The sequence below is a fragment of the Micromonospora sp. MW-13 genome, assembly GCF_003434305.1.
GTDB lineage: Bacteria > Actinomycetota > Actinomycetes > Mycobacteriales > Micromonosporaceae > Micromonospora.
Genome location: NZ_QKKX01000005.1, coordinates 1 through 114,021, shown reverse-complemented (window position 1 = coordinate 114,021; position 114,021 = coordinate 1). Strand labels below are relative to the sequence as shown.

102 protein-coding genes, 1 tRNA gene and 3 pseudogenes (1 of these 106 only partly in view) are annotated in these 114,021 nt (G+C 74.0%); 50 read left to right on the top strand and 56 right to left on the bottom strand.

Annotated features, from left to right (window positions below):
- Positions 1-29: the start of a MacS family sensor histidine kinase gene (gene macS, locus C5N14_RS03225; protein WP_371685791.1), read on the bottom strand. It extends 1,108 nt beyond the left edge of the window; 29 of the gene's 1,137 nt are visible here — the first part of the coding sequence; it begins with the start codon at positions 27-29; its stop codon lies off the left edge, out of view.
- A 111-nt stretch (positions 30-140) separates the two neighbouring features.
- On the opposite strand from macS, the gene C5N14_RS03220 reads away from it, so the two are divergent.
- The gene (locus C5N14_RS03220) at positions 141-596 is read left to right on the top strand and encodes an ATP-binding protein (RefSeq protein ID WP_117665313.1); all 456 of its coding nucleotides are present in this window, start codon (positions 141-143) and stop codon (positions 594-596) included.
- A 45-nt stretch (positions 597-641) separates the two neighbouring features.
- Here C5N14_RS03220 and C5N14_RS03215 read toward each other — a convergent pair whose 3' ends face one another.
- Positions 642-1,580, bottom strand: a complete 939-nt coding sequence (locus C5N14_RS03215) for a ribose-phosphate pyrophosphokinase (protein ID WP_117665311.1) — start codon at positions 1,578-1,580, stop codon at positions 642-644.
- Between the two features lie 63 nt (positions 1,581-1,643).
- On the opposite strand from C5N14_RS03215, the gene glpK reads away from it, so the two are divergent.
- Entirely contained in the window at positions 1,644-3,128 is a 1,485-nt protein-coding gene (gene glpK, locus C5N14_RS03210; RefSeq protein WP_117665309.1) for a glycerol kinase GlpK, read from the top strand.
- Between the two features lie 100 nt (positions 3,129-3,228).
- Here glpK and C5N14_RS03205 read toward each other — a convergent pair whose 3' ends face one another.
- From C5N14_RS03205 to C5N14_RS03195, 4 genes are all read right to left on the bottom strand, one after another.
- Positions 3,229-3,390, bottom strand: coding sequence for a DUF397 domain-containing protein (locus C5N14_RS03205; RefSeq protein ID WP_243639101.1), 162 nt, complete (start codon positions 3,388-3,390; stop codon positions 3,229-3,231).
- Between the two features lie 26 nt (positions 3,391-3,416).
- The gene (locus tag C5N14_RS03200) at positions 3,417-3,947 is read right to left on the bottom strand and encodes a DUF5753 domain-containing protein (RefSeq protein WP_243639099.1); all 531 of its coding nucleotides are present in this window, start codon (positions 3,945-3,947) and stop codon (positions 3,417-3,419) included.
- 135 nt (positions 3,948-4,082) lie between these two features.
- Entirely contained in the window at positions 4,083-4,199 is a 117-nt protein-coding gene (locus C5N14_RS32850; protein WP_243639098.1) for a helix-turn-helix transcriptional regulator, read from the bottom strand.
- A gap of 106 nt (positions 4,200-4,305) precedes the next feature.
- Positions 4,306-5,139, bottom strand: coding sequence for a phosphoribosylaminoimidazolesuccinocarboxamide synthase (locus C5N14_RS03195; protein ID WP_117665305.1), 834 nt, complete (start codon positions 5,137-5,139; stop codon positions 4,306-4,308).
- Between the two features lie 274 nt (positions 5,140-5,413).
- Here C5N14_RS03195 and C5N14_RS03190 point away from each other — a divergent pair, with 274 nt between their 5' ends.
- Positions 5,414-6,745, top strand: a complete 1,332-nt coding sequence (locus C5N14_RS03190) for an ABC transporter substrate-binding protein (RefSeq protein ID WP_117665303.1) — start codon at positions 5,414-5,416, stop codon at positions 6,743-6,745.
- Between the two features lie 15 nt (positions 6,746-6,760).
- On the opposite strand, the gene C5N14_RS03185 is transcribed toward C5N14_RS03190, so the two are convergent.
- From C5N14_RS03185 to C5N14_RS03170, 4 genes are all read right to left on the bottom strand, one after another.
- Positions 6,761-7,012, bottom strand: a complete 252-nt coding sequence (locus tag C5N14_RS03185) for a hypothetical protein (RefSeq protein WP_117665301.1) — start codon at positions 7,010-7,012, stop codon at positions 6,761-6,763.
- Between the two features lie 143 nt (positions 7,013-7,155).
- Positions 7,156-7,229 (bottom strand) — tRNA-Met (locus C5N14_RS03180).
- Between the two features lie 72 nt (positions 7,230-7,301).
- Entirely contained in the window at positions 7,302-10,280 is a 2,979-nt protein-coding gene (locus tag C5N14_RS03175; protein ID WP_207892597.1) for a UPF0182 family protein, read from the bottom strand.
- 103 nt (positions 10,281-10,383) lie between these two features.
- On the bottom strand, positions 10,384-11,397 hold the full coding sequence (locus C5N14_RS03170; protein ID WP_117665297.1) for a PDZ domain-containing protein: 1,014 nt from the start codon (positions 11,395-11,397) through the stop codon (positions 10,384-10,386).
- A 183-nt stretch (positions 11,398-11,580) separates the two neighbouring features.
- Here C5N14_RS03170 and C5N14_RS03165 point away from each other — a divergent pair, with 183 nt between their 5' ends.
- On the top strand, positions 11,581-12,813 hold the full coding sequence (locus C5N14_RS03165) for a zinc-dependent metalloprotease (protein ID WP_165878025.1): 1,233 nt from the start codon (positions 11,581-11,583) through the stop codon (positions 12,811-12,813).
- Between the two features lie 283 nt (positions 12,814-13,096).
- On the opposite strand, the gene C5N14_RS03160 is transcribed toward C5N14_RS03165, so the two are convergent.
- Positions 13,097-13,696 (bottom strand): hypothetical protein, encoded by a 600-nt coding sequence (locus C5N14_RS03160; protein ID WP_117665295.1) that lies wholly within the window; start codon positions 13,694-13,696, stop codon positions 13,097-13,099.
- A 166-nt stretch (positions 13,697-13,862) separates the two neighbouring features.
- A complete protein-coding gene (locus C5N14_RS03155) occupies positions 13,863-14,393 on the bottom strand; it encodes a M48 family metallopeptidase (protein WP_117665294.1) in 531 nt (176 codons plus the stop codon).
- A 515-nt stretch (positions 14,394-14,908) separates the two neighbouring features.
- On the opposite strand from C5N14_RS03155, the gene C5N14_RS31960 reads away from it, so the two are divergent.
- The 3 genes from C5N14_RS31960 to C5N14_RS03145 all read left to right on the top strand — a co-directional run bounded on the left by C5N14_RS31960 (position 14,909) and on the right by C5N14_RS03145 (position 17,865).
- Positions 14,909-15,076, top strand: a complete 168-nt coding sequence (locus tag C5N14_RS31960) for a DUF5679 domain-containing protein (protein ID WP_007464795.1) — start codon at positions 14,909-14,911, stop codon at positions 15,074-15,076.
- Between the two features lie 206 nt (positions 15,077-15,282).
- Positions 15,283-16,335: a hypothetical protein gene (locus tag C5N14_RS03150; protein WP_117665293.1), complete on the top strand. Its 1,053-nt coding sequence runs from the start codon at positions 15,283-15,285 to the stop codon at positions 16,333-16,335.
- Between the two features lie 198 nt (positions 16,336-16,533).
- Positions 16,534-17,865, top strand: a complete 1,332-nt coding sequence (locus C5N14_RS03145) for an AarF/ABC1/UbiB kinase family protein (protein ID WP_117665292.1) — start codon at positions 16,534-16,536, stop codon at positions 17,863-17,865.
- Between the two features lie 360 nt (positions 17,866-18,225).
- Here C5N14_RS03145 and C5N14_RS03135 read toward each other — a convergent pair whose 3' ends face one another.
- The 3 genes from C5N14_RS03135 to C5N14_RS03125 all read right to left on the bottom strand — a co-directional run bounded on the left by C5N14_RS03135 (position 18,226) and on the right by C5N14_RS03125 (position 21,272).
- On the bottom strand, positions 18,226-18,591 hold the full coding sequence (locus tag C5N14_RS03135; RefSeq protein ID WP_117665290.1) for a WhiB family transcriptional regulator: 366 nt from the start codon (positions 18,589-18,591) through the stop codon (positions 18,226-18,228).
- 132 nt (positions 18,592-18,723) lie between these two features.
- Positions 18,724-18,981 (bottom strand): hypothetical protein, encoded by a 258-nt coding sequence (locus C5N14_RS03130; protein ID WP_117665289.1) that lies wholly within the window; start codon positions 18,979-18,981, stop codon positions 18,724-18,726.
- A gap of 125 nt (positions 18,982-19,106) precedes the next feature.
- Entirely contained in the window at positions 19,107-21,272 is a 2,166-nt protein-coding gene (locus tag C5N14_RS03125) for an ATP-dependent DNA helicase UvrD2 (RefSeq protein WP_117665288.1), read from the bottom strand.
- Positions 21,273-21,361: 89 nt separating this feature from the next.
- Between C5N14_RS03125 and C5N14_RS03120 the strand changes: the two genes are divergently transcribed.
- Positions 21,362-21,604, top strand: coding sequence for a mycoredoxin (locus C5N14_RS03120; RefSeq protein ID WP_117665287.1), 243 nt, complete (start codon positions 21,362-21,364; stop codon positions 21,602-21,604).
- Positions 21,605-21,701: 97 nt separating this feature from the next.
- Here C5N14_RS03120 and C5N14_RS03115 read toward each other — a convergent pair whose 3' ends face one another.
- Entirely contained in the window at positions 21,702-22,955 is a 1,254-nt protein-coding gene (locus C5N14_RS03115; protein ID WP_117665286.1) for an MFS transporter, read from the bottom strand.
- Positions 22,956-23,157: 202 nt separating this feature from the next.
- On the opposite strand from C5N14_RS03115, the gene C5N14_RS03110 reads away from it, so the two are divergent.
- The 3 genes from C5N14_RS03110 to C5N14_RS03100 all read left to right on the top strand — a co-directional run bounded on the left by C5N14_RS03110 (position 23,158) and on the right by C5N14_RS03100 (position 24,937).
- Positions 23,158-24,135, top strand: coding sequence for a helix-turn-helix transcriptional regulator (locus C5N14_RS03110; protein ID WP_117665285.1), 978 nt, complete (start codon positions 23,158-23,160; stop codon positions 24,133-24,135).
- Positions 24,136-24,211: 76 nt separating this feature from the next.
- Positions 24,212-24,451, top strand: coding sequence for a DUF397 domain-containing protein (locus tag C5N14_RS03105; protein WP_117665284.1), 240 nt, complete (start codon positions 24,212-24,214; stop codon positions 24,449-24,451).
- Between the two features lie 216 nt (positions 24,452-24,667).
- Entirely contained in the window at positions 24,668-24,937 is a 270-nt protein-coding gene (locus tag C5N14_RS03100; protein WP_117665283.1) for a hypothetical protein, read from the top strand.
- A gap of 183 nt (positions 24,938-25,120) precedes the next feature.
- Here C5N14_RS03100 and nudC read toward each other — a convergent pair whose 3' ends face one another.
- The 4 genes from nudC to C5N14_RS03080 all read right to left on the bottom strand — a co-directional run bounded on the left by nudC (position 25,121) and on the right by C5N14_RS03080 (position 30,021).
- Positions 25,121-26,104, bottom strand: coding sequence for an NAD(+) diphosphatase (nudC, locus tag C5N14_RS03095; RefSeq protein ID WP_243639096.1), 984 nt, complete (start codon positions 26,102-26,104; stop codon positions 25,121-25,123).
- Positions 26,101-27,444 carry a pitrilysin family protein gene (locus tag C5N14_RS03090; protein ID WP_117665282.1) on the bottom strand — a complete coding sequence of 448 codons (1,344 nt, stop codon included), beginning with the start codon at positions 27,442-27,444 and terminating at the stop codon, positions 26,101-26,103. The genes nudC and C5N14_RS03090 overlap by 4 nt, the downstream gene beginning before the upstream one ends.
- A gap of 115 nt (positions 27,445-27,559) precedes the next feature.
- Positions 27,560-28,870: a pitrilysin family protein gene (locus tag C5N14_RS03085; protein WP_117665281.1), complete on the bottom strand. Its 1,311-nt coding sequence runs from the start codon at positions 28,868-28,870 to the stop codon at positions 27,560-27,562.
- A 56-nt stretch (positions 28,871-28,926) separates the two neighbouring features.
- A complete protein-coding gene (locus tag C5N14_RS03080; RefSeq protein WP_117665280.1) occupies positions 28,927-30,021 on the bottom strand; it encodes an LLM class flavin-dependent oxidoreductase in 1,095 nt (364 codons plus the stop codon).
- Between the two features lie 185 nt (positions 30,022-30,206).
- On the opposite strand from C5N14_RS03080, the gene C5N14_RS03075 reads away from it, so the two are divergent.
- Genes C5N14_RS03075 through C5N14_RS03060 form a run of 4 tightly spaced genes read left to right on the top strand, consistent with a single transcriptional unit; the run spans position 30,207 to position 33,453 of the window.
- Positions 30,207-31,271: an ABC transporter substrate-binding protein gene (locus C5N14_RS03075; protein WP_117665279.1), complete on the top strand. Its 1,065-nt coding sequence runs from the start codon at positions 30,207-30,209 to the stop codon at positions 31,269-31,271.
- Entirely contained in the window at positions 31,268-32,047 is a 780-nt protein-coding gene (locus C5N14_RS03070; RefSeq protein WP_117665278.1) for an ABC transporter ATP-binding protein, read from the top strand. Before C5N14_RS03075 ends, C5N14_RS03070 begins: the two co-directional genes overlap by 4 nt.
- A complete protein-coding gene (locus C5N14_RS03065) occupies positions 32,037-32,921 on the top strand; it encodes an ABC transporter permease (protein WP_117665277.1) in 885 nt (294 codons plus the stop codon). Before C5N14_RS03070 ends, C5N14_RS03065 begins: the two co-directional genes overlap by 11 nt.
- A gap of 1 nt (position 32,922) precedes the next feature.
- Entirely contained in the window at positions 32,923-33,453 is a 531-nt protein-coding gene (locus tag C5N14_RS03060; RefSeq protein ID WP_117665276.1) for an Rrf2 family transcriptional regulator, read from the top strand.
- Positions 33,454-33,494: 41 nt separating this feature from the next.
- On the opposite strand, the gene C5N14_RS03055 is transcribed toward C5N14_RS03060, so the two are convergent.
- The 7 genes from C5N14_RS03055 to C5N14_RS03025 all read right to left on the bottom strand — a co-directional run bounded on the left by C5N14_RS03055 (position 33,495) and on the right by C5N14_RS03025 (position 44,672).
- On the bottom strand, positions 33,495-33,716 hold the full coding sequence (locus C5N14_RS03055) for a hypothetical protein (protein WP_117665275.1): 222 nt from the start codon (positions 33,714-33,716) through the stop codon (positions 33,495-33,497).
- A gap of 180 nt (positions 33,717-33,896) precedes the next feature.
- Positions 33,897-35,315: a DEAD/DEAH box helicase gene (locus C5N14_RS03050; protein ID WP_117665274.1), complete on the bottom strand. Its 1,419-nt coding sequence runs from the start codon at positions 35,313-35,315 to the stop codon at positions 33,897-33,899.
- A 229-nt stretch (positions 35,316-35,544) separates the two neighbouring features.
- A complete protein-coding gene (locus C5N14_RS03045; RefSeq protein ID WP_007464836.1) occupies positions 35,545-35,748 on the bottom strand; it encodes a cold-shock protein in 204 nt (67 codons plus the stop codon).
- Between the two features lie 249 nt (positions 35,749-35,997).
- Positions 35,998-39,378, bottom strand: coding sequence for an ATP-dependent DNA helicase (locus C5N14_RS03040; protein ID WP_117665273.1), 3,381 nt, complete (start codon positions 39,376-39,378; stop codon positions 35,998-36,000).
- A complete protein-coding gene (locus tag C5N14_RS03035; protein WP_243639092.1) occupies positions 39,375-43,190 on the bottom strand; it encodes an ATP-dependent DNA helicase in 3,816 nt (1,271 codons plus the stop codon). Before C5N14_RS03035 ends, C5N14_RS03040 begins: the two co-directional genes overlap by 4 nt.
- An 80-nt stretch (positions 43,191-43,270) precedes the next feature.
- Positions 43,271-43,816: a TIGR00730 family Rossman fold protein gene (locus C5N14_RS03030; protein WP_117665272.1), complete on the bottom strand. Its 546-nt coding sequence runs from the start codon at positions 43,814-43,816 to the stop codon at positions 43,271-43,273.
- A 4-nt stretch (positions 43,817-43,820) separates the two neighbouring features.
- The gene (locus C5N14_RS03025; protein WP_117665271.1) at positions 43,821-44,672 is read right to left on the bottom strand and encodes a TIGR00730 family Rossman fold protein; all 852 of its coding nucleotides are present in this window, start codon (positions 44,670-44,672) and stop codon (positions 43,821-43,823) included.
- A gap of 176 nt (positions 44,673-44,848) precedes the next feature.
- On the opposite strand from C5N14_RS03025, the gene C5N14_RS31955 reads away from it, so the two are divergent.
- The gene (locus C5N14_RS31955) at positions 44,849-45,016 is read left to right on the top strand and encodes a hypothetical protein (protein ID WP_165878019.1); all 168 of its coding nucleotides are present in this window, start codon (positions 44,849-44,851) and stop codon (positions 45,014-45,016) included.
- A gap of 191 nt (positions 45,017-45,207) precedes the next feature.
- Here the strand turns inward: C5N14_RS31955 and dapE are convergent, their stop codons facing one another.
- On the bottom strand, positions 45,208-46,281 hold the full coding sequence (dapE, locus tag C5N14_RS03020) for a succinyl-diaminopimelate desuccinylase (RefSeq protein WP_117665270.1): 1,074 nt from the start codon (positions 46,279-46,281) through the stop codon (positions 45,208-45,210).
- Positions 46,282-46,305: 24 nt separating this feature from the next.
- On the opposite strand from dapE, the gene dapD reads away from it, so the two are divergent.
- Positions 46,306-47,265, top strand: a complete 960-nt coding sequence (dapD, locus tag C5N14_RS03015; protein WP_117665269.1) for a 2,3,4,5-tetrahydropyridine-2,6-dicarboxylate N-succinyltransferase — start codon at positions 46,306-46,308, stop codon at positions 47,263-47,265.
- A 122-nt stretch (positions 47,266-47,387) separates the two neighbouring features.
- Here dapD and C5N14_RS03010 read toward each other — a convergent pair whose 3' ends face one another.
- On the bottom strand, positions 47,388-50,756 hold the full coding sequence (locus C5N14_RS03010) for a S8 family serine peptidase (protein ID WP_243639090.1): 3,369 nt from the start codon (positions 50,754-50,756) through the stop codon (positions 47,388-47,390).
- A 142-nt stretch (positions 50,757-50,898) separates the two neighbouring features.
- Between C5N14_RS03010 and C5N14_RS03005 the strand changes: the two genes are divergently transcribed.
- Complete coding sequence (locus tag C5N14_RS03005; RefSeq protein WP_117665267.1) at positions 50,899-51,456, top strand: sugar O-acetyltransferase; 558 nt, start codon at positions 50,899-50,901, stop codon at positions 51,454-51,456.
- A gap of 116 nt (positions 51,457-51,572) precedes the next feature.
- Positions 51,573-54,197 carry a hypothetical protein gene (locus tag C5N14_RS03000; protein ID WP_117665266.1) on the top strand — a complete coding sequence of 875 codons (2,625 nt, stop codon included), beginning with the start codon at positions 51,573-51,575 and terminating at the stop codon, positions 54,195-54,197.
- A gap of 115 nt (positions 54,198-54,312) precedes the next feature.
- Here C5N14_RS03000 and C5N14_RS02995 read toward each other — a convergent pair whose 3' ends face one another.
- From C5N14_RS02995 to fdxA, 5 genes are all read right to left on the bottom strand, one after another.
- A complete protein-coding gene (locus C5N14_RS02995; protein WP_117665265.1) occupies positions 54,313-54,960 on the bottom strand; it encodes a nucleoside/nucleotide kinase family protein in 648 nt (215 codons plus the stop codon).
- Entirely contained in the window at positions 54,960-55,604 is a 645-nt protein-coding gene (locus tag C5N14_RS02990; protein WP_117665264.1) for an SIMPL domain-containing protein, read from the bottom strand. Before C5N14_RS02990 ends, C5N14_RS02995 begins: the two co-directional genes overlap by 1 nt.
- 109 nt (positions 55,605-55,713) lie before the next feature.
- The gene (locus C5N14_RS02985) at positions 55,714-56,733 is read right to left on the bottom strand and encodes a prephenate dehydrogenase/arogenate dehydrogenase family protein (protein WP_117665263.1); all 1,020 of its coding nucleotides are present in this window, start codon (positions 56,731-56,733) and stop codon (positions 55,714-55,716) included.
- A gap of 203 nt (positions 56,734-56,936) precedes the next feature.
- Positions 56,937-58,046, bottom strand: a complete 1,110-nt coding sequence (dapC, locus tag C5N14_RS02980; protein WP_305792060.1) for a succinyldiaminopimelate transaminase — start codon at positions 58,044-58,046, stop codon at positions 56,937-56,939.
- Positions 58,043-58,369 (bottom strand): ferredoxin, encoded by a 327-nt coding sequence (gene fdxA, locus C5N14_RS02975; RefSeq protein WP_007072862.1) that lies wholly within the window; start codon positions 58,367-58,369, stop codon positions 58,043-58,045. The genes dapC and fdxA overlap by 4 nt, the downstream gene beginning before the upstream one ends.
- A 79-nt stretch (positions 58,370-58,448) precedes the next feature.
- On the opposite strand from fdxA, the gene C5N14_RS02970 reads away from it, so the two are divergent.
- A complete protein-coding gene (locus C5N14_RS02970) occupies positions 58,449-59,396 on the top strand; it encodes a GNAT family N-acetyltransferase (RefSeq protein WP_117665261.1) in 948 nt (315 codons plus the stop codon).
- 27 nt (positions 59,397-59,423) lie between these two features.
- Here the strand turns inward: C5N14_RS02970 and C5N14_RS02965 are convergent, their stop codons facing one another.
- The 3 genes from C5N14_RS02965 to mshB form a co-directional block, all read right to left on the bottom strand.
- The gene (locus C5N14_RS02965) at positions 59,424-59,888 is read right to left on the bottom strand and encodes a hypothetical protein (protein WP_117665260.1); all 465 of its coding nucleotides are present in this window, start codon (positions 59,886-59,888) and stop codon (positions 59,424-59,426) included.
- An 81-nt stretch (positions 59,889-59,969) separates the two neighbouring features.
- Positions 59,970-60,410, bottom strand: a complete 441-nt coding sequence (locus C5N14_RS02960) for a hypothetical protein (RefSeq protein WP_117665511.1) — start codon at positions 60,408-60,410, stop codon at positions 59,970-59,972.
- A gap of 17 nt (positions 60,411-60,427) precedes the next feature.
- Entirely contained in the window at positions 60,428-61,357 is a 930-nt protein-coding gene (gene mshB / locus C5N14_RS02955) for an N-acetyl-1-D-myo-inositol-2-amino-2-deoxy-alpha-D-glucopyranoside deacetylase (protein ID WP_117665259.1), read from the bottom strand.
- Positions 61,358-61,443: 86 nt separating this feature from the next.
- On the opposite strand from mshB, the gene C5N14_RS02950 reads away from it, so the two are divergent.
- Positions 61,444-63,588 carry a prolyl oligopeptidase family serine peptidase gene (locus C5N14_RS02950; RefSeq protein ID WP_117665258.1) on the top strand — a complete coding sequence of 715 codons (2,145 nt, stop codon included), beginning with the start codon at positions 61,444-61,446 and terminating at the stop codon, positions 63,586-63,588.
- 291 nt (positions 63,589-63,879) lie between these two features.
- On the opposite strand, the gene C5N14_RS02945 is transcribed toward C5N14_RS02950, so the two are convergent.
- The 5 genes from C5N14_RS02945 to C5N14_RS02925 all read right to left on the bottom strand — a co-directional run bounded on the left by C5N14_RS02945 (position 63,880) and on the right by C5N14_RS02925 (position 70,010).
- Positions 63,880-65,622 carry an ABC transporter substrate-binding protein gene (locus tag C5N14_RS02945; RefSeq protein ID WP_117665257.1) on the bottom strand — a complete coding sequence of 581 codons (1,743 nt, stop codon included), beginning with the start codon at positions 65,620-65,622 and terminating at the stop codon, positions 63,880-63,882.
- Positions 65,623-65,775: 153 nt separating this feature from the next.
- Positions 65,776-66,762 carry an ABC transporter permease gene (locus C5N14_RS02940; protein WP_117665256.1) on the bottom strand — a complete coding sequence of 329 codons (987 nt, stop codon included), beginning with the start codon at positions 66,760-66,762 and terminating at the stop codon, positions 65,776-65,778.
- Positions 66,763-66,772: 10 nt separating this feature from the next.
- The gene (locus C5N14_RS02935) at positions 66,773-67,780 is read right to left on the bottom strand and encodes an ABC transporter permease (RefSeq protein WP_117665255.1); all 1,008 of its coding nucleotides are present in this window, start codon (positions 67,778-67,780) and stop codon (positions 66,773-66,775) included.
- The gene (locus C5N14_RS02930) at positions 67,777-68,784 is read right to left on the bottom strand and encodes an ABC transporter ATP-binding protein (protein ID WP_117665254.1); all 1,008 of its coding nucleotides are present in this window, start codon (positions 68,782-68,784) and stop codon (positions 67,777-67,779) included. The genes C5N14_RS02935 and C5N14_RS02930 overlap by 4 nt, the downstream gene beginning before the upstream one ends.
- Before the next feature lie 173 nt (positions 68,785-68,957).
- Positions 68,958-70,010: an ABC transporter ATP-binding protein gene (locus tag C5N14_RS02925; RefSeq protein ID WP_371685793.1), complete on the bottom strand. Its 1,053-nt coding sequence runs from the start codon at positions 70,008-70,010 to the stop codon at positions 68,958-68,960.
- A gap of 275 nt (positions 70,011-70,285) precedes the next feature.
- Here C5N14_RS02925 and C5N14_RS02920 point away from each other — a divergent pair, with 275 nt between their 5' ends.
- The 6 genes from C5N14_RS02920 to C5N14_RS02895 all read left to right on the top strand — a co-directional run bounded on the left by C5N14_RS02920 (position 70,286) and on the right by C5N14_RS02895 (position 77,913).
- The gene (locus C5N14_RS02920; RefSeq protein ID WP_117665252.1) at positions 70,286-70,834 is read left to right on the top strand and encodes a Uma2 family endonuclease; all 549 of its coding nucleotides are present in this window, start codon (positions 70,286-70,288) and stop codon (positions 70,832-70,834) included.
- Between the two features lie 32 nt (positions 70,835-70,866).
- Entirely contained in the window at positions 70,867-72,303 is a 1,437-nt protein-coding gene (locus tag C5N14_RS02915) for a TldD/PmbA family protein (protein WP_117665251.1), read from the top strand.
- Positions 72,304-72,370: 67 nt separating this feature from the next.
- Positions 72,371-73,816, top strand: coding sequence for a TldD/PmbA family protein (locus C5N14_RS02910; protein WP_117665250.1), 1,446 nt, complete (start codon positions 72,371-72,373; stop codon positions 73,814-73,816).
- Between the two features lie 284 nt (positions 73,817-74,100).
- Complete coding sequence (locus C5N14_RS02905; RefSeq protein ID WP_117665249.1) at positions 74,101-74,907, top strand: hypothetical protein; 807 nt, start codon at positions 74,101-74,103, stop codon at positions 74,905-74,907.
- A 10-nt stretch (positions 74,908-74,917) separates the two neighbouring features.
- A complete protein-coding gene (locus C5N14_RS02900; protein ID WP_117665248.1) occupies positions 74,918-76,849 on the top strand; it encodes a fumarate reductase/succinate dehydrogenase flavoprotein subunit in 1,932 nt (643 codons plus the stop codon).
- Entirely contained in the window at positions 76,849-77,913 is a 1,065-nt protein-coding gene (locus tag C5N14_RS02895; protein WP_117665247.1) for a succinate dehydrogenase/fumarate reductase iron-sulfur subunit, read from the top strand. Before C5N14_RS02900 ends, C5N14_RS02895 begins: the two co-directional genes overlap by 1 nt.
- Before the next feature lie 106 nt (positions 77,914-78,019).
- Here C5N14_RS02895 and C5N14_RS02890 read toward each other — a convergent pair whose 3' ends face one another.
- The gene (locus C5N14_RS02890) at positions 78,020-78,460 is read right to left on the bottom strand and encodes a (deoxy)nucleoside triphosphate pyrophosphohydrolase (RefSeq protein WP_117665246.1); all 441 of its coding nucleotides are present in this window, start codon (positions 78,458-78,460) and stop codon (positions 78,020-78,022) included.
- Positions 78,461-78,643: 183 nt separating this feature from the next.
- Between C5N14_RS02890 and C5N14_RS02885 the strand changes: the two genes are divergently transcribed.
- Positions 78,644-78,952, top strand: coding sequence for a 4a-hydroxytetrahydrobiopterin dehydratase (locus C5N14_RS02885; RefSeq protein ID WP_117665245.1), 309 nt, complete (start codon positions 78,644-78,646; stop codon positions 78,950-78,952).
- A gap of 175 nt (positions 78,953-79,127) precedes the next feature.
- Positions 79,128-79,490 carry a PH domain-containing protein gene (locus C5N14_RS02880; RefSeq protein WP_117665244.1) on the top strand — a complete coding sequence of 121 codons (363 nt, stop codon included), beginning with the start codon at positions 79,128-79,130 and terminating at the stop codon, positions 79,488-79,490.
- Positions 79,491-79,563: 73 nt separating this feature from the next.
- On the opposite strand, the gene C5N14_RS02875 is transcribed toward C5N14_RS02880, so the two are convergent.
- Positions 79,564-80,007 carry a hypothetical protein gene (locus C5N14_RS02875; protein ID WP_117665243.1) on the bottom strand — a complete coding sequence of 148 codons (444 nt, stop codon included), beginning with the start codon at positions 80,005-80,007 and terminating at the stop codon, positions 79,564-79,566.
- A gap of 132 nt (positions 80,008-80,139) precedes the next feature.
- On the opposite strand from C5N14_RS02875, the gene C5N14_RS02870 reads away from it, so the two are divergent.
- The gene (locus C5N14_RS02870) at positions 80,140-80,349 is read left to right on the top strand and encodes a hypothetical protein (RefSeq protein WP_128763505.1); all 210 of its coding nucleotides are present in this window, start codon (positions 80,140-80,142) and stop codon (positions 80,347-80,349) included.
- Positions 80,350-80,443: 94 nt separating this feature from the next.
- Here the strand turns inward: C5N14_RS02870 and C5N14_RS02865 are convergent, their stop codons facing one another.
- Positions 80,444-80,701: a hypothetical protein gene (locus tag C5N14_RS02865; protein WP_117665241.1), complete on the bottom strand. Its 258-nt coding sequence runs from the start codon at positions 80,699-80,701 to the stop codon at positions 80,444-80,446.
- A complete protein-coding gene (locus C5N14_RS02860) occupies positions 80,701-80,931 on the bottom strand; it encodes a DivIVA domain-containing protein (protein WP_243639088.1) in 231 nt (76 codons plus the stop codon). The genes C5N14_RS02865 and C5N14_RS02860 overlap by 1 nt, the downstream gene beginning before the upstream one ends.
- Before the next feature lie 240 nt (positions 80,932-81,171).
- On the opposite strand from C5N14_RS02860, the gene C5N14_RS02855 reads away from it, so the two are divergent.
- On the top strand, positions 81,172-81,585 hold the full coding sequence (locus tag C5N14_RS02855) for a GntR family transcriptional regulator (RefSeq protein ID WP_117665239.1): 414 nt from the start codon (positions 81,172-81,174) through the stop codon (positions 81,583-81,585).
- Between the two features lie 150 nt (positions 81,586-81,735).
- A complete protein-coding gene (locus tag C5N14_RS02850; RefSeq protein ID WP_117665238.1) occupies positions 81,736-82,452 on the top strand; it encodes a vancomycin high temperature exclusion protein in 717 nt (238 codons plus the stop codon).
- 41 nt (positions 82,453-82,493) lie between these two features.
- Here the strand turns inward: C5N14_RS02850 and C5N14_RS02845 are convergent, their stop codons facing one another.
- The 5 genes from C5N14_RS02845 to C5N14_RS02825 all read right to left on the bottom strand — a co-directional run bounded on the left by C5N14_RS02845 (position 82,494) and on the right by C5N14_RS02825 (position 86,466).
- The gene (locus C5N14_RS02845) at positions 82,494-83,351 is read right to left on the bottom strand and encodes an alpha/beta hydrolase (protein WP_243639086.1); all 858 of its coding nucleotides are present in this window, start codon (positions 83,349-83,351) and stop codon (positions 82,494-82,496) included.
- A 35-nt stretch (positions 83,352-83,386) separates the two neighbouring features.
- A complete protein-coding gene (locus C5N14_RS02840) occupies positions 83,387-84,013 on the bottom strand; it encodes a histidine phosphatase family protein (RefSeq protein WP_117665237.1) in 627 nt (208 codons plus the stop codon).
- 61 nt (positions 84,014-84,074) lie between these two features.
- Positions 84,075-85,160, bottom strand: a complete 1,086-nt coding sequence (gene ychF / locus C5N14_RS02835) for a redox-regulated ATPase YchF (RefSeq protein ID WP_117665236.1) — start codon at positions 85,158-85,160, stop codon at positions 84,075-84,077.
- Positions 85,161-85,199: 39 nt separating this feature from the next.
- Positions 85,200-85,934 (bottom strand): peptidase E, encoded by a 735-nt coding sequence (locus C5N14_RS02830; RefSeq protein WP_117665235.1) that lies wholly within the window; start codon positions 85,932-85,934, stop codon positions 85,200-85,202.
- 31 nt (positions 85,935-85,965) lie between these two features.
- A complete protein-coding gene (locus C5N14_RS02825) occupies positions 85,966-86,466 on the bottom strand; it encodes a MarR family winged helix-turn-helix transcriptional regulator (RefSeq protein WP_243639084.1) in 501 nt (166 codons plus the stop codon).
- A gap of 93 nt (positions 86,467-86,559) precedes the next feature.
- Between C5N14_RS02825 and C5N14_RS32845 the strand changes: the two genes are divergently transcribed.
- Positions 86,560-87,708 (top strand): EamA family transporter, encoded by a 1,149-nt coding sequence (locus C5N14_RS32845; protein ID WP_305792059.1) that lies wholly within the window; start codon positions 86,560-86,562, stop codon positions 87,706-87,708.
- Here the strand turns inward: C5N14_RS32845 and C5N14_RS32840 are convergent.
- A pseudogene (locus tag C5N14_RS32840) lies at positions 87,663-88,058 on the bottom strand (hypothetical protein); the annotation flags it as partial. The gene C5N14_RS32845 and the pseudogene C5N14_RS32840 sit on opposite strands and share 46 nt — an antisense overlap.
- A gap of 307 nt (positions 88,059-88,365) precedes the next feature.
- Between C5N14_RS32840 and C5N14_RS02815 the strand changes: the two are divergent.
- The 8 genes and pseudogenes from C5N14_RS02815 to valS all read left to right on the top strand — a co-directional run.
- Positions 88,366-89,389 (top strand): annotated as a pseudogene (locus C5N14_RS02815) (bifunctional transcriptional activator/DNA repair enzyme AdaA); the annotation flags it as partial.
- 104 nt (positions 89,390-89,493) lie between these two features.
- Positions 89,494-89,868 (top strand): annotated as a pseudogene (locus C5N14_RS34070) (DNA-3-methyladenine glycosylase); the annotation flags it as partial.
- The gene (locus tag C5N14_RS02810) at positions 89,865-90,440 is read left to right on the top strand and encodes a methylated-DNA--[protein]-cysteine S-methyltransferase (protein WP_117665233.1); all 576 of its coding nucleotides are present in this window, start codon (positions 89,865-89,867) and stop codon (positions 90,438-90,440) included. The pseudogene C5N14_RS34070 and the gene C5N14_RS02810, both read left to right, overlap by 4 nt.
- Positions 90,441-90,484: 44 nt before the next feature.
- Entirely contained in the window at positions 90,485-92,410 is a 1,926-nt protein-coding gene (locus tag C5N14_RS02805) for an ABC transporter ATP-binding protein (protein ID WP_117665232.1), read from the top strand.
- The gene (locus C5N14_RS02800) at positions 92,407-94,359 is read left to right on the top strand and encodes an ABC transporter ATP-binding protein (protein ID WP_371685790.1); all 1,953 of its coding nucleotides are present in this window, start codon (positions 92,407-92,409) and stop codon (positions 94,357-94,359) included. Before C5N14_RS02805 ends, C5N14_RS02800 begins: the two co-directional genes overlap by 4 nt.
- Positions 94,360-94,461: 102 nt before the next feature.
- The gene (locus tag C5N14_RS02795) at positions 94,462-96,042 is read left to right on the top strand and encodes a trypsin-like serine protease (RefSeq protein WP_128763504.1); all 1,581 of its coding nucleotides are present in this window, start codon (positions 94,462-94,464) and stop codon (positions 96,040-96,042) included.
- 168 nt (positions 96,043-96,210) lie between these two features.
- On the top strand, positions 96,211-96,585 hold the full coding sequence (locus tag C5N14_RS02790) for a hypothetical protein (protein ID WP_117665230.1): 375 nt from the start codon (positions 96,211-96,213) through the stop codon (positions 96,583-96,585).
- Between the two features lie 31 nt (positions 96,586-96,616).
- Complete coding sequence (valS, locus tag C5N14_RS02785) at positions 96,617-99,235, top strand: valine--tRNA ligase (RefSeq protein ID WP_117665229.1); 2,619 nt, start codon at positions 96,617-96,619, stop codon at positions 99,233-99,235.
- Between the two features lie 132 nt (positions 99,236-99,367).
- Here valS and C5N14_RS02780 read toward each other — a convergent pair whose 3' ends face one another.
- Complete coding sequence (locus tag C5N14_RS02780) at positions 99,368-100,015, bottom strand: hypothetical protein (protein ID WP_117665228.1); 648 nt, start codon at positions 100,013-100,015, stop codon at positions 99,368-99,370.
- Between the two features lie 285 nt (positions 100,016-100,300).
- Here C5N14_RS02780 and cysC point away from each other — a divergent pair, with 285 nt between their 5' ends.
- From cysC to galT, 3 genes are all read left to right on the top strand, one after another.
- The gene (cysC, locus tag C5N14_RS02775; protein ID WP_117665227.1) at positions 100,301-101,830 is read left to right on the top strand and encodes an adenylyl-sulfate kinase; all 1,530 of its coding nucleotides are present in this window, start codon (positions 100,301-100,303) and stop codon (positions 101,828-101,830) included.
- 178 nt (positions 101,831-102,008) lie between these two features.
- Entirely contained in the window at positions 102,009-102,749 is a 741-nt protein-coding gene (locus C5N14_RS02770) for a DeoR/GlpR family DNA-binding transcription regulator (RefSeq protein WP_117665226.1), read from the top strand.
- 98 nt (positions 102,750-102,847) lie between these two features.
- Positions 102,848-103,924, top strand: a complete 1,077-nt coding sequence (galT, locus tag C5N14_RS02765; protein ID WP_117665505.1) for a galactose-1-phosphate uridylyltransferase — start codon at positions 102,848-102,850, stop codon at positions 103,922-103,924.
- Between the two features lie 327 nt (positions 103,925-104,251).
- Here galT and C5N14_RS02760 read toward each other — a convergent pair whose 3' ends face one another.
- Positions 104,252-105,469 carry an NADP-dependent isocitrate dehydrogenase gene (locus C5N14_RS02760; RefSeq protein ID WP_117665225.1) on the bottom strand — a complete coding sequence of 406 codons (1,218 nt, stop codon included), beginning with the start codon at positions 105,467-105,469 and terminating at the stop codon, positions 104,252-104,254.
- Between the two features lie 136 nt (positions 105,470-105,605).
- Here C5N14_RS02760 and C5N14_RS02755 point away from each other — a divergent pair, with 136 nt between their 5' ends.
- A complete protein-coding gene (locus C5N14_RS02755) occupies positions 105,606-106,427 on the top strand; it encodes an MBL fold metallo-hydrolase (protein WP_117665224.1) in 822 nt (273 codons plus the stop codon).
- A gap of 24 nt (positions 106,428-106,451) precedes the next feature.
- On the opposite strand, the gene C5N14_RS02750 is transcribed toward C5N14_RS02755, so the two are convergent.
- Positions 106,452-107,402 (bottom strand): malate dehydrogenase, encoded by a 951-nt coding sequence (locus C5N14_RS02750; protein WP_117665223.1) that lies wholly within the window; start codon positions 107,400-107,402, stop codon positions 106,452-106,454.
- A 131-nt stretch (positions 107,403-107,533) separates the two neighbouring features.
- Positions 107,534-108,394: a bifunctional methylenetetrahydrofolate dehydrogenase/methenyltetrahydrofolate cyclohydrolase gene (locus C5N14_RS02745; protein WP_117665222.1), complete on the bottom strand. Its 861-nt coding sequence runs from the start codon at positions 108,392-108,394 to the stop codon at positions 107,534-107,536.
- 462 nt (positions 108,395-108,856) lie between these two features.
- Between C5N14_RS02745 and C5N14_RS02740 the strand changes: the two genes are divergently transcribed.
- The 5 genes from C5N14_RS02740 to C5N14_RS02720 form a co-directional block, all read left to right on the top strand.
- Positions 108,857-110,461 carry an ABC transporter substrate-binding protein gene (locus C5N14_RS02740; RefSeq protein WP_117665221.1) on the top strand — a complete coding sequence of 535 codons (1,605 nt, stop codon included), beginning with the start codon at positions 108,857-108,859 and terminating at the stop codon, positions 110,459-110,461.
- 83 nt (positions 110,462-110,544) lie between these two features.
- A complete protein-coding gene (locus C5N14_RS02735; protein WP_117665220.1) occupies positions 110,545-111,483 on the top strand; it encodes an ABC transporter permease in 939 nt (312 codons plus the stop codon).
- 72 nt (positions 111,484-111,555) lie between these two features.
- Positions 111,556-112,512, top strand: coding sequence for an ABC transporter permease (locus tag C5N14_RS02730; protein ID WP_117665219.1), 957 nt, complete (start codon positions 111,556-111,558; stop codon positions 112,510-112,512).
- A 7-nt stretch (positions 112,513-112,519) separates the two neighbouring features.
- Positions 112,520-113,557 carry an ABC transporter ATP-binding protein gene (locus C5N14_RS02725; RefSeq protein ID WP_117665218.1) on the top strand — a complete coding sequence of 346 codons (1,038 nt, stop codon included), beginning with the start codon at positions 112,520-112,522 and terminating at the stop codon, positions 113,555-113,557.
- On the top strand, positions 113,541-114,021 hold a 481-nt coding region (locus C5N14_RS02720), incomplete at its 3' end, for an ATP-binding cassette domain-containing protein (protein ID WP_117665504.1). The genes C5N14_RS02725 and C5N14_RS02720, both read left to right, overlap by 17 nt.

Sequence of the window (114,021 nt, the reverse complement as noted above, 5' to 3'; positions counted from 1 at the left end):
CCACCGGGCGGCGACGGCACGTCCGTCACGATGCCACAGCCCGGTACGGGGCCGGCAGGGGTGCCGGATGCGCGACCCCCAATCCTGGCGTACGGTGGAAAAGCCGCAAATCCGGTCCACGACCCACCCCGGACGGGGCCATGACGAACGCAGAACTGCCCGCACCGCGTACGGTTGTGCCCATCGACACTTCCCTCCTGATCGCCGAGGCCTTCGACCAGGCACAGGTGACCGAGTTGCGCCACTCGGTCGCCTCCTGCGCGCACGCGTCGGGCCTGGACGGGCAGCGCCTCGACGACTTCGTGCTGGCGATCAACGAGCTGATCACCAACGCGGTCCGGCACGGCGGCGGGCGGGGCTGGCTGCGGCTGTGGCAGCAACCCGGGCGGCTGGTCTGCGAGGTCGCCGACAACGGCCGGGGGATCAGTGCCCGGCGGCTCGACGACCGCGACCGCCCCGCCCCCGACACCGCCGGCGGCTGGGGCCTCTGGCTGGCCCGCGAGCTGAGCGACGCCATGGAGGTGGAGACCGGCGCGGCCGGCACCACGGTCCGGATCACCGCCGCCATCGGCGTCCGCGAGCGCGCCGTGGAATGATCGCCGTCGCGGTCCCGGCCCGGCCGGGGGCGCCGCCGGCCGGGCTCAGCCGAACAGGGCGCTGACCGACTCCCCGTTGTGGATCCGGCGCATCGCCTCGGCCAGCGCCGGCGCGACGGAGAGCACCTCCAGCTTCGGCACCCGCTTCTCCGCCGGGATCGGCACCGTGTTGGTGCAGACGATCTCCAACACCCCGTCCTGCTCGCAGAGCCGCTCCAGCGCCCCGCTGGAGAACAAGCCGTGGGTGCAGGCCAGCCGGATCGAGCGGACCTTCAGCTCGCGCAGGTGGGCCATCAGCTCGATCACCGTGCTGCCCTTGGCGATCTCGTCGTCGAGCACGATCACGTCCCGGTCGGCCACCTCACCGATCACCGTACTGATCTTGACCAGGTCATCGCTGAACCGCTGCTTCGCGCCGGCCGCGACCGGGGTGCCGAGCATCCGGGCGAAGGCGGCGGCCTCCTTGGCGTTGCCCAGGTCGGGCGAGACCACCACGGCGTTGCTCAGGTCGTACCGCCGGAAGTGGCCGGCCAGCTCCCGCAGCGCGTGCAGATGGTCCACCGGGACGCTGAAGAACCCGTGCACCTGCGGCGAGTGCAGGGTCAGCGCCAGCACCCGGTCCGCGCCGGCCGAGGTCAGCAGGTCGGCGACCAGCCGGCCGCCGATCGAGATGCGCGGCGCGTCCTTCTTGTCCGACCGGGCGTACGCGTAGTGCGGCAGCACCACCGTGATCCGGCCGGCCGACGCGCCCCGGGCCGCGTCGATCATGAGTAGCAGCTCGACCAGGTGCTCCTGGGTCGGCGGCACCAGCGGCTGGATCAGGAAGACGTCCCGCTCCCGGCAGTTCGCCTGCAACTGCACCTCCAGGCAGTCGTTGGCGAACCGGGACACCCGCACGGGGTGCAGCGGCACCCCGAGGTGGGCACAGATCTCGGCGGCGAGGTCGGGATGGGCGGTTCCACTGAAAACGGCGATGTCGCGCACGTTGACCGATCGTACGGCCGGCGGTGGCCGGCGGACGCGCGGCCGGCCGGGTACGGTGCTGCCGTGACCGGAGCGTACGTCGCCGCCATCGACCAGGGCACCACCTCGTCGCGGTGCATCGTGTTCGACCGGGCCGGGGAGATCGTCGCCGTGGCCCAGCGCGAGCACCGGCAGATCTTCCCCCGGCCCGGCTGGGTCGAGCACGACGCCGAGGAGATCTGGGACAACGTCCAGCTCGTGGTGCGGGAGGCGCTGGACGCCGCCGGCACCGGCCCGGAGGGGCTGGCCGCGGTCGGCATCACCAACCAGCGGGAGACCACCGTGGTCTGGGACCGGGCCACCGGCCGCCCGGTCGCGAACGCCGTCGTCTGGCAGGACACCCGCACCGGTCCGCAGCTACGCGCGCTGGCCGAGGCGTACGGCGAGCAGCGGCTGCGCGCCCGCACGGGGCTCACCCTGGCCACCTACTTCGCCGGGCCGAAGCTGCGCTGGCTGCTCGACCACGTCGACGGGCTGCGCGAGCGCGCCGAGCGGGGCGAGGTGCTGTTCGGCACGATGGAGAGCTGGCTGATCTGGAAGCTGACCGGCCGGCACGTCACCGACGTGACCAACGCGAGCCGGACCATGCTGATGGACCTGGAGACCCTCGACTGGGACCCGGAGTTGCTCGACGCGCTCGGTGTGCCGGCCGCGATGCTGCCGGAGATCCGCTCGTCGGCCGAGGTGTACGGCACCGCCGACGGGCTGCTCGCCGGGGTGCCGGTGGCCAGCGCCCTCGGCGACCAGCAGGCCGCCCTGTTCGGGCAGACCTGCTTCCAGCCGGGCGAGGCGAAGTGCACGTACGGCACCGGCAGCTTCCTGCTGCTGAACACCGGCGCGAGCGCGGTCACCTCGACGCACGGCCTGCTGACCACGGTCGCCTACCGCATCCACGGCCAGCCGGCCGCGTACGCCCTGGAGGGGGCGATCGCGGTCACCGGCTCGCTGGTGCAGTGGCTGCGGGACAACCTCGGCCTGATCTCCACCGCCGCGGAGGTGGAGGACCTGGCCCGCACGGTCGACGACAACGGCGGCTGCTACGTGGTACCGGCGTTCTCCGGGCTGTTCGCCCCGCACTGGCGCAGCGACGCGCGCGGGGTGGTCGCCGGGCTGACCGGTTACGTCACCAAGGGGCACCTGGCCCGGGCCGCGCTGGAGGCGTCCGCCTGGCAGACCCGCGAGGTGGTCGACGCGATGAACGCCGACTCGGACGTGGCGCTGCGCCGGCTGCGGGTGGACGGCGGGATGACGGCCAACGGCCTGCTGATGCAGTTCCTCGCCGACGTGCTGGACGTGCCAGTGGTCCGCTCCCGGATCACCGAGACCACCTGCCTCGGCGCCGCGTACGCGGCCGGGCTCGCCGTCGGCTTCTGGCCGGACCTGGCCATCCTGCGCGCCCAGTGGAGCTCCGACGCCCAGTGGACCTCCACGATGGACGCCGAGCACCGCGAGCGGGAGCTGCGCCAGTGGCGCAAGGCCGTCCAGCGCACCCTCGACTGGGAAGACTGACCGCCCTCAAGATCGTCTGTCGCTGGGCGGCGCGTCACCCGGCGTGTCGTCTCGTTGATCGACAGACGATCAAGAAAGAGCCGGTGGGGAGGACGAATGTTCAGCCCGCCTTGACCAGGTCCACGAAGGAGCGCCAGGCGGGCGGGGCGAACGTCAGGGTCGCGCCGTCGCGGTCCTTCGAGTCGCGCACCAGGACCCGGCCGGGCAGATTGTCGGCGACCTCCACGCAGGTGTCGCCGCCGTTGCCGGACCGGGTCGACACTCGCCACCGAGGGGTGGGGGCACTGTTCACAGCTCGCTCACCAGCTTCCCGATCAGCTCCAGCGAGGCGCCCTCGGAAAGGGCCTCGCCGAGCAGCGTGTCCCACATCGACCTGAGTGTATCGATCGCGCCCGGCCGGTCCATCACCTGACCGAAGACCCCGTCCACGTAGGCCACCTCGTCGCCGTCGGGCAGGGTGGCCAGCACGAAGCCGCCGGCCAGCCCGGGATGCGCGCCGGCACCGGCCGGGACGACGTAGAGCCGAACGTGCGGCAGCGCGGACCACTCGACCAGGCGCTCCAGTTGGGCGCGCTGGACATCCGGGCCGCCGACCACCCGGCGCAGGGCAGCCTCGTCCACGACGGCGGTGAACCGCCTGGGGGCGGGCCCGTCGATCAGCTCCTGGCGGGCCATCCGGCCGGCGACGAGCTGCCCCACCTCGGCCGGGGTGTGGATGCCCTGCCCGGTCAGCACCGCCCGCGCGTACTCCTCGGTCTGGAGCAGCCCCGGCACCAGCGACGGCTGGCACGTACGCAGGGCGACGGCATTGGCCTCCACGGCCCGCCACGGGGCGAACCAGACCGGCGACTGCTGCCGGTTGGCGGCGGCCAGCAGCTCGGCGAGCAGGCCGGCGGTGGCGAGCGCCTCGTCCGCCGCCGCGGCGAAGTCCGGCGTCGGCCGCCGCCGGCCGGTCTAGATCGCCGCGATGGTGGACGGGCTCCACCTGATCAGCTCGGCGAGCGCCTCCTGGGAGACGCCCGCGCTGGCCCGGGCAGCCTTGAGAGCCCGGATCCACATGTCGTCGTTCATGTGACCATCCCGAAATCGTGCGAGCACCGAGGGTGATGACTGCATCCTCGGTGCTTACCCGGCCCCGGTTCAGCAGGAGCGGCGAAAACGCGGTTACGGGTCGCGGTCAGGCCCAGGTGTTGCCGGTGAGCTTCTCGTAGACCTCGACGTAGCGGGCCCGGGTCGCCTCGATCACCTCGGCGGGCACCTCGGGGGCCGGCGGCTGCTTGTCCCAGCCGGCGGCGGTCGCCCAGTCCCGGACGTACTGCTTGTCGTAGGAGAACTGCGCCCGGCCCGGCTGGTACGACTCGGCCGGCCAGAACCGGGACGAGTCGGAGGTGAGCACCTCGTCGCCGAGGACCAGGGTGCCGTCCGCCGCCCAGCCCAGCTCGATCTTGGTGTCGGCGACCAGGATGCCCCGCTCGGCGGCGAGCTCCGCGCCACGGCGGTAGACGTCGATGGTGATCTGCCGCAGCCGCTCGGCGGTCTCCGCGCCGACCTTGTCCACCACCTGCTGGTAGGTGATCGGCTCGTCGTGCTCGCCCCTGGGCGCCTTCGTCGACGGGGTGAAGATCGGCTCCGGCAGGATCGACGCCTCGACCAGCCCGCGGGGCAGCTCGACGCCGGAGACCGCGCCGGTGCGCTCGTACTCGGCGAGGCCGCCGCCGGTGAGGTACCCCCGGGCGACGCACTCGACCGGGACCATCTCCAACCGCCGGCAGCGGATCGCCCGGCCGGCGAACTCCGCCGGCACGTCGGTGGCGGAGACGACGTGGTTCGGCACCAGATCGGCGAGCTGCTCGAACCACCACAGCGACAGCGCCGTCAGCAGCCGGCCCTTGTCGGGTACGGGGGTCGGCAGCACCACGTCGTAGATCGAGATCCGGTCCGAGGCGACCAGGATCAGGTCCTCGCCATCGGCGTAGACGTCCCGGACCTTGCCCGAGTGCAGAAGTTCCACGCGCCCTAGTACACCACGGCCCCCCGGGACGCCTGGGTGCCGGCCACCCGGGAGGGCCCACCGGCCCCCTGCAGGCCGGCCCGGGTCGGGACGACGGGAGGGTCAGGGCGACGGGAGGGTCGGGGCGACGGGAGGGGCCGGGCGACGGCCGCCGGCGAGGCCGGCCGATCTCCCGGTCGCCTCGGCCCGATCCCCGGCCGGACGGCCGTTGACACCCGCCCGCGCCGGCTGTGTAAATGGTCCGACCGCCCACCGGACGACCAGGAGAGTCCCCGTGCCCACCGCCCGTCCCCCGCTCCCCCACTCCGGTGCCGACCCGGGCCGCCGGCGACTGCTGGGGGCACTGCTCGGGGCGCCGCTCGCGGTGCCCGGCCTGGCCGGATGCGGCGGCGGCGAGGAGGAGACGCCCGTCGACGACGGGCTGATCGAGCTCTCCGTCTTCTGGTACGGCAGCACGAAGCGGGCCGAGCTGACCGAGAAGGCGCTGCGGCTCTACTCCGCGCGCAACCCCCGGGTCAGCTTCCGGGTCACCTGGCAGGGCCTGGACGGCTACTACGACCGGCTGGCCACCCAGGCGGCCGGCGGGAACGTGCCCGACCTGATCCAGGTCGACGACACCGTCCTCACCGAGTACGCCCGGCGGGGCATCCTGCTCGACCTCGGCGGGTACGCCGCCGACCACCGGCTCGACCTGCGCGGGCTCCCCCCGGGCCTGGTCCGCTACGCCGAGGTCGACGGCCGCACCATGGGCGTGGCGGCGGCCCAGACCAGCGCCGCCGTGGTCTACAACCGCGCCCTGCTACGCCGGCTGGGCGTCCCGGAGCCCCGCACCGGGATGTCCTGGCAGGAGTACGTCGACTGGGCGGCCCGGGTCACCCGGGCCGCCGACGGCCGGGTCGCCGGCACGATGGACCCGTCCGGGGACCACCGGGCGCTCTGGCTCTGGCTGCGGTCCCGGGGCGGCGAGCTGTACCAGGGCCGGCAGCTCGGCTTCGGCGCGAGCGACCTGGTCGACTGGTTCGAGCTGTGGCAGGCCGCCCGGACCCGCAAGGCCACCCCGAGCGCCGCACTGGTCGACCAGGCCGACAACGGCGAGACGAACCGGCAGTTGGTGGTCACCGGGCACACGGCCGCCTCGTTCGCGTGGGCCCACCAGTTCCCCGAGCTTCAGCGCTACACCAACGACGAGCTGGCGATGGCCGCGTTCCCCGGCCCGCCGGGCGCGCAGTGGGCGCGGGCGTCGATGTACTGGGCGGCGTTCCGCGGCACCCGGCGACCCGACGTCGTGGCCGAGGTGATCAACTTCCTCACCACGAACATGGGGGCGGGCCTGGCACTGGGCCAGGAGCGGGGGGTCAATCCGAACCTCGCCATCCGCCGGTACGTCGAGGAGAGCGTGACCGACGCCGGGCAGCAGCGCGCCGCCGCCCTCGCCGCCGCCCTCGCCGACGGGCTCGGCCCCGCGCCCAGTCCGCCCCCGAAGGGGCACGCCCGGGTGCGGGCCCTGCTCGTCGCCACGGCCGAAGGGATCCTGTCCGGCCGGTCCGGCATCCGCCCGGCGACCTCCCGGTTCATCGCCCAGGCCAACGCCGCGCTGGCCGAGTGACCCGACCCGCCGCCCTCAGCGTGGCGGACGGTTTCGCCGGTTGCGCATCAGCAGTAGCACCAGCACGACGATCCCGCCGACGACGACCAGGCAGCAGAGCAGCCCCAGGAAGCCGACGCCGCCGCCCCGGGAACGCCGCTTGGCGGCCTCGACCACCAGGTCGCCGGGACCGGTGGACGCCCAGGCCGCGACCGGGACGAAGACCGACAACACGACCGCACCGAGGACCGCGCTCAGCCGGCCCCACCACTTGTTCCACGAAGACATGCCCCCATCCTCGCCGAGCGGCGCAACAGCGGCACCCGGGACGGGCGGGATTCACCGGCGCACTCCGGGCGGGCCGCCGCCGCCGGGACGCGGGACGGGAGATGCAGAAGGGCCCGGAGTTTCCTCCGGGCCCTTCCGGCTCGTAGCGGGGACAGGATTTGAACCTGCGACCTCTGGGTTATGAGCCCAGCGAGCTACCGAGCTGCTCCACCCCGCGTCGGCTCGTTAACCGTAGCGCACCGCCCGGGCCACGCGCAAAACGACCCCACCCCGGCGGCTCCCGCGCAGGTCAGCCACCCGTCGACGCCGAGGGCGACGGGGCGGGACTGCCGCTCGGCGAGGCGCCCGGCGTCGGCGCGGCCGGCGTGGCCGCCCGCTGCGCCTGCTGGAAGGCCGTCATCGCGTCGTCCAGGGCCTTGAGCGCCCGGCCGTACCGCTCGAAGTCGCCGGACGTCTGCGCGGCCTTGACCTCGGCGATGGCCGCCTGCACCTTGCCCGCCGCCTCGGCCAGCTCGCCGGTCAGCGGCGGCGGGTTGGTCCCGCCGCCGGGCGGCGTCTCGCCGGACGGCGGTGGGGTGGTGCCCTGGGCGGCCTGCTTGCCCTGCTCGACAAGCTGCTTGATGCCGTCGGTGAGGTTGTTGGCCAGCACCACGTACGAACCGCCGTCGCCGTACGACAGCAGCACCTTCTGCAACAGCGGATACGCGTCCTGCTGGTTGCTCTTCACGTAGACCGGCTCGACGTAGAGCATCCCGTTGCCGAAGGGCAGCGACAGCAGGTTTCCGTACTGCACCTGCGCCTGGTTGGAGGAGAGCAGGTTGAGCTGCTGCCGGATGTTGGCGTTGTTGGTCATCTGCTGGTGCACCTGTACCGGGCCGGAGATCCGGGTCTGGTCCGGCAGCTCCAGCACCTCCAGCTTCGGCTTGCCGTCCACGTACGAGCCGGAGATCAGCGCCGCGAGGTTCTGCCGGCCGTTCGGGGTGACCGCCGAGGTGAGCTGGAAGCGCGGCGCCTCCTGGCCGGGGAACTGGGTCCACAGGTAGTACGGCGGCTGCTTCTGCCCGCCGTCCGGGTTGTCCGGCACGTTCGGCACCTGCCAGAAGTCCTGCGCCGAATAGAAGTCGCCCGGGGCGGTGACGTGGAACTTGGTCAGCAGGTTGCGCTGCACCTTGAACAGGTCGGCCGGGTAGCGGAAGTGCTCCCGCAGCTCGGCCGGGATCTTGTCGTTCGGCAGCACCAGGTCCCCGCCGAACGCCTTGTTCCACGCCTTCAGCACCGGGTCGCTCTGGTCGAACTCGTACAGCCGGACCGTGCCGTCGTACGCGTCGACCGTGGCCTTGACGGAGTTGCGGATGTAGTTGACGTTCTCCCGGGCGAGCTGGAACGTGCCCCGTCCGGTCAGCTCGTCGGTCGTCTCGGCCTGGAGGTTGACCCGCTCGGCGTACGGGTAGGTCGCGGCCGTCGTGTAGCCGTCGACGATCCACTGCACCCGACCACCGACCACCGCCGGGTACGGGTCGCCGTCGAGGGTGAGGAACGGCGCGACCTTCTCCACCCGGTCCCGGGGGTTGCGCACGTAGAGCAGCTTCGAGTTCTCGTTGACCGCCTCGGAGAGCAGGAAGTTCGACTCCTGCTGCTTGATCGCGTACAGCAGCCGGCGAGTGAACGAGCCGATCTCGACGCCACCCTCACCGGTGTAGGTGTAGTACTGTTCGCCGCCGGTCTGGGTCGGCCGGTCGAACTCCGCGTTCCGCTCCGGGTTCGCCTGCCCGACGATCGCGTAGTCGTCCGGGCCCATCCGCTCGCCGTAGTAGATGCGCGGCTGGCTGGCCGGGATCTGCTCGGTCTGCGAGGAGCACGCCTCCTGGGTCTTCTCGCCGAGGAAGCCCGAGACGAAGTACGGCTGCCCGCCGCAGACCACCTGGTTGGCCGGCGCGGCGACCAGGCCGTAGCCGTGGGTGTAGACGGTGTGCCGGTTGATCCAGGTGTTCTGCTGGTCGGTCAGCTCGTTGTAGTTGACCTCCCGGACCCCGACCACGTAGTCGGAGGTGTTGCCGCCCACGGCGTACCGGTCGATGTCCAGCTTGGGGCCGAAGTCGTAGAAGCCCCGGACCTGCTGGAGCTGGGTGTACGTCTCGGAGACGAGCTGCGGGTCGAGCAGCCGCACGTTCGACACCACGGAGGTGTCGGTGCCCAGGCTCGCCGGCGGGACGAGGTTGTTCGCCGCGTACGGCGAGGTCTTCGTGTCGGCCAGCCCGAACGCCGCCCGGGTGGCCCCGATGCTGCGCTCGATGTACGGGGCCTCCTTGTCCTTGGCGCTCGGCTTGACCTCGAAGGTCTGCACCGCCCAGGGGTAGATGCCGCCGATGGCGACCGCGGAGACGCCGAGCAGGGCCAGCGAGATGCCCGGCCAGACCAGGTTCCGCATCACCGCGTTGGAGAACACGATGATCGCGATGGCCACCACGACCGAGATGTAGGCGAGGATCTCCTTGGCCGGCAGCAGCGCGTTGATGTCGGCGTACCCGGCGCCGTAGAGCTTCGCCCCCTCGTTGTACTCCAGCAGCATGGAGCGCCGGTCCAGCACGTACGCGACGGCCTTGAGCAGGACGAAGACCGCGACGAGCGTGCTCAGGTGGGCCCGCGCGGCGTTGGTCATCCGGTCCCCGACGCCCTGTAGCCGCACGCCGCCGAAGATGTAGTGCACGGCCAGCGCGCCGAGCAGGGCGAGCACGACGGCGGTGAAGCCGAGGCCGAGCACGAAGCGCCAGAACGGCAGCTGGAAGACGTAGAAGCCGATGTCGACACCGAACTCCGGGTCCTCGACGCCGAAGTCACCGCCGTTGCGGAACAGCAGCCACTGGCTCCACCGGCTCTGCGCCGACAGCCCCGCGAAGAGCCCGACCACGACGGCGACCAGGCTGATCCACAGGCCGAGCCGGGGTCCGAGCACCATCCGGTACCGCTCCAGGGTGGCCTGCTCCAGCGAGTGCGGTCGCAGCCGGGGCCGCAGCCGGTGGGCCAGCCACAGGTTGCCGCCGACGATCACCGCCATGGCGAGGCCGACGATGAGGAAGAGCAGCACCCGGGTGGCGAGCACCCCGGTGAACACCTGGGTGTACCGGACCTCGTCGAACCAGAGCCAGTCGGTCCAGGCCTGCACACCCCAGCCCAGCAGGGTGAAGAGCACGAACACCCCGATCAGCACCCCGATCGTGACGCGTCCGCGCCGGCTCATCCTCGGCAGGGGGCTGCTACGCATGACCACTGTTGGCTCCGCACGCTCGATGTGATCGGCTCCGACCAGGCACCCAGAGTACGGGGTGTTCCTGAAAGCGTCGGCCCACGGTCACGCCGGGGGCCGCGCGCGATCAGCAGCGGGTCGGCTCCCGGCCCTCGCGCAGCGCCGCCAGGGCCGTCAGCGCGTCGTCCAGGGTGCCCACCCTGAGCAGCGGGAGGCCGGGTTGCGGGTTGCGGACCGCCTCGGCGCAGTTGGCCTCCGGCACCAGGAACACCTTGGCCCCGGCCTGCTTCGCGCCGACCAGCTTCTGGGCGATCCCGCCGATCGGGCCGACCCGGCCCTCGTCGTCGATCGTGCCGGTGCCGGCGATGATCTTCCCGCCGGTGAGGTCGGCCGGCTCCAGCTTGTCCACGATCCCGAGGGCGAACATCAGGCCGGCGCTCGGGCCGCCGATGTCGCCCAGGTCGATGGAGAGGGTGAACGGGTGCGGCTGCTGCTGGTCGATCTCGACCCCGATCCGCGGCCGGCCGTCCTGCTCCCGGCTGGTGACCTGCGCCGTGGCGGCGGCACCGTCGCGGGTGTACCCGATGGTCAGCGCGGTGCCCGCCGGCTTGGCCCGGATCAGCTCGGTGAGCCGGCCGGCGCTGGTGACCGGCGTGCCGTCGACGGCGGTGACGACGTCGCCAACCTTCAGCGCCCCGGCCGACGGACCGTCCGCCGCAACGGTCTTGACCTGCACCTGGACCGGGAAACCCAGCTCCCGCAGGGCCGCCGTCTCGGCACTGGTCTGGGAGTTGCGGAAGTCCTCCTCGTTGCGCTGCTCCACCTCCTGCTGGCTCTCCCCCGGCGGGTAGACCAGCTCGCGCGGCACCACCGCCTCGTCGGAGGAGAACCAGCCGGCCAGCGCCGAGCGCAGCCGGACGGTGGGCTGCACCCCGACCGTGGTCAGCCGGAGCTGGCCGGCGGAGGTGGACGTCGCGCGCCCGGACACCTGGATGACCTCCTTGCCGTCCGAGGTGCCCAGCGTGTTCACCGTCGGCCCGGGGCCGAGCACCACGTACGGGATGGGCGCGTTGAGCACACCGAAGCTCAGCAGGGTGGTGAGCAGGGCACCCAGGAGGACGGTCACGCCGCGACGTCTCATGGCGCAGAGCGTACCGACAGGTCCGGCGGGGACCCGGACGGTGACGGGCGACTTCGCCCTCAGCGCAACGCCGGTGCCGGCGACCTGGGGCGCTGCCCGCGTACCGTAGACGTCGTGCCTGATATTCCGTTCGGTTTCGCGCTCCCGGGTGGGCAACCACCAGACCCCAACGATCCCGCGCAGATGCAGCAGTTCATGTCGCAGTTGCAGCACCTGCTCTCCGCGCCGGGCAGCGGGCCGGTCAACTGGGACCTGGCCCGGCAGGTGGCCGCCAGCCAGCTCGCCGCCGCGGGCGACCCGGCGGTGTCGCCGCACGAGCGGCACGCGGTGGAGGAGGCGCTGCGCCTCGCCGACCTCTGGCTGGAGCCGGTCACCGCCTGGCCGACGGGGATCCGCAGCTCGCTGGCGTGGAACCGCAACGAGTGGATCTACAAGACCCTGGACGTCTGGCGCAAGCTCTGCGACCCGGTGGCCAGCCGGATGGTCGGCGCGATGGGCGACCTGGTGCCGCCGGAGGCGCGGGCCCAGCTCGGCCCCATGCAGTCGATGATGGCCACCCTCGGCGGCGCGCTGTTCGGCGGGCAGCTCGGGCAGGCCCTCGGCTCGCTGGCCGCGGAGGTGCTCTCCGCCGGCGACATCGGGCTCCCGCTCGGCCCGGCCGGCACCGCCGCGCTGATCCCGGCCAACATCCGGGCGTACGGGCAGGGCCTGGAGCTGCCCGAGGACGAGGTGCGCCTCTACGTCGCCCTGCGCGAGGCGGCCCACCAGCGGCTCTTCGAGCACGTGCCGTGGCTGCGCGGGCACGTGCTCAACGCCGTCGAGACGTACGCCTCGGGCATCCGGGTCAACCGGGAGGCGATCGAGGAGGCCATGGGCCGGGTCGACCCGACCGACCCGGAGTCCATGCAGGCGATCGCCCTGGAGGGCATCTTCACCCCGGAGGACACCCCGGCGCAGAAGGCGTCCCTGGCCCGGCTGGAGACCGCGCTCGCCCTGGTGGAGGGCTGGGTCTGCCACGTGGTCGACGACGCCGCCGGCGAGCGGCTGCCCAACGTCGTCCGGCTCGGCGAGGCGTTCCGTCGGCGGCGGGCGGCCGGCGGGCCGGCCGAGCAGACGTTCGCGGCGCTGGTCGGGCTGGAGCTGCGCCCGCGCCGGCTGCGCGAGGCGGCGGCCCTGTGGGCGGCGCTGACCGAGCACCGGGGCATCTCCGGCCGGGACGCCGTCTGGGGACACCCCGACCTGCTCCCCTCCGACGACGACTTCGCCGACCCGGTGGCGTTCGCCACGGCCCGGCTCGACCTCGACGACGAGCTGGCCAACTTCGACTTCAGCGCGCCGGGCGGGCCGGCGGAGCAGGCCCCGGGCTCCCCCCGTCCGCGTCCCGAGGGCACCGGGGACGACGCCGAGGAGTCCTGACCGCCGCGAGCGCACCCGGGGGCCGTTGACGCAGCCGCGTCGGTGGCCCTCGGCCTGCTGCGCGCCAGCCGGGCGGGGGCTGGTTCGCGCCAGCCGCTGCGGACGGGCCGAACCCCGGCCCGGTCGCGGGGCCGCGCGGGGCTGGTCGGCGACGGCAGCCACCCGGCGCGGGTCGGCGGCTGGCCGGTCACCCGGCGCACAAGCCTCGGCCAGCCGGAGCCGCCCCGCGCGGGTCGGCGGCTGGCGTCAGCGGGGTGCCCGGAGAGCGGGTCGGCGGCTGGCGTCAGCGGTGCCCGGAGAGCAGGGCGCGGGTCGCCTCCCAGCCCTCGACGGCGGGGTCGAGGGCGGCCAGGTCGGCGGGGCCGCGCATCCGTCGCCAGGCGGCGGTGACGGCCACGTCACCGGGTTGCGGGGCGGCCCGCCGCACGTCCGCGGGGAGCGCGACGTCCAGGTCGATCTCCGGCAGCCATCCCGGCACGGGCAGCCGGGACGCGACGCCGAGCAGGCCGGGGCCCGGTCCCTCGGCGGGGGCCACCGCCACCGGCCGGGTGGTCAGTGGGCGGAGCAGCTTGCCGACGGTCAGGCCGGGCAGGTCCGGGGCGTCGGCGGCCACGACGGCCGCCTGGTCGTACCCGGTCAGCGCGGCCAGGACGGCGGTGCCGGTGGCCTCGGGCACCTCGTGCACGGCCATCCCTGGCCAGACGACGGCCTCGGCCAACGACCGGTCCTGTGGGGTGGCCGCGATCGCGGTCTCCACCTCCTGGAGCGTGGCGAGCAGGTCCACCACGTCCTCGGCCAGCGCGGCCCGCCAGGCCACCGGGTCGATCCCCGGAGGCGCCCACGCCACCGGTCCGAGCAACGCCACCACCACACGTCGGGCCACGCACCGACCCTAGGCCGTCGGCCGCACCACCGCGCGCCCGCACCGGGTGGGGCCGGCACAACGTCACTGACATCGCACCCTCCGGGCACCCGATGGCCCCGATGTCGGTGACATCGAGTCGATCAAGGGGACCGTCCGGTTCCGAGCGCCCGGGCGACGCCGGTGCTCAGTCGGTCAACGGGCCGCCGGAGGCGGCGGCGACGCCCTCCAGGTACCCCCGGGCCCGCTCGGCCTTGGGATAGCGCCCGACCAGGGCCCAGAACCGGGCGTTGTGGCTGGGCACGATGAGGTGGGCCAGCTCGTGCAACAGGACGTAGTCGATCACCCAGTCGGGCATGTCCTGGATCCGGTGCGAGATGCGGATGGTCCGGTCGGCCGGGGTGCAGGAGCCCCAGCGACCGTTCTGGTTGGTCACCCAACGCACGCTCGACGGCACCGCCCGGTCGCCGTACTCGGCGAAGTAGAGGCTGCGCAACCGGGTGGCGCGGTTGAACAGCTCGTCGTCGGAGCGGGCGAGGCGCCCCTCCCGGGCCTCCAGCCGGGCCAGCATCCGGTCGACCCACTCGGTCTCCTCGGCCCGGGAGAACTGGTCGGGGATGAGCACCACGACGCGTTCACCGTCGCGGTAGGCGGACACCGTACGTCGCCGGCGCTGGCTGCGCCGTACCTCGACGACCGGCTTCCGCGCCCCCGCCATCAGTGGGCCGCGCAGCCTCGATTTGCTGTCACGAAGGAAAGCTAATGGGTACTGACCAGGGGTCCGCAAGAGTCAACACCACGACACGCGCCCGGAAAGTCATGGTTGGTGACCAGGGGTCCCGAAAAAAATCCTTGCGGACCGTCACGAAGACGCTCCGTGACGGGTCAAGGGCCCCGCGCCGGGCGGCCCACCGGCTCGCCCCCACCGTAGGTGATCACCGCCCCGACCGCCTCCCGGGGGCCACCTCGCGGGGCATCTGGGTGGTTTCACCCGGCGTGTCCCCGCCAAACTGACTTATCCGACCTAATTCGGCATGCACACTCTCGACGTCGACTTGCTCACAGTGTCGAAGCACGGCTGACATGGAACCGCCCAGACCTGGGTAGGGTCCGCGGACCAGCGGTCACGAGGGTGGCCGCGGAGAAAAGACCCAGCGCCGGCGCCCCGCGTGGCCCGCCGCCGGGCAACCGCCGGAACCGGATTGACCGGCGGACGAGACGAGGAGGGCACCCGTGGCCGACCAGGCCCAGACCTACAACGGTTACTGCGTCAAGTGCAAGGAGAAGCGGGACTTCGAGGGGCACGTCGAGGTCTCGAAGACCGGGATGAACATGGCCAAGGGCAAGTGTCCGGTGTGCGGCACAACAGTGAACCGCATCCTGGGCAAAGCGAAGGTCTGACCCGTACGGGTCCGGTACGGGGGAGGGCGGCCGTGGCCGCCCTCCCCCGTCGCGTTTCCGCTGCCAGCCGTGGTGTCGGCTGACCGACACGATTACCGGCCGGTTGTGGATAACCCGGCCAGTCCTGTGGACAGCCCTGGGCAGGGCGGTGCACATCTGTGGACAACGATCGACGGACAGCAGGGACTCGGTCACGATTCGTCGTCATGAGCCGTCCCACGCTGCCCCGGCCCGTCCTGCTGCCCGGCCTGACCCGCCTGTGGCGGGACCGGCACACCCTCCAGCTCGGGCTGGGATCGGACCGCGCCGTCCTCGTCGAGGTGGCCAACCCCCGCGCCGTCCGGGTACTCGACCTGATCGACGGCACCCGCAGCGAACGGCTCGTCCTCGCGCACGCCGCCGAGGTCGACGTGCCGCCGGACGAGGCGCGCGGGCTGCTCGACGCGCTGCGCGACGCCGGGCTGGTCGTACCCGCGCACACGCTGCTCCCCCGCGACCTCGCCGGCCCGGCCCGGCACCGCCTCGCCGCCGAGGCCGGGGCGCTGGCCCTGGCCGCGCCCGCCCTGCCCGGCACGCCGGCCCAGGTGCTGCGGCGGCGCCGGACGGCGCGGGTGCTGGTGACCGGTGGCGGCCGGCTGGGCGCTCCCGTCGCCGTCGCGCTCGCCCAGGCCGGGGTGGGACACGTGCATCCGGACCTGGTCGGGTCGGTACGCCCGGCCGACCTGGTCGGCACCGGGCTGGCCGCCGCCGACCTGGGGCACCCGCTGGCCCCGGCGGTACGCGCCGCGGTGGACCGGGCCGCCCCCGGCACCGCCACCCGCCCGCTGCACCGCAGCCGGCCCGACCTCGTGCTCCAGCTCGGCGTCGACCGGCCGGCCGCCCTGCTCGCGGCCGGGTTCGCCCAGCGTCGCCAGCCGCACCTGCTGCTCACCCTGCGCGAGGGGGTGCCGACGGTCGGCCCGCTCGTCCGCCCGCCCGCCGGGCCCTGCCTGCGCTGCGTCGACCTGTACCGCACCGAGCGGGACCCGGGGTGGCCGGCGCTGGCGGCCCAGCTCGCCGCCGACGCGCCGGACCAGTCCTGCGGCACGGCCACCCTGCTCACCGCGGTCGGGTACGCCGTCGCCGAGGCGCTGGCCCACCTCGACGGCGGCGCGCCGGAGACCCTGGGCTGCGCCGTGGAGGTGACCGGCCCCGGCCGGCTGCGCCGGCGTACCTGGCCGCCCCACCCGTCCTGCCGCTGCGCCGGGCGGGGTCGCTGACCGACCGCGACGGTTCCGGCGGAGCCGGCGGACAGGTCGGTACCGGCGGACAGGTCGGTGCCGGTGGACGGGTCGGTGCCGGCCGTGGCGGTCCGGCGGGGCCGGCCGGCGGGCGCGTGGCACCCCGATCCGGGAGGTGAGCGGCCCAGCCCGGCCACGGAGCAGCCGCGGGGCCGCCGAGTCGGTAACAATGGCCGAGTGACCGACATCCCGCGCCGGGCCGTGTCCCGGACCGCCAAACTCGCCGCTCTGCCGCTCGGCTTCGCCGGCCGGACCGTCCTCGGCATGGGTAAGCGCGTCACCGGGCTGGCCTCCGACGTGATCTCCGCCGAGATCCAGCAGCGCACGGCCGAGCAGCTGTTCAGCGTCCTCGGACAGCTCAAGGGCGGGGCGATGAAGTTCGGCCAGGCGCTGTCGGTGTTCGAGGCGGCCCTGCCCGAGGAGGTGGCGGCCCCCTACCGGCAGGCCCTCACCAAGCTCCAGGAGGCCGCGCCGCCGCTGCCCGCGGCCACCGTGCACAAGGTGCTCGCCGAGCAGCTCGGCCCGGCCTGGCGGGAGCACTTCGACGAGTTCGACGACACCCCGGCCGCCGCGGCCAGCATCGGGCAGGTGCACCGGGCCGTCTGGCGGGACCCGGCCGGCGGGGCGCCCCGCGACGCGGCCGTCAAGATCCAGTACCCGGGGGCCGGCGACGCGCTGCTCGCCGACCTCAAGCAGCTCTCCCGCCTCGGCGGGATGTTCCGGGCGATTCAGCCGGGGCTGGACGTGAAGCCGCTGCTTGTCGAGCTGCGCGAGCGGATCACCGAGGAACTGGACTACGAGCTGGAGGCCGAGTCGCAGCGCGCCTTCGCCTCCGCGTACGCGGACGACAGGGAGATCTTCATCCCGGCGGTGCTCGCGGCCACCCCCCGGGTCCTGGTCACCGAGTGGATCGAGGGCATCCCGCTGGCCGAGATCATCCGGGCGGGCACGGAGGAGCAGCGCGACGAGGCCGGCCGGCTGATGGCGATCCTGCACCTGTCCGCGCCGGCCCGGGCCGGTCTGCTGCACGCCGACCCGCACCCGGGCAACTTCCGGCTGCTGCCCGACGGCCGGCTCGGCGTGATCGACTTCGGCGCGGTGGCCCGGATGCCGGAGGGCACCCCCGAGCCGATCGGCCGGCTCGCCGGGCTGGTGCTACGCGGCGAGGCGGACGCCGTGGTCAAGGGCCTGCGGGAGGAGGGCTTCGTCAGCCCGACCGAGCCGATCGACGCCCAGGCCGTGCTGGACTTCATCCGGCCCATGCTGGCCCCGGTCGCGGAGGAGGAGTTCCGGTTCACCCGGGCCTGGCTGCGGGCCGAGGCGACCCGGCTGGCCAGCCCCCGCTCCCCGGCGTACCAGCTCAGCCGGCAGCTCAACCTGCCCCCGTCGTACCTGCTGATCCACCGGGTGACGCTCGGCTCGATCGGGGTGCTCTGCCAGCTTGAGGCCAAGGCGCCGTACCGGTCGATCCTGGAGCGCTGGCTGCCGGGCTTCGCCCCGGTGGCCTGACCCGGCCGCTGATCCCGGGCGGCCGGGACCGGCGGCGCGAACCGGCGGGCCGGGACCGGTCTACGACGCGGGGGCGTGTCGGCCGACCGGCCGACACGCCCCCGCGTGTTTCGTGTTCGCTTACAGAACGCCCAGGTCGCGAGCCGACTGGCTGCGGCTGCTCATCACGACGGTACGGGCGGATCGGGTTGCCTCAGTGCTCGTGGTGGTACGACCGGCCTGAGGCCGGGGCATTCGGGCCCGGGACAACGCTTCGTGGAGTAGTTGCATCTCGATGGTTCCGTTCGGCAGGTGCAGCATGTGTCTCAGCTCTCTCGTAGCCGGTGTGGCACCGGCGGGGCATGGTGCGGATCGGGTGTGTCAGGCAGCAAGCCGGACGGTGTTACGCGACGAGGACAGCCCGGTGGCCGCCAGGCGCGCCTCGGCCTCGACCTTCAGCACGGCGTCACGGGCGACGTCCTCCTTGCGCGGGCGGCCCCGGGGCCGCTTACGCGGAACGACCGCGCCACGCTCGAAGATCTCGCCACCCCAGACGCCCCAGGGCTCGGCCCGCTCCACCGCCCCGGCGAGGCACTCGACGCGCAGCGGGCAGTCCCCGCAGAGCGACTTGGCCAGCTCAAGCTCGGTGGGTGAGTCGGAGAACCACAGGTCGGGGTCGAACTTCCGGCAGGGCAGGTTCGCCTCCAGCTCGACGCTCACGTCGATGGGGGCCAACGCCAGACTCATCTCCCGGTCACCTCTCTCTCACTTCGATCTGGTGGATCAGACTTCCGACGTACTACGGGCGGGCAAAAAACTGAGGCCGCGGATCCCGGTAGCGGGTTCCGCGGCCTCGAGGAGAGCCGGTTGGTCTGGTGATCAGACCGGTCTACCTCGAGGTGGAACGCCGCGAACATCCGTGCGCTTCTTGGCGCCAGCGATGTCCATGCCCGTGAAGCCACTGGTCCCCTCGACTCCAGTCAGCGGCGCGACGGTCAGATTCAGCTCGGCCTGAACCCGGACCTGGTGCACCTGCGGAGACGACGGTCGCGCGGCGAGGGCCACCCGGACAGCCGACAGCGGAGCGACGACAGCGGGCATCGCCGCCGGGCGCTCATAGGTGAAGAAGATCTCCATTGGTGACACCTCCCTGACGTTTCCTCGAAGTCGACTGGTCTCCAGCCCCGTGAGCAGCCGGAATGGCGCTGCTCGCGAGGTGCGTCCTGAGGCTATTCCTCGCCCGGGGGCGAGGGCAAACGATTTTACGGCTCGATTTCGAAAGTTTTCTCAGGGCAGACGTCGTCCACCGCCGCGCCCCCCACCAGGGCCAGCACCGGCTCGCCGTACAGGCCGAGTTTGCGGGGGCCGATGCCGGCGATCGCGATCAACTCCTCGGGCCGGCCCGGTCGCCGCTCCGCCAGCGCGACGAGGGTGGCGTCGGTGAACACCACGTACGCCGGGACCTTCTGCGATCCGGCCATCCGGGCCCGCCAGTCGTGCAGCCGCTCGTACAGGTCCTGGTCGATGTCGGACGGGCAGGTCGGGCAGCGGCCGAGCTTGCGGTCCGGGCCGGCGAGCAGGGTCGCGCCGCAGATCCGGCAGGAGACCACCTGGGGGCGACGACGCTCCACCCGCTTGGTCGCCGCGCCCGCCCCGGCCCGCTCGGTCCCGCCGCCGGAGCGGTCGAGCTGCGGCAGGAACCGCGACGGCCGCCGGGCCCGCCCGCCGGGCGAGCGGGCCACCGCGTACGACAGCCAGAGCCACTCGCGGGCCCGGGTGATCCCGACGTAGAGCAGCCGGCGCTCCTCCTCGACCTGCTCTGCGGTGCGGGCGTACGTGGTGGGCAGGGTTCCCTCGGAGAGCCCGACCAGGAAGACGGCGTCCCACTCCAGGCCCTTGGCCGAGTGCAGGGACGCCAGGGTCACCCCCTCCACGGTCGGCACGTGCTGCTGGGCGGCCCGGCGGGCCAGTTCGTCGTTGAAGTCGGCCAGCGTCACCGGGCGCTCCACGGCGGCGGCCTCGCCGATCGGCAGCACCGGCGGGCTGGCCGCGTACTCCTCGGCGAGCTGGACCAGGGCAGCCAGCGCCTCCCACCGCTCCCGGGCCGCGCCGCCGGCCGGGGCGGCGTCCGGGGCCCAGCCGACCGCCGACAGGCCCTCCACCACGGCGGCCCGCAGCGGGGTCTCGCCGGGGATCGAGCGGGTGGCGGCCCGCAGCGCCACCATCGCCTGGCGCACCTCGGCCCGCTCGAAGAACCGCTCGGCGCCCTGCACCACGTACGGCACCTCGGCCTCGGTGAGCGCCTTCTCGTACGCCTCGGACTGGGCGTTGGTGCGGAACAGCACGGCGATCTCCCGGGCCGGGGTGCCGGCGTCGACCAGGGCCCGGCAGCGCGTCGCCACCGCGGCGGCCTCGGCCGGCTCGTCGGTGAAGATCCGCAGCTCCGGTTCGGGGCCGGTCGGGCGCTGCCCGCGCAGCTCCAGCCGCAGCCGGGCCTCGGTGCCCCGGGCCTGGGAGATGACGGCGTTGGCCAGCCCGACCACCTGCGGGGTGGAGCGGTAGTCCCGGACCAGCCGGACGACGGTGGCGCCCCGGTGCCGGCACGGGAAGTCGACCAGGTACGCCGAGGTGGCCCCGGTGAACGAGTAGATCGTCTGACTGGCGTCGCCGACCACGGTCAGGTCGTCCCGGCCGCCCAGCCACGCCTCCAGCAGCCGCTGCTGCAACGGGTTGACGTCCTGGTACTCGTCGACCACGAAATGCCGGTACTGGGTGCGGACCTGCTCGGCGACGTCCGGGTGCTCCTCGATGCCCCAGACGGCGGCGCGCAGCATGTCCTCGAAGTCGATCACCCCGTTGGCCCGCTTGAGCCTCTCGTACGCGACGAACACCTCGGCCACCTTCGCCGGCTCGTGCGGCGTGTCGCGCAGCGCCTTGGCCGCCGCGACGACGTACTCCCCCGGCTCGACCAGGGACGACTTGGCCCACTCGATCTCGCCGGCCAGGTCCCGGGCGGCGGCCCGGTCGGCCCGCAGGCCGACCCGGGCGGCGGCGAGCGTGACCACCCGGGCCTTGCTGTCCAGCAGCTCGGGCATCGCCCGGCCCGCCAGCAGCCGGGGGGCGAAGTAGCGCACCTGGCGAAGCGCGGCGGCGTGGAAGGTACGCGCCTGCACGCCCTGCGCCCCGAGGGCGGTGAGCCGGGCCCGCATCTCGGCGGCGGCGCGGGCGGTGAAGGTGACCGCGAGCACGTGCCGGGGGGACACCTCGCCGGTCAGCGCCCGGTGGGCGATGCGCGAGGTGACCGCCCGGGTCTTGCCGGTGCCGGCCCCGGCCAGGATGCAGACCGGACCGGCGGGGGCGGTCACCGCGGCGCGCTGCTCCGGGTCCAGCCCGGCGAGCACCCGTTCCGACGCTGAGTGAACCCCCACAGCGAGGAATCATCTCAGCTCCCGCTGATGTTGCAGCGGTTAGCCTGGCCTGACCGGACGGGCGGAACGGACCTTGGAGGACCCCGATCATGTTGACGATGTACTCGACCCCGTGGTGCGGCTACTGTCACCGGCTCAGGTCGCAGCTCGACCGGGAGGGCATCGCGTACCAGGTGGTCGACATCGAGCAGGACACGAAGGCGGCCGAGTTCGTGATGCAGGTCAACGGCGGCAACCAGACCGTGCCGACGCTGCGCTTCGCCGACGGCAGCGCCCTCACCAACCCGTCCATCACCCAGGTCAAACAACACCTCGCCGCCCTGTCCGGCTGACCCTCACGCCGCGCCCTCCGGGCGCGTGCACTTTCACGGAAAGAGTGGCCACTCCACCTGGAGTGGCCACTCTTTCCGTGTATTTGCGGGGTGGGGGTCAGGGGGTGGGGCGGGGGGCGGGGGTGGTCGGGGCGGGCGGGCGGCGTTGGAGTGGGATGCGGACCATCGGGGTGGGGGTGGAGAGTTGGCGGCCCCGCCACAGGAAGATGCCGGCGGCCGTGGTGGTCAGGCCGACCAGGGCGAACAGCAGCCGGTAGTCGAACACGCCGACGAGCAGCGCGCCTGCGCCGATGGAGACCGCCTGGGGTCCGCTGACCAGGGCCTCCGACGCCGCCGTAACCCGGCCGAGCAGGCCCGCCGGGGTACGCCGCTGGATGAGCGTGTTCAGCCCCACCGTGATCAGCGGGAGCGCGGCCCCGGCCAGCAGCAGCGCCGCGCAGCCCAACGCCAGGTTCGGGTACGCCAGGGCGAACGCGGCCGGGCCGAACAGGGTGACCCCGGTGGCCAACGCTCCCACCTCGCCCGCGCGGCGCACCACGGCGGCGGAGAACAGGCCACCGACCAGCCCGCCGACGCCCTGCACGGTGACCAGCACGCCGACGAAGGCGGCGTCGCGGCGCAGCCCGTCGTCGACGTACGCGAAGATCAGTGACTCGGTGAAGCCCATCACCAGCGAGCCGAGGCCGTAGCCGAGCAGCGCCCGGCGCAGCGCCGGCTCGCCGGCCAGGTGGCGCAGCCCGGCCCCCAGCTCGGCCGACCACCGCAGGGTGCCGCCGGCCGACGGCGTCTCGGGCACCCGGAGCAGGGCGACCACGGCGGCGGCCACGACGAAGCCGGTCATCGCCAGCGCGGTCAGCAGCCAGCCGCCGACGGCGGCGTAGAGCGCGGCCCCGGCGAGCGGGCCGATCAGCCGCAGCCCCTGCCGCACGGTCTGCAGCACGCCGTTGGCGTCGGCCAGCAGCTCGACCGGGACCAGTTGCCGGATCAGCCCGCTGAGCAGCGCGCTCAACGTCAGGTACGACAGCCCGTATAGGGCCGCCACCACGTAGATGACCCGGACGTCCGCGCTGTCGGAGACGGTGAACAGCGGGGTGAGCAGGATGGCGGTGGCGAGGTTCGCGGCGATGAAGAAGGGCCGCCGGGGGTACCGGTCGACCGCCCAGCCGACCAACGGCGCGAGCACCATCGGCGCGATGATCGCGAAGATCGTCGCCCCGGCCAGCCCGTCGGAGCCGGTCAGGTCCTTCACCCAGATGGCGAGGGCGAGCAGCAGGATCGACTCGGCGGCCATGCTGGCCAGCAACGCGCCGAACAGCAGGCGGAACTCGGGGCGGCGCAGGACGGTGCGCATCGGGTTTCCTCTCCGGAGGGTGGCCGGGGCCACGGGGTCGGCGACGTCGGGATCGCCCGTGTCCTGTCCGCGGTCCTCTTTTCCGCGAGACACGCCCCCGTCGGGACGCCCGACGTCGGTCGCGCCGTCCATACTGACCGTGGGGGGCGAATTTCATACAGTTACCGTCGCGTCCGCGGCGGTCGACGGAGAAGAGGACACCGTGCCTCCTGCCGGACCCAGCCCGATCATGCGTCGCCGCAGGTTGGGCAATGAGCTGCGCCGACTGCGCGAGACCGCCGGTCTCACCGGGGACCAGGTCATCGCGCGGATTGGCTGGGCCTCCGCGTCCAAACTGTCCCGGCTGGAGAACGGCCGCAGCCGTCCCGACCCCGACGACGTCCGCACCCTGCTGGACCTCTACGGCGCCGACGGCGAGTCGCGGGCGGAGCTGCTGGGCATCGCCCGGGAGGCCGGCGACATGCGGGGCTGGCTGAAGAAGTACCCGGTGATGACCCCGCAACAGCGCACCTTCGCCGAGCTGGAGGCCGGCTGCGCCGAGATCCGGGAGTACAACCCCGTGCTGGTCCCGGGGCTGTTGCAGACCCAGGGGTACGCCCGGCTGCGGATCGTCTCGGCCCAGCAGGTCGAGTCCGGCGCCGGGGACCCGGAGCCCGGCGAGGCGCCGGAGACCGAGGTGGCCGCCCGGCTGGCCCGCCAGTCACTGCTGGACCGCACCGACACGCCGCGCTACACGGCGGTGCTGGAGGAGGCCGCGCTGGGCCGGCGGGCCGGCCCGCCGGACGTGCTGCGGGAGCAGCTCCGGCAGCTCTGCGAGCTGGCCATGCTGCCGCACGTCACCCTGCACGTGCTGCCGCGGGACACCCCGATCGGCGACTGGTACCTCCCGCCGACCGCGTTCTCGATCTACCTGTTCGCCGACCCGCTCGACCCGGAGACGCTGGCCATCGAAGGCGGCTTCACCAACGTCATGTCAACCGAGGCAAACGCCCTAAATCGCTATAAAGTGGTCTTCGAGTGGTTGCGCTCGGCGGCGCTCTCCGAATCGGACACCATCACCTGGCTCTTCGAGGCTTCGGGGCGGCTGGCCGACGGGGGAGGCCCGTCCGCGGCGGGCCACGGGTCGGCAACGGCGCCGACCCAACGCCGCCGACACTCCGGACGCCTGACGGAGCGGTGATCCACCGCGGGATCCGCCCCGTCCGGGCGTGCGGCGCCACTCGTCCCGTCGGAGCAGTTCCAGTCAGGAGCAGACCATGAACGACATCCGCAACATGCCGCTCGCACTCGTCCGGCAGCTGGCCGACGCCCCGTGGCGGACCAGCACCCGCAGCCAGACGTCCAACTGCGTCGAGGTGGCCCCGCTGCGCGTGGGCCCGGCCGCGGTGGCCCTGCGCGACAGCAAGGACCGGGGCGGCCCGGTGCTGCTGTTCGACCGCGCCGGCTGGCGGGGGTTCATCGCCGGGACGAAGGACGGTCAGTTCGATCTGACCTGATCCGGTGACCGGGCGGGGCCGTCGGCGGTGTGCCGGCGGCCCCGCCGCGTTCCCGGCGCGCCACCCCGCTGACCAGGGTTCATCCGATCAGGCGACCCTGCGGACCGATCGGCGAGTTTCACTTGCTGGGACGCCGCCCGGGCGTAACATGTCGGAAGAGTGACGTGGAACTTCCACGGAGTACCGTCCGTCACGGTCGCATCCCGGAGTAAACCCATGCGGTTCCTGATCGTTCGCACCGACATCCGCTCCGCCGCCGACATCGACATCGCCGCGGCCTGGGCCGGCGGGGGTCGGGTCCGGGACGAGACGGCCAGCCCGGAGCCGCGCCGCCAGGTGGTGCACGCCGAGGACCGGGACGCCGCCCTGCTGCTGGCCCGGGCCCTGTCGACGGTGGGCGCGGTCCGCTCCGGCAAGCAACGGGTCAAGGTGCTCCCCCTCGACGACCCCGCTCCGCACCGCCGCCGCTTCGACTCCGGCGGCTGACCCACCCGGCGTCCGTCGTGGTCGGACCGGCTCCCCCGCCGTGTTCCTCGCCTCACCCGACCAGGGCGGCCCGTGTTCCCGGCCCGGGACCGTCGCGGCAACGGCGGCCACGGGCCGGGACCGTGTCCACGGCCCGGAGCGGGCCGCCGTGCAGGCGGGCGAGCGCGCCGGCGGCCGGGCGGGTCAGCAGTGGCCGTCGAGCCAGCGGTGGATCAGGAAGAGCGCGATCGACGACGGCGGGGGCAGCACCAGCCGGTCCCCGTCGCCCACCGCCACCGGCCGCCCGGCCAGCGCCGCGCCGATCTCCCGCCGGGTGAACCAGCGGGCGTGCGTGATCTCGGCCGGGTCCAGGTGCACGGGGTGCTCCGGGTCGGCCAGGGCGAGGAAGCCGAGCATCAGCGAGCCGGGGAACGGCCAGGACTGGCTGCCCGCGTACACGATCTCCTCGACCGCGACGCCGACCTCCTCGCCGACCTCGCGCAGCACGGCGGCCTCGGCCGACTCGCCCGGCTCGACGTACCCGGCGAGGCAGGAGTACCGGCGCCCGCCCGGGATCCCCGCCCAGGCGGCGTTGCTGCCGAGCAGGCAGCGCCCCTCGATCCCGTCCACCCCGTCGTGCACCAGCACGATCATCGCCGGGTCGGTGCGCGGCCAGACCCGGTCACCGTCCGGCTCGATCCGGGACCAGCCGGCCTCGTCCACCCGGGTGGGGCGGCCGGTGACCGAGGAGTAGCCGTGCCGGACGTGCCAGTTGGTCAGCGCCAGCGCGGTGGTGAAGATGCCGGCGTCCCGGTCGAGCAGCAGGTGGCCGATGTCGCGCAGGTGCGCCGCCCGGGTGCCCGGCAGCTCGGGCAGCGGGCTGTCCACGGCGAACACCGGCACGCCGTCCGGCTCGACGCCCAGGAACATCGGGACCGAGCGGGGCACCTCGGGCAGCGCACCGGAGCCGAGCAGCACCAGCTCGGGCGGGGAGGCGTCGGCCCGGACCAGGGTCCGCCCGTCGCTGCCCGAGTCGAGCACCAGCACCCGGGCCCGCTCCCATGCCTCGGCCAGCCATGCCGGGTCGGCGCGCCGATGCGCGGCCCGGTCCAGGGTGGACCGGGCCAGCGGCGGGGCGGTCTCCCCGCTCGGGCCGGCGCCCCGCACCGGCCCCCGCCCGGCGGTCACGGCCGGGCCGGCTCGGTGTGCACCGGGGCGAGCGCGGACAGGGCGGGGACGATCCGTTCGGCGTCGCCGAGCACCACGGTGACCGCCCGCGCCGGGGCCAGGTAGCGCCGGGCCGCCTCGGCCACCTCGGCGACGGTGGCCTTCGCCAGCCGGGCGGCGTGCTCGGCGAGGAAGTCCAGGCGCAGCCCGTTGCCCGCGAACGCGCTGGTCAGCGACGCCAGCCCGGCCTGGGTGGACATGCCGAGCTGGAGGGTGCCGAGGGCGTACTGGCGGGCCTGCTCCAGCTCGTCCGGCTTCGGCGGCAGCGTGGCCAGCCGGCCCAGCTCGTACGTCGTCTCCAGCAGCGCAGGCGCGGTGACCTCGGTGGCCACCTCGGCGGCGGCGATCAGCACCGACCCGGCCACCGAGTGCTCGACCAGCGAGTGCGGGCCGTACGTGTAGCCCTTGTCCTCGCGGATGTTCTCCACCCAGCGGGAGGAGAAGTACCCGCCGAAGAGCAGGTTCGCCAGTTGCAGCGCGGCGTGGTCGGGGTGGGTGCGGGGCACCGCCGGCAGGGCGATGCGCAGCGAGGACTGCACCGAGCCGGGCCGGTCGACCAGCAGCAGCGCGCCGGGCTCCAGCGGCGGGGCGGGCGGTAGCTCGTCGTCGTGCCCGGCGCCGCTCCAGCCCGACAGGGCCTTCTCGGCGGCGTCCAGCGCCCGCTCCGGCTGCACGTCGCCGACCAGCACCAGCACCGCGTCGGCCGGGTGCACCCGCTCGGCGTGCAGCCGGCGCAGCGCCGCCGGCCGGACCGCGTGCACCTGCGCCGGGTCGGGGGTCTGCACGGCGTACGGGTGCTTGCCGTAGATCCGCCGGAGCAGGGCGGTGCGGGCCAGGTGGGCGGGCTGGCTCTGGGCCACCTGGATCCGGTCGACCAGCCGGTCCCGCTCGGTGCCGACCTCCTCGCCCGGGTACGTCGCGCCGGTCAGCACGTCGGCGAGGATCTCCAGCATCCGGTCCAGCCCGGTGACCAGGCCGGCGCCGGAGAGCATCAGCCGGTCCGGATCGATGCCGGCGGAGAGCCCGCCGCCGACCGCCTGGAGTTCGGCGGCGATCTGCACGCTGGTCATCGACGCCGTGCCGGAGAGCATGGTCTGCGCGAGCATCGTGCCCCGGGCCAGGTGGGTCCGGCCGGTCGGCATCCACAGCCGCAGCTCGACCAGGGGGACAGCCGGCCGGCGCACCGCGATGACGGTGAGCCCGTTGCCGAGCCTGCGCTCGGCCTGCTTCGGCACCTTGAACCTGCGGTTCGGGCCGAGCGGCGGCAGAACCCGGGTGCCCGTCCCCACGGTTGCCGTCACCTGTCCCTCCTTCGTTCGCGACTGCGAGGCTCGCAAACCCCGCTCACTCCTCGCGCTCACCACGCCACCACCGTTCGCGACTGCGAGGCTCGCAAACCCCGCTCACTCCTCGCGCTCACCTGGCACCTCCCGCGATGACCTCGATGGACGCGCGGCGCTCCGGCCGCAGGGTGGCGGCGGCGGCGCGGACCTGCTCGTCGGTGACCTCGCCGACCAGTCTGGGCAGCTCGTTGAGCAGGCCCGGCTCGCCGCGCTGCTGCTCCAGCACCGCCATCCGCAGCGCCCGGCCGAGCACCGCGTCGGTGTCGCGCAGCAGGTGGGTGGCCATCCGGGCCTGGGTGCGGGCCAGCTCGCCGTCGGTGGGACCGTCGGTGGCCAGCCGGTCCAGTTCCTCGTCGACAGTACGCAGCACCTTGTCCACGTCGCCGCCGGGCGGCAGGTGCGCCTGGAGCAGCAGTGCCGTCGGGTCGCGTACGTCGAACGGGTCGCCCATGAAGCCGACGTACCCGCCGAGGCTGGTCACCGCGCGGTCCCGCTGGACCAACCGCTCGACCAGCCGGGAGGCGTCGCCGTCGGTGAGCACCTCGGCGAGCACCACGTACGGCAGGTAGCCGGCGAAGTCGGTGATCGGGTCGGGCACCCGCCAGGCGGCGGCCACCGCGGGCAGCGGGGCCAGCGCGTCGGTGTACGACGAGCGGCGCTCGGCGGTCAGGTCCGGCTCGGCGAAGTCGGGACGCTGTGGGGCGGGGCGGGCCGGCACGTCGCCGAAGTGCCGCTCGACCAGCGCGGTGGCCTCGGCCACGTCGACGTCACCGCTGACCGCGAGCACGGCGTTGCCGCTGGCGTAGTAGCGGCGGAAGAAGTCCGCCGCGTCGGCGACGGTGGCCGACTCCAGGTCGTCGAAGGAGCCGTAGCCGTCGTGCGCGTTCGGGAAGGTGTCGAACATGACCGGCGGCAGGGTCAGCCAGGGGAAACCGCCGTACGGGCGGTTGAGCACGTTGACCCGGATCTCCTCCTTGACCACGTCGACCTGGTTGCGCAGGTTCTCCTCGGTCAGCCGGGGGCCGCGCATCCGGTCGGCCTCCAGGAACAGCGCCCGCTCCAGGGCGTTGCTCGGCAGGGTCTCGTAGTAGTCGGTGTAGTCGTGGTGGGTGGAGCCGTTGAAGGTGCCGCCCGCGCCCTGCACGTGCCGGAAGTGGGCCAGCTTCTCCAGGTTCTCCGAGCCCTGGAACATCAGGTGCTCGAAGAGGTGGGCGAAGCCGCTGCGCCCCTCGGGCTCGGACCGGATGCCGACGTCGTAGACCACCGCCACCCCGATCACCGGGGCGCTGCGGTCGGGGGTGAGCACCACCCGCAGGCCGTTGTCGAGGGTGAACCGCTCGACCGGGTACTTCGTCGCTGGAATTCTGGATCTCCGCGCCGCCACGGGATCGACCCTAGCGCGTCGGCGCTCCCGGCAACGGCGACCTCCCGCAGGCCGGCTCAGCCCACCGGGGCCGGGGCCACGGCGAGGGGCGCGGTCACCCGGGGCAGCACCTCCGCGCCGACCCGCTCGGCCTCCTCCCGGTGCGGCCAGCCGGACAGGACGAACTCGTCGACCCCGTGCCCGGCGTACTCGTCGATCCGGGCCGCGACCTCGGCGTAGCTGCCGACCAGCGCGGTGCCGGCGCCCTCGCGGACCAGGCCGACCCCGGCCCAGAGGTTCGGGGCGACGGTGAGCCCGTCGGTGGACCCGCCGTGCAGGGCGGCCATCCGGGCCTGGCCGACCGAGTCCATCCGGCGGTAGCGCGCCTGGGCGGCGGCGATCCGCTCCGGGCTCATCCCGGCCAGGAGCCGGTCCGCCTCCGCCCATGCCCGCGCCGCGGTCGGCCGGGCGATGACGTGCAGCCGGAGCCCGGTGCGCAGGGTGCGGCCCCGCTCGGCGGCCAGGGCGCGGACGCGGGCCGCCCGGGCGGCGGTCGCGGCCGGCGGCTCGCCCCACATCAGGTAGGTGTCGGCCTGCCGGGCGGCCACCGCCTCGGCGGCCGGCGACGCGCCGCCGAAGTAGACCGGGGGCGGGGCGGCGAGCGGGGCGGCCAGCCCGCCGCCGGTGACCTGGTAGTGCTCGCCGGTGAAGTCGAACGGGCCCCCGCACCAGGCCCGGCGGAGCACCTCGACGAACTCGCCGGTCCGTGCGTAGCGGGCGTCGTGGTCCAGGAAGTCGCCGTACGCCCGCTGCTCGGCCGGGTCGCCGCCGGTGACGACGTTGAGCGCGAGCCGCCCGCCGGAGACCGACTGGAACGCCTCGGCCTGCTGCGCGATCAGGGTGGGCAGCGCGAACCCGGCCCGCACGGCGACCAGCATGCCGATCCGGTCGGTGTGCTGGGCGACGGCCGCGCAGACGATCCACGGGTCGGGGCAGCCCGAGCCGACCGGGGTGAGCAGTGCGGCGAAGCCGGCCGCCTCGGCGGCCCGGGCGACCTCGGTCAGATAGCCGACAGTGGCGGCCCGGTCGTGCCGCGCCGCGCCGGCCGCGACGGTGGCGGCGCCGACCTGGTGCCCGTCGCCGGAGGTGGGAAGGAACCAGTGGAAGGTCATGCCGGCCGCCTCTCCGCCGCCCTCCGCCGCCCGGCCGAGGGACGCCGGAGAACCTATCAAGAAGGTAGGAAAACAGGGAATATTCGAGGCCGCCGTTCCCGCGATGTGGACGACTCTTGACGACGCTCGAACACTGCCCCAGTCTTCCTACCTACTAAGTAGGAATACTTCGGATTGGACAGACGATGAGACGGCTCCCCTTCCGTCGGTTGGTCTCCCTGGCAACGCTCGCCGTGGTGGGCACGGCGACCCTGGGCGTCACCGCCGCGTGTGGCGAGGACGACGGCGCGGCCACGGGCGACTCCGGCCCGGTGACGCTGCGGCTGGGCTACTTCCCCAACATCACCCACGCGCCCGCCGTGGTCGGGGTCGAGAAGGGCATCTTCGCCGGTAAGCTCGGCGGCGACGTCAAGCTGGACACCAAGACCTTCAACGCCGGCCCGGCGGCGATCGAGGCGGTCTTCTCCGGCGCGCTCGACGCGACGTACATCGGGCCGAACCCGACGGTGAACGCCTTCTCCAAGTCCAGGGGCGAGGCGGTCCGGGTCATCTCGGGCGCCGCGTCCGGCGGCGTCGCGCTCGTGGTCAAGCCCGAGATCACCGCGGTCGAGCAGCTGCGCGGCAAGAAGATCGCCACCCCGCAGCTCGGCAACACCCAGGACGTGGCGCTGCGCTACTGGCTCAAGGAGAAGGGCCTGACCGCCACCAAGGAGGGCGGCGGCGACGTCAAGGTGGTCCCGCAGGAGAACGCCCAGACCGTGGAGACGTTCAACAGCGGGGCGATCGACGGCGCGTGGGTGCCCGAGCCGTTCGTCTCCCGGCTGGTCAACGCCGGCGGCAAGGTGCTGCTCGACGAGCGTGACCTGTGGCCGGACAAGAAGTTCGTGATCACCAACCTGATCGTCTCCACCAAGTTCCTCAAGGCCCACCCCGACGTGGTGAAGAAGCTGGTCGAGGGGCAGGTCGCGGCGAACGAGTTCGTCAACGCCAAGCCCGACGAGTCGCAACAGGCCATCTCCGACCACATCGGCAAGATCACCGGCAAGCCGCTGGACGTGAAGCTGATCAAGCAGGCGTGGCCGACGTTGGAGTTCACCAACGACCCGATCGCCTCGTCGCTGAGGACCGGCCTGGACCACGCGGTCGCCGTCGGGCTGACCCAGCCGGTCAACCTGGACGGCCTCTACGACCTGAAGTACCTCAACGAGGTGCTCAAGGCCCAGGGCAAGCCCGAGGTCACCCAACCATGACATCGACCACGACGACGCCACACAGCGCGACCGGCTCGGTCGCGCTGCACGGCGTCACCAAGGTGTACGGGCAGGGCGAGGGCGCCGTCCTCGCCCTGGACGGGGTCTCCCTCGACGTCGCGCCCGGCGAGTTCGTCTGCCTCGTCGGCGCCTCCGGCTGCGGCAAGAGCACCCTGCTCAACCTGGTCGCCGGCCTGGACCGGATCAGCGGCGGGCGGATCGAGCTCGGCGACGGGGTCGACCCGGGGCTGATGTTCCAGGAGTCCGCCCTGTTCCCGTGGCTCACCGTCGAGGGCAACGTGGAGGTGCCGCTGAAGTTGCGCGGCATGCCCCGGGCGGCGCGCCGGGAGCGGGTCGCCGAGCTGCTGCGCACGGTGCACCTGGCCGACTTCGCCCGCAAGCGCCCGCACGAGCTGTCCGGCGGCATGCGGCAGCGGGTCGCGCTGGCCCGCACCCTCGCGCTGGACACGCCGGTGCTGCTGATGGACGAGCCGTTCGGCGCGCTCGACGCGATGACCCGGGACATCCTGCACGACGAGCTGGAGCGGATCTGGACCGAGCGGAAGCTCACCGTGCTCTTCGTGACCCACAACGTCCGGGAGGCCGCGCGGCTCGCCGACCGGATCATCCTGCTCTCCAGCCGGCCCGGCCGGATCATCTACTCCACCCGGGTCGACGTGCCCCGGCCGCGACGCATCGACTCCCCGGAGATCGCGTCCATCGCCGCCGAGGTCACCGACAAGCTCCGTACGGAGGTGGGCCGCCATGGCCAGTGACACGCTCGCCGACGCCCCGCGCGCCGACGCGGAGATCTCCGGACTCGACGCGCTGGAGATCGCCGGCCGGCAGAAGACGACGACCCGGGCCGCGACGATCTGGGCGTCCACCTGGCCGAAGCTGGCGGCGCTCGCCATCGCCATCGGCGCCTGGCAGGCCGTGGTGTGGGCCGAGATCTGGCCGCCGTACTCGCTGCCCGGGCCGGCCACCGTCGGCCAGGAGCTGCTCCGCCAGGCCAGCGGGCCACAGCTCTGGGAGGGGATGGCCACCACCCTGCGCCGCGCGGCCCTCGGCTACGTCTTCTCCGTCGGCGTCGGCCTGCTGCTGGGGCTCGCCGTGGCCCGGTCCCGGGTGCTGCGGGCGGCCATCGGCTCGATGATCACCGCGTTGCAGACCATGCCGTCGATCGCCTGGTTCCCGCTGGCGATCCTGCTGTTCGAGCTGAGCGAGAAGGCCATCTTCTTCGTCGTGGTGCTCGGTGCGGCGCCGTCCATCGCCAACGGGGTGATCAGCGGCGTGGACTACGTCTCGCCGCTGCTGCTGCGGGCCGGGCGCAACCTCGGCGCCCGGGGGCTGAACCTCTACCGGTACGTGATCGCCCCGGCCGCCCTGCCCGCCATCGTCGCCGGGCTGAAGCAGGGCTGGGCCTTCTCCTGGCGCAGCCTGATGGCTGGCGAGCTGATCGTGGTGGGCATCTCGCAGACCTCGCTGGGCGCGCAGCTCACCTACTCGCGGGAGCTGTCCGACGCACCCTGGCTGCTCTCCACGATGATCGTCATCCTGGTCGTCGGCCTGGTCGTCGACGCCGCGTTCGGGGCGGCGGACCGGGCGATCCGCCGCCGCTGGGGCGTGCTGGACCAGGCCGGGCAGTGACGTGTACGTCTCCGCGCGCAGCGACTACGCGCTCCGGGCCATGCTCGCCGTCGCCGCCGCCTCGACCGGCGGCGACCGGCGGGCCGACGACCCGGGCGTCTCCCCCGAGCCGGGCGGCGAGCTGGTCAAGGCGGCGGCCCTGGCCGAGAGCCAGGCCATCCCGCTGAGCTTCCTCCAGGGCATCCTGCTCGACCTGCGCCGGGCCGGGCTGCTGTACAGCCACCGGGGCACCGAGGGCGGCTACGCCCTGGCCCGCCCGGCCACCGAGATCAGCGTGGGGAACGTGCTCCGCGCGGTCGGCGGGTCGCTCACCTCGGTACGCGGCCTGCCGGCCGGGCACGCCGGCTACCACGGGGTGGCCACCGGGCTGCGCGACGTGTGGCTGGCGGTGGACGGGGCCATCGCCCTGGTGGTGGACCGGACCACCCTGGCCGACCTGCTCGCCTGGGAGGGCCGGGACGACAGGCCGAGCCGGGACAGGCCGGACGCCGTGGGGGCGCGGCCCGTCGGTGATCCGGTCGGCGGCCCCTGACCGGCCGGACCGACCCGGTCCGGCGGCCGGGCGGTGCGGGCTCAGCCGGCGGACTCGTCGGTCACCTGGCTGACGGAGGCGGTGAGGTCGCTGCCCGTTCCCCCCGGAATGTGCAGCCCCACCACCCCCGCCGGTGTCCGGCCGCCGCGGGTGGGATGCCACGGCGAGAACGCCGCGGCCGTGGCCAGCGCCAGCCCCGCCCCCGCGACCGCCAGCACCACCGTCAGCTCCCGCAGCGCCCCCGACTCGGCGTTGCACGCCATGGTCAATCCCTCCCCCAGTGGGCCGGCCCCCGCCGACCCGTTTTCCCCCACGGCAAGCATCGACCACATCGGGACCATGGAACAGTCACCGATCGGACCCCGCCCTGCCTGATTCCCGACTCAGTCGCAGGGTGCCGCCGGCGGACTGCCGGCGGCGGCGGGTGACCGCGGAGGAGCCGTTCAGGCGGTACGGGGACGACGCGGCCGGCGCGAGCGCCCCGAGGCGCGGTGTCCGGTGCGCCGCCCCTCGGCGCCCGCCCCGTCGCCCGCCCGCCCGTCCTCGGACGGGCGGCCGGCGCGCGGCGTACCCCCGGTCGCGGCGGCCCCGGCGACGTGCGACTGGCCGGCGGCGCGGGACGAGCGCGGACCCCGGCCACCGCCCGAGGCGGACCGCTCCGGCGCCGGAGCCGCGATGGTCACCGGCACCCCGGACGGTTCCCGGGCCCCGGTGACCCGGGCCAGCGCCTCGTCGCCCAGCCGGACCTGGGTGGCCTGCGGCCGGATGCCGGCGGTGGCCATCAGCCGGGACACCTCGCGGCGCTGCTCGGGCAGGACCAGGGTGACCACGGTGCCCGACTCGCCGGCCCGCGCGGTACGCCCGCCCCGGTGCAGGTAGTCCTTCGCCTCGGTCGGCGGGTCGACGTTGACCACCATGTCGAGGCCGTCCACGTGAATGCCCCGGGCCGCCACGTCGGTGGCGACCAGCGCGGTCACCTGGCCGGTGCGGAACTGCTCCAGGATCCGGGTGCGCTGCGGCTGGGACTTGCCGCCGTGCAGCGCCGCCGCGCGCACCCCCTTGGCCAGCAGCTGGCGGGCCACCCGGTCGGCACGGTGCTTGGTGCCCATGAACAGGATGGTGCGGCCCTCCCGGGCCGCGATCTGGGTCAGGGCGGCCGGCTTGTCCTCGGCGTCGACGTGCAGCACGTGGTGCGTCATCGCGGTCACCGTCGCGGTGCCGGGGTCGACGGAGTGCGAGACCGGGTTGGTCAGGAAGCGGCGGACCAGCTTGTCCACGCCGCCGTCGAGCGTGGCGGAGAAGAGCATCCGCTGGCCGTCGCCGGCCACCTGCTCCAGCAGCTTGGTGACCTGCGGCAGGAAGCCCATGTCGGCCATCTGGTCCGCCTCGTCCAGCACGGTGATGGCGACCTGGTCGAGCCGGGCGTCCCCGCGGTTGATCAGGTCGTGCAGCCGGCCGGGGGTGGCCACGACCACCTCGGCGCCGGCGCGCAGCGCGTCCGCCTGCCGCTGCAACGACAGGCCGCCCACCACGGTGGCGGTGCGCAGCCCGACCGCCCGGGCGTACGGGGCCAGCGCGGTGGTCACCTGCTGGGCCAGCTCCCGGGTCGGCACCAGCACCAGGGCCAGCGGACGCCCCGGGCGGGCCCGGCGGCCGGCGGTGCGGTGCACCAGCGGCAGCCCGAAGGCGAGGGTCTTGCCCGAGCCGGTGCGGCCCCGGCCGAGGAGGTCCCGGCCGGCCAGCGAGTCCGGCAGCGTCGCCGCCTGGATCGGGAACGGCTCGGTGATGCCCTGCGCGGTCAGCTCGGCGAGCAGCGCCGGCGCCAGGCCGGTGGTGGAGAACGAGGGGATGACGGTGGTCATGCAGAAGCCTTCCTCGACGCGGCACGTGTCGAGGAGGCGCCGGAGTGGCGCTGCACCGGCGGCGGGGCCGCGGTGGTCACAAGCACGAACCGAAGGTGGGGTGCGGCCGGCCCGCACGGGGCGGACCGGCCGCGACACCGCGCCCGAGGCGCGATGGATGTTCCGAAGAACGGTGGTGCCTGTTCCGGAGAACAGTCGTGCCTGTTCCGAGGAACAGTGGTGCCGACGATCAGAGCGGACGGATGTTCTCCGCCTGCGGGCCCTTCTGGCCCTGGGTCACCTCGAACTCGACCCGCTGGTTCTCGTCCAGGCTCCGGTAGCCGGAGGACTGGATCGCCGAGAAGTGGGCGAAGACGTCGGCGCCGCCGCCGTCCGGGGTGATGAAGCCGAAGCCCTTGTCAGCGTTGAACCACTTGACGGTGCCAATTGCCATGTGTTCTGTCTCCTTGACGGAACGTTCGGACCCGCACGTGTTGCGAGCCGAAGAGGGAGGAGCGGACCGCGCCCGGTATGCGCGGACCACCTGTCGCTTCTGGTCGCCCCGCCCGGAGAGCCCCGGACACAACAAAGAGCGCCTGGGGCCACAATCCGCCAGGCGCACACAGAGTCTCTGGTAACCAAAACTGCAACCCGGATACCGTATCACGGATTCGGCTCGCGGGACCCCCACGGCCGAAGTTTTTCATCGTCCCGGCCGGCTGGCGACGGGCGGCGCCTCCGGCACGCCCGCGATCAACGCGGTGAGCCCGTCGGCGTCGAGCAGGTCCGCCGGGCGGACCGTCGCCCCGTCCCGCACGTAGTAGAAGGCCGCGCCGACCCGGTCGACCGGCACCCCGGCCAGCTCGGCCCAGGCCAGCCGGTAGACGGCGAGCTGCACCGCCGCCGCCTCGGCCTCCGCGCCGACGGGCTGCCGGCCGGTCTTCCAGTCGACCACGTCGTACCCGCCGCCGGGCCGGGCGAAGACGGCGTCCATCCGGCCCCGCACCACCACCCCGGCGATCACCGTGGCGAACGGCACCTCCACCTCCGCCGGCACCCGGTCGGCCCACTCCCCGGCCAGGAAGCGCGCCTGGAGTTCGGCCAGCGCCTCGTCGGGCGCGGCGTCGGCGTCGGCCGCGCCCGGCAGTTCGTCGACGTCGAGCAGCCGGTCCGCGCCGAAGCGCCGCTCCAGCCAGGTGTGGAACGCGGTGCCCCGCCGGGCGTACGGGTTCGGCTCGGCGGGCATCGGGCGGCGCAGGGCGCGGGCGAGCTCCTCCGGATCGCGGCGCAGCGCCACGAGCTGGGTGACCGAGAGCTGGCCCGGCAGGGCCACCTCCACCGCCCCCGCCCCGGCGGCCAGCTCGGCCCGCTCGGCGAGCAGCAGGTCGGCCTCCCGCCGCCAGCGCGCCACCTCCGGATCCTCGACCTCGGCCGCCCCGGGGGCGGGAGTCGGGTGTTCCTCGGCGAGGAAGCGGCGAACCAGCGCGGCGGCCTCGGCCAGCGCCGGGCGGCGCCCGCCCAGCGGGTCCGCCGGCCACTCGGCGCGCAACACCACCTCCGTGGTGGGGTTGGTGGCGTCGCCGGCCGGCTCGGGGGCCCAGCGGTCGACCAGGTGCCCGGCACCGCCGTCCAGGCACGCGTCGTGCACCTCGCGCAGGAACACCGACGGCCCGCGGGGGCGCTTCGTCCCCTCGCCCCACCAGTAGCCGGAGCAGAGCAGCAGCCGCCGGGGGCGGGTCACCGCCACGTACGCCAGCCGGCGCTCCTCCCGCTCGTCGTGCGCCCGCCAGGCGTCGGTGAAGTCGGCCAGCGCCCGGGCCACCGCCCGCTGGTCGGCCGCCCCGGCCAGACCCAGCTCCGGCAGCCCGTCGGCGTCCCCGCGCAGCGGGAACGGCAGCACCCCCAGCCCACCGAGCCAGTGGTCGGAGTTGCGCACCGGCCCCGGCCAGCCGCCCCGGCTCAGGCCGGCGACCGCGACCACGTCCCACTCCAGGCCCTTCGCGGCGTGCGCGGTGAGGATCTGCACCGCGCCGGAGACCACCTCCACCTCGCCCGGGGCCAGGCCGCGCTCCTCGTCCTCGGCCGCGGCGAGGTAGGCCAGGAACCCCGACAGGGTGGCCGCCGGAGACTCCCCACTGAACCGGGCCGCCACGTCGCCGAGTGCGTCCAGGTGGCCCCGGGCGAGGCCGGCGTCGCCGGTGCCGTCCCGGCCGGCCCGGACCGCCACCTCCACGTCCAGGCCGATGGTCCGTTCGACGTCCGCGATCAGCTCCGGCAGCGTCTGGTCCAGCCGGTAGCGGAGCAGGGCCAGTTCCTCGCCGTACGCGCGCAGCCGGGTGTAGCCCTGGTCCGAGTACGCCTGGGCGGGCCCCAGGTCCGCCAGCGCCTCCACCAGCGTGGCCTCGTCGAGCAGGTCGACGGCGATCTCCGGCCCCTCGTCGGCGGCGAGCCGGCGGCGGCCGGCGGCGATCGCCCGGGCCCGGCGGTGCAGGGCCACCAGGTCACGCGGCCCGATCCGCCAGCGCGCCCCGGTGAGCAGCCGCAGCAACGCCGCCCCGTCGGTCGGGTCGGCCAGCACCCGCAGGGTGCACACCACGTCCCGCACCTCGGGGGTGTCCAGCAGCCCGCCCAGCCCCACCACCTCCACCGGCAGCCCCCGGGCCCGCAGCGCGGTCGAGAGCGCCGGGATCTGGCTGCGCAGCCGGACCAGCACGGCGGTGGTGGGCCGGTGCGGTACCGGGATGTGCTCGGGCAGCGCTGCCGGCATCCGGGCCGCCCCGCGCCAGGCGGCCAGCACGCTGTCGGCGATCCAGTCCGCCTCGTCGGCGTACGTCGGCAGGAGCGCGCAGTGCACGGTGCCGGCGGCCAGGCCACCCGGCGTGCGGTGCGGGATCGGGTCGGCGACGCTCAGCGCGGCGCGCAGCTCCGGCACCCGGGCGCCGGCCGCCCGCAGCGGGGTGGCCAGGGCGTTCGCCACACCGAGGATCTCCGGCCGGTTGCGCCAGCTCGTGGTGAGACCGAGCACCGCCGCCGGCGTGCCGTCGGGGCGGGCGAACTCGGCGGGGAAGCGGTCCAGGGTGCCGGCGCTGGCCCCCCGCCAGCCGTAGATGGACTGGCAGGGGTCGCCGACGGCGGTCACCGGGTGTCCGCCGCCGAACAGGGCGTTGAGCAGCACCACCTGCGCGTGGCTGGTGTCCTGGTACTCGTCGAGCAGCACCACCCGGTAGCGGTCCCGCTCGATCGCGCCGACCGCCGGGTGGTCCCGGGCCACCCGGGCCGCCCGGGCGAGCTGGTCGGCGAAGTCCATCGCCTCGAAGTCCTCCTTGCGCCGGGCGTACGCGCGGACCAGCGGCAGCAGCTTCAGCCGGGTCTGCTGGAGGGCGAGGGACTTCCGCACGTCGGCGTAGACCCGGCCGGGGCGGGACTGCACGTCGGCGAAGAACCGGCCCGTCCAGGCGGCCAGGGCGTCCGGGTCGACCAGGTGCTCGTCCAGCTCGCCGGCCAGGGCCAGCACGGCGTCGGTGATGGTGCTGGGCATCCGGTCGACGCCGGTCATGTCGCCGTCGTAGTTGCGCACCAGCAGGTCGACGAGCTGCCAGCGGGACGCCTCGGTGAGCAGCCGGGTGGACGGCTCGTACCCGGCGCGCAGCCCGTGCTCGGTGACGATCCGCCCGGCGTACGAGTGGTAGGTGGACACGGTCGGCTCGCCCGCGAACGGGTCGTCGAGCGGGTCCCGGCCCCGCCGCCCGACCCGGCGCACCAACTGGTCGAGCCGGGTACGCACCCGGTGGCCCAGCTCACCGGCCGCCTTGCGGGTGAAGGTCAGCCCGAGGATCTGCTCCGGCCGGACGTAGGCGTTGGCGACCAGCCAGACCACCCGGGCGGCCATCGTCTCGGTCTTGCCGGAGCCGGCGCCCGCGACCACCAGCAGCGGCTCGACCGGCGCGGCGATGATCGCCGCCTGCTCCCGGGTGGGCGCGGGCAGCCGGAGCAGCTTCGCCAGCTCGACCGGCGTGTACCGGGGGCCGGAGTCGGCGGCCCGGGGCGCCGGGGTCGCGGCGCTGAACAGGGCGGGCTGGGTCACGGCACCTTCTCAGTTCCCGACTGCGGCTCGACGACCTGGCGCCCCTGCCCGGACACCGGGCAGCTCGTACGCACCGGGCAGACCCGGCACTTCGAGTTGGCGACCGCGGCGAAGGTGGCGGCGGCCATCGTATCGGCGGTGCGCCGCACCAGCGCCGTCGCCCAGCCGGCCTCCGGCCCCTGCCCCGCCGCCGGCTGGCTCTGTTCCCTGGCGTCCTTGGCGCCGGTGCCGAGCTGGACCAGGGCCGCGCCCCCGGACTCGTCGCCGAACTCCGGGAACGCCCCCGCCTCCACCGCCGCCTGGTACGCCCCGAGCTGCGGATGCTCGCCGATCTCGTGCTCGGTGACGGCAGTGGACTTGCCGGTCTTCAGGTCGACCACCACCAGCCGGCCGGCGTCGTCCACCTCCAGCCGGTCCACCCGGCCGGTCAGCTCGACCGGCCGGTGCGGGTCGTCGAGCCGGACCGCGAACTCGTGCTCGATGGCGAGCAGCCGGCGCGGGTTGCCGGCCAGCCAGCGCAGCAGCTTGTCCACCATGGCCTCGGCCCGCTCCCGCTCCGGGCCGACCATCCACCGGGCGGCCAACTCGATCGCGTCGAACCGGGCAGCCACGTACTCCAGCAGCGCGGAACGGTCCGCGCTGGCGTCCTCGGCGAGCATCGCGGCGGCGTGCACCAGGTTGCCCACCCCCTGTGCGGCGCTGGCCGGGCCGCTGCCGCCGTGCCGCTCCAGCAACCAGCGCAGGCTGCACCGCAGGGCGCTCTCCATCGCCGACGGGGTGACCTTCACCGGCTGCCCCTCGTCGACCAGCGGCCGGTCGTCGGAGAGGCCGCGCAGCCCCCACCAGTCGTCCGGGTGCGCGCCGGGCACTCCGGCGGCGGCCAGCCGGGCCAACTCGGCCGCCGCCGCGCGCCGCCGGTGGTGCGGCGCCGCCGGATCGGCCACGGCGGTACGCAGCTCCGCGACCAGCGCCGGCAGGGTCAGCGCCCGGGGCGGCCCGGCCACCGGCAGGGTGACGGGCCGGTGCTCTCCCCCGCCCCCCGGCCCACCGGCCTCCGAGCCACCGGGACCGCCCGCCGGGCCGTCAGTGGGGTCATCGGTCGGATCGGCGGTCGGATCGGCGGGGCCCGGGCCGCCCTCGTCCGGGCCGGGTGACTCGGTCGGGTCCAGCTCGTACAGGAACCGGCTGGGCTGCTCCTCGTGGTCGTCGCCGCCGACCGCGGCCGAGGCGACCGCGCTGACCAGCAGCCGACGGCGGGCCCGGGTCACCGCCACGTGGAAGAGCCGGCGCTCCTCGTCCAGCAGGGCGGAGGTCTGCCCGATCAGGACCGCCCGCCCGCCGTCGCCCTGGTCGCGGCCGGCGAGCACGTCGACCAGCCGCTCGGAGCCGAGCAGGCTGCCGCGCAGCCGCAGGTCCGGCCAGACGCCCTCCTGCACCCCGGCGACCGCCACCAGGTCCCACTCCAGCCCCTTGGCGGCGTGCGCGGTGAGCAGCCGGACGGCCTCGCCCCGGTCGGCCGTCGCGGCCAGGGTGTCCGCCGGCAGGTCCTGGCCGAGCACGTGGTCGAGGAAGACCTCGGTACGGGCGCCGGGCAGCCGGTCGGCGAACCGGGCCGCCGCGTCGAAGAGCACCAGCACGGCGTCCAGGTCCCGGTCGGCGGCCTCGGCCCGCCAGCGCCGCGCGGTCTCGTGCTCGCCGGTCGCCGCCTGCCCCCGGGTGATCGCCCCGGCCCAGCGCTCGGCCAGGCCGCTGGCGTCCCAGGCCGCCCAGAGCACGTCCTCGGCGGTCGCCCCGGGCCGCTCGGCCGCCTCCCGGGCGATGGCGAGCAGACCGGCCACCGCCTGCGCCGGCTCCGCCCAGCGCCGATCGATGGCGGCCAGCTCCTCCGGGTCGCGCAGCGCGTCGACGATCAGCTCGCCGGATGGGCGGCGGTCCCCGCCGGCCAGGGCGAGGGCGCGCAGCCCCTGGCGCAGCCGCCGCTCGGCCAGCGGGTCGGCACCACCCAGCGGCGAGTGCAGCAGCGCCACCGCCGCCTCCTCGTCCAGCCGCTCCGGCTCCAGCGCGCAACGCAGCAGGAGCAGCAGCGGGGCCACCGCCGGTTGCAGGTGCAGCGGCAGATCCTCGCCGTGCACCACGGTCGGCACCCCGGCGGTGTGCAGCGCCCGGCGCAGCACCGGAAGCTGCCGGGCGGTCGAGCGGACCAGCACCGCCATCGCCGACCAGGGCACGCCGCCGAGCAGGTGCGCCGCGCGCAGGGCCTGAGCCAGCCAGGCGGCCTCACTGGTGGCCGAGCGGAAGGTACGCACCTCGACCGCGCCGGCCGGGGCGGCGGGCTGCGGGTGCAGCCGGCGATGGGCCGCCGGGCCGCGCAGCCGGCCGGTGAGCCGCCGGGTGGCGGCGAGCAGCCCCGCACCGGCCCGGTACGACGTGCTCAGCACGACCTGCGCGGCCGGCGCTCCGGAGACGGTGCGGAACCGGTGTGGGAAGGCGCTCACCCCGGCCGGGTCGGTGCCTCGGAAGGCGTACGTGGCGGAGTCCGGGTCGGCGAAGGCGACGAGGGACTTGCCCCCGCCGGCGACCACGGCGAGCAGGTCGAGTTGGGCCGGATCGGTGTCGGCCAGCTCGTCGACGTACACGTGGGCGAGGCGGCGGCGCTCGGCCTCCAGCAGCTCCGGATCGTCGAGCAGCAGCCCGGTGGCGGCCCGGACCAGCTCCGCCGGGTCGTACGCGATCGAGCCACGGTTGCTGACGTCGCGCAGGGCGAGCACGGCGACGTACTCGCGGAGGAAGCGGGCGGCGGCCGGCCAGTCCGCGCGGCCCAGCCGCTCCCCCAGCCGGGCCAGCTCGACCGGGCCCACCCCGCGCTCCGCGGCCCGCATCAGCAGGTCGCGGAGCTGGGCCGCGAACGCCCGGGTACGCAGGGCGGGCCGCAGGTCCTCCGGCCAGCCGACCGGGTCGTCGTCGGGCTCCTCGCCGACCACGTCGAGCAGCTCCCGGATGATCAGATCCTGTTCAGGGCCGGTGAGCAGCCGCGGGGACGGCTCGCCCCGCTCGGCGGCGGCCCGGCGCAGCAGCCCGTACGCGTACGCCGGGAAGGTACGCACCAGCGGCTCGCGCAGCACCCGGTGCCCGTCGCCGGCCACCCGGGCCTCGATCCGGCGGCGCAGGTCGGTGGCCTGCCGGCGGCCGAAGGTGAGCACCAGGACCCGCTCGGGGTCGACGCCCTCGGCCACCCGCGCGGAGACCGCCTCGACCAGCGTGCTGGTCTTCCCGGTACCCGGCCCGCCGACGACGAGCATCGGCCCGCCGGTGTGCGCCACGACCTCGGCCTGCACCGGGTCGTCCCGCCACCGCTGGCCCTGCCCGGCCCTTTCGGCCCGCCCAGCCTCCCCGGCCCGCCCAGCCTCCCCGGCCCGCCCAGGCTCCCCGGCCTGGTCCGGCTCCTCCGCCCGCCCAGACTCCTCGGCCGGCTCCGCTACTTCGGCGGGCTCCGCCCCCTCGCCCCGCCCCGCAGGCGGCTCCTCGGCGGGTGCCCGCCCAGCGGGCGGCTCCTCGGCGGGCGGCTCCTCGGCGGGCGGCTCCTCGGCGGGCGGCTGCTCGGCGTACGTCAGAGGGCCGGCAGGCTGATCGGCGTGCGTGCCATCGCCCCCGCTGCCCTCCCCGGCCTGCGCGTCATCGCCGCCCGGCCCTCCGGCCCGGCGTTCCCGCCCGGTCGCTCCCTCGGGCCGACCGTCCCCCCGCGCCGCCCCACCGGACCGGCGGTCCCCCCGGGCCGCCTCGACAGGCCGACGCACCAGCCGGTACGCCTGCATCCCCCCATCCCACCACGCCCCTACGACACCCCACTCCCCCTCCCCACCCTCACCCCCGCCCTGCCCGGGTGGGGTGGGGCTTAGGTGAGGTGGGGGGTCAGGGCGTCCAGGGCGGCGGGGATGCTGTCGACGACCGTGAGCAGGCCCAGGCCGGCCGGCTTGAGGAAGTTGCGGTCGGCGAGATCGGCCAGCCAGTCGACCAGGGGACGGTAGAAGCCGTCCGCGTCGACCAGCACCATCGGCTTGGTGTGCAGGGCGAGGGTGGCCGTGGTCCAGACCTCGAACAGCTCGTCCAGGGTGCCCAGTCCACCGGGCAGGGTGAGGAACGCGTCCGACTTGTCGATCATGACGGTCTTGCGGTCGGCCATGCTGCCGGTGATCACCAGCTCGTCCGAGGAGAGGTCGGCCACCTCCAGGTCGACCAGGGACTGCGGGATCACCCCCAGGGTGGTCCCGCCGGCGGACCGGGCCCCGTCCGCCACCGCGCCCATCATCCCGACGCAACCGCCGCCGCTGACCAGCGTGTGGCCACGGCGGGCGATCTCCGCGCCCGCCTCGGCGGCCAGGTCCAGCCAGCGCCGGTCGAGGGTACGGGACGACGCGCAGAACACGCAGATCGCCGCCACCGGATCAGCCCTCCCGGCCCTGCTCGGCGGCGGCCTGCTGGTCCGCCGCGGTCCGAGCGACGGCCTCCTCGCGGACCGCCTCCTGCTCGGCGGAGAGCACGGCCTCGGCCTCCACGATGTGCCGGACCGCCGCGTCGACGTCGTCGGTGAGGCAGATCAGCTCCAGGTCGACCGGCCCGATCTTGCCCTCGACCGCCATCGTGTCGCGCAGCCAGTCGAGCAGACCGCGCCAGTAGGCCACCCCCATCAGCACCACCGGGAACCGGGTGACCTTGCCGGTCTGCACCAGGGTCAACGCCTCGAACAGCTCGTCCATCGTGCCGAAGCCGCCGGGCAGCACCACGAACGCCTGGGCGTACTTGACGAACATGGTCTTGCGGGCGAAGAAGTACCGGAAGTCGATGGCCAGGTCGACCCAGTCGTTGAGTCCCTGCTCGAACGGCAGCTCGATGCCGAGCCCGACGGAGAGCCCGCCGGCCTCGCTGGCGCCCCGGTTGGCCGCCTCCATCACGCCCGGTCCGCCACCGGTGATCACCGCGTACCCGGCCCGGGCCAGGGCGGCGCCCACCTCCTCGGCCAGCCGGCACTCCGGGCTGTCCGGCTTGCTCCGGGCCGAGCCGAAGACGCTGACCGCCGGCGGCAGGTCGGCCAGGGTGTCGAAGCCCTCGACGAACTCCGACAGGATGCGCAGGGCCCGCCAGGCGTCCTTGGTCTTCCAGTCGCCGCGGCCCCGGGAGTCCAGCAGCCGCTGGTCGGCGGTGCTCGTCGGGATGGCCTGGCGGCGCAGCGTGACGGCGCCCCGGTGCCGTTCCCGCCCCCGCTCGCGGCCCGGACCTCGTCCGTTGCTGTCGCTCATGGGAGCAACCGTAGTGGAGGGGCACCCGCAGGGTGCGGTGCCCGCACCAGGCGACGGACGACAACGGTGGGGCGGAGAAATTTTCCACCACCGGGGCAACTAATTCGGTCGCACGTACGTCTTACTATTCACATACCGGGTATGCCCCGGCACGCGCCTTCGGGGGAGGAGCCAGCGTGATCAGTAACAGCGAGATGATCCGGATCCGTCGGCAGATGCAGCGACGGATCCGGGACGTGGTGGCCGAACGCCGCCGCGCCCGGCAGATGGAAGCCATCGCCGCCGACCTCACCGCCGACCCGACCGACACCCGCCCCGAGTCGTCCCTGTCCCCGACCGCCTGACCGGCCGTACGGCTGCCGGCCGGGCGGCCCGCCCACCGGACCACGGTGCGGCAGGCCGCCCGGCCAGACCATGCCCCCGGCCAGACCGCGCCCCAGACCAGGCCCCGGCCAGACCAGGCCCCCAGCCAGGCCCCGGCCCAGGCTTCCAGGCCCAGACGGGGGCCGGGCCGGTCGGCGCGGGAACTGCGGGCTCAGGCGGGGGTGAGCCAGCGGTGCAGGGTGGCCGCCCCGTCGCGGATCTTGCTGATCTCGACGTGCTCGTCCGGGTGGTGGGCCAGGTTGGGATCCCCCGGGCCGAAGTTCAGCGCCGGGATGCCCATCGCGGCGAAGCGGGCCACGTCCGTCCAGCCCAGCTTACCGATCGGCGCGGCGCCGACCGCTGCCAGGAACTCCTTCGCCGGGGGCGCGTCCAGCCCGGGCGCCGCCCCGGCCGCCGCATCGGTCACCCGCAGCTCGAAGCCCGCGAAGACCTCAAGCAGGTGCGCCTCGGCCTCGGCCGGCGTCCGGTCCGGCGCGAACCGGTAGTTCACCTCGATCTCACAGTGGTCCGGCACCACGTTGCCGGCGACCCCGCCGCTGATCCGGACCGCGTTCATGCCCTCTCGGTAGTCACAGCCGTCGATGGTGACCCGCCGCGCCTCGTACCCGGACAGGCGGCGCAGCACCTCGCCGGCGGCGTGGATGGCGTTCACCCCGTGCCAGGAGCGCGCCGAGTGGGCCCGGACGCCGGTGGTGGTCACCACCGCCCGCATGGTGCCCTGGCAGCCGGCCTCCACGATCCCGTACGTCGGCTCCAGCAGCACCGCGAAGTCCGCCTGGAGCCACTCCGGGTACGCCTCGGCGACCAGGAAGAGGCCGTTGTACTTCGACTCGATCTCCTCGGCCTCGTAGAAGAAGTACGTCACGTCGTACTTCGGCTCGGGCAGGGTCACCGCCAGGTGCAGCGCGTACGCCACCCCGGACTTCATGTCCGAGGTCCCGCAGCCGTACATCAGGTCGCCGCGCATGGTCGACGGGAAGTTGTTGTTCAGCGGGACGGTGTCCAGGTGCCCCGCGAGCACCACGCGGGAGGCTCTCCCCAGGTCGGTACGCGCCATGATGGTGTTGCCGTGCCGGAACGTGGTCAGGTGCGGCACTCCGCGCAGCACCTGCTCGACGCAGTCGGCGATCGCCTTCTCGTTGAGAGAGACGGACTCTATGTCGACCAGGGCACGGGTCAACGCCACCGGATCGGCGAGGACCTCGGGGGTCAGCGGGTTCTCCATGGTTCGCACGGTACCTTCACAGGCGTGACGACTGCACAGCCTGCGTGGGGCATCGGCCTGGCCACCATCACCGCTGACGAGCAGGTGCTCGACACCTGGTACCCGACGGGCAAGCTGGGGCTCGGCGAGCTGCCGCTGGTCCCCGGCGAGGATGAGGCGGACGTGCTCGACCTGCCGCCGGGGGCGGTCGGCGAGCGGGCGCTGCCCGGCCTGCGTACCGCCCAGGTGGTCACGGTGCTCGGGTCGCTGGACGAGCCGATCAAGGATGCCGCCGACGCGTACCTGAGGTTGCACCTGCTCTCCCACCGCCTGGTGCGGCCCAACGAGCTGAACCTCGACGGCATCTTCGGCAAGCTGGCGAACGTGGCCTGGACGTCGGCCGGGCCGTGCCCGCCGGAGCGGGTCGACGAGCTGCGGGTGATCGAGCGGGCCGCCGGCCGCCACCTGAGCGTGTACGGGGTGGACAAGTTCCCCCGGATGACCGACTACGTGGTTCCCTCGGGGGTGCGGATCGCCGACGCGGACCGGGTCCGGCTCGGCGCCCACCTCGCCGCCGGCACCACCGTGATGCACGAGGGCTTCGTCAACTTCAACGCCGGCACGCTCGGCACCTCGATGGTCGAGGGGCGCATCGTGCAGGGCGTGCTGGTCGGCGACGGCTCCGACGTCGGCGGCGGCGCGTCGATCATGGGCACGCTGTCCGGCGGCGGCACCGAGAAGATCAGCATCGGCGAGCGCAGCCTGATCGGTGCGAACGCCGGAGTCGGCATCTCCCTCGGCGACGACTGTGTGGTCGAGGCCGGCTGCTACGTCACCGCCGCCTCGAAGATCGCCCTCCCGGACGGTCGGGTGGTCAAGGCCCGCGACCTGTCCGGCGTCGACGGCCTGCTGTTCTGGCGCAACTCGGTCACCGGCGCGCTGGAGGCCCGCCCCCGCACCGGCCGGGGCATCGAGCTGAACGCCGCCCTGCACGCCAACGACTGACGACCGTCGGCGGTGCCGCGCGGCCCGGCCTCCGGGTCACCGAGGCCAGGCGACGGCACCGCCGACGGAGGACAACACGGGTCCGGGCCCGGCGGGACGTGCCGCCGGGCCCGGACACCGGTTCAGCGCAGCCGGTACGCCTGGATGATCCGCGTGGTCACCGTGTTTCCGGCGGTGTCCTTCGCGGCGGCTCGCAGCGAGACGTGACCGGCGCCGGCCGGGTGTCTGAGCGTGGCCGCCCAGCCGGAGCCCTGGCGGCGCAGCTCCGCCTCGTGCCAGGTCTTCCCGCCGTCGTAGGAGGCGTCGACGGTCAGCGCGGCGACCTTGGCCGCCGGGGCTCCGGCCTGCCGCTCCACCCGCACCGGAACGGTGAAGGACCGCCCGGCGGGGGCGCTGTTGTCGTCGCGCAGCGCCGGGTCGAAGCGCACCGCCATCGCCGGCAGCGCCGCGAAGTCGTCGCCGGGGACGTGCCGGGACCGGAACGTCCAGGCGCTGGTGACCTCGGTGCTCAGGTCGGTGAAGCCGCGCTTCGCCGAGGTCTCCAGCCGGTAGTTCGCCGCGCCCGCCGGCACCCTGAACTCCCCGTACCCCGGGTATTCGCTCTCCCCGACCAGCTTGCCCTCGCGGTACAGCCTGGTCCACTGGGGGTCGTTGAGCGACCCGCCGGCGTGCCCGTGGGCGTCGCTGTGCATGGGCAGGTCGACCACGACGACGTCACCCGTGCGGGTGATCCCGTCCGACGGCCAGCGCCGCGCCGGGAAGGACGGCGCGTAGGGGGCGACGCCCCAGGTCTCGTGGTGCGTCCGGCCGGCCCGGTACGCCGTCACCGGCGAGAGCAGCACCGCCTGCGTCTCCAGCCAGCCCTCGGGGTCGCGGGTGCCGAAGTCCAACTCGCTGCTCCACCGCACATGGTTGGTGCTGTAGTGCTCGACCCGGCGGCCGGGCGTCGCGGTGCGCAGGATCAGGGCGGAGCCGCCCGTGTTGTACTCCACCTCGCCCATGACCATCCGCTCGGCCTCCAGCCCCGGGTAGGCGTCCCGGAAGGTGTGCACGACGGTGGCCAGGTCCCGGCTGCGGTAGTGCTTGACGAAGCCGGTCGGCATCCGGCCGGGGAACGCCTCCAGCAGCGCGTACAGGTAGGGGCTGCTGGCCGCCTCCCGGTCGGCCCACTGGCTGCCGATCGTGGCGACGAACTTCTCCGGCGTGCTCGGCGCGCCGATCTGCCCGCTGGTCAGCCCTTCGAAGCCGAAGCTCCACAGGCCGAACGAGTACGCGCTCGTGTCCTCTGCGAAGAAGACCGCGCTGACGTCCACCAGCCGCGGGGTCGCGCCGCGCTGCGGCACCGTGTTCAGCACCGGCTTCGCGGTGCGGGCGTCGAGGGTGAGCCGGAGCGCCCGGTCGACGACCAGCTCGGGCCGGGCGAGCAGGGTGGCCCCGGTGGGCTCGCCGTTCGCGTCGGTGGCGAACAGGAAGCTGGCCAGCCCGTACCGCCCCTTCGGGACGCGCACGGTCGCCGTGCCGTCGGCGTCGTAGACGTCCGTGGGGAAGTCGAAGGCGTCCAGGGCGACCAGGGCGGTGCCGTACTCGGTGGCGGGCCTGCCGTCCCGGCCGACGTGGCTGACGGTGACGTCGTAGCTCTCCACCTCGCGGTGCACCGCGATCGGGGTGACCGCCACCGTCGCGCCGGACCGGGCGACGACCCGGCCGGTGTAGTAGCCGTCCGGGCCGTCCACCCGGGTGTCGGCGGTGACCGGCACCCCGGCCTGACCGCCGGCCGGCACGGTGACCTGGGACGCGCCGAGCCGGAACACACCGGCCGGGGCCGGCTCGCCGTCCGGCCCGGTGGCCTCGACCGTGAGGTCGAGGGTGACCGGCGCGGACCCGGAGTTGCGCCAGGTCACCGTGCGGGCGATCGCGGTGTCGTCGCCGTGCGGCCACTCGGCCCGGCCGAAGGACACGCTTGCCGGCTCGCTGGTGACCTGCTGGCCGATCGCCCGGGCCACGTCGACCCGGCCCGCGCCCTGCTGGTAGGCGGTCTGCCCGGGATGCGGCTTGGCCGAGGCCATCAGGGTCGACTTGAGCGCGCCGGCCTGCCAGTCGGGGTGCCGCTGGGCGAGCAGTGCCGCCGAGCCGGCGACGTGCGGGGTGGCCATCGAGGTGCCGGAGAGCGTCATGTAGTTCTCGCCGACCGGCTCGCCGAGGTCGCTGCCGGCCGCCCGAGCCGCGACGATCTCCACGCCGGGGGCGGTGAGGTCCGGCTTGAGGGCGTCGTCGCCGACTCGGGGGCCCCGGCTGGAGAAGTTGGCCAGTTCGTCGGCGCGGTCGACCGCGCCGACCGCCAGGGCGGCGTCCGCGCTGGCCGGGGAGCCGACCGAGCCGTCGGAGCCGTCGTTGCCGGCGGCGATGACGAAGAGGGTGCCGGTCTGCGCGGTGAGGGTCTGCACCGCCTGCTCCAGCGGATCCACGTCGGGGGTGTCCATTCCACCGAGGCTCAGGTTGACCACGGTGGCGTGCTTCTCCGCCGCCGCCCACTGCATGCCGGCGAGAATCGCCGACTCGGTGCAGCCGAGGCTCTCGCAGACCTTGCCGGAGAGCAGCGTGGCGTCCGGGGCCACCCCCCGGTACTTCCTGCCGGAGGCGGCGCCGCTGCCCGCGATGATCGAGGCGACGTGGGTGCCGTGGCCGACCGTGTCGCCCGGCTCGGGCGCCTCGCTGAAGTTGCGCGACTCGGCGAGCCGGCCGGCGAAGTCGGGGTGGTCGGGGTCGACGCCGGTGTCCAGCACCGCGACGGTGACGCCCTTGCCGGTGAGGCCGGCCGCGTGGGCGGCGGGCGCACCGATCTGGGGCACGCTGTGGTCGAGGGTCACCTTGCGCCGGCCGTCCAGCCAGAGCCGGTCGACACCCCCCGCCGTGTCGACCCGGGCGGACGCCCGGCCGGCGGTCACCGCGCCCCACACCGCGCCGGCGCGAGCCTTCTCGGCCGTCACCGCCGCGCCGCCGATCGCCGGCAGGTCGCGGGTCACCCGGGTGCCGGCGATGCCGGCGACGGCCCGGCGGGCCTGACCCGACCGGTACGAGACCAACAGCGGCAGGCTGTCCCGGTGGGCGTCGTCGTAGCCGGCCTCGACCAGCCCGGTGACGTCGAAGAGCCGCCGGTCCACCTGGCCCGACCGGAGCAGTGGCAGCGCGTCCTGGGGCAGCACGGTGAGGTGGCCCCGGTTTCGCTGGACCAGGAAGCGCAGGTCGTCGCGGCCGGCTCCGGGCCGGACGGACACCGCGCCGGAGGCTGCGACGGTGACCCGGTCACCGGTGACCAGCGTGACCGTGGCCGGCCGGCCGGCGGCCCGGCCGGCCAGCGCGGCTCCGGTGGCGGGGGTGGCGGAGGCGGGGGACGTGGCCGGGGCGGCCCCGACCGGGGTGGTCAGCGGCACGGCGAGCACCAGGCCGAGGGCCAGGGCCAGCCCGGCCCGCTTTCTTCCTGTTCGATGCAACGGATCCTCCTCTGTGAGGCGTCATCACTGACGGGAGTCGCATTGACACAGGAGAGAATTGCATACTACGTATGCATAGAGAAGTCGAAAAAACGACGAACTTCGTACAAAGTGGAGGCCGCACCTTTGGAATGATCGGCGGATGACCTCCATGAAGGACCGCATGCTCGCCGGCGAGCTCTACCGCGCCGAAGACCCGGAGATCCTGGCCGACCTGGACCGGGCCGCCCGCCTCAACGAGGCGTTCAACCGCAGCTCGACGGCCGACCCAGAGGGCCGGCTGGCCGCGCTGCGCGCGCTGCTCGGCTCGGTCGGCGAGGACGCCTGGGTCCGCCCGCCGTTCCACTGCGACTACGGCTGGAACATCCACCTCGGGCCGCGCGGATTCATCAACTTCAACGCCGTCTTCCTCGACGTGGCCCGGATCACCATCGGCGCGGACGTCCAACTGGGACCGAACGTGCAACTGCTGACGGCCACCCACCCGGTCGACCCGGAGCCCCGGCGGGAGAAGTGGGAGGCGGCGCAGCCGATCACGATCGGGGACAACGTCTGGCTCGGCGGTGGGGTGATCGTGCTGGCCGGGGTGAGCATCGGCGACAACACGGTGGTCGGCGCGGGCGCCGTGGTGACCCGCGACCTGCCGGCGAACGTCGTCGCGGTGGGCAACCCCGCCCGGGTCGTACGCGAGATCGCCTGACCCGCCGCCAGCCGGCCACCAGGGAGCCGACCTGCGAAAACACCTCGCTCCAGGGGTGGCCGACGCAAGCCCAAAGGGTGCACTCTGGGTAGTGGAGCCATCACTAGGAGGCACCGATGGCCGGTCGGGTGCTCGAACTGCGCGTACACGGGGTGTCCAACACTCCCCCGGACCAGGTGCTCGGCCTGGCCCCCGGGCCGGGCGACGACGCCCCCCGGCCCTGGCTGGTCGCCGGCGACGAGGTGACCGGCTTCTACCGCTCGACCGCGGCCCGGCCGGACGACACGGTCACCGTGGAGGCGTACAGCTGGGGGCAGTTGACCTCCGGCGCGCGGACCGCGCGGGACGTGGAGCGGGCCCTCTGGACGCTGCTGCTGCCGTTCACCCTGGCGAACGTGGCGCTGCACGCCCGGCCCGGGATACCGCCGGACCCGGACCAGGAACGCTGGGCCAGCCGCTCCGGGCTCACCGCCTGGCTGATCCGGCTGTTCTGCCTCAGCCTCACCGGGACGCTGGTCCTCGCCGCCACCGGTATCGGCGTGGACCTGATCGCCTGGCAGTGCGTCGGCGACGACTGCCTGAGCCGCGTCCCCGGGCCGTGGGAGTTCCTCGCGCGCGGCTGGTGGCGGGAGGGCAGCCACGCGCTGGCCGTCGGCCTGGCGGTCCCGCTGGGCCTGCTGGCGCTGCTCGGCCTGCTGGCCTGGCGCACCTACCAGTACGAGGCCGAAATGCCCGCCGCCCCAGCCGCCCACGCGCCGGCCGGAGGCACCGCGCCGAAGCGGGACGCGGCGGCGGAGGAGGGTGCGGCGGCTCGGGACGCGGCGGAGGAGGACGCGGCGGCCACCAACCCGTTGCAGGACCACACCTTCTGGTGCGGCGAGGGACAGCTCCGCCGGGCCGCCGTGCTGCACCTCTGCGTCGGGTCGGTGGTCGCGGTGGCCGTCCCGCTCGGCGCGGTGCTCGCGATGGACCCGCCCCTGGGCGTACGGGCCGCCGTCGCCTGGCCGAGCGTGGCGCTGCTCGTCGCCGTCGTGGCGATCGCGGTGGTGGCGCTGGGCCGGCCCTGGCTGAGCCGGCGCGCCGGGGACACGCCGCTGGGCAGGTGGAGCGTCACGGTCATCGTGCTGACCTGCGCCGGGGTCACCGGCACCGTGCTGCTCCTGCTGCTGCCGGACGGCCCCGCCGGCACCCCGCTGGCCGAGCTGCGCCCGCCGGCCGGGTGCATCCGCGACCCGGCCGCCGCCGGCTGCCTCGTCGACCACTCGCTGCCCGGTTACGACTGGGTGATCGCCTGGTACGGCGCCGGCCAGGTGCTCCTGCTCGCTGCCATCGGCGCGGTGTCCCGCTCCGGCCGGCGCGCGCTGGCCGCCCCCGTGGCCGCCGCCGTGCTCCTCCCGCTCGGCGTCGCCTGGATCGCCGGCTGGCTGGCCGGGACGCCACCGGCCCCACGGTGGCTGGACGACTGGATGCTCACCGGGCCCGCGATCGCGCTGGCCGGCGTCGGGCTGCTGCTGCCCCGCACCGGCCCCGCCGCGCCGTCCGCGCCCCGGGAGCCGCACGCCGACCTCGGTTGGGGCGGCCGGGGGCCGGCGGTCATCGCCGGCTTCGGCTGGCTGCTCGGCATCGCGTACTGCGCCGGGGCGCTCTACTGGGTCACCGACCGGCTCACCGTCGGCGACCCCACGGGCCGGCGCACCGGTGTGGTCCCGCCGTTGCCGGTGATGTGGGCCGGGCTCGCCTTCGCCGTCGCGGTGCTGGCGCTGGCCGGCGTCGCCCTGCGCGCCGGCCTGCTCTTCCGCCGGCTCCGCCGCCAGGAGTACGCCGGGCTGGTGCCGGCCGACGACACCCGCTCCGCCCACGACCGGCGGCGCTGCCGCGACGTGAGCGCCTTCCGGGCGCTGCACCGGCTGGTCGGCGAACACGCCATCCGGCTGATCGGCTGGTACGCGGCGGTCGGCGCGCTGCTCGGCACCCTCGGCTCCGCCGCGGCCCTGTCCCACGTCCCGCCGGACGCGGCGACGGTGCCCGGGTGGCCGATGGTGGTGAAGACGGTGGCCGACATCGGCGACGCCCTGCTCGGCTGGCTGCCGGCGGCGATCGCCGCCGTGGGGTTGCTGGTCTACCGCAACGACACGGTGCGCCGGTCGGTGGGGGTGCTCTGGGACATCGGCACCTTCTGGCCCCGCGCCGCGCACCCGCTCGCCCCGCCCAGCTACGCCGAGCGGGCGGTGCCGGAGTTGCAGACCCGCACCGCCGGCCTGCTGGCGCTGGGCGAGCACGACCCACGCCGGATGGACGGGATCATCCTGTCCGGGCACAGCCAGGGCACGGTGATCTGCGCGGCGGTGATCCTCCAGCTCCCGGCCCGGTGGCGGCGGCGGATCTGGTTCTTCTCCTACGGCTGCCAGCTCACCCGGCTGTACGGGCGGATCTTCCCGGCGTACTTCGGGCCGGACCGGCTACCGACGCTGACCGGCGCGTTGCGGGGGCCGGCCGGGTGGCCCGGCTGGACCAACTTCTGGCGCGACACCGACCCCCTCGGCTGGCAGGTAGCGGCCGGGGAACGGGACCTGCCGGTCCGCGACCCGGACGCGCTGCACCCCACCGGCGGGGAGGTCACCGACCCGCCGATCCGCAGCCACAGCGGCTACCCGGACGCCGCCGAGTTCCGCCGCGAACGGGCCCGGGTGACCTGGCTGCTCCGGCGGCCGGTGCCGGCGCCCCGGCGTGGGCCCGGCTGACCGACCGGCTCGCCGGAACCGCCCGGCCGGGGCGGGCCGCCGGTCGCACCCGCCCGCCGGGCCGGGCGGGCCGCGGCCGTGGGAGCCGCCGGGCCGGGCGGGCCGGCCGGTTCCGTCAGCCGGGCGGCGGTTCGGTCAGCCGGACCACCAGGTCGGCGTGGCCGGCAGTGCCGGCCACCAGGGCCGCGTTGGTCTCGTCGCTGCCCAGCGCCCAGGCCCGCGCCTGTTCCGGCGACCGCCCGTACGCCTCGTGCCGGGCGGTCAGCCGGCGGTGCCGCAGCTCGGCGGCCAGGTCGAGGAACCACGCCTCGTGCAGCAGCGACCGCACCTCGTCCCACGGGTCCGTGGGCAGCAGCAGGTAGTTCCCCTCGGTCACCACCAGCCGCACCTCGGGCGGCACCTCGATCGCCCCGGCGACCGGCTCCTCCAGGTCCCGGCGGAACACCGGGGCCCACACCGAGGTCGGCTCCAGCCGGCGCAACCGGCGCAGCAACGCGACATACCCGACGACGTCGAAGGTGTCCACCGCGCCCTTGCGCGCGTCCCGGCCGAGCCGGCGCAGCTCCGCCTGGGCCAGGTGGAACCCGTCCATCGGCACCAGTCGGGCGGTCGCACCCACCTCGGCGACGATCCGCTCGGCCAGCGTGGACTTGCCCGCCCCCGGCGCTCCGGCGATGCCGAGGAGCTGACGGGGGCCGGCCTCCGCCAGGGCCCGGGCGCGGGCCACCAGCTCGTCGAGGGGGAGGGCCCGGGCGTCGGGCATCAGCCGAGGACCGGCTCGGAGATCGTGAACCGGGCCTCGACGGCCGCGTGCACGGTCTGCGGCTGCGGGTCCAGCTCCAGCTCCGGCGGGGCGGCCGACGGCCCGCCGGACTTGAACGCGGCGCGGGCCATCATCGGCTGCGGGGCCAGCCCGGTGTCGGCCAGCTCCAGCAGCGCGGTCACCCGGGCGCCCAGCGCCTCGGCGTACTCCCGGGCGCGGGCCAGCGCGTCGGCGATCGCGGCGTGCCGCGCCTCCCGGTACGCCGGGCTGTCCGGGCGCAGCGACCAGGCGGGGCCGGCGACCTCGACCTGGTCCTGGTCGGCCAGGCGGAGCATCAGCTCGCCCAGCGCGGTGAAGTCGGTGACGGTGACGCTGGTGGCCACGCTGCCGTGCCAGGCCACCACCCGCTCGCCGGAGCGCCGCGTCTCCGGCCAGACCCGCAGGTCACCGGTCTCCCGGCGGCTGACGGCCGGTTCGGCGGCGTCGAGCAGCACCCGCACGGCGGCGGCCCGCTCGGCGAGCCGGGCCAGGACGGCCTCCCGGTCCCGGTCCCGGGCCGTCGCGGTCACCGAGAACCGGGCCAGTTCGGGAGCGACTTCCCGGTACGCCTCGCCGCGTACCGCCACGACCGGTCCGTCCACCATGCCCTCACCCTAGAGGAAGTGTCCCCTGCCGGCCCGTCTGGTGGAGCAGGCCCACTGCCCGGCACTCCTCGGCCGAGGGCGGCGGGCGGCCTGGCCGGGGCGGACCCGGTCAGCCCGTGGTGGCCGGCAGGTGACCGGCGTAGGTGACCCGCCCGTCCGCCACCACGCACCGGGTCAGGTACCCGCCGGCCGACCCGAGCGACAGCAGGTACGCCAGCTCGTCGCCCACGTCGCCGTCGAGCGGGAAGTCGCGCGGGGCGGCGCGCAGCTCCCGGTCGAGCAGGGCCAGCCGCAGTCCACGCGCCCGCTGGTACTGCCCCACCAGGGCTGCCGCGTCGCCGGCGCGCAGCGCGGCGGCGAGCTGGTCGAGGATCGCGGTGACCCGGCCGAGCTGGGCGAGGACCTGGTCGCGGTTGTTCAGCAGCATGTCCGCCGTCCGGATGGCCGGCGTCCCGGCGACCCGGGTGCCGTCCCGGAAACTGCCGGCCGCCAGGCCCAGCACGGCGTCCCGCAGGTCGGCGGCGGCCACCGCGCCGGCCAGGCTGCCGGCCAGCAGGTGCGGGATGTGCGAGGCGAGCGCCGCCGCCGAGTCGTGCACGTCCGGCGCCAGCGGGACGATCCGCGCGTCGAAGACGTCGATGATCAGGGCGGCGAGCGTACGGAACCGTTCGATGCCCTCCGCCGCCGGGCAGAGCACCCAGGCCGCGCCGTCGAACAGTTCGGGGACGGCGGCGGTCAGCCCGGCCCGCTCGGCCCCGGCCATCGGGTGCCCCGGTACGAACCGGCCGGTCAAGCCCTGCGCCGCCGCGAACGCGGCGACCCCGCCCTTGGTGCTGCCGACGTCGGTGAGCACGCAGTCGGCCCCGGCGTGCCTGCCGACGACGCGCAGGGTCTCCGGCAGGCTGGACAGCGGCCCGCAGAGGAACACCACGTCCCGGTCTCGGACGGCGTCGGCCAGCTCGTCCGGAAAGGGGACGCCCCGGGCACGCCCCTGCGCCCGGGTGGCGGCGTCCGGGTCCCAGCCGGTGACATCGATCCCGCGCTCCCGCAGTCGGAGCAGGACCGAGCCGCCGATGAGCCCGGTGCCCACCACTGCGGCCCGTGGGTTACCACCGGGGCTGTCCACCATCACGCACCTCGGCGTTTCGGTCGGTACACGTCGAGGTCGCCCCGACTCGGTCCGGCACCGAGGATAACGCCCCACCCGGGGCCGCCCAGCGCGCGCCCGGTCTCTTGATCGTCTGTCGTTCAGCGAGACGACACGCCGGGTGACGCCGCGCGGAACGACAGACGATCTTCAAAGAGCCGAGCGCCGACCCGCCCCGGTCAGGGCTAAGCGAGCCGCCCGGCGACCGCCGCGACGTGCTCGTCGGACTCGGTCAGCGCCGCCCGGACGTGCCGCGCGCCGCCCGGGCCGTAGAAGACGCCGGCCGCGACCAGGATGCCCCGGCGGGCCAGCCAGTCCACCGTCGCCCAGCAGTCCTCGCCCCGGGTCATCCACAGGTAGAGCCCGGCCTCGGAGTGCTCGACCGTGAACCCGGCCCCGGTGAACGCGGCCAGCAGCCGCTCCCGCCGGGCCCGGTAGCGCTCCCGCTGGGCGTCGGCGTGCTCCTGGTCGCCGAGCGCCGCGATCATCGCCGCCTGCACCGGGGCGGGCACGATCATGCCGGCGTGCTTGCGCACCTTGAGCAACTCGGCGACCAGGGCGGGGTCGCCGGCGACGAGGCCCGCCCGGTAACCGGCCAGGTTGGAGCGCTTGGACAGCGAGTGCACCGCCAGCACCCCGTCGTACGACCCGCCGCAGACCTCGGGCGCGAGCACCGAGACCGGCTCGGCGGCGGCAGACCAGCCCAACGGCAGGTAGCACTCGTCGCTGGCCACCACGGCCCCCCGCTCGCGGGCCCAGTCGACCACCTTGCGCAGGTGGTTGGCGGGCAGCACCCGGCCGGTCGGGTTGCCCGGCGAGTTCACCCAGACCAGCCGGACCCGGGGGTCGGGGCCGACCGCGGTCAGCGCGTCGGTGCGCACGGTGGTGGCGCCGGCGAGCCGGGCCCCGTCCTCGTAGGTCGGGTAGCAGACCGACGGCACCACGACGACGTCACCGGGGCCGAGGCCGAGCAGGGTGGGCAGCCACGCCACCAGCTCCTTGGAGCCGACGGTGGGCAGCACGCCGAGGCCGTCGACGGCCGCACCGCAGGCCCGGGCCACCCACGCCGCGATGGCGGCCCGCAGGGCGGGCGTTCCGGCGGTCAGCGGGTAGCCGGGGGCGTCGGACGCGTCGGCCAGGGCCTGCCGGATCACCGGCGGCACCGGGTCGACCGGCGTGCCCATCGAGAGGTTGATCAGGCCGCCCGGGTGCGCCGCGGCCACTGTGGCCGCGGCGTCCAGGGCGTCCCAGGTGAAGTCGGGCAGCCGCGACGAGACCGGTGCGGACCGGTTCAGTGGCCTTCTCCGCGCGGCGGCTGGCCCGCGACGAACGTCGCGTCCTTCTCCACCTTGCCGATCTTCGAGGCGCCGCCGGGCGAGCCCAGGTCCTCGAAGAACTCGTAGTTCGCCCCGGTGTAGTCCTTCCACTGCTCCGGGACGTCGTCCTCGTAGAAGATCGCCTCGACCGGGCAGACCGGCTCACAGGCACCGCAGTCGACGCATTCGTCGGGGTGGATGTAGAGCATCCGGTTCCCCTCGTAGATGCAGTCGACCGGGCATTCCTCGATGCATGCCTTGTCGAGCACATCCACGCAGGGCTCGGCGATGATGTAGGTCACCGGTCTTCTCCTCCGCAAGACACGCCGCGATCACCCGCGACGGTTAGAGCCTAGTATCTCGCCGGGGAGGGGGTCGATCGTGCTCCGACAGCAGGATGTGGGACACCGGATCGTGGTACGCCGGATTGTGGGGATTCGCGAAGGCCGGCCGCTCTTCTCGGACGCCCTCGGGGAGCTGGTCGAGTTGACCGAGACCCATCTCACCCTGGCCACCGCGCAGGGTCAGCTCCAGGTCCCGGTGGACGAGGTGCACCGGGCCAAGCGGGTGCCGGCGGCCCGCCGGCCGACGGCCGCCGCGGTCGTGGCGCTGGAGCTGGCGGCCGACGAGGCGTGGCCGGCGCCGACCCGGGGCCGGCTCGGCGACTGGCTGCTGCGCAGTGCCGGGGGCTGGACCGGCCGGGCGAACTCGGCGCTGCCGGTCGGCGACCCGGACCGGCCGCTGCCGGCCGCGCTGGACGCCGTCGAGCGCTGGTACGCCGACCTCGGACAGCCTGCCATGGTCAACACGCCGTTGCCGCTCGCCGTGCCGGTCGGCGCCGAGCTGGACGCGCGGGGCTGGGGCGCGCGGCCGGTGACGCTGGTACAGACCGTGCCGCTGGCCGCGCTGCGCCCGGACCGCACCGACCTGCCGCCGGTCGAGCTGACCGCCGCGCCGTCGGACGACTGGCTCGCGATCGCCGCAGGGCGCAAGGGTGGCCTCCCGGACTCCGCCCGGCACGTGCTCACCGCCGTGGACCGGGTCCGCTTCGCCCAGGTGTACGCCGACGGCGAGCTGCTCGCCATCGGCCGTGGCACGGTCACCGGCGAGGGCCGCTGGCTCGGCCTGGCCCTGGTCGAGGTGCTGCCGCGGGCCCGCCGGCAGGGACTGGCCACCCGCGTGATCCGGGCCCTGGCCGACTGGGGCGCGGCGCTCGGCGCCACCCACGCCTTCCTCCAGGTGGAGCAGCGCAACACCCCCGCGGTGACCCTCTACCACGCGCTGGGCTTCACCACCCACCACACGTACCTCACCCGCGTCGCCCCCTGACCGGGCCGGCCGGGGCGGGCGAGGTGGTCAGCGGCGGACGGGGCGGTGCGGCTTCGCCGCCTTGGTCTCGGCGTACCGCTTCAGCATCCGGGAGCGGTGGTCGCGGCCCAGCGCGGTGAGGGTCAGGTAGCCGACGAGCACGCCGGCGGTGGCCACCAACAGGTAGAGCCCGGCCTGGGCCAACAGGGTGTCCGCGCCGCCGGCGACCGGGTTCTGCCCGACCAGCAGCGGCCCGACCAGGACGGTCAGCAGCAGCGCGATCCCCACGGCGACGGCCACGTCGCCGGCCCAGTGGGCCACCGGGCGGTCCTGCCCCCAGCGGAACGCCAGCACCGCGAGGATCGCCCCGATCACCAGGAACATCGCCAGCGAGACCCGGTCGGCGGCCGTGTCGGCGCCGTCGAAACCGAGCCTGATGACCACCCGGGCGACCACGTTGACCGCGAACAGCGCCGCCGCGAGCACCCCGAACGCCCGCCACCGATCCTTCATCGCACGTCTCCCGCCGCACCGGCCGCCCCGACGGCGAGCCTCCTGGCAGGAATATCTACCACTGGAGGCTGAGCGCCGTCATCACCCGTTCCGGCGGGCCGGCGGCAGGGCCAGGACCTGTCGGAAGCCCATCACCGCGAAGGTCATCGCGCCCACGACGATCATCGCGAGCCCGACCCAGTTGTCCCCGGCGAGCAGCAGGTCCCCCTCGCTGGTCCGGACGGCCGCCGCGCCCATCAGCACGAACCACGGCGTCGCCGGCAGGACCACCGCCCACCGGCGGCCGACCACCGCGTACGCGAACCAGCTCAGGGCGATGTTGGCGGCGACGGCCACCAGCACGGACACCCCGATGAGCTGCCCGCCGACCCGGACGGTCGACAGGATCAGCTCCAGCAGGCCGGTCACCACCGCGCCGAGCACGGCCAGCACGCCGCCGACGACCCGCAGGGCGACGTCGAGCAGCCGCCGCCACCGGCCCGGCGGGGTCGGGGCGGGGGGCTGGGGCGGGACGACCGACATCGGCGCGGCGGGCAGGGTCACCGGACGCCGGCCGCCGTGACCGGGGCCCGGCCGGACCCGTCGTCGTCGAGGCCGAGCCCGGCGAAGAGGTCGTCCTCCCAGCCGTACGGGCCGCTGCCCGGCCCCTTCTCACCCACCGCCAGGGTGAAGTACTCCACCCCCATGAACTCGGCGCCGAAGTTGCCGGCGATCGAGTAGAGCCAGGAGGTGGCCGGGATCTGGGTCGCGTGCGCCCGCATCGCCGCCTCCTTGGCGGCGTGCTGCTCGGTGGCGTCGATCCGGGCGGCGATCTCCGGGTCGGGGGTGCCGAAGGGCAGCTCGTCGACGCTCTCGATGCCGCCGAAGGGGTTGTCCGACGACTCGGTGAAGTGGCTCAGTCCGGCCTCCAGCACGCCGCGCGGCATGGCCGTCCAGTAGACCTTGGCCGGGGCGATCCCCTCGGCGGCGGCCAGCTCGTGCGCCCGCATCGCCACCCGGTGCGCCTGGATGTGGTCGGGGTGGCCGTAGAAGCCGTTCGGGTCGTACGTGATCAGCACCTGCGGGCGTACCTCCCGAATGATCTCCAGCAGGTGCCCGGCGGCCTCGTCGAGGTCGGCCCGCCAGAACGCCCGGGGGTGCTCGTTGGTGGCCAGGCCCATCATCCCGGAGTCGCGGTAGCGGCCCGCGCCGCCGAGGAAGCGGTGGTCGGTGACGCCAAGCGCGGCGCAGGCGGCGGCCAGCTCGCCGATCCGGACCCCGCCGAGCTGGTCGGCCTCGGCGGCGGCGAGCTGGGCCAGCTCCGGCACGTGGATCTCACCCTCCTCGCCGAGTGTGCAGGTCACCAGCGTGACGTGCGCGCCGGCGGCGGCGTAGTGGGCCATCGTCGAGCCGGTGCCGATGGACTCGTCGTCGGGGTGCGCGTGGACCAGCAGGAGCCGGCGGTCGGGCAGCGTCGTCACGACCGTCACTCTAACCGGCGGTGGAATCCCCGCCGTTGCGACGCGTCCACGCAGGTCGGCCACATCTCCCCCGGCCCCGCTCTACGATCCGACGTGTGGACTTTCCCGAGCTGGCCGCCCGTACCCGCCGGTTCTGTCACGGGGCGCCGCGCGCCGTCACCGTGGCCGACGACGGGACCCGGGTGATGTTCCTGCGCTCGGCCGGTCCGGAGGATCCCGCCGACGCGCTCTGGCTGCTCGACCCGACCAGCGGCGAGGAGCGGCTGGTCGCCGACCCGGCGGCCCTGCTCGGCGCCGACGCCGACCCGGCGGCCCTCTCCCCGGGGGAGCGGGCGCTGCGCGAGCGGCGGCGGCTCAGCGCCGCCGGCATCGGCTCGTACGCCCTGGACGCCGCCGGCCGGGTGGCGGTCTTCGCGCTGGCCGGCCGGCTGTTCCGGGCCGACCTGGTGCACGGGGACGTGGTCGAGGTGAGCGCCGCCGGCCCGGTCCTCGACCCGCGACCGGACCCGACCGGCGAGCGGCTGGCGTACGTCACCGACGCCGCCGACGGGGTGCGCCGGGGCGAGCTGCGGGTGGTGGCGGCCGACGGCACCGACACCCTGCTGGCCGGCGAGGACGCCGGGGTGACCTGGGGGCTGGCCGAGCACGTGGCGGCCGAGGAGTTCGGCCGGTTCCGGGGCTACTGGTGGGCGCCGGACGGGCGTGGCGTGCTGGCCGCCCGGGTCGACGAGTCCCGGCTGCCCCGCTGGTACCTGCACGACCCGGCGGAGCCGGCGAGCCCGCCGACCAGCGTCGCGTACCCGCAGGCCGGCGGGCCGAACGCCGAGGTCAGCCTGCACCTGCTCGACCTCGACGGCGGCTGGGTCGACGTGCACTGGGACCGGGAGACCTACCCGTACCTGACGTCGGTCGACTGGGCCGACGGCAACCCGCTGATCACCGTGCTGCGCCGCTCCCAGCAGCACGGCCTGGTGCTCGCGGTGGACCCGCGCACCGGGGAGACCCAGGTGCACGCGGAGCTGGCCGACCCGCGCTGGGTGGAGCCGATCCCCGGCACCCCGGCGCACCTGCCGGACGGCCGGGTGCTGGTCGGCGGCGAGCTGGCCCACGACGGGTACGACGCCCGCTGCCTCTTCGCCGACGGCACCCTGCTCACCCCGCCCTCGCTGTACGTGCGCCGGGTGGTGGGCCGGCTACCCGCCGGCAACGGCCCGGCCGACCTGCTGGTCGAGGCGAGCGAGGGCGAGCCGAGCCAGCAACACCTGTACCGGGTCCGGACGCTGATCGGCGGCGGGGTGGACGCCCGCCGGATGAGCGGCACCCCCGGCTGGCACACCGCCGCGGTGGGCGGGGACACGCTGGTGGTCGGCACCGCCTCGCTGGACCAGCCGGGGACCACCTGGTCGGTGTGGCGCGGCGACCGGGAGGTGGCCCAGCTCCGCTCGCTGGCCGCGACCCCGCCGTACGCGCCGCGGCCGACGATGGTGCGGGTGACCGACCGGCGGCTGCCGAGCGCGGTGCTCTACCCGACCGAACACGTCAAGGGCACCCGGCTGCCGGTGCTGCTGGACGTCTACGGCGGCCCGGGGCACCAGGAGGTGGTGGCGGCCCGGTCGGCCTGGCTGGAACGGCAGTGGTGGGCCGACTCCGGCTTCGCGGTGGTCACGGTCGACAACCGGGGCACCCCCGGGGTCGCCCCGTCGTTCGAGAAGGCGGTGCACCGGCGGGTGGCCGACGTGGTGCTGGCCGACCAGATCGACGCGCTGACCGCGCTCGCCGGCAAGCACCCCGACCTGGACCTGGGCCGGGTCGGCGTCCGGGGCTGGTCGTTCGGCGGCTGGCTGGCCGGGCTGGCGGTGCTGCGCCACCCGGAGCTGTTCCGGTGCGGGATCGTCGGCGCCCCGGTCACCGACTGGGCCCTGTACGACACCGCGTACACCGAGCGCTACCTCGGCCTGCCGGAGGACGGGGTGGACGTCTACGCGCACCACTCGCTGCTGGAGCTGGCCGCCGAGCGGCCGGTGTCCGGTGAGCCGGCCCGGCCGCTGCTGCTGGTGCACGGCCTGGTCGACGACAACGTGGTGGCCGCGCACACGCTGCGGCTGTCGGCGGCGCTGCTCGGCGCGGGCCGGCCGCACTCGGTGCTGCCGCTGACCGGGGCCACGCACATGGCGGCGGGCGGCCTGTCGGAGCGCCTGCTCCGCCTGGAGCTCGACTTCCTCCGTACCCACCTGGCATGAAGGACGGCGCACCGCCGATCATCACGACCGGCGACTCGTTCGCTGGTGGGAGGCTGACCGACGCCCGCGCGCTCACCGATGGCACCTGCCAGTTCCGGTTCTCCGGGCCGGGGTCCGCAGCCGGCTCGATGCCGTGGAACGGCACATACGGAGCTGAGCCGCACACGTCATAACCCCCCGCCGGGCGGCGGGGTCCTGACAGACAGGGGGCGCGCGACCAGAAGGGGCCCCTCTCCACGCCGTTGTGGAGAGGGGCCCCTTCCTACCCGCGGGCTGGGGCCCGCGGAGGCGTCACTGCTTGACGTGCGCGTTCACGAAGGACGGGTAGCCGAAGACGCTGGAGATGAAGACCCCGCCGGCCTTCGAGCCGTGCACGGCGTAGGCCACGTCGACGTAGAGCGGCACCACCGGGGCCTGCTCCTTCATGATCCGCTCGTCGAGCTTGGCCCACTCCGGCCCCTGCTTCGCCGGCTCCAGGGTGAGGATCCGGTCGAACTCGGCGTTGATCGCCGGGTCGTTCAGGTACGACTGGTTGCTGTTGCCCTCGGCCTTGATGGTCCGGCCGTCGTAGAGCACCGGCAGGATGGACGCCCCGCTGGGCCAGTCCGCCGCCCAGTTACCGATGTACAGGTCCCAGGGGTTGTCCTTCTTCTTGACCTCGTCGAGCTTCGCGTCGTCCGGGATGTTCCGGACAGTGATCTTGAAGCCGGCCCGCTCCAGGTTGCTCTTGAGCTGGATCGCCATCGCCTGCTCGCTCGTGTTGTCGGCCACCCCGAGGACCAGCTCCGGGGTCTGGCCGCCGAGCAGCTCCTTGGCCTTGTCGACGTCGCCGTTCGCCCCCGCCGGGTACGCGTCGAACGCCTTGAAGCCGATGGTGGACGACGGCATCAGCGTGGTCATCGGCTGGGCCACGGTCTGCCCGCCGACCGCCTTGATCAGGCCCTCCCGGTCGATGGCGTAGTTCAGCGCCTGGCGGATCTTCAGGTCCTTGACCCGCTGGTTGTTGATCACGAGCTGGTTGGCGCTCGGCGTCGGGGAGAGGATGGTCCGCGACTTCAGCGCCTGGTCCTGGGCCACCCTGGCGACCAGCGAGGACGGCACGTAGTTGAAGGCGATCGCGCTCTGGTCGGCGCCGTTGTCGGCGATCACCCGGTTGTTGGCGGCGTCGGCGGTCGGGCCGAAGCTCCAGACGAACTGGTCCGGGTACTGGTGGCGCACCGGGTCGGTGCTGGCGTCCCAGTTGGGGTTGCGGTCCAGGGTGAGCTGCACGCCGGCCTGGTTCTTGGCGACCTTGTACGGGCCGGAGGAGAACGGCCGCTGGTCCAGGTTGACCCCGGTGTCCTTGTCTGCCTTCAGCGGCGCGGTGGTCGGCAGCGACACCGCGAACGGCAGGTCGCAGCGGGGCTTGGCGAACTCGAAGCGCAGGGTCTTCGCGTCCGGGGCGGTCAACCCCGGCGGCAGCGAGGTCTTGTTCTTCTTGAAGTCCCACTTGGTGTCGAACTCCGGGCTGTCGGCCAGCCACTCCTGGAGGTAGGTCGGGCCGCCGGCGAGGTCCGGGTCGAAGGACCGGGCGATGCCGTACGCGATCTCCTTGGAGGTGATCGGGCTGCCGTCCTCGAACTTCACCCCGTCCTTGATCTTGAACTCCCAGACCTTGCAGTCGGAGTTGACGTTGGTGCCCGGGGTCTCGGCCAGGTCGCCGACCAGGACCAGGCCGCCCTTGCCGTCGTCCTTCCAGGTGGTCAGGTAGCGGGCGAAGAGCGGGTTGGCCATCAGGCCCGCGAACGAGTACGTCCGCTGCGGGTCCAGGTGGGAGATCGGGGTCTCCCGGATGATGGTGAAGGTGCCGCCCTTCTGCGCCCCGGCCACCTCGGCCGCCGGGCCCCGCGAGTCCTTCGGGTCGGTGGCGATGACCCCGGTCTGCTGCCGGGTGTTGTCCACCGTGGTGCCCTCGCCCGTGTTCTCCGAGCAAGCCCCCAACGTCACCACCAGTGCGATGGCGCCGCCTGCGGCGACCGCTGCGCGTGGTCTCATCTCCTACCTCCTCCACCCGGTGCCGCCGGGCGTGAACGCCGACGTCCCGAGGATCGTAAAGAAGAAAACCTTCGGATTGTGTAACGGTTCTTGATAACTTTCGTCGCCGTCGGAGGGGCGGCCGGCCGGCGGACGCCCGCCACCGGCCGGCCGTCAGCGCAGCCGCACCCGGGGGTCGATCGCGGCGTAGAGCAGGTCCACCAGGACGTTGGCCAGCACCACGAAGACCGCGGCGATGAGCACGGTGGCCATGATGGTGGGCAGGTCACCGGCGCGGACCGCGTCCACCGCGGTACGCCCCAGCCCCTGGATGCCGAACGTGGTCTCGGTGATGACGGTGCCGCCCAGCGCCCCGCCGACGTCCAGCCCCGCGATGGTCACCACCGGGGTGATCGCCGCGCGCAGCGCGTGCCGCCCGTACACCTTGGGTTTGGTCAGGCCCTTGGCCCGCGCGGTGCGGACGAAGTCCTCGGACAGCGTCTCCAGCATCTGCGCCCGGGACAGCCGGGCGTAGATGGCGGAGTAGAGGAAGGCCAGCGCGACCCAGGCGAGCACCAGCCCGCTGGCCCACTTCACCGGGTTGTCGAACAGCGACGTGTAGCTCGGCACCGGCAGCAGCCGCAGGTTGTAGACGAAGACCAGCAGCAGCACCGCGCCGACGAAGTAGAGCTGCAACGACGCGCCGGTCAGCGAGAAGCCGATGGCCAGCCGGTCCAGCCAGGTGCCCCGGCGCAGCGCCGAGACCATGCCGAGGCCGACACCGAGCAGCAGCCAGAGGATCGCCGCCGGGATCACGATGCTCAGCGTCACCGGCAGCACCCGGGCGATGGTGTCGCTGACCGCCTCGTTGGTGACGTACGACCAGCCCAGGCAGGGGGCGTCGCACCGGCCGCCCTGGGCGCTGCCCAGGTCCCGACCGGTGACGATGCCCTTCATGTAGCCCGCGTACTGGGTGATCAGCGGGTCGCGCAGGCCCAGTTCCTGCCGGACCCGCTCCAGTCGCTCCGGGTTGCAGTTCTTCGGGCACATGCCGGTGACCGGGTCCCGGGGCAGGGCGAAGAACATCAGGAAGCTGAACACGCTCACCGCGAACAGGGTGAGCGCGGCGGAGAGCAGCCGCTTGACCAGGAACCGCACCATGGCGAAACCCCTACCGGGACGACTTCGGGTCGAGCGCGTCGCGCAGCGCGTCCCCGAAGAGGTTGAAGGCGAACACCAGCGCGAAGATCGTGATGCCGGGGAAGAAGACGTACGCCGGGTCGGTCTGGAGGTAGTCCAGGCTGCGGTAGATCATCCGGCCGAAGCTCGGCGTCTCGTCGGTGAGCCCGACGCCGATGAACGACAGCGCCGCCTCGCTGGTGATGTACGACGGCACCGCGAGGGAGAACGACACCAGGATCGGCGCCCAGATGTTCGGCAGGAGCTGACGGAACAGCATGTGCCCCAGCCCGGCGCCGCTGGCCCGGGCCGCCTCCACGAACTCCCGCTCGCGCAGCGCGATGACCTGCCCCCGGACCAGCCGGGCGGTGCTGGTCCAGCCGAAGAGGGCGAAGACGGCGATCAGCACGCCGATCTGGAACGCGGCCGGCACCGCCTCGCGCTGGCCGTAGAAGCGCAGCGCGACGGTCGGGGTCAGCGCCAGCGCGATGATCAGGAACGGCATGGCCAGGGTCAGGTCGGTGATCCAGTTGATCACCGCATCGAGCCAGCCGCCCAGGTAGCCGGCGAGGGTGCCCAGCACGATGCCGATCGCGGCGGTGATCACGGCGGCGGCGAACGCGATGAACAGCGACGTCCGCAGGCCGTGCACCATCCGGATGAAGATGTCCCGGCCCAGGCCCGGCTCCAGCCCGAACCAGTGCTCGCCGCTGATGCCCCCGGCATACCCCAGCGGCATGCCGAAGCCGTCGAGGCGGGTCTGGAACTGCTCGCGCGGGCCCACCCCGTACAGCGCCTGGATCAGCGGCACGGCGAGGGCGACCAGCACGAAGAAGGCCAGCATGCCGGCGCTGACCATGGCGGTTCGGTCCCGCCGCAGCCGGGCCCAGGCGAGCTGGCCGGGCGACCGGCCGACGAACCCCTTCGCCTTCGGCGCGGCACCGTCGCCGGTGGACTCGATCTCCGCCAGCGCCACGCCCTCGACCGGGGACAGGCTCACCTCGTCACCTCCGCACCGCTCACGCCGGCCCGCTCGGACTCCGGGAAGTGGCAGGCAGTCGACTGCGCGCCGCCGTCCCGGGGCACCAGGGCCGGCTCCTCGGTCGCGCAGACGTCCTGCGCCTTCCAGCAGCGGGTGCGGAACCGGCAGCCCGACGGCGGGTTCAGCGGGGTCGGCACGTCGCCGGTCAGCCGGATCCGGCCGCCCGGCCCGAGCGTCGTCACGTCCGGGATCGCCGACAGCAGGGCCCGGGTGTACGGGTGCTGCGGGCGCTCGTAGATGTCCGCCCGGTCGCCGATCTCCACGATCCGGCCCAGGTACATCACCGCGACCCGCTGGCAGAAGTGCCGCACCACGGCCAGGTCGTGGGCGATGAAGACGAACGCCAGCCCGAGGTCCCGTTGCAGGTCCCGGAGCAGGTTGACCACCTGGGCCTGGATCGACACGTCCAGGGCGGAGACCGGCTCGTCGGCGACGATCAGCTTCGGCCGCAGGGCCAGCGCCCGGGCGATGCCGATGCGCTGCCGCTGCCCGCCGGAGAACTCGTGCGGGTAGCGGTTGTAGTGCTCGGGGTTGAGCCCGACCAGCTCCAGCAGCTCCTGCACCCGCTTGCGCACCCCGCCCGGCGGGTCGATCCCGTTGACGTGCAACGGCATCGCCACGATCCGGCCGACGGTGTGCCGGGGGTTCAGCGAGGCGTACGGGTCCTGGAAGATGATCTGGAGGTCCTGGCGCAACGGGCGCAGCTCGCGCCGCCCGGCGTGGGTGATGTCCCGGCCGGCGAACTCGATCCGCCCGGCGGTCGGCTCCAGCAGCCGCACCAGCATCCGGCCGGCGGTGGTCTTGCCGCAGCCGGACTCCCCCACCAGGCCCAGCGTCTCCCCGGGGCGCACCTCGAAGTCCAGGCCGTCGACGGCCCGCACCAGCCCGGTGGCGCGGAACCCGCTGCGCACCGGGAAGTGCTTGGTCAGCCCGCTGACCCGCAGCAACGGCTCGGTACTCACTGGGGCCTGCCTTCGTTCACGACTGCGGGACTCCGCTCCGCTACGTTCCTCGCGCTCACCAGGGCCTGCCTTCGTTCGCGACTGCGGGACTCCGCTCCGCTACGTTCCTCGCGCTCACCGGAGCCCACCTTCGTTCGCGACTGCGGGACTCCGCTCCGCTACGTTCCTCGCGCTCACCGGGCCACCCCCACGTGTGCGACGTCCTCGCGGTACAGCAGGGTGCGCTCCCGGGCGGTCAGGTGGCAGGCGACCAGTTGACCGGCCTCGCCGGCCGGACCCAGCGGCGGGACCTCGGCGCGCGACCGGCCGCCGGTGCGGTCGGCGTACCGGCAGCGGGGGTGGAAGGCGCAGCCCGCCGGCAGGTTGATCAGGCTGGGCGGGTTGCCCGCGATCGGCACCAGGTCCGCGTCCGCGTCGCCGTGCAGCGCCGGCACGCTGGAGAGCAGGCCCCAGGTGTACGGGTGCTGCGGGCGCCGGAGCACCTGCTCCACGCTGCCCTGCTCGACGGCCCGGCCGCCGTACATCACCAGCACCTCGTCGGCGACCTGGCCGACCACGCCGAGGTCGTGGGTGATCAGGATGATCGCGGAGTGGAACTCGGCCTGGAGGTCGGCGAGCAGGTCCAGGATCTGCGCCTGCACGGTGACGTCCAGCGCGGTGGTCGGCTCGTCGGCGATCAGCAGGTCGGGGTCGTTGACCAGCGCCATGGCGATCATCGCCCGCTGCCGCATGCCGCCGGAGAACTCGTGCGGGTACTGGTCGTACCGCTTCGCCGGCTGCGGAATGCCGACCCGGCCGAGCATGTCGACGGCCCGCCGCCGGGCCTCCCGCCGGCCGGCCCGGGGGTGGTGCACCCGGTACGCCTCGGCGATCTGCCTGCCCACCGTGTAGTACGGGTGCAGCGCCGACAGCGGGTCCTGGAAGATCATCGCCATGTCCCGGCCGCGCAGCCGGCGGATCTCCTCCTCGGGCAGGCCGACGAGCTGCCGGCCACCGACGGAGATCCCGCCGGTGATGGTGGCGCGCTTCGGATCGTGCAGCCCGAGCACGGCCAGCGAGGTGACGCTCTTGCCGGAGCCGGACTCGCCGACGATGCCGAGGGTGCGCCCGCGCTCCACGGCGAAGGAGACCCCGTCCACCGCGCGGACCGTGCCGTCCTCCGTGGCGAAGCGCACCCGCAGGTCGCTGACCCGCAGGTACGGCCCGTCGCCGCGCTGCTCCGGCACGCCGGGGCGGTCGCCCGGTTGCCCGGACGGCGCCGATGCTGGCTTGTCCACGACCGCCTCCCTCAGTGACGAAGAGAAACTACAACAGATCACTGGGGCTGAAACTAAGCTACAAAGCGGGGGCTGTCAGCGGGGCCCAGCGTAACGACTCGGCAACGCCGGCCGACAGCCTCACCTGGACGTCGGCGGCGACCTGTGCCGCCGTCGCACCTCGGGTGCGACCATGGGGGCGGCAACCGGGAGAGGATCCGCGCCGGATCGAGGAGGAGGTGGCCATGACCGCGGCGGTGTTCGACCACGACGGACCGTGGACCGAGGAGGAGTACCTCGCCCTCGGCGAGACGTCCCAGCGGGTCGAACTCTTCGACGGGAGCCTCCACGTGACCCCAGCCCCCGCCCCCCGGCACCAGCGGATCTCACGCAAGCTGGGCAACATCCTCGAACCGGCCGCCGAGGCCGTCGGGCTGGAACTGCTGGAGGCGGTGACCGTCCGGCTCAGGCCCGGACGGGTCCCCGTTGCCGATCTCGTCGTCACGAACCCGGTCGACCTCGACGATCCCAACGTGGAGGCGCACGAGGTCCGGCTGGTCTGCGAGATCCTCTCGCCGAGCAACGCGGCCACCGACAAGGTGCTCAAGATGCACTACTACGCCGCCGCCGGCATCGACTGGTACCTGCTGATCGAGCAGGACACCGGCGCGCTGCGCCTGTACCACCGTCGACACGCCCACTATGTGGAGCACTCGGCGGTCAAACGGGGCGAGGTGCTGGAGCTGACCGAGCCCGTCCGGGCGACCATCCGGCCGGAGGATCTCGTCCCCTGACGGATGTCGGTCCCGTCACCTAGGGTCGGGCCATGACCGGATTCGATGCGGCGTCCGCGGCCGTGCAGGCCGCTCTGGACGCGGGGGCCCGGTACGCCGACGCCCGGGTGATGCACCGCCGGTACGAGTCGATGTCCGCCCGCAACGGCGACATCGAGGAGCTGACCCAGGACGAGAGCCTCGGGCTGGGCGTCCGGGCGCTGGTCGGGTCGAGCTGGGGCTTCCACGCCGTACCGGAGCTGTCCGACGCCGCGGCCCACGACGCCGGCCGGCGCGCCGCGCGGATCGCCGCCGCGAGCGCGCGCGTCCCCGGCCCGCCGATCGACCTGGTGCCGGCCGAGCCGACCGTCGCGAGCTGGGCCTCGGCGTGCGAGGTGGACCCGCTCGGGGTGGCGCTGTCCGACAAGGGCGACCTGCTGGTCGGCGCGACCGCCACGATGGCCGCGCACGGCGCGGATCTGGCCGAGGGGCTCTACCAGGTCTGGGACACCACGAAGTGGTTCGTCTCCAGCGAGGGGCACCGCATCGACCAGCACATCCGCGAGTGCGGTGGCGGCATCTCGGCCACCTCGATCGGCGACGGCGAGACCCAGCGCCGGTCGTACCCGAGCTACCGCGGCCAGTACGGCACCACCGGCTGGGAGCTGGTCACCTCGCTCGACCTGGCCGCCCACGCCGCCCGGATCGCCGAGGAGAGCCGGGCGCTGCTCACCGCCCCGCAGTGCCCGGCCGGCGAGACCGACCTGATCCTCGGCGGCGAGCAGCTCGCGTTGCAGATCCACGAGTCGGTCGGGCACGCCATCGAGCTGGACCGCATCCTCGGCTGGGAGGCCGCCTTCGCCGGCACGTCGTGGCTGGACCTGGCCCAGCTCGGCTCGCTGCGCTACGGCTCCGAGCTGATGAACGTCGTCATCGACCCGACCATCCCCGGCGCGCTGGGCAGCTTCGGCTTCGACGACGAGGGCTCCCCGGCGGCGCGGCGGGACGCGGTGCGCGAGGGCCGGTGGGTCGGGGTGCTCGCCGGCCGGGACTCGGCCGCCGTCGCCGGCCTGGACCACGGCGGCAGCGTACGGGCCGACGGCTGGGCCCGGCTGCCGATGGTGCGGATGACCAACGTCGGCCTGGAGCCCGGCCCGCACACCCTCGACGAGATCGTCGCGGCCACCGACGACGGGGTGCTGATGGACCTCAACCGCTCCTGGTCCATCGACGACAAGCGGCTGAACTTCCAGTTCGGCTGCGAGGTCGGCTGGGAGATCAAGAACGGCCGGCGGGGGCGGATGCTGCGCAACCCCACCTACACCGGCATCGGCCCGCTGTTCTGGCGCTCGATGGACATGCTCTCCTCCGAGACCGTCGCGTGGGGCACGCCGAACTGCGGCAAGGGCCAGCCCGGCCAGACCGGCCACACCGGGCACCCGGCCGCGCCGGCCCGGTTCCGAAACGTCCGAGTGGGGGTCCGCGCATGAGCGAGCGAATCGTCAGGCGCAGTGCGGTGAATCCGCATGCGACCGCCGGGCGGGGCGAGGTGGTCGCATGAGCCACGACGCCGAGCGGCACCCGCTCGACCTCGCCGGCCGGGTGGTCGACCTGGTCCACCGGCTGGGCGGGCCGGGGGCCGAGGCCGAGGTGGTGGTCACCCGGTCCGAGCTGGCGCTGACCCGGTTCGCCAACTCCTTCGTCCACCAGAACGTGGCCGAGTCGGGCGTCGGGGTTCGGCTGCGGCTGCACGCCGACGGGCGGACGGCCGCCGGTGGCGGCAGCGTGGTCACCCCGGACGGGCTGGCCGCCCTGGTCGAGCGGACGCTGACCGCGGCCCGGCTCTGCCCGCCCGACCCGGCCTGGCCGGGGCTGGCCCCGCCGGTGTCGGTGCCGGCCGCCCCGGTGTGGGACGAGGCCACCGCGTTCGCCGAGCCCGCCGAGCGGGCCGAGCGGGTGCGCGCGTTCGTGGCCGCCGTCGGCGGGCTGGAGGCCGCCGGCTACTGCCGCACCGCGTACCGGTCGGCGGCGTTCGCCAACTCGGCCGGCCACTCGGCGCGGGGCAGCACGGCCGAGGCGGCGATGGACGGCATCGCCCGGGCCGGTGGGGCGGACGGGGTGGCCCGGCTCTGCGCGGACCGGCTCGCCGACCTCGACGGGGCGGCGCTGGGGCTCCGGGCCGCCGCGAAGGCCCGGGCCGCCGTGGACCCGGTCGAGCTGCCGCCGGGCCGCTACGAGGTGGTGCTGGAGCCGGCCGCCGTGGCCGACCTGCTGCACAACCTCGCCCTGTGGGGCTTCAACGGCAAGCGGTTCGCCGAGCGGCAGTCGTTCGCCGAGCCGGGCGTCGTGCAGTTCGACCCGGCGGTGACGCTCGTCGACGACCCGCTCGGCGGCTCCGGGCTGCCGTTCGACGCCGAGGGCGCCGGCCGGCGGGCGCTGACCCTGGTGGACGCGGGCACCACGGTCGCCGTGACGCACGACCGGCGCAGCGGCGCGCAGGCCGGCGCGGGCTCCACCGGGCACGCGGCGCCGGGGGCGGCCACCTTCGGCCCGACGCCCGGCAACCTGCGGCTCACCGGCCCCGCCGGGGTGGCCGCCGCGGGCGACCCCGGTGCCACCCGGGCGGCCGGTGCCGGGCCGCCGGTCGGGCCGGAGCCGCCGGTCGGGCCGGTGCTCGACGCCGAGACCGCCGCCCTGGTCGCCGGGATGGACCGCGGCCTGCTGGTCAGCGATCTCTGGTACACCCGGGTACTGGACACCAAGAGACTGGTGATCACCGGGCTGACCCGCAACGGGGTCTGGCTGGTGGAGGGCGGCGTGCCGGTCCGGGCGGTACGCGACTTCCGCTTCACCGAGTCGTACCCCCGGGCGCTGGGGCCCGGCGCGGTGCTCGGGATCGGCCGCCGGCCCGTCCGGCAGCCGGACCGGGTCGACGGCGTCTGGTGGGACGCACCGGCGCTGCGGCTGGCCGCCTGGAACTTCACCGGTGGCGCCTCCGGCTGAACCCCGCTGCTCCCGGCCGGTCCTGGGCCGGCCGGACAGTGAGGTTATTAACATCCGGAGCTCAAACGTGTTGCGAGGGCTTTCCGGGGGCCTGGACACACGGGACACTCCCTTGCGCGGACGGCCAGCGGAGATCGGCGTAACGTGTGTCACTTAGCTGCGCCGGCACGCCCGGTGTGGTCTTGGCTTGCGCGTGACGTGGCAGCGGGCACGGGGTTCGCCGGTCCGCATGCCGACCGGAACATGATGCCGCCCGTGAGGGCCCCGTCAGGGAGACGACTCGAATGACATCAACGGCAACGAGGCCGCGGGGAGCGCGAGCACGCGCCGCCATAGCGGCGAAGACGTTGCGGACCGACCGCTGGTGGCTCGCCCCACTGATCACCGTCGTCGGGCTCGGCGCCTGGGTCGCGTACGCGACGGTCCGGGTCTTCATGCACAAGTGGTACTGGGTGGATCAGTACCACTACCTGACCCCGTTCTACTCCCCCTGCGTCACCGACCGGTGCGTCGAGGCGTCCTCGCACTTCGGCAGCTTCCTGCCCGGCTGGTGGATCATCCCGGACGCGGCGCTGACCCTGCCGTTCCTGCTGCTGTTCCGGCTCACCTGCTACTACTACCGCAAGGCGTACTACCGGTCGTTCTGGCTGTCTCCGCCGGCCTGCGCGGTCCCGGACGGGCACAAGACCTACTCCGGCGAGACCCGGTTCCCGCTGCTCGGCCAGAACCTGCACCGCTACTTCTTCTACGCCGCCGCGATCATCTCGCTGATCAACACCTGGGACGCGGTCCTGGCCTTCCACTCGCCGAAGGGCTTCGGCTTCGGGCTGGGCAACATCGTCCTGCTGGTCAACGTGGTCATGCTGTGGGCGTACACGATCTCCTGCCACTCCTGCCGACACATCATCGGCGGACGGCTCAAGCACTTCTCGGCGCACCCGGTGCGTTACAAGGCATGGACCGGCGTGTCCTGGCTGAACGTCCGGCACATGCAGCTCGCCTGGATCACCCTCGGCACCCTGGCGCTGACCGACTTCTACGTCATGGCGATCGCCGCCGGCTGGTTCAACGACCTGCGGTTCATCAACTAGAGGGCCTGACATGACCACCACAAATCGCATCGAACGACACCACTACGACGTCGTCGTGATCGGGGCCGGCGGCGCCGGCCTGCGCGCGGCGATCGAGGCCCGGCTCGCCGGCAAGAAGACCGCGATCATCTCGAAGTCGCTGTTCGGCAAGGCGCACACCGTGATGGCCGAGGGCGGCGCCGCCGCCGCCATGGGCAACGTGAACAGCCGGGACAACTGGCAGGTGCACTTCCGCGACACCATGCGCGGCGGCAAGTTCCTCAACAACTTCCGGATGGCCGAGCTGCATGCGAAGGAGTCGCCGCAGCGGATCTGGGAGTTGGAGACGTACGGGGCGCTCTTCGACCGCACCAAGGACGGGAAGATCTCCCAGCGCAACTTCGGCGGCCACGAGTACCCGCGGCTGGCGCACGTCGGCGACCGGACCGGCCTGGAGCTGATCCGCACCCTCCAGCAGAAGATCGTCTCCCTCCAGCAGGAGGACAAGGCGGAGCTGGGCTCGTACGACGCCCGGATCAAGGTGTTCGCCGAGACCACCATCACCGAGCTGCTGCTCGACGGCGAGAAGGTCGCCGGGGCGTTCGGCTACTACCGGGAGTCCGGCGAGTTCATCCTGTTCGAGGCCCCGGCGGTGGTGCTGGCCACCGGCGGCGTCGGCCGGTCGTACAAGGTCACCTCGAACTCCTGGGAGTACACCGGCGACGGGCACGCGCTGGCGCTGCGCTCCGGGGCGACGCTGATCAACATGGAGTTCCTCCAGTTCCACCCGACCGGCATGGTCTGGCCGCCCTCGGTGAAGGGCATCCTGGTCACCGAGTCGGTGCGCGGCGACGGCGGCGTGCTGAAGAACTCCGACGGCAAGCGGTTCATGTTCGACTACGTCCCCGACGTCTTCCGCAAGCAGTACGCGGAGACCGAGGAGGAGGCGGACCGCTGGTACACCGACCCGGACAACAACCGGCGTCCGCCGGAGCTGCTGCCCCGCGACGAGGTCGCCCGGGCGATCAACAGCGAGGTCAAGGCCGGTCGGGGTACGCCCGCCGGCGGCGTCTACCTGGACATCGCCTCCCGGCGCTCGGCCGAGGAGATCCGCCGCCGCCTGCCGTCGATGTACCACCAGTTCAAGGAGCTGGCCGACGTCGACATCACCAAGGAGCCGATGGAGGTCGGCCCGACCTGCCACTACGTGATGGGCGGCGTCGAGGTGGACCCGGACTCCGGGGCCGCGTACGGCAGCGTGCGCGGGCTGTTCGCCGCCGGTGAGGTCTCCGGCGGCATGCACGGCTCCAACCGCCTCGGCGGCAACTCGCTGTCTGACCTGCTGGTCTTCGGCAAGCGGGCGGGCGGCCACGCCGCCTCGTACGCCGACCAGCTCACCGCGCGCCCGAAGGTGGCGATCGGCGCGGTGGAGGCCGCGGTGGAGACGGCGCTCGCGCCGTTGCAGCGCGACACCGGGGAGAGCCCGTACCAGCTCCAGCAGGACCTCCAGGCGGTGATGGGTGACCTGGTCGGCATCATCCGGCGGGAGGGCGAGCTGGCCGACGCGCTGGGCCGGCTGGCCGAGCTGCGCGAGCGGGTGGCGAAGGTCAGCGCGGTCGGCGGCCGGCGGTACAACCCGGGCTGGCACCTCGCGCTGGACCTGCGCAACATGCTGGTGGTCTCGGAGTGCACCGCGAAGGCGGCGCTGGAGCGGCAGGAGTCGCGCGGCGGGCACACCCGGGAGGACTTCCCGACGATGGACCCGAAGTGGCGGCGGGTGAACCTGGTCTGCTCGCTGGACGGCGACGCCGTGCGGCTGACCCACAAGCCGCTGCCGAAGATGCGGGCGGAGCTGATCGGCCTCTTCGACCGCGCGGAACTGGCCAAGTACCTGACCGACGAGGAGCTGGCCGACTTCGACGCCCTCGTCGCCGACGCCGACGCCGAGGAGGCGGGGAACTGATGGGCACCAAGCGTCACTTCAGGGTCTGGCGCGGCGACGACAGCGGCGGCGACCTTCAGGACTACCAGGTCGAGGTCAACGAGGGCGAGGTGGTCCTCGACATCATCCACCGGCTCCAGGCCACCGACGCGCCGGACCTGGCCTGCCGGTGGAACTGCAAGGCGGGCAAGTGCGGCTCCTGCTCGATGGAGATCAACGGGATGCCCAAGCTGGGCTGTATGACCCGGATGTCGACCTTCGAGGAGAACGAGACCGTCACGGTCACCCCGCTGCGCACCTTCCCGGTCATCCGGGACCTGGTCACCGACGTCTCGTTCAACTACGAGAAGGCGCGGGAGACCCCGGCGTTCGCGCCGCCGGCCGGGGTGGCCCCGGGCGACTACCGGATGCAGCAGGTGGACGTCGAGCGCTCGCAGGAGTTCCGCAAGTGCATCGAGTGCTTCCTGTGCCAGAACACCTGCCACGTGATCCGGGACCACGACGAGAACAAGCACGCCTTCGCCGGCCCCCGGTACTTCATCCGGGCCGCCGAGCTGGACATGCACCCGCTCGACGCGCGGACCGACCGCCGGGAGTACGCGCAGGCCGAGCAGGGGCTCGGCTTCTGCAACATCACCAAGTGCTGCACCGAGGTCTGCCCCGAGCACATCAAGATCACGGACAACGGGATCATCCCCATGAAGGAGCGGGTCGTCGACCGCAGGTACGATCCCCTGGTGTGGCTCGGTAACAAGATCTTTCGGAGGGGTCAGGTGCCTCAGACCTTCGTGACCAGCGCGAAGCACGGCGACGCGGTGCACTCCCACGGCGCGCAGGGCGGGGTGCACTCGCACGCGGGCGACTCGCACGACCCGGCAGCCGAGGCCCAGGCCCAGGCCGGCGTCAACTGGCACCGCGAGGTGCCGAAGCCGACCGCCCCGGCGGTGGACGACAACGGCAAGCTCCCGCTGACGGAGCTCACCTTCGACCGGGCCGCCGCGCCGTCGCCGTTCGGCGACGACGTGACGTTCCCGCTGCCCCCGGAGCACCTGAACTTCGCCCACCCGGAGCAGGACAAGCACTGAGCACGACGACGCAGACGGGGGCCGCGGCACACGCCGGCGGCCCCCGTCCGCATTTCGCCCGTACGCCCGCTCGCTCCGTTCAGTCGGCGGCGAGCAGCGGGCCCGGTCAGTCGGCGGCGAGCAGCGGGCGCAGGGCGGCGACGATTGGGGCGTCGGCGGGAAGCCAGGTGACCGTGTCGAGTTCGTGGGCGGACAGCCAGCGCAGGGCGGAGTGTTCCAGGGCCTGCGGCTGGTCGCCGTGCAGCAGGCGGGCGGCGTACACCTTGAGCACGGAACGGCCGTGGGCCATCCGCACGTTGCGGCCGACCCGGTCACCGACCTCCACGCGTACGGCCAGTTCCTCGGCGCACTCGCGGACCAGCGCGGCGGTCTCGCTCTCCCCCGGCTCCACCTTGCCGCCCGGGAACTCCCACCTCCCGGCGACCTCGGGCGGGGCGGACCGGGCGCAGGCGAGCACCCGTCCGTCCGCGATGATCGCCGCGCCGACGATCACCTTCGGTTCCTGTCGTTCGGTCTGTCCGCCCTCGCTGGCCCGTTCGGTCTGCACGGGCGTCCAGGGTGCCAGATCAATCGGCGGTTTGGGTACCGTGGCCGTCCGCTAGTCCAGTAGAAGTGGGAAGTGTGGGCGTGGACACACCCTCGTTCGGGCGACAAACTTGAGGCACCGGCATAGACACGGGACGGCGACGATTTGGCCACAAGCCGGCAACGACGCCTGGGAGGGTCAGTGATGCGCGTGCTGTTCAGGGGGCGGACGAAGCACGACTACCTGAGCGACGCACTGACCCTGCTGACCGGATGGACCAGGGAGGGCGAGCAGATCCGGCGCACGCTGGTGATGGACGACACCCAACACGCCGCGCTCACCGAACGGGTGAAGGTGGTCGCCGACGCCCTGCACCTGCGCCCCGAGATCAGCCGCCGGGACGACCGGACCCAGATCCGGGTCGGGCACGGCGACGGCGAGCCGCTCACCGAGGGCGAGGTCCTGCTGGCGGCCCGCATCGAGGACGCGTACCGGGCCGTCACCGGCGAATGACCCCGCCGGGCTGGAGCCGGGTTGGGGCCAGGTTGATCCACTCCACATGCCGCACGTCGTGGCCTCCCCTCGCCCGGAAGCCACCTCATGCCGCACATCGTGTTGATCGTGCCGCCGCCCGGGCCGACGGGGTCTGACCGGCGGGGCGTTGGCGCGGCCGACCTACCGTGGAGTCATGGCCAACGCGACATACGACCGCAAGGAGCAGTTCCAGCAGATCCAGAGCGGGCTGCTGGACGGGGAGCAGATCATCGCCGTCTACGACGCCGTGGGCACCGGCACCGGGTTCATCGGCCTCACCGACCGGCGCGTGATCATCCAGGACCGGTCCTTCGTCGGCAAGCGGTACGCGATCACCAGCATCCCGTACTCGAAGATCACCAGCGTGAGCGTGGTGAGCAACAAGTCATGGGGCGGGGAGTTCTTCTCCACCGGGGCGATCGCCATCCACGTGGGCACGCACACGTACGAGGTCGAGTTCCGGGGCGCGCAGAAGAGCCACCACGTGCACAACGTGATCCTGCACTACATCTCCTGACCCCGTCCGGGCGGGCGGCACCCGGGCGGACTCCGCTCGATGCGGCTCGGTGGCGACGCTTGCCCGCGACCGGCTAGGCCTCGTCGTCGAGCCACCGTTCCCGGCACCTGCGACACCTGCCACCCCACTCGTCCCGGTCCCAGTCGTGCTCGGTCCGCACCTGGGTGACCTCGTCACAGACCTCGCAGACCTGGGCGTAGTCGCAGGGGTCGGCAGAATGAAACCGTCGCTGAGGTGCGGGCAGGTCGGTCACCGGCACGGAACGAGTCCGGTTGTGCTGGCGCCACCTCGACTCGTGCCCGCACCGGACGCAGTCGGCAACCTGCTCGCAGGGCTCCGCCGCGCCGCGGGCGCGGCCGTACGTGTGCACCACCTCGGCGGAGAAGAACTGCCCGCAGTGCCGGCACCGCCGCTCGTAGCGGCACGGGTCGTCGGGGCCGACGAACTCGGACGGCAGATGCAGCCCGAGTCGGCAGAGGACACGTCGAACCCTGCCCGCCTGCTGCGGAGCTGACATGGCGAGTCCCAACCTCGACTGCGGAAAGGTACCGCTGACAGTACGCCCCGTCACCCCCCACCGCTATGCAGCGCGACCTCGACAGGCTGGCGCGGGCGGTCGGGGCTTGCCCGCTGTTCCACAATGGGTGGCATGACGACGGTGATGGTTTTCCTCGGGGCGGCCGTGGCGCTGGCCGTGGCCGCGTTCGTCCTGGTCTCCTGGCGGGACCGGCGGCGGCAGTCCGGCCCGGAGGACTCGGCGGCGGCCCGGGAGGCGGCCAGCACCCAGGAGCGGTACGCGGCCGAGCGGCACGGCGCCCAGGGCGAGGTGTGGCAGCGCGGGCAGACCCCTCAAGGCTGACCGGGCGGCACCCCGATCCGCCGCCGGCACCCGCCGGGTTGGCTGGCTGCTGCCGGCCTGGCTGCGCGCCGCCTGCGCGACCGTCCGCCGAGGGTCAGCGGCTCGGCCGGCGGGTGCAGGGGCCGTCGTGGTCGGCCCGGAGCAGGCAGCGCCGGCCGCCCGGCAGGCGCAGATCACAGAAGACCCGATGCCGTACGCCCTGCTCGTCCTCGGCCGACACGGTGGTCTCCCCCGGGTCCGCCGAGGAGAGCACGCCCGCCCACCCGGCCACCACCCGGGCGAGCCGCACCGCGCCGGCCAGGTCGGGGGCGAGCACGGGCAGGTGGACGACGAACCGGCCCCGGGCCGCCATCAGTGCCGCCCCGCGTTGGGTCGGCGAGCCTGCGCGGCGCGCAGACGCCGCACCTCGCAGCCGAGCCGTGCCGTCTCCAGCCGGGCCGCCCGCAGCGCGTCGTAGTGGATGGCCAGTTCGGTGGCCACCCGGTCCAGGAACGCCTGCACCTCCCCCGGGTCCAGACCACGTCGCCCGAACCGGGCCGGCCGGAACCGCTGCGTCCGCACCTGCCAGGGCAGCAGCGACACGGATGTCGAGGAGCGCGGGCAGGGCGACGCCCCGCGCCTCCACGACGCCCGCCCGGATCCGCCGGACCACCTGAAGAAGCCGCGCACCACCAACCACCCCTCTGTGTACGGGACCCGTTCCAACCGATTGGGCGACGCACCTCAGCGTTCCCACCCGATCACCTGAAGTGACTGCGACTATACGGGCAGGGGCTCAGGGGCACAACCACTCTGGGCCACGGGGGAACAAGGCTCTACGCCATGACCATCGATCCGCGCTCGCACACTCCGGTCTATGTGCAGCTCGCCGGCCTGCTGCGACAGCGGATCAAATCCGGCGAGCTGACACCCGGTTCCGCACTGCCGAGCGAGGCGCGGCTGACCCAGGAGTACGGGATCGGCCGCGAGGCGGTCCGGATGGCGATCTCGCTGCTGCGCTCCGAGGGACTTGTCGTCACGGTGCGCGGACACGGCAGCTACGTCCGGGAGGTGCCCCGGCTGCGGCAGGTGGAATTGCCGCAGGGGGCCACCGTCCGCGCGCGCATGCCGAGCGCGGACGAGCGCCGGGCCATGCAGCTCGACGAGGGCGTACCGGTCTTTGAGGTGCGTGGTCTGAAGGGCGACGTGGAGGTCCTGCCAGGCGACGAGACCGAACTGTTCTACCCACCGGCCTGACCCGCCTGGGCGGCACCGCCACCACCTGGCGGCTCAGCGTTTCGGTCTCGCCAGAGAGATCGTGCCGTTTCCCCGCAACGGGGGACGGGCGGTGATCCGGGCCGCCGGCGGGCAAGATCAGTTGTTGGGCGGCCCTGGGATACTTGCCCCATGCGGGGTCGATTCTCCACTCTGATCCGAAGGCTACGCTCGGCCGACGGCCGGCGTACGCGCTGGCTGCGCCGCGCCGTCGTCGCGGCCGTCGTCGGCGCGGCGCTCCTGACCGGGGGCACCGTGGCCAGCGTCGGGTGGGTGCGCGGCGGCGCGGAGGGGCACATCTTCGCCGAGCAGGACGTCCCCGAGGCGCCGGTCGCCCTGGTGCTGGGCACCAAGGTCCACCCCGACGGGACCCCGTCGCCGTTCCTCACCGCCCGGCTGGAGATCGCGCAACGGCTGCTCACCGCCGGCAAGGTGCGCGCCATCCTGCTCTCCGGCGACAACATGAACCCGGACTACGACGAGCCGACCGCGATGCGGCGCTGGCTGCTCGGCCAGGGCGTGCCGGCGGAGAAGGTGGTGCTGGACTACGCCGGCTTCGACACGTACGACTCGTGCGCCCGCGCGAAGCGGATCTTCGGGGTGGAGCGGGCGACGGTGGTGACCCAGTCCTTCCACCTGCCCCGCGCCGTGGCGGTGTGCCGGCGGCTCGGCGTCGACGCCAGCGGCGTCGGCGACGAGACCGCCCGCGAGTACGGCCGGACGTGGCGGATCAGCTCCACCCGCGAGTACGGCGCCTGCGTGAAGGCCGCGGTGGACCTGCTGTCCGGCCGCGACCCGGTCCACCTCGGCCGCCGGGAGACCGGGGTCGAGGACGCGCTGCGCGCGTGACCCCAGCCCCTAACCGGCGGGCAGCAGGGCGTCCAGCCAGCTCAGCATGGTGGCGGCGTACTGCGGGCTGATGCTGTCGAGGTCCTCGCCCCCGTCGAGGGTGGGATAGTGGTCGCAGCCATCGAGCCGGCAGACGGTGGGCGGGGTGGGGCTGCGGCGGTGGCCCGCCGCCAGGCGGTGACGCTGGCGTCGATCGGGACCCACGCGTCGGTCGTACCGTAGAACAGCACCGGGCAGGCCACCCGGGCGAACACCGGGGCCGGGTCGAAGTCCATGTCGCGCCAGGTGCCCGGCTGGTCGGGCAGCTCGCGCGGCAGGTAGACCAGCGGGAACCAGGGGCGCTCGGCGGCGCGGTCGACGGCGGCCTGCGCGGTCGCGCGGTCGAGGTCGCCCCGCAGGTACGCCTCCACCGTGGCCCGCAGCCGGCCCAGCTCGGCCCGGTCCGCGTCGCCGTAGCCGTGCAGGCGGAGTTGTTCGGCGGTGCCGTAGCGCATCTGGGCGGCGGGGCTGACCCCGCTGGAGGAGACGAGCACGAGGAAGGCGACCAGGTCCGGGCGGAGCGCGGCGGTCAGCGGCGCGGTCCACGCGCCCTGACTCAGCCCCCAAAGCCCGACCGGCACGTCGCCGGCGTGCCGGCGCAGCACGTCGATCGCGGCGACCGCGTCGGCGGCCTGGTCGGTCAGCGGAACGTCGTGACCGTCCACCCCGGGCCGGCGGTCGAAGCGCAGCACCGCGATCCCCGCGCCGGGCAGCAGCCGGGCCAGGTGTTCGTAACAGAAGTACGACCGGTGCCCGGCTCCGGCCCCGTGCAGCACCACCATCCCGCCCCGCACCGGGCCGACCGGCAGGTCCAGCGTGGCCGCCAACCGCACCCCGGCACCGTCGAGTTCAAGCTCCACGCCGACATCCCACCGGGTCCGCCGCTTTCCGGGCGTCAGGAGACGTCGCTGAAGCGGCGCAGGGTCCACCGGGCCGGCGGCCAGCCGGTGGGGTCGTCGTCGGTGCTCCACTCGGTGATCGAGGCCGGGGCCACCGCCATGTCGAACGCCCGGAAGACCGGTTGACCGGCGAGGGCGTGGAAGGAGCCCTCGACCGTCTCGGTGTGCCCGACCAGCACGACGGTGCCGCCCCGGTGCCGGTGCGCGATGTCCATGATCGCGCGACTGACCCGTACGACCAGCTCCGCCCAGGTCTCGTTGCCCTCCTCGAACGGCCGGAACACCCCACCGCCCGCCGTCGCGTGGTCGGTCTGGAACCGGGTCGTCGACAGGCCGTCGGCGTACGGCGGGGTGTGCCAGGCGCACAGCCCGCAGTCCGCCACCGGGCTGACGCCCAACGCCCCGGCGATGGGCCACGCGGTCTCCACCGCCCGGCGCAGCACCGAGGAGTAGACGGCCACCGGGCCGGCGGCCGAGAGCTCCTCGCCGAGCCGGTCGGCCAGCCGGTGCGCCTGCTGATGGCCCGCGTCGGTCAGTCCCCGGCAGCCGTGCGGGCCACCCACGACACCGTCGACCTGGTGCACCGACTCGCCGTGTCGGACGAAGAGCAGCCGAGTTCGCATCACGCCATCATGCAGCGCACCGGCCTGACTGTCGATCAACCGATGGCGTACCGGCCCGGATTCAGACGTTGAAGCGGAACTCCACGACGTCGCCGTCCTGCATGATGTATTCCTTGCCCTCGATGCGCACCTTGCCGGCCGACTTCGCCGCCGCCATCGATCCGGCCGCGACCAGGTCGCCGTAGGAGACCACCTCGGCCTTGATGAAGCCGCGCTGGAAGTCGGAGTGGATGACCCCGGCGGCCTCCGGCGCGGTCGCGCCCACCGGGACGGTCCAGGCCCGGGCCTCCTTGGGCCCCGCCGTCAGGTACGTCTGGAGCCCGAGCGTGCGGAAGCCGACCCGGACGAGCTGGTCGAGGCCGGGCTCGTTCTGCCCGATCGACTCCAGCAGTTCGCGGGCCTCCTCCTCGGGCAGGTCCACCAGCTCGGACTCGATCTTGGCGTCCATGAAGACGGCCTCGGCCGGGGCGACCAGGGCACGCAGCTCGTCGAGGAACGCGGCGTTGGCCAGCTCGGCCTCGTCGACGTTGAAGACGTACAGGAAGGGCTTGGTGGTGAGCAGGTGCAGCTCGCGCAGGTGCTCCAGCTCGATCTTCGCGGCGGCGGCGCCCGCGTACAGCGTGCTGCCGCCGTCGAGTACCTCGACGGCCTGCTTCGCGGCGGCCACGGCGGCGGCCCGGTCCTTGCGGAGCTTGGCCTCCTTCTCCAGCCGGGGCAGCGCCTTGTCCAGGGTCTGGAGATCGGCCAGGATCAGCTCGGTGTTGATCGTCTCGATGTCGTCGGCCGGGGAGACCTTGCCGTCGACGTGCACCACGTTCGGGTCGGAGAAGGCCCGCACCACCTGGCAGATCGCGGACGCGTCGCGGATGTTCGCCAGGAACGCGTTGCCCCGGCCCTGCCCCTTCGAGGCGCCCCGGACCAGGCCGGCGATGTCGACGAACGACACCGGGGCGGGCAGCACCTGCTGCGAGGAGAAGATCTCGGCCAGCTTGTCCAGCCGCTCGTCCGGCAGCCCGACGACGCCGACGTTGGGCTCGATCGTGGCGAACGGGTAGTTCGCCGCGAGCACGTCGTTCTTGGTCAGCGCGTTGAACAGGGTGCTCTTGCCGACGTTGGGCAGGCCGACGATCCCGATGGTGAGGCTCACGGGCGGCCAGTCTACGCGGCCGGCACCCGCCGTCTCCGGTCAGCTCAGCAGACGCGGCTCGATCCGGGTCTCCCGGACGCCGCCGTCCCCGCGACGGACGAGTTCGTACGCCGCGACGCCCGCGCGGTCGGCGACCGCCTCGACCAGCCGGACGCCCCGGTAGACCAGCCCGACCCCGTCGTCGGTGCAGTGGCTGGTCGGCAGCGTGCCGTCGGCGACCAGCGCGTGCATCAGCGGTCGCCGCTGGTCCTCGCTGTCGTAGTGCACCCCGTTGCCGTACGGCAGCCAGCCCAGGCCGTCAGTGAAGCCGCGCAGCCGGGGGCCGAAGCTGTCGGTGGCGCCGCCGAGGTGCCAGCAGATCGAGCCGGCGGAGACCCCGGCCAGCACCACCCCGGCCTGCCAGCACTCGTGCAGGATCTCGTCGAGCCCGTGCACCCGCCACACCGCGCACAGGTTGGCCACGCTGCCGCCGCCGACCCAGATCACGTCCTGGGCGAGCAGGTGGGCCCGGACGTCGTCGACGTTCGGCATCGGGAACAGCGCCAGGTGCGACGCCCGGAACCGGGTGCCGGCGAACGCCGCGTGGACGGCGGCGATCGAGGCGTCCCGGTCGCCGACCGCCTGGCCGAGGTAGCACAGCCGCGGCTCGGGGCCGGCCTGGGCCAGCTCGGCGGCCAGCTCGAAGACCGGCCCGGGGCGCAGGTCGTTCGGGCCTCGGCGGCGGCTGAAGAAGCCCATGCTGGTGGCGATGATGGTCGGCTCGCTGGCGGGCACGGCGGGTCCTCTCCTCGGGCGGTCGAAAGTCTCAGGGACGGGGTTCGGCGGCGGCGAGCAGGGTGCGCAGCAGGTCGGCGAGCCGGGCCCGGTCCGGCGCCGGGAGGCCGTCGAGCAGGCGGCGCTGCACGGCGAGGCCCGCGTCGGCGGCCTCCTCGACGGCGCGCCGGCCGGCGTCGGTCAGGGTGACCTGGAGGCCCCGGCGGTCGGCCGGGTCGGGGGCGCGGCGGACCAGCTCGGCCCGCTCCAGCCGGTCGAGCCGGCCGGTCATCCCGCCGGAGGTGAGCATCAGCCCGGCGGCCAGCGCCTTCGGCGCGAGCGTGTACGGGGGGCCGGCCCGGCGCAGGGCCGCCAGCACGTCGAACTCGCCCCGGCTCAGGCCCCAGCCGGCGTAGACCTTCTCCTGCTCGTCGCCGACCAGCCGGGCGAGGCGGTAGATCCGGCCGAACACGGCCATCGGCTCGGGGCGCATCCCGGGCCGTTCCCGGCGCCACTGCTCGACGATGGCGTCCACGTCGTCCCGCTCGGTCACCCCGGCATTGTGCCGCACCTCGCACTGGCGCGGTTCACTCGACGGTGATTAGCTTAGCGCTAAGCTACTTAGCATCTAACGATTGGCGCCGCCATGAGCCGACGTACCGCCGACCTGCTGGCGACCGCCGCCGCGCCCGCCGCCTGGGGCACCACCTACCTGGTCACCTCCGAACTGCTGCCGCCCGACCGGCCGCTCTGGTCCGGGGTGCTCCGGGCGCTCCCGGCCGGGCTGCTGCTGCTCGCCCTGACCCGGCGCCGCCCGCACGGGGACTGGTGGTGGCGGGCCGCCCTGCTCGGCGCGCTCAACATCGGCGCGTTCTTCCCGCTGCTCTTCTACGCCGCCTACCGGCTGCCCGGCGGCACCGCCGCCGTGCTCGGCGCGGCGCAGCCGCTGCTGGTCGCCGGGCTGACCGTGCTCGCCCTCGGCGAACGGTCCCGGCCGCCCGCGCTGCTCGCCGCGTTCGCCGCCCCGCTGGGCGTGGCCCTGGTCGTGCTCCGCCCGGGCGCCGGGGTCGACCCGCTCGGCGTGGCCGCCGGGCTGACCGGCACCGCCGCGATGGCGGCCGGGCTGGTGCTGACCCGCCGGTGGGGCCGCCCGGCCGGCGTCGGCACCCTCGCCGCGACGAGTTGGCAACTCACCGCCGGGGGCCTGCTGATCGCGCCACTGGCGGTCGCGGTCGAGGGACCGCCGCCGCCCGTCGACGGCCCGGCCCTGCTCGGGTACGCCTGGCTCGGGCTGGTCGGCACCGCCCTCGCGTACGCCCTCTGGTTCCGGGGCGCGGCCCGGCTGCCGCTGACGCAGGTCTCCGTGCTCGGTGCGCTCAGCCCGCTGACCGCCGCCGCGCTCGGGTGGCTCGCGCTGGGCCAGTCGCTGAGCCCGACGCAACTCACCGGCTTCGCGGTCGCGGTCGCCGCGACGATCGTCGGCCAACTGCCCACGCTGTCCCGGAGCGCGACACCCGGCGCCGCCCGCCGGGCCGGGACACCCCGAACCGCGTCGGGTCAGCCGGCCAGCAGGCGCTGTTCCCCGGCGGCCGGCCCGCCGGCCCCCCGCCCGGGGGCAGCCCCCCTCCCGGCGGCAGCCTCCCGCCCGGTGCCGGCCGAGCCGCGCGCGGTCCCGGACCGCTCCCCGGTGGGCAGCTCGCGGCCGGTGGCCCCGGACAGCTCGTGGGTCGTGAACTCACCGCGGACCGCTGGCGGCAGTTCGTGGGCCGCCGCGGCCGGCAGCGTGAACCGGTAGGCGGCGGACGGGCCGGCCGCCGCGGACTCGCCGAGCATCCAGCGCACCTCGTCGACCGTCCAGCCCAGCCCGGAGCGGCCGGCGATCTCCCGGACCAGGCGCAGCCCCACCCGCGTGTCGTCGTCGTAGAAGCGCATGCACCAGTGGTGCGCCCACATGCCGAGGGCGCGCAGGCCGGCGGCGTCGAGTGACGCGGCGAGCCGGCCGCAGGCCGTGTCCCGGAACGCCCGCCCCGGGTCGCCGGTCCGGTCCCGCTCCATCGCGCCGTACGCCGCCGGGGCGACCGCCCGCATCCGGTCGTAGAAGCCCTGAACCACTGTGCGGTCGAGCCGCGCCCGCCCCGACCGCATCAACGGACACCTCGCCCGGCCACGCTCGCCATCGCCGCACCCTTCTTGAGTTGGTGGCGGGGACCGTACCGGCCCCTACCGACACTTTCGGCCCGGATCTCCGTTCCCGGAGCAGGGACGGGCGGCTTGAGCTGGGACGCCCCGCAGGGAGATCCGCCCCGTCCTCGGGCCGACCGCGATCGGCGCGGGGCGTCGACCGGGGACCCATCCGCTGCCGGGATGCGCCGGGCGGGGTCCTCGCCCACCTTCACGGCCAGGTCCGATTCCCGCGAGCCGGAGGGCCGGGCGGCGGGGCAGTATCGGTGTCGTGGAGTTGGACTTCGAGCGGTGCTACCGGGCGGTCGACAGCCGTGACCAACGGTTCGACGGCTGGTTCTACACGGGCGTGACGTCGACCGGGATCTACTGCCGGCCGTCCTGCCCGGCGATGACGCCCAAGCGGCGCAACGTCCGGTTCTTCCCGTCGGCCGCCGCCGCGCAGGGGGCCGGGCTGCGGGCCTGCCGCCGCTGCCGCCCGGACGCCGCCCCGGGCTCGCCGCAGTGGGACGTCCGGGCGGACGTGGTGGGGCGGGCCATGCGGCTGATCGCCGACGGGGTGGTCGACCGGGACGGCGTGCCGGGGCTGGCCGTCCGGCTCGGCTACACCGAACGTCACCTGCACCGGATGCTGCGCGCCGAGTTGGGCGCCGGGCCACTGGCGCTGGCCCGGGCGCAGCGCGCGCAGACCGCCCGGATCCTGATCGAGACGACCGGGCTCGGGATGGCCGAGGTCGCGTTCGCGGCCGGGTTCGGCAGCGTACGGCAGTTCAACGACACGATCCGTGAGGTCTACGCCGCCGCCCCGTCGGAGCTGCGCAACGCCCGGGGACGGGCACCCGTGGCCGGCGGGCCCGGCACGATCGCGCTGCGGCTGGCGTACCGGCCGCCGTTGCACTCGGCGGCGCTGCTGGACTTCCTCGCGCTGCGGGCCCTGCCCGGGGTGGAGGAGGTGCGCGACGGGACGTACCACCGGAGGTTGCGGCTGCCGCACGGCGCGGCGGAGGTGGCGCTGACCCCGGTGGCCGGGCACGTGGCGGCCACGCTGCGGCTGGCCGACATGCGTGACCTGGCCCCGGCAGTGGCCCGGTGCCGCCGGCTGCTCGACCTCGACGCCGACCCGGCCGCCGTGGACGGCACCCTCGCCGCCGACCCCGCCCTCGCCCCGCTGGTGGCGGCGGAGCCCGGGATCCGCGTCCCGCGCGCCGTCGACGGCTTCGAGATGCTCGTCCGCGCCATCGTCGGCCAACAGGTCTCGGTCACCTCGGCCCGAACCACCCTCACCCACCTCCTCCTCCCACCCTCCACCCCCGCTCCGGGTGATCAAGAGGTCTGCGTCGCCGAACCCGCTCCTCCGGGACGCCAACCTCTTGATCAACCCAGGGGGCCGGGTCGGGGGTGGGGGTTTCCGTCGGCGGAGGAGGTGTTGGGGATCGCCGACCGCGGGTTCCGGATGCCGGCGGGGCGACGGGAGACGATCCGGGCGGCGGCGCGGGCCGTCGTCGACGGGGAGTTGGACCTCGACCCGGGCGGCGACCGGGAGGAGACCGCGCGGCGGCTGCTCGCCGTCCCCGGGATCGGCGCGTGGACGGCCGGCTACGTGGCCATGCGCGCCCTCGGCGACCCCGACGTCCCGCTCCCCACCGACCTGGCCGTGCGGCGCGGGGCCGCCGCGCTCGGTCTCCCCGACGACCCGAAGACCCTCGACGGATACGCGCGACGCTGGCGCCCCTGGCGCTCGTACGCGGTGATCAGACTCTGGAGAGCAAAATGAACGTCACCCTCGACGGCGCGGTCGTGGACACCCCCACCGGGCCGCTGAGCATCCTGACCGGCCCCGACGGCGCGGTTCGGGCCGCCGGCTTCACCCCCGAACCGGAGGCGCTGCTGCCGCTGATGCACTCCGGCCTGCGCGGGCCGGTGCGGCGACGGACCGGGCTCGGCCCGGTCACCGCGGCGGTCGGCGCGTACCTGGACGGGGAGTTGACCGCGATCGACGCGGTGCCGGTGGAGCAGCGCACCGGCGGCGCGTTCCTGGCGCACGCGTGGCAGGTACTGCGCGAGGTCGGGCCCGGCCGGCCGGTCACCTACACCGGGTACGCCGGGCTGGCCGGGCGGCCGGCGGCGGTCCGCGCCGCGGCGGCGGCCTGCGCGCGCAACGCCGCCGCCCTCTTCGTCCCGTGCCACCGGGTGCTGCGCACCGACGGCAGCCTCGGCGGCTACCGCTGGGGGCTGGACGTGAAGCGGTGGCTGCTCGCCCACGAGGCGTCCGCCGGCCGGCCAGCACACCCGGCGGGGCCGGAAGCCGGCCGGGACGGAGGACCGGGCGGGGTTGGGACGTGCTGAAAGTTGACAGGGGCGACGATCCCGTTTGACGCTACCGTCGGGTAGTGCCTGCCGAGAGCGACGGCGACCCGGCCCACCCGGCCGACCGCGCTCGCCCGCTGCGCAACCTCTGGCGGTTCCGCCCCTACCTGCGCCCGTACGCCGCCCAGTTCTGCTGGCTGCTGGCGGCGGCGCTGGCCGGCACCGGCGCGAGCCTGGCCGTGCCGCTCGTGGTGCAGCGGGTGGTCGACGGCCCGATCGCCCGGCACGACCCGGCCGGCCTGGTCCGGCTCGGCGGCCTGGCCCTGCTGCTCGGCCTGGCCGAGGCGCTGCTGGTCTTCATCCGCCGGTGGACGCAGTCCTCGTCGTCGGTGGGCATGGAGGCGGCGATCCGCGCCGACGTCTACGCCCACCTGCAACGGCTGCCGCCCGGCTTCCACGACCGGTGGCAGACCGGGCAGTTGCTCTCCCGGGTCACCAACGACCTGTCGGTGATCCGCCGGTTCCTCTCCTTCGGCCTGCTGTTCCTGGTGCTCAACCTGGTGACGTACGCCGCCGTGGTGGTGCTGCTGATCCGGCTGCACCCCGCGCTCGGGGCGCTGGTCGCGGCCAGCGCCGTCCCGCTGTTCCTGATCAGCCGCCGGTTCGGGCGGTACTACCACGGCGCGTCGCGCCGGATGCAGGACCAGCGGGGCGACGTGGCCACGCTGGTCGAGGAGACCGCACAGGGGTTGCGCACCATGAAGGCGTACGGCCGGGGCCCCGAGTTGGCCACCCGGTTCGGGGCCGGCGCCCGGGCGCTGCACGACACCGGGGTCGCCAAGGGGCGGCTGCTGGCCCGCACCTCCGCGCTGTTCGACCTGGTGCCGAACCTGACCCTCGGCGTGGTGCTGGTCGCCGGGGCGACGGCCGCCGCCCGGGGCGCGCTCACCATCGGCGAACTGGTCGCCTTCGTCAGCCTGCAACTGATGCTGACCTGGCCGGTGCAGTCGCTCGGCTGGATCATCGCCAACGGCCAGGAGGCGGCGACCGCCGCCGACCGCATCCAGGAGGTGCTGGACATCCGGCCCTCCATCGTGGACGCTCCGGACGCGGTCGCCCTGGCCCGGCCGGCGGTCTGCGGCCGGCTGGTCTTCGACCGGGTGTCGTTCCACTACCCGGGCGCCCCCACGCCGGTGCTACGGGAGATCGACCTGACCGTCGAGCCGGGCGAGACCCTGGCCCTGGTCGGCGCGACCGGCACCGGCAAGAGCACCCTGCTCTCCCTGGTCCCCCGGCTGCACGAGGTGACCGGCGGGCGGATCACCCTGGACGGCCACGACCTGCGCGAGCTGCGGCTGTCCTCGCTGCGCCGGCTGGTCGGGGTGGCCTTCGAGGAGCCGACGCTGTTCTCCATGTCGGTGTGGGAGAACCTCACCCTGGGCCGCCCGGACGCCGACGAGGACGACGTCCGGGCGGCGCTCGCGCTGGCCCAGGCCGACTTCGTGTACAAGCTGCCGTGGGGGTTGGCCACCCGGGTCGGCGAGCAGGGGCTCACCCTCTCCGGCGGGCAGCGGCAGCGGCTGGCGCTGGCCCGGGCGGTGCTCGGCCGGCCCGCGCTGCTGGTGCTCGACGACCCGCTGTCCGCCCTCGACGTGCACACCGAGGCTCTGGTGGAGACGGCGCTGCGGCGGGTGCTGCGGGACACCACCGCGCTGCTCGTGGTGCACCGGCCGTCGACCGTGGCGCTGGCCGACCGGGTCGCGTTGCTGGAGCGGGGCCGGATCACGGCAATCGGCACCCACTCGCGGCTGCTGGCCGACGTGCCGGCGTACCGGGCGGTCCTCTCCGCCGAGCCGCCCACCCCCTCCGGCGCCCCGACCGCGCCGGCGGCCGGCCCGACCACGCTGCACGCCGGCCCGGCCACGTCGGGGGCCGGCCCGGCCACGCCCTACGCGGGCCCGACCAGGCCCGCCGCCGGACCGGACGAGCGGGGGCTGGTGCTGTCGTGACCGCCGCCGACGCCACGGTCCGCAGTCCCGAGGACGAGCCCGCCGACGAGCCGGTGAGCCGGCCGGGTACAACCGGCCGGGGCACGGCGGGCCGACCGACGCGGACCGCACCGGACCTGGACCGGTGGCGGGGGCGGGCCACCGACCCGGAGGCGGACCGCAGCCGGGCGGAGGAGGCGACGCCCGAGGCGCTCGCCCGGCTCCGCGCCCGCAGCCGGGCGCTGCTGCGGGATCTGCTGCGCCCGCACCGGCACCGGCTCGGAGCGGCCGTCGGGCTGCTGCTGGCGCAGAACGCCGCCGCCATGTCCGGGCCGTACCTGGTGATGCTCGGCATCGACCGGGCGATCGGGCCGCTGCGGGCCGGGGACAGCGGGCCGCTCGTCGCGATCGCCGGGGCGTTCGCCGCCGCCGCGCTGACGGAGTACGCGGCCCGGCGCGGCTTCCTCGCCCTCTCCGCCCGGATCGGCCAGGCCATCCTGCTGGAGCTGCGGCAACGGGTGTACGGCCACTTCCTGCGGCTGTCCGTCGGCTTCCACGAGCGCTACACCTCGGGCCGGATGATCTCCCGGCTCACCAGCGACCTGGACTCCATCGCCGAACTGGTCGACGGCGGCGTGGACAGCCTCGTCCTCGCCGCCCTGTCCATCCTGTCCGTGGCCGGCATCCTGCTCTGGCTGGACCCGCCGCTGGCCGCGGTGACCCTGCTGGCGTTCCCGTTCCTGTTCTGGCTGTCCCGCTGGTTCGCCCGCGCGTCGGCCGGGGCGTACCGGCGGACCAGAGAGGCGGTGGCGCTGCTGATCGTCCACTTCGTCGAGTCGCTGCGCGGCATCCGCGCGGTGCAGGCGTACCGGCGGGAGCCGCGCAACCAGCGGATCTTCGCCGCCGTCAACGACGACTACCGGCGGACCAGCCTGCACGCGTTCCGGCTGATCGCCACGTACTCGCCGGGGATCAAGGTGATCGGCAACGTGACCGTGGCGGTGGTGCTCGGCTACGGCGGGACCCGGGTGCTCGGCGGCGGGATGGAGGTGGGGGTGCTCGCCGCGTTCCTGCTGTACCTGCGCCGGTTCTTCGAGCCGATGCAGGAGCTGAGCCAGTTCTACAACTCGCTCCAGTCCGCCACGGCGGCACTGGAGAAGCTGGCCGGGGTGCTCGACGAGCGGCCGGCGGTGGCCGAGCCGGCCCGCCCGACGCCGCTGCCGGCGGGCCCGGGGCGGGGGGCTGTGGAGTTCCGGTCGGTCTCGTTCGGGTACCGGGCCGACGGGCCGGTCCTGACCGGCCTGGACCTGACCGTGCCGGCCGGGCAGACCGTCGCGCTGGTCGGCCCGACGGGCGCGGGCAAGTCGACCGTCGCCAAGCTGCTGGCCCGCTTCCACGACCCGGACGCCGGCACCGTCCACCTGGACGGGGTCGACCTGCGGGACCTGGCCGACGCCGAGCTGCGCCGCGCGGTCGTGCTGGTCACCCAGGAGAACCACCTGTTCAGCGGGTCGGTGGCGGAGAACATCCGGTTCGGCCGGCCGGGCGCGGACGACGCGGCGGTGCGGGCCGCGGCCCGGGCGATCGGCGCGCACGACTTCATCTCCGCCCTGCCCGACGGGTACGACACCCAGGTGCGCCGGCGCGGCGGCCGGCTCTCGGCCGGGCAACGGCAGCTCGTGGCGTTCGCCCGGGCGTTCCTCGCCGACCCCCGGGTGCTGGTCCTGGACGAGGCGACGTCGTCGCTGGACGTGCCCACGGAACGGCTGGTGCAGCGGGCGCTCGCCACCGTGCTGCGGGACCGGACGGCGCTGGTGATCGCGCACCGGCTGTCCACGGTGGAGACCGCCGACCGGGTGCTGGTCCTCGACGGCGGCCGGATCGTGGAGGACGGCCCGCCGGACCGGCTGGCCGGCGCCGACGGCCGGTACGCGGCGCTGCACCGGCAGTGGCGCGACTCCCTGCACTGAGCGCGGAACGCCGCCGGCCCGCACAGGGCTGCCGGGGCTGGGCGGCGGTGCCTAGAATCACGAACCGATCGGGCACCACCGACCACACGGGGAGGACACGGGGTGCGTACACGACGCATGATCATTTTGGGGGTCGCCGCCGCCTGCGCGGTCGGGACGACCGCCTACGGGCTGGCGCCGGCCGACGGGGTCACGACGAGGCCGGTGGCCGCCGCCGCGCCGGACGAGCCGGTCACCGCGGCCCGGGGCCCGGCCGCTCCGACCACCGCGACCGGTCTCGGCGCCGCCCCGGGAGCACGCGCCACGTCCGCCGCCACCACCACGTCCGCCGCCGGGTCCGCCTGGGTGCCGGCCGGTCGGCCGGCCGCCGAGGTGGCCGCCGCCGCGCCCGCGTCCGTCGCCTACCTGCGCGACCGGTACGGGATCTCCGCGACCGACGCGGCCCGGCGGCTCGCCCTCCAGGAACTCTCCGCGCCGCTGGCCGCGACGCTCGCCGACCGCCTTCCCGGCGAGTACGGCGGCATGTGGCTCGACCAGTCGGCCGGCGGGGTGCTCACCGTCGCCGCCACCCGGCCCGAGTCGGTGCGGGCCGCCGTGGCCGCCGTGCCGGACGCGGCGCACGTGCGGGTGGTGCCGGTGCGGCACTCGCTGCGGCAGCTCACCGCCTCGGCGGCCCGGGTCGCCGAGGCACTGGACGCGACCGTCGGCGCCGACGTGGTGGTGGACCAGGCGGCCAACGAGGTCGTGGTGCTCACCGGTGGCCGGGTCGCCTCGGACGACCGGCGGCTGCCGGCGGCGCTGGCCGACGCCGGGGTGTCCACCCGGGCCCGGGCCCGGGTGGCGCGGGCCTCGGTGCCGAAGGCGTGCGACCCGCGTGACTGCACCCGGGCGCCGATGCGCGGCGGCATCCGGCTCGACATCCCGCGCGACGACGGCACCGTCGGCGGCTGCACCACTGGCTTCAACGTGCAGGACCGGTACGGGGCGGCGTACGTGCTGACCGCCGGGCACTGCGTGGTCGGCGGCAGGCACACCCGGCGCGACGACACCTGGCACCAGTTCCTCGGGCCGAAGACCCCGGTCACGATCGAGTCGGGCAACACCGCGCTGGCCGAGAACGCCTACCCGCACGACTACGCGGTCATGCCGTACCAGTCGGGGGCGTTGCAGCGGTGGGGGTACCCGACGACGGCGACCAGCCGGCCGAGCCTGGTCAACTACTGGTGCGTCGCGGACAACCCGCGCTGCACGACCAGCCGGGACGTGGCGATCACCGGGTACGTGCCGTGGAGCGGCATCCAGACCGGCTGGGTGGTCTGCGCGACGGGCTCGGCGTACACGCCCAAGGCCGACGAGCCGTACGTCGACTCCGGCGCCGGCGCGGGCTACCTGCCCGGCACCCGGTGCGGTCAGGTCACCGGCAAGAGCGGGGGCGGCATCGACGTGCGGATCTGCGCCCGCCCAGGGGACAGCGGCGGTCCGCTGTTCACCGAGTCCGACGGGAAGGCGCTGGGCATCCTGTCCAGCGGCGACCCCGGGCAGGGGCCGTGCGCCAACCCCGACGAGCACAACTCGTACGCCCCGGTCTCGACCATCCTCGACCGGGTCAACGCCCGCGCCAATGGCCGCCTCGGGCTCCGGCTGGCCACCACCGGCCCGGTCTTCGGCCCGGTCAAGCGCTGAGCGGAGACGCACGCCGCGACACGAAGCGCCCGCCCCGATCGGGGCGGGCGCTTCGTCGTCCGCCAGGTCGGGCGGGGCGATCGGTCCGGAGTGGGATCGCGGTCGCTTCCCGGCTCGGTCGGCCACCCGGGCAGCCGGGCCGGGCCGTCGGGCTGGAAGGATCGGGCCATGGTGGAGACCTGGACGTTCCACGGTGGGACGGCGCCGGTGACCGCCGACGACGCGGTCCGACAGCTCGGCGAACGGGTCACCGCCGGCCGGCTCGAATCGTGGCTGAGCAGTTCGTCGGGGCGCTCGCTGGCGGTGGTGAGCAACACCGAGCGGGCGGTGGTGATGCTGCTCGACGGGCCGGGCGACCCGGGCGCGCACGCGAGCGACCCCGGGGCGGACGGCTGGAGCGACGGCTTCGTCCTGGGCAACGGGCAGGACGACGAGTATCCCGACGAGGACACCGTGCCGCTGGAGGAGGCGCTGCGGATCGTCCGGCACATCGTCGCCGAGGGCGGCCCGCCGCCCGATGCCGCGTGGCGGGTCGACCGCTGAGCGGCGCACCGCCGCTGCCTAGGATCGACGGATGACTGACACGGCGAGGACGGCCCGCGCCGACGTCCCCGAGCGTCCCACGTTGGACGGGCTTGAGGAGACCTGGGCGCGCCGCTGGCAGGAGGAGGGCACGTACGCGTTCGACCGTTCCAGGGGGCGGGCGGACGTGTTCTCGATCGACACCCCGCCGCCGACCGTATCGGGCGAGCTGCACATGGGGCACGTCTTCTCGTACACGCACACCGACACGGTGGCCCGGTTCCAGCGGATGCGCGGCCGGACGGTGTTCTACCCGATGGGCTGGGACGACAACGGCCTGCCCACCGAGCGCCGGGTGCAGAACGTGTACGGGGTGCGCTGCGACCCGTCGCTGCCGTACGACCCGGACTGGCGGGCCCCGGCCACCCCGGTCGACGACGCGGCCCGGAAGGACCCGACGCCGATCTCCCGACGCAACTTCGTCGAGCTGTGCGAGACGCTGACCGCCGCCGACGAGAAGGTCTTCGAGGAGCTGTGGCGGCGGCTCGGGCTGTCGGTGGACTGGTCGCTGACGTACACCACGATCGGGCGGGCGGCCCGGGTGGCGTCGCAGCGGGCGTTCCTGCGCAACCTGGCCCGGGGCGAGGCGTACCAGGCGGAGGCGCCGACGCTGTGGGACGTCGGGTTCGCCACCGCCGTGGCGCAGGCGGAGCTGGAGGACCGGGAGCGGCCGGGGGCGTACCACCGGCTGCGGTTCGCCGGGCCGGGCGGGCGGCAGGTGCTGATCGACACCACCCGGCCGGAGCTGCTGCCGGCCTGCGTGGCGCTGGTCTGCCACCCCGACGACGAGCGGTACGCGGACCTGGTCGGCTCGGTCGTGCGTACCCCCGTCTTCGGGGTCGAGGTGCCGGTGCGGGCGCACCCGCTGGCGGACCCGGCCAAGGGCACGGGCGTCGCGATGGTCTGCACGTTCGGCGACCTGACCGACGTGACCTGGTGGCGGGAGCTGGCGCTCGACACCCGGGTGGTGATCGGCCGGGACGGGCGGCTGCTGCCGGAGCCGCCGGCCGGCGTGCCGGCGCAGCCGTACGCGGCGCTGGCCGGGCAGACCGTGAACGGGGCCCGGCGGACCGTGGTGGGGTTGCTGGCCGACGCGGGCGACCTGGTCGGCGAGCCGCGCCCGATCACCCACCCGGTGAAGTTCTACGAACGGGGCGACCGGCCGCTGGAGATCGTCTCCACCCGGCAGTGGTACCTGCGCAACGGCGGGCGGGACACCGGCCTGCGCGACGCGCTGCTGGCCCGGGGCGGGGAGCTGCGCTGGGTGCCGGAGCACATGAAGCACCGCTACGACCACTGGGTGGGCGGCCTGACCGGTGACTGGCTGGTCAGCCGGCAGCGCTTCTTCGGCGTGCCCGTGCCGGTGTGGTACCGGCTCGACGACACTGGCGAGCCGGACCGTTCCCACCCTCTCACACCCGACGAGTCGGCGCTCCCGATCGACCCGTCCGGCGAGCCGCCGCCCGGGTACGACGAGTCCCAGCGTGGCCGGCCGGGCGGTTTCGTCGGCGACCCGGACGTGCTGGACACCTGGGCCACCTCGTCGCTGACCCCGCAGATCGTGGGCGGCTGGGAGACCGACCCGGAGCTGTTCCGGCGGGTCTTCCCGATGGACCTGCGCCCGCAGGGGCAGGAGATCATCCGCACCTGGCTGTTCGCCACGATCGTCCGGTCGCACCTGGAGCACGGCGTGCTGCCGTGGCGGGACACGGTGCTCTCCGGCTGGATCCTCGACCCGGACCGGAAGAAGATGGCCAAGTCCAAGGGGAACGTGGTCACCCCGATGGCGCTGCTGGAGCAGTACGGCTCCGACGCGGTCCGGTACTGGGCGGCCAGCGGCCGGCCGGGGATGGACCTGGCCTTCGACCCGGCGCAGATCAAGGTGGGCCGGCGGCTGGCCACCAAGCTGCTCAACGCGTCGAAGTTCGCCCTCGGGCTGGGCGCGGCCGACGCGCTGCGCGCCCCGTACGACAACTCCAGCTCGGCGCGTCTGACGCCGCGCCGCGACCTGGAGCTGTCGGCCACCGAGCCGCTGGACACCGCCATGCTCGCCGAGCTGTCCGGCGTGGTCGCCGCCGCGACCGCCGCCTTCGACGGGTACGACCACACGGCCGCCCTACAGGCGACGGAGGCGTTCTTCTGGCGGTTCTGCGACGACTACATCGAGCTGGTGAAGGAGCGCGCCTACGGCACCGGACCGGGGGCCGACTCGGCCCGCGCGGCGCTGGCGACCGCGCTGTCGGTGCAGTTGCGGCTGTTCGCGCCGGTGCTGCCGTTCGCCACCGAGGAGGTCTGGTCCTGGTGGCGGTACGGGTCGGCGCACCGCGCCACCTGGCCGACGACGTACGAGGTCGGGCGGGCGATCCAGGGCGACGGCGACCCGGAGTTGCTGCGGCTGGCCTCCGCCGCGCTGAGCCAGGTGCGCCGGGCCAAGTCCGAGCGGAAGCTGTCGATGCGGGCGGAGGTGCCGCTGGCCGAGGCGCTCGGCCCGGCCGCCCTGCTCGACCGGCTGACGCTGGTCGCCGACGACCTGCGGGCGGCCGGCCGGATCGGCAAACTCGACCTGCTGCCGGACCGCGCCCCGGAGCTGGTCGTCGCCTGCGCCTTCTGAGCCGGGGTCCCGGCCGGCGGGCTCACCGCCCGGCCGGGCCCCTGGCCGACACCCGCCCCCGTCGGCCCGACGGGGTGGGGCCGCCCTCCGGCCACGACCGAAGGCGGCCCGCGACCGGAAGGCGGCGCGGCCTCACCAGCCGCGCAGCATGCGGACGCCGAGCAGGGCGGCGACCACGGCCGGCCCGACCAGCAGGGTGACCGCCTGGAGCCGGTACGGCATCCGGTGCCGGGCCAGCTCGACGGCGTTGCCGCAGACCACCACCCCGGCGAGCAGCACGAACCCGCCCCACCAGTGGATCTGACCCGGGTCCACCAGCCGGGCGCGGATGAGGAACAGGGTCACCCCGACCAGGGCGCCGGCCAGGGCGAGCAGGGCGACCGTGCGGTGCAGCCCCCGAGCCAGCGGGTCGGCGGACCGCCACAGGTAGGTGCCGGCGACCGCCAGGCAGGGCAGCGTGACCAGGGCCGGCCAGCCCCGGCCCGTCGTGCCGGTCATCAGCAGCGCCCCGACCGTGAAGATCAACAGGCCGACGCAGCCCACCACGTACCCGACGAACGCCCGCCCGCCGCCACGGGCCAGCAGCACCCCGCCGCCCGCCGCCGTCAGCGCCCCGGGGACCAGGACGAACCCGGCCCACCAGTGGAAGTCACCGACCGACTGGGCGACCGTGGTGGTCGCCGCCGCGGCCGTGCCGGCGACCGCCAGGCTGGTCAGCCAGTGCCGGGTGCTCTTCGGGTACGACTGCCTGGGCGCCGCCCGGCCCGTGTCCGCCACCATGGCACTGAGCTTGCCGGATGGACCCGGCCGGGTCCATCCGGCCAGCCCTACCATTCCGGCCCGGTCCCGGCCCGCCCGCCGGACTCAGCCGCGGGTGATCACCTCGTCGCCCTTGAGGCTCTCGGTCCGCTGCTGGACGAGGGTGCGCAGCCGGCCGCTGGAACAGTTCGCGGTACGCGTGCTCGTAGCTTTCCCGGCAACTCCACCCCCGGTAGGGGGAATGGCGCTCTCGACCGATCGCCGGTCGGCTGAGAAACTGTGTTCCGGCCAGTAGTGGGGGGTGCGATGAGCAACGGATGGGTGCTGCCCGAAGAGGTGCTGCGGGACGCTCCGGCGTACACGCCGCGGCCCGGGGAACTGGCCGATCTGGAGTTGCTGCTGACCGGGGCGTACGCGCCGCTCGCCGGCTTCATGACCCGGGCGGACCTGGCGGGCGTCGGCCGGCGGGGTCGGCTCGCCGACGGCACACCCTGGCAGGTGCCGGTGGCCCTCCAGGTGCCGGCGGCCCTCGCCGACGGCCTGGACCCGGCCGACCCGCTGCGCCGGACCCTGGTGCTGACCGACGGCGAGGGCGCCCCGGTCGCCGCGCTGGAGGTCACGGACGTCTGGCCGGCCCGGGACGGCGTCGCCGGGGTCGGTGGCCCGGTACGGCGGCTCGGCGACGGCGGCCACGGCCCGTTCCAGCGGCTGCGCCGCAGCCCGGAGGAGATCCGCGCGCTGCTGCCCCCGGGCCGGGTGCTCGGCGTCCTCGCCGACCGGCCCCTGCACCGCCCGCAGCTCGCCCAGATCGCCCACGCGGCCCGCACCCTGGGGGCGCACCTGCTGGTGATGATTCCGGTGGGCGAGGGGACGACCAACGGGCTGCCCTCCGAGGCGCTGATCCGGGCGGTCTTCGCCGCCCGGGACCGGATGCCCCCGGCGACCCTGGTCGCGGTGCCGCAGGCCCGCCGCCGCGACGAGATCAGCGACGCGCTGCTCCAGGCCCGGGTGGCCGCCGCGTACGGGGTGACCCACCTGCTCTCCACCGGCGAGATGCTCTCCGGCGCCGGCCTGCGGGTGCTGGTCCCCCGCGAGCTGGCCTACGACAGCCGGGACGGGCAGTGGCGCTGGCGGGAGGACATCCCGCCGCGCAACCGGCGGCTGGCGCTCAGCCAGGCGGAGATCGATGACCTGCTCGACCGGGGCTTCCCGCTGCCCGAGTGGCACACCCCGCCGGCGGTGGCCAAGGAACTGGCCCGGGCCCGCCCGGCCCGGCGGCACCGGGGTCTCGTGGTGTTCCTGACCGGCTTCTCCGGCTCCGGCAAGTCGACCATCGCCCGGGGCCTGACGGACGTGCTGCGCGAGGGCGGGGACCGGACGGTGACCCTGCTCGACGGCGACGTGGTGCGCCGGGAACTCTCCGCCGGGCTGACCTTCAGCAAGGCGGACCGGGACCTCAACGTCCGGCGGATCGGCTGGGTGGCCGCCGAGATCGCCCGGCACCGCGGCGTCGGCGTCTGCTGCCCGATCGCCCCGTACGCGGCGGCGCGGGCGACCGCCCGGGAGATGGCCCACGCCGCCGGGGCGGGCTTCGTGCTGGTGCACGTGGCGACCCCGATCGAGGTCTGCGAGCAGCGCGACCGCAAGGGCCTCTACGCCCGGGCCCGGGCCGGGCTGCTCACCGGGATGACCGGCATCGACGACCCGTACGAGGTGCCGACCGACGCCGACGTGGTGGTCGACACCACCGGCATGTCGATCGACGAGGCGGTGCACGCGGTGATGCACCACCTGACCGAGACCGGGTGGGTGGAGCCCCGCCTCCAGTCCGCCTGAGCGCCGCTCGCCGGCCCGCGCAGCCCGGTCCCCTCCCCGGAGGGCCGGGCTGCGCGGCGTCTGGCCCGGCCACCTGACGGTGGTGGCCGCTTCCGCGCCTGCCGGCCTCCGGGCTAGTGTCCAGCTCTGTTGGAACACGTTCGACCGCGTGAGAATGGCGCGGGGAGCCGGAGGTGCGATGCTCGCGCAGCAGCGGCAGGCGGCCATCCTGGAACGCATCCGGGCCGCCGGCGGGATGCGGGTGACCGAGTTGGCCGCCGAGTTCGGCGTCTCGGACATGACGATCCGCCGCGACCTGGAGACGCTGCACGAGCGGGGCCTGCTGGCCAAGGTGCACGGCGGCGCGACGGTGACCGGCCCCGGCTCGACCGACGAGCCCGGCTTCCGTGCCAGGTCGGTGCGCCAGCTACCGGAGAAGGCCGCCATCGCCACCCGCGCGGCCGAGCTGGTCCGGCCCGGCGCGGCGATCGCCCTCTCCGCCGGGACCACCACCGCCGAACTGGCCCGCCGGCTGGTCGACGTGCCGGAGCTGACCGTGGTGACCAACTCCCTGCCGGTGGCCGAGATCCTGCACACCGGCGGCCGGGCGGACCAGACCGTGGTGCTCACCGGCGGGGTACGCACGCCGTCCGACGCGCTGGTCGGGCCCCTGGCGGTCGCGGCGATCCGGTCGCTGCACCTGGACCTGCTCTTCCTCGGCGTGCACGGGATCACCGAGCGGGCCGGCTTCACCACCCCCAACCTGACCGAGGCGGAGACCGACCGGACCCTGGTGGCCGCCGCCGACCGGCTGGTCGTGCTGGCCGACCACACCAAGTGGGGCACGGTCGGCATCTCCTCGATCGTCGAGCTGGCCGCAGCCGACGTGCTGGTCACCGACGACCGGCTGGCCCCGGAGGCCCGCCGAATACTCGGCTAGCGGGTGGGCGAGCTGGTCCTGGTGGAGCCGGCGGAGAACGCGGCGCGGTGGGGGCCGGGCCGGACGCCGACCGCGCCGGCGGGGAAGGGAACGGCGGCGTGAGGCGTACGAGGATCGAGCTGGCCGACGGCCGGGAGCTGATCTACTTCGACGAGCGGGACGACGCGGTCCGCGACCAGCCGGACCGGCGGGAGCTGCCGCCGGCCCCGCCCGCGTCCCAGCTCCGCTACGATCCGCTGACCGACGAGTGGGTGGCCGTCGCCGTGCACCGGCAGACCCGTACCTTCCTGCCCCCGGCCGGCCAGTGCCCGCTGTGCCCGTCGCGGGGCGACCGGCTCAGCGAGATCCCGGCACCCGGGTACGACGTCGCCGTGTTCGAGAACCGGTTCCCGTCGCTGAGCCAGCGGATCGCCGAGGAGCCGGCGGAGATCACCCCGTTCACCCCGGTCCGGGCCGGCCAGGGGCGGTGCGAGGTGGTCTGCTTCACCGACGACCACAACGCCTCGTTCGCCGGACTCCCGCCCCGCCGGGCGCGCACCGTGCTGGACGCCCTCGCCGACCGGACGGCGGCGCTGGCCGAGCTGCCCGGGGTGGAGCAGGTCTTCTGCTTCGAGAACCGGGGCGTGGAGATCGGGGTGACCCTGCACCACCCGCACGGGCAGATCTACGCGTACCCGTTCGTCACGCCGCGCACCCGGGCGATGCTCGGCGCGGCCCGCCGGCACGCCGAACGCACCGGCGGCGGCAACCTCTACGCCGACGTGCTCGCCGCCGAGCGCGCCGCCGGGACGCGCGTGGTCACGAGCAACGAACACTGGACGGCGTACGTGCCGGCGGCGGCCCGGTGGCCGTTCGAGGTGCACGTGGCCCCGCACCGGCCGGTGCTGGACATTCCCGCCCTGACCGACGAGGAGCGGGACGCCCTCGGCCCGCTCCACCTGGACGTGCTGCGCCGCCTCGACGGGCTGTTCGACCTGCCGATGCCCTACATCGCCGCCTGGCACCAGGCCCCGGTACGGGTCGACCGCGAGCTGGGGCACCTGCACCTTCAGCTATTCAGCGTCCGGCGCGCCGGGGACAAGCTGAAGTACCTCGCCGGCTCCGAGTCCGGCATGGGGGTGTTCGTCAACGACATCGCCCCGGAACGCGCCGCCGAGCTGCTCCGCGCCGCCTGAGCGGGGATCCCGGGCCGGGAGACAGGGCGCGGGGGGCCCGGAACGGGCCCCCCGCGGGGAAGGGACGGCTGGCTGTGTGCGACAGCCGGGAAGGCTGGCTGATCGGCACTCGTGCCGCGAGGCGACCCGCGGTCAACCTTCCTGGACGCGACTGGCACCACGTCCACCCAGCTCAACGAGCCAGCTCACCCTCGGTAACGGCACGCGTACAGGAGCACCCGGACACGGCGGCCCGGACACGGCGGCCCGGACACGACGGAGCCCGCCGGCACGGGGCCGGCGGGCTCGGTCGGTGCCGCACCCCCGTCCGGGGGAACGGCCGGGAGATCAGGCGGCGAGCCGGCGCGCCAGGTTCTCGTCCAGCGCGTTCATGAACTCGTCGGTGGTCAGCCACGGGGCGTCCCGCGAGATGAGCAGCGAAAGGTCCTTGGTCATCTGGCCGCCCTCGACGGTGTCGACGATGACCTGCTCCAGGGTGTTGGCGAACTCGGTGACCGCCGGGGTGCCGTCCAGCTTGCCCCGGTGGGCCAGGCCCCGGGTCCAGGCGTAGATGGAGGCGATCGGGTTGGTCGAGGTCTTCTCGCCCTTCTGGTACTGCCGGTAGTGCCGGGTGACCGTGCCGTGCGCGGCCTCCGCCTCGACGGTGCGGCCGTCCGGGGAGAGCAGCACCGAGGTCATCAGGCCGAGCGAGCCGAAGCCCTGCGCGACGGTGTCGGACTGCACGTCACCGTCGTAGTTCTTGCAGGCCCAGACGTAGCCGCCCTCCCACTTCAGCGCGGCGGCCACCATGTCGTCGATCAGCCGGTGCTCGTAGGTGATGCCGGCGGCCTCGAACTCCGACTTGAACTCGTTCTCGAACACCTCGGCGAAGATGTCCTTGAAGCGGCCGTCGTACGCCTTGAGGATGGTGTTCTTGGTCGACAGGTAGACCGGGTAGTTGCGGTCCAGGCCGTACCGGAACGAGGCGCGGGCGAAGTCCCGGATCGACTCGTCGAAGTTGTACATGCCCATGGCGATGCCGCCGCCGGGGAACTTGGCGACCTCCATCTCCACGGGCGCGGAGCCGTCGGTCGGGGTGTAGGTGATGGTCACCGTGCCCGGGCCGGGGACGACGAAGTCGGTGGCCTTGTACTGGTCGCCGTGGGCGTGCCGGCCGATGATGATCGGCTTGGTCCAGCCCGGGACCAGCCGCGGCACGTTGGACATGATGATCGGCTCGCGGAAGACGACACCGCCGAGGATGTTGCGGATGGTCCCGTTCGGCGACTGCCACATCTTCTTCAGGCCGAACTCCTCGACCCGAGCCTCGTCCGGGGTGATGGTGGCGCACTTGACGCCGACGCCGTGCTCCTTGATGGCGTTGGCGGCGTCGATGGTGACCTGGTCGTCGGTCTCGTCGCGGTACTGGATCGAGAGGTCGTAGTAGTGCAGGTCGACGTCGAGGTAGGGCAGGATCAACTGCTCCCGGATCTGCTTCCAGATGATCCGGGTCATCTCGTCGCCGTCGAGCTCCACGACCGGGTTGTTTACCTTGATCTTCGCCATCGACCGGCGCTCCTCTCGGGGGACACATGCTCAAGCAGTACGAGCGTACTGGAAACTGGCCGGCAGTCCCCAGCCGGCCTCGGTGGGCCGGTGAAACGGGGGTGCACGGCACGAAGATCGTTGGCACCATCACCGGATGCCGTCGCGCCGCATCCTCGGGTCTATCACGGTCACCGCGCTGACCGACGGGGAGGGGCCGTTCTTCCAGCCCCGCGAGGAGGCGTTCCCGGACGCCACCGCCGAGCACTGGCTCGCGGCCGACGAACGGGACCCGGCCGCGGTCACCGGCGACGGGCGCTGGTGGCTGCCGTTCCGCTGCTTCGCCGTGCGGGCCGGGGCCGGCCCGGTCACCCTGGTCGACGCCGGGATCGGCCCGGCCGGCTCCCCCGCCGCAAGCTGGGCCCCGGTGCCCGGCCGGCTGCCGGCCGAGCTGGCCGCCGCCGGCATCGACCCGGCCGACGTCCGCACGGTGGTACTGACCCACCTGCACACCGACCACGTGGGCTGGGCGGTCACCGGCCCGGCCGGCACACCCTGGTTCGGCAACGCCGACTACCTGCTCCAGCGTGCCGAGCTGGACGCGCTGCGGTCGGTCGACCCGGGGCTGGACGCCGGGCTGGTCGCGCCGTTGCGGGCCGCCGACCAGCTCCGGGTCCTCGACGGCGACACCCCGCTGACCCCGGGGGTACGGGTGCTGAGCACGCCCGGGCACACCCCCGGCCACCAGTCGGTGCTGGTGGCCGGCGGGGACGAACGGCTGCTGGTAACCGGCGACCTGCTGGTGCACACGGTGCAGCTCGTCGACCCCGACCTGGCGTACGCCCACGAGGAACAGCCGGCCACGGCGCGCGCGACCCGGGCGGCGCTGCTGCGCGCCCTGACCGCCCACGGCCCGGCGACCCTGGCCACCCCGCACCTGGGCGAGCCGTTCGTGGCGCTGCCCCGCCCGCAGGGTTGATCAAGGGCGGGGCAGGGGGCGGGGTTAGAGGTGGGTGATGTCGGACTGCTTGTTGCGGACGGCCTCGGCGGCTGCCTTCAGGCTGGCCAGTTCGTCGGCGTCCAGGTCGGTCTCGACGATCCGCCGGACGCCCCCGGCGCCGATCTCGGCCTCGACGCCGAGGTAGACACCCGAGATGTCGTACTCGCCGTCGACCCAGGCGCAGACCGGCATCACCTCCCCGGAGTCCTCCGCGACGGCCCTGGCCATCCGGGCGGCGGCGGCCGACGGGGCGTAGTAGGCCGACCCGGTCTTCAGCAGCGCGACCACCTCGGCGCCGCCGTTGCGGGTCTTGACGACCAGTTCCTCGATCTGCTTGGCCGGCATCGCCTCGCGCAGCGGCCTGCCGTCCACGGTGCTCCTCGACGGGACCGGCACCATCGTCTCGCCGTGCGAGCCCAGGGTCAGGGTCCGCACCGACCGCACCGGAACGGCCAGGGCCTCGGCGACGAAGTTGGTGAACCGGGCGGAGTCGAGCATGCCGGCCTGGCCGAGCACCCGGTTCTTCGGGAACCCGGTGGCGAGCTGGGCCAGCGCGGTCATCTCGTCCAGCGGGTTGGACACGACGATGACCACGGCGTCCGGGGCGTGCCGGGCCACGTTCTCAGCGACCTGGCGGACGATCTTGGCGTTGGTCTCCAGCAGGTCCATCCGGCTCATGCCCGGCTTGCGCGGCAGGCCCGCGGTGACCACCACGACGTCCGAGCCCGCGATGGCCTCGTACCCCTCGCCGGCCGGGCCGGTGGTGACGCCGACGACCGTGGTCTCGAAGCCCTCGACGGGGCGCGACTGGTTGAGGTCCAGGGCGAGGCCGGCCGGCTTGCCCTCGACGATGTCGGTGATCACCACGGTGTCGAAGACGTCGTACTCGGCCAGGCGTTGCGCGGTGGTGGAGCCGTAGAAGCCGGCCCCGACGACAGTGACCTTCTTACCCATGGTCGGCCCACTCCCTGATACCCGTCGGATTTCAGGACGGTATCAGTCATCCTGGCACCGATCGGGGCATAACCGACGACTTCGGCAGCACGGGGCGGCGCACCGCCGGCGGCCACGGACCGGCCGGTGGCTCAGTTGCCCTCGGCCCGCTCGACGACGTTGGTGAGCAGCATGGCCCGGGTCATCGGGCCGACGCCGCCGGGCATCGGGACCAGCTTCCCGGCCACCTCGGCGACCTCGGGGGCGACGTCGCCGGTGTAGCGGCCCTTGCCGTCCGCGCCGATCACCCGGGTGATGCCGACGTCCACCACCGTCGCGCCCGGGGTGACCATGTCCGCGGTGAGCAGTCCCGGCACCCCGGCCGCGACGATGACGACGTCCGCCGTCCGGGTGTGCGCGGCCAGGTCGAGGGTGCCGGTGTGGCACAGGGTCACCGTGGCGTTCTCGCTGCGCCGGGTGAGCAGCAGGCCGAGCGGGCGACCCACGGTGTTGCCCCGGCCGACGACGGCGACGTTGGCGCCGCGCAGCGCCACCTCGTGCCGGCGGAGCAGCTCGACGATGCCGCGCGGGGTGCAGGGCAGCGGGCCGGGGTAGCCGAGGACCAGCCGGCCGAGGTTGACCGGGTGCAGCCCGTCGGCGTCCTTGTCCGGGTCGATCATCTCCAGCGCGCGCTGGGTGTCCAGGTGGCCCGGCAGCGGGAGCTGGACGATGTACCCGTGGCAGGCCGGGTCCGCGTTCAGCTCGGTCAGCACGTCGTCGACCTGCTGCTGGGTGGCCTCGGCGGGCAGCTCGCGACGGATCGAGGCGATGCCCACCTCGGCGCAGTCGCGGTGCTTGCCGTTGACGTATGCCTGGGAACCGGGGTCCGCCCCGACCAGGACGGTGCCCAGCCCCGGGGTGATGCCGCGTTCCGCCAGTGCCTTGACCCGCGTCCGCAGCTCGTCCTTGATCTCCGCCGCGGTCGCCTTGCCGTCCAGGATCGTCGCCGTCACGTCCAGATCGTCTCACGTCCCGGGCGCGCCGATCCCGGGACCCGCGCCCGCGGCGACCGCCGGCCGACCCGCCCGGGCGGCCGGGCCCGCACCCGTCGGTGACGGTGAGTCACGTGGGCATCGTCACCGATAGTGAGAATTTGTGGATCATGTCACCGCCGAATCCGGACGGTCGGCCGGTCGGCGTGGCATCGCGGACGTCGGCGAGCAAACCGGATGCACGGCGCGCATGGGCACCATAGGGACCCGAACCGCTCCTCGGAACCGCTGTTCACCGCCCTACGTCCGGCAGGCCCTAGCAGAACGTCCGGCCGAAGGCAAGGCCGGCAGCCCCGCTCCGTTACCGGTTCGCAACCGCTTCGTTGCCGATCACGCCCCCGGCGACCTACCGTTGCCGATTGTTGCGCAGCGTTACCCCAGCGGCGGGCCTGACCGCGCAGCGTGAGGAGACGAGGAGACCGAATGCGTGTTCGTAGGCTTGCCGCCTGGACCGCCCTCCCGCTCGCGGCGACCCTGGGCCTGGCGGCCTGCGGATCGGGCGGCGACGGCGGATCCGGCGAGAGCGACCCCAACGCGGCCGTGCGGATCGAGATCGCCGAGCCGCAGCACCTGGTGCCGACCAACACCAACGAGACCAGCGGCTCGCAGGTGCTCAGCGCCCTGTTCAGCCCGCTGGTCGACTACGACGAGGCGAACAGGCCGCACGAGGTGGCCGCCGAGTCCGTGACGTCGTCGGACAACACGGTCTGGACGGTCAAGCTCAAGGACGGCTACACCTTCCACAACGGCGAGAAGGTCACGGCCGAGAGCTACATCGACGCCTGGAACTACGGCGCGTACGCCCCCAACGGGCAGAACTCCAGCTACTTCTTCGAGAAGATCGCCGGCTACGACGATCTCCAGGGCGAGCAGCCGAAGGCGAAGACGCTGACCGGCCTGAAGAAGGTCGACGACCTGACCTTCACCGTGACGCTGTCCCAGCCGTACAGCGAGTTCCGGACCATGCTCGGCTACACGGCGTTCTACCCGCTGCCGAAGGCGGCGTTCTCCGCCCCCGGCGTGCTCGCCGAGGGATACGAGCAGGCCCCGATCGGCCAGGGCGCGTTCCGGATGAAGGGCTCGTGGCAGCACGACGCCAAGGTCGAGGTGGAGAAGTACGACGCCTTCCCCGGCCAGCAGCCGAAGGTGGCCGGCGTCGAGTTCCGGATCTACCAGCAGCCGACCGCCGCGTACGCGGACGTGCTGTCGGACAACCTGGACGTGATCAAGACCATCCCGACCGAGAACCTGTCGACCGCCGGCACCGACCTCGGCGACCGGTTCCAGCAGAGCTCCGCCTCCTCGCTCCAGGTGCTGGCCTTCCCGACGTTCCAGAAGGAGTTCAGCAACCCCGAGGTGCGCAAGGCGATCTCGATGGCGATCGACCGGGACGAGATCACCAGGTCGATCTTCAAGGACTCGCAGCAGCCGGCCCGCTCGTTCGTCTCGCCGGTCGTCGCTGGCTACCGGGAGGACACCATCGGCGCCGCCGGCGAGTTCGACCCGGCCAAGGCCAAGGCGATGTACGAGGCCGCGGGCGGCCCGAAGAAGATCGAGCTGTCGTACAACGGCGACGGTGGGCACAAGGACTGGATCGACGCGACCTGCAACCAGCTCAAGGCCAACCTGGGCGTGGAGTGCGTGGGCACCGCCGAGCCGAAGTTCGCGGACCTGCTGACGAAGGTGACGGCCAAGCAGCCGGTCGGGCTGTTCCGGATGGGCTGGGTCATGGACTACCCGTCGATGGAGAACTACCTGGGCCCGCTGTACAGCAGCAACGGCTCGTCGAACTACTACGGCTACAGCAACCCGGAGTTCGACAAGCTGCTCGCCGAGGGCGCCACGGCCCCGACCGAGGACGAGGCCGTCAAGAAGTACCAGGCGGCGGAGGACCTGCTGGCCGAGGACATGCCGGTGATCCCGCTCCGGTACGGCCAGAACAACTTCGGCCACTCGACCAAGGTCAAGAACGTGGAGATGGACCTCTTCGACCGGATCGACCTGCTGAAGATCGAAGCCGTCAAGTAGCTCCCCCGGAGGACGGGTCGGGTCGCCGCGCGAGGTGACCCGACCCGCCACCGATTTGCCCCTTTTCAGGAAGACTACTCAGTATGCTCCGCTTCATTCTGCGGCGACTGCTCCAGATGGTTCTCGCCTTCTTCGGGACCACGCTGATCGTCTACGCGCTGATGTTCGCCGGTCAGGGCGACCCGATCCAGGCGCTCGCGGGGGAACGTCCGGTCACCGCCGCCCAGCGGGCATACCTGACGGAGAAGTTCCACCTCGACGCCACCGGTGTCGGCGGCTTCTTCTACCGCTACTTCGACTACCTGAAGAACCTGCTCCAGGGCGACCTGGGGCAGTCGCTGACCGGCCGGCAGATCGGCGACATCCTCGCCGCCGCCTGGCCGGTCACCGTGAAGCTCGCGCTGATCGCCATGGCGGTGACGATCGTCTTCGGGGTCACCGCCGGCGTGATCGCCGGCATCCGGCGGGCCGGCATCTTCGACAACGCGACGCTGGTGCTCACCCTGCTGGTGCTCGGCATCCCGACGATCGTGCTGGCCCCGCTCGCCCAGTACCTCCTCGGCGTCAGGTGGCAGCTCTTCCCGCCCACCGCCGGCGCCGACCCCGACCTGTACGCGCTGCTGCTGCCCGGCATCGTGCTCGGTTCGCTGTCGCTGGCCACCGCACTGCGGCTGACCCGGACCTCGGTCGCGGAGAACCTACGCGCCGACTACGTCCGCACCGCCCGGTCGAAGGGCCTGGTCAAACGACGGATCGTCGGCGTGCACGTGCTGCGCAACTCGCTCATCCCGGTGGTCACCTTCCTCGGCGTCGAGCTGGGCAACCTGATGAGCGGCGCGATCATCACCGAGGGCGTGTTCAACATCCCCGGCGTCGGGTTCAACCTGTTTCGCGGCATCCGCACCGAGGACGGCCCCCTGGTGGTGGGCATCGTCAGCGTGCTCGTCGTGGTCTACCTCGTGTCCAACCTGGTGGTGGACGTCCTGTACGCCGTACTCGACCCGAGGATCCGCTATGAGTGAGCGCAGCGAACGAACGACCGGCACGGCGGGTGCGGGCACCCGGGCCGGCACCGGGCGCGGCGAGGTGGCGGCATGAGCGACTTCGAGACCGTGGCGGCCACCGAGAACCAGGCCGCGCGCCGGGGGCCGTCGGGCGAGCCCGGAGCACCCGACCAGGTCGGCGTGCCGCGGAAGCCGCGCAGCCTGGCCGGCGACGCCTGGCGCGACCTGCGCCGCAAACCGATCTTCTGGATCAGCCTGTTCCTGGTCGTCCTGGTCGCCGCGATGGCGGCCGTCCCGGCGCTGTTCACCGCCAACGACCCGCGCGACTGCGTGCTCTCCCGCCAGCACGCCGGGCCGTCCGGCGGGGCCATCTTCGGGTACGACTTCCAGGGCTGCGACACGTACGCCCGGGCGGTGTACGGGGCCCGCGCGTCGCTGCTGGTCGGCGCGCTCTCGGCGCTGTTCACCGGGCTGATCGCGCTGACCGTCGGGATGCTCGCCGGGTACTTCGGCCGGTGGGTCGACGCGCTGCTCTCCCGGGTGATCGACATCGTGCTCGGCATCCCGCTGCTGCTCGCCGCGATCGTGCTGCTCAAGCGGGTGAGCACCAGCAGCGACAACGTCCGGCTGTTCGCGGTGATCTTCGTCCTGGCGGTGCTCGGCTGGACCACGGCGGCCCGGGTGGTCCGTTCCTCGGTGATCACCGCCAAGGGGCAGGACTACGTCGCCGCCGCCCGGATGCTCGGGGCCGGCAACGGCCGGATCATGTGGCGGCACATCCTGCCGAACGCGCTCGCCCCGGCGATCGTGGTGCTCACCATCGCGCTCGGCTCGTTCATCGCCGCCGAGGCGACGCTGAGCTTCCTCGGCATCGGCCTCAAGGCGCCGACCATCTCCTGGGGCATCGACATCGACGCCGGCCGGGTGCACATGCGGGAGGCCGCCACCCCGCTGGTGGTGCCCTCGGCCTTCCTGGCGCTGACCGTGCTGGCCTTCATCATGCTCGGCGACGCGATCCGTGACGCCTTCGACCCGAAGCTGCGGTGAGATTCTCATGAGCCAGCCCGCCGTCCAACCCGTGCCGGCCTCCCCGACGCCCGAGGGCGGCCACCTGCTGGAGGTCCGGGACCTGCACGTCGAGTTCCGCACCGGCGAGGGCGTGGCCAAGGTGATCAACGGTGTCTCGTACCACCTGGACGCCGGCGAGACCCTGGCCGTGCTCGGTGAGTCCGGGTCCGGCAAGTCCGTCACCGCGCAGGCGATCATGGGCATCCTGGACACTCCCCCGGCGCACGTGCGCGCCGGGCAGATCCGCTACCGGGGCCGGGACCTGCTCGGCCAGTCGGAGGAGCAGCGCCGCCAGGTACGCGGCAAGGAGATCGCGATGATCTTCCAGGACGCCCTGTCCGCGCTGAACCCGGTCTTCCCGGTCGGCTGGCAGGTCGGCGAGACGCTGCGCCAGCGGGAGGGGATGTCCCGGGCCGACGCCCGGGCCCGGACCGTCGAGCTGATGGACCTGGTGCGGATCCCGGCCGCGGCCAGCCGGCTCGGCGACTACCCGCACCAGTTCTCCGGCGGGATGCGGCAGCGCGTCATGATCGCGATGGCGCTGGCGCTGAACCCGAAGGTGCTGATCGCCGACGAGCCGACCACCGCGCTGGACGTCACCGTGCAGGCCCAGATCATGGACCTGCTCGCCGACCTGCGCCGGGACCTGGACATGGCGATGATCCTGATCACCCACGACCTCGGCGTGGTGGCCGGCGTCGCGGACCGGATCGCCGTCATGTACGCGGGCCGGATCGTCGAGCACGCCGACGTCCGCTCGCTGTACCGGGCACCGGCCCACCCGTACACGAAGGGGTTGCTGGAGTCGATCCCGCGCCTGGACGTGCGCGGCCAGGCCCTGTCGACGATCAAGGGGTTGCCGCCGAACCTGATGCGGATCCCCTCCGGCTGCCCCTTCCACCCCCGGTGCCCGTACGTGCAGCAGGTCTGCGTCGACGTGGTGCCGCACGACCTGGTCCTCGGCGACGGCCGGACCAGCGCGTGCCACTTCGCGCAGGAGGTCCACGATGACAGCGCCCGCTAGCCCGGCCAAGGTGCGGGGCGAGACGATCCTCGCCGTCGACAACCTGGTCAAGCACTTCCCGATCACCCAGGGGGTGCTGTTCCAGCGTCAGGTCGGCGCGGTGCGGGCCGTCGACGGGGTCAGCTTCGAGCTGCGCCGGGGCGAGACGCTCGGCGTCGTCGGCGAGTCCGGCTGTGGCAAGTCCACCCTGGCCCGGCTGCTGATGCGGCTGGAGACGCCCACCTCCGGCCGGGCCACGCTGGAGGGAAGGGACCTGTTCAGGGCGTCCGGGTCGGAGCTGCGCCGGCTGCGACGCAACATGCAGATGGTGATGCAGGACCCGTACACCTCGCTGAACCCGCGGATGACGGTCGGCGACATCATCGGCGAGCCGTTCGAGATCCACCCGGACGCCGCGCCGAAGGGCAGCAAGCGGCGGCGGGTGCAGGAGCTGCTGGACGTGGTCGGGTTGAACCCGGAGCACG

What these genes read in the sequence shown, in the direction of transcription:
- C5N14_RS03220 (WP_117665313.1), top strand. Translation starts at nt 141, where the DNA reads ATGACGAACGCAGAACTGCCCGCACCGCGTACGGTTGTGCCCATCGAC.
- C5N14_RS32850 (WP_243639098.1), bottom strand. Translation starts at nt 4,199, where the DNA reads ATGAACGACGACATGTGGATCCGGGCTCTCAAGGCTGCCCGGGCCAGC.
- C5N14_RS03185 (WP_117665301.1), bottom strand. Translation starts at nt 7,012, where the DNA reads ATGTCTTCGTGGAACAAGTGGTGGGGCCGGCTGAGCGCGGTCCTCGGT.
- C5N14_RS03170 (WP_117665297.1), bottom strand. Translation starts at nt 11,397, where the DNA reads ATGAGACGTCGCGGCGTGACCGTCCTCCTGGGTGCCCTGCTCACCACC.
- C5N14_RS03165 (WP_165878025.1), top strand. Translation starts at nt 11,581, where the DNA reads ATGCAGCAGTTCATGTCGCAGTTGCAGCACCTGCTCTCCGCGCCGGGC.
- C5N14_RS03155 (WP_117665294.1), bottom strand. Translation starts at nt 14,393, where the DNA reads ATGGCGGGGGCGCGGAAGCCGGTCGTCGAGGTACGGCGCAGCCAGCGC.
- C5N14_RS03150 (WP_117665293.1), top strand. Translation starts at nt 15,283, where the DNA reads ATGAGCCGTCCCACGCTGCCCCGGCCCGTCCTGCTGCCCGGCCTGACC.
- C5N14_RS03135 (WP_117665290.1), bottom strand. Translation starts at nt 18,591, where the DNA reads ATGAGTCTGGCGTTGGCCCCCATCGACGTGAGCGTCGAGCTGGAGGCG.
- C5N14_RS03130 (WP_117665289.1), bottom strand. Translation starts at nt 18,981, where the DNA reads ATGGAGATCTTCTTCACCTATGAGCGCCCGGCGGCGATGCCCGCTGTC.
- C5N14_RS03120 (WP_117665287.1), top strand. Translation starts at nt 21,362, where the DNA reads ATGTTGACGATGTACTCGACCCCGTGGTGCGGCTACTGTCACCGGCTC.
- C5N14_RS03115 (WP_117665286.1), bottom strand. Translation starts at nt 22,955, where the DNA reads ATGCGCACCGTCCTGCGCCGCCCCGAGTTCCGCCTGCTGTTCGGCGCG.
- C5N14_RS03105 (WP_117665284.1), top strand. Translation starts at nt 24,212, where the DNA reads ATGAACGACATCCGCAACATGCCGCTCGCACTCGTCCGGCAGCTGGCC.
- C5N14_RS03100 (WP_117665283.1), top strand. Translation starts at nt 24,668, where the DNA reads ATGCGGTTCCTGATCGTTCGCACCGACATCCGCTCCGCCGCCGACATC.
- C5N14_RS03080 (WP_117665280.1), bottom strand. Translation starts at nt 30,021, where the DNA reads ATGACCTTCCACTGGTTCCTTCCCACCTCCGGCGACGGGCACCAGGTC.
- C5N14_RS03075 (WP_117665279.1), top strand. Translation starts at nt 30,207, where the DNA reads ATGAGACGGCTCCCCTTCCGTCGGTTGGTCTCCCTGGCAACGCTCGCC.
- C5N14_RS03070 (WP_117665278.1), top strand. Translation starts at nt 31,268, where the DNA reads ATGACATCGACCACGACGACGCCACACAGCGCGACCGGCTCGGTCGCG.
- C5N14_RS03065 (WP_117665277.1), top strand. Translation starts at nt 32,037, where the DNA reads ATGGCCAGTGACACGCTCGCCGACGCCCCGCGCGCCGACGCGGAGATC.
- C5N14_RS03055 (WP_117665275.1), bottom strand. Translation starts at nt 33,716, where the DNA reads ATGGCGTGCAACGCCGAGTCGGGGGCGCTGCGGGAGCTGACGGTGGTG.
- C5N14_RS03050 (WP_117665274.1), bottom strand. Translation starts at nt 35,315, where the DNA reads ATGACCACCGTCATCCCCTCGTTCTCCACCACCGGCCTGGCGCCGGCG.
- C5N14_RS03045 (WP_007464836.1), bottom strand. Translation starts at nt 35,748, where the DNA reads ATGGCAATTGGCACCGTCAAGTGGTTCAACGCTGACAAGGGCTTCGGC.
- C5N14_RS03035 (WP_243639092.1), bottom strand. Translation starts at nt 43,190, where the DNA reads ATGCAGGCGTACCGGCTGGTGCGTCGGCCTGTCGAGGCGGCCCGGGGG.
- C5N14_RS03025 (WP_117665271.1), bottom strand. Translation starts at nt 44,672, where the DNA reads ATGAGCGACAGCAACGGACGAGGTCCGGGCCGCGAGCGGGGGCGGGAA.
- dapE (WP_117665270.1), bottom strand. Translation starts at nt 46,281, where the DNA reads ATGGAGAACCCGCTGACCCCCGAGGTCCTCGCCGATCCGGTGGCGTTG.
- C5N14_RS03005 (WP_117665267.1), top strand. Translation starts at nt 50,899, where the DNA reads ATGACCTCCATGAAGGACCGCATGCTCGCCGGCGAGCTCTACCGCGCC.
- C5N14_RS03000 (WP_117665266.1), top strand. Translation starts at nt 51,573, where the DNA reads ATGGCCGGTCGGGTGCTCGAACTGCGCGTACACGGGGTGTCCAACACT.
- C5N14_RS02995 (WP_117665265.1), bottom strand. Translation starts at nt 54,960, where the DNA reads ATGCCCGACGCCCGGGCCCTCCCCCTCGACGAGCTGGTGGCCCGCGCC.
- C5N14_RS02990 (WP_117665264.1), bottom strand. Translation starts at nt 55,604, where the DNA reads ATGGTGGACGGACCGGTCGTGGCGGTACGCGGCGAGGCGTACCGGGAA.
- C5N14_RS02985 (WP_117665263.1), bottom strand. Translation starts at nt 56,733, where the DNA reads ATGGTGGACAGCCCCGGTGGTAACCCACGGGCCGCAGTGGTGGGCACC.
- C5N14_RS02965 (WP_117665260.1), bottom strand. Translation starts at nt 59,888, where the DNA reads ATGAAGGATCGGTGGCGGGCGTTCGGGGTGCTCGCGGCGGCGCTGTTC.
- C5N14_RS02960 (WP_117665511.1), bottom strand. Translation starts at nt 60,410, where the DNA reads ATGTCGGTCGTCCCGCCCCAGCCCCCCGCCCCGACCCCGCCGGGCCGG.
- C5N14_RS02945 (WP_117665257.1), bottom strand. Translation starts at nt 65,622, where the DNA reads ATGAGACCACGCGCAGCGGTCGCCGCAGGCGGCGCCATCGCACTGGTG.
- C5N14_RS02940 (WP_117665256.1), bottom strand. Translation starts at nt 66,762, where the DNA reads ATGGTGCGGTTCCTGGTCAAGCGGCTGCTCTCCGCCGCGCTCACCCTG.
- C5N14_RS02920 (WP_117665252.1), top strand. Translation starts at nt 70,286, where the DNA reads ATGACCGCGGCGGTGTTCGACCACGACGGACCGTGGACCGAGGAGGAG.
- C5N14_RS02915 (WP_117665251.1), top strand. Translation starts at nt 70,867, where the DNA reads ATGACCGGATTCGATGCGGCGTCCGCGGCCGTGCAGGCCGCTCTGGAC.
- C5N14_RS02910 (WP_117665250.1), top strand. Translation starts at nt 72,371, where the DNA reads ATGAGCCACGACGCCGAGCGGCACCCGCTCGACCTCGCCGGCCGGGTG.
- C5N14_RS02905 (WP_117665249.1), top strand. Translation starts at nt 74,101, where the DNA reads ATGACATCAACGGCAACGAGGCCGCGGGGAGCGCGAGCACGCGCCGCC.
- C5N14_RS02900 (WP_117665248.1), top strand. Translation starts at nt 74,918, where the DNA reads ATGACCACCACAAATCGCATCGAACGACACCACTACGACGTCGTCGTG.
- C5N14_RS02895 (WP_117665247.1), top strand. Translation starts at nt 76,849, where the DNA reads ATGGGCACCAAGCGTCACTTCAGGGTCTGGCGCGGCGACGACAGCGGC.
- C5N14_RS02885 (WP_117665245.1), top strand. Translation starts at nt 78,644, where the DNA reads ATGCGCGTGCTGTTCAGGGGGCGGACGAAGCACGACTACCTGAGCGAC.
- C5N14_RS02880 (WP_117665244.1), top strand. Translation starts at nt 79,128, where the DNA reads ATGGCCAACGCGACATACGACCGCAAGGAGCAGTTCCAGCAGATCCAG.
- C5N14_RS02875 (WP_117665243.1), bottom strand. Translation starts at nt 80,007, where the DNA reads ATGTCAGCTCCGCAGCAGGCGGGCAGGGTTCGACGTGTCCTCTGCCGA.
- C5N14_RS02870 (WP_128763505.1), top strand. Translation starts at nt 80,140, where the DNA reads ATGACGACGGTGATGGTTTTCCTCGGGGCGGCCGTGGCGCTGGCCGTG.
- C5N14_RS02865 (WP_117665241.1), bottom strand. Translation starts at nt 80,701, where the DNA reads ATGGCGGCCCGGGGCCGGTTCGTCGTCCACCTGCCCGTGCTCGCCCCC.
- C5N14_RS02855 (WP_117665239.1), top strand. Translation starts at nt 81,172, where the DNA reads ATGACCATCGATCCGCGCTCGCACACTCCGGTCTATGTGCAGCTCGCC.
- C5N14_RS02850 (WP_117665238.1), top strand. Translation starts at nt 81,736, where the DNA reads ATGCGGGGTCGATTCTCCACTCTGATCCGAAGGCTACGCTCGGCCGAC.
- C5N14_RS02840 (WP_117665237.1), bottom strand. Translation starts at nt 84,013, where the DNA reads ATGCGAACTCGGCTGCTCTTCGTCCGACACGGCGAGTCGGTGCACCAG.
- C5N14_RS32845 (WP_305792059.1), top strand. Translation starts at nt 86,560, where the DNA reads ATGAGCCGACGTACCGCCGACCTGCTGGCGACCGCCGCCGCGCCCGCC.
- C5N14_RS02810 (WP_117665233.1), top strand. Translation starts at nt 89,865, where the DNA reads ATGAACGTCACCCTCGACGGCGCGGTCGTGGACACCCCCACCGGGCCG.
- C5N14_RS02790 (WP_117665230.1), top strand. Translation starts at nt 96,211, where the DNA reads ATGGTGGAGACCTGGACGTTCCACGGTGGGACGGCGCCGGTGACCGCC.
- valS (WP_117665229.1), top strand. Translation starts at nt 96,617, where the DNA reads ATGACTGACACGGCGAGGACGGCCCGCGCCGACGTCCCCGAGCGTCCC.
- C5N14_RS02780 (WP_117665228.1), bottom strand. Translation starts at nt 100,015, where the DNA reads ATGGTGGCGGACACGGGCCGGGCGGCGCCCAGGCAGTCGTACCCGAAG.
- cysC (WP_117665227.1), top strand. Translation starts at nt 100,301, where the DNA reads ATGAGCAACGGATGGGTGCTGCCCGAAGAGGTGCTGCGGGACGCTCCG.
- C5N14_RS02770 (WP_117665226.1), top strand. Translation starts at nt 102,009, where the DNA reads ATGCTCGCGCAGCAGCGGCAGGCGGCCATCCTGGAACGCATCCGGGCC.
- C5N14_RS02760 (WP_117665225.1), bottom strand. Translation starts at nt 105,469, where the DNA reads ATGGCGAAGATCAAGGTAAACAACCCGGTCGTGGAGCTCGACGGCGAC.
- C5N14_RS02755 (WP_117665224.1), top strand. Translation starts at nt 105,606, where the DNA reads ATGCCGTCGCGCCGCATCCTCGGGTCTATCACGGTCACCGCGCTGACC.
- C5N14_RS02750 (WP_117665223.1), bottom strand. Translation starts at nt 107,402, where the DNA reads ATGGGTAAGAAGGTCACTGTCGTCGGGGCCGGCTTCTACGGCTCCACC.
- C5N14_RS02740 (WP_117665221.1), top strand. Translation starts at nt 108,857, where the DNA reads ATGCGTGTTCGTAGGCTTGCCGCCTGGACCGCCCTCCCGCTCGCGGCG.
- C5N14_RS02735 (WP_117665220.1), top strand. Translation starts at nt 110,545, where the DNA reads ATGCTCCGCTTCATTCTGCGGCGACTGCTCCAGATGGTTCTCGCCTTC.
- C5N14_RS02730 (WP_117665219.1), top strand. Translation starts at nt 111,556, where the DNA reads ATGAGCGACTTCGAGACCGTGGCGGCCACCGAGAACCAGGCCGCGCGC.
- C5N14_RS02725 (WP_117665218.1), top strand. Translation starts at nt 112,520, where the DNA reads ATGAGCCAGCCCGCCGTCCAACCCGTGCCGGCCTCCCCGACGCCCGAG.